The organism is Bradyrhizobium sp. CCBAU 53338, assembly GCF_015291665.1.
GTDB lineage: Bacteria > Pseudomonadota > Alphaproteobacteria > Rhizobiales > Xanthobacteraceae > Bradyrhizobium.
Window position 1 is genome coordinate 6,718,289 of the sequence record NZ_CP030048.1, and the last position, 115,343, is coordinate 6,833,631.

A 115,343-nucleotide genomic window follows, 5' to 3' on the forward strand; every position below is an offset into this window, starting at 1 on the left:
ATGCGCGCGACCCCCATGCCGACGAGTCCGAGCACGGCGAACCCGCCAATGGGCGAAGTGACGAGCGGCAGATACCGACAAATGAATCCGGTGTCCGGCGAAGCCGCCGGACACCGGTCGACATCGGCTGCGCAGGCATCATTCTGTCGAACCGCGGCGGCCGGCAGCTAGATAAGACGGATCGCGTGCTGCTTTCGATCAGCTCGCCGAAGTTGTCGACGCGTTTAGACTAAGTGTGGGAACGCCACGCTGGTTCACATCGCGAAGGATGGTCTCGGCGTCGGCGTCTTGAAGCGGTCAAAGACCTCGAGCACCTCGTCGGCGTGAAACAGACGATTGCGCCGGGCGTCCTCGGGTACGCTCACGATTTCCTCGCCCTGCAGCAGGCGGACGGCCGTATTGGCTGTGGCGAAGCTGACGGCTAGGTCCTTTTGGACGTCCCCGACCGTAAATACCGGCTTCGAGACGGCATACGAAACGAGCCGATGGACGACGCTGTCGCTTCTGGTTTGCGCGAAGCGGTCCTTCCAATCCGCTTCGATCGCCTCCAGCCTATCCAGACGCGCGATGTTCGCGTCGGCCGTTCTCCTCAGGAAGCTCAGCATCTGACGCACGAAACTCATTGTATTGCCCGAAATCCTGGCGTCCTTTAGAGCGTCGATGTAGAGCGATTTATCCTCATGGACGGCCTCTCCGAGAAACGCGCATGCTGTTTTGGTGAAGCCCTTGGCTTTCAGAACGATCGGCACCAGAAGCCGGCCGATGCGCCCGTTTCCATCCGAAACCGGATGGATGTGCTCGAACATCCAATGGGACAGTATCTGACGGACCAATTCGTTCGTTCCGTCATCTGAAGCCAACGTGAAGCCGCTCCAGTCCGACAGGGCGGCCCCGACCGAAGACGGTTTCGTGTAGCCGAAGAACGCACCGGGTGCGTCAGGATCCCGAACGTAGTTTGGCAATTGCTTAAAGACACCGGCGCTGGCGGCGAGCATCTTGTTCGAACTACGTTCGAACAACCTTTTATGGATCTTGAGGACTAGTCCATTGAGATCCCCGCGTTCGAGGTTTTCGTCTAGTCCAGCAGCAGCAGCCGCGACAACCGCCGCATCCTCGCGATCCCGCGCGACTCGTAGGGCGCTTTCGTATTCCATCAGATCCGTGAACGTCGTCGTGGAGCCTTCCGCTCCGGACGAGTGCACGGCATCCAAACGCGCGAACAAACGGCCGACCGTCCCCTTCTTCTCGAGAACGGTCAGGCGCCGGTCGAATTCCCTGAGCGCCGTTAGAGTAGGGTCCAGAAGGCTATAGATGTCTTCAAGACGCGGGAAGGGAGGGACGTTCGGCTTGAAGAGGCGGCGCCCCTGCTCATCGTATTCGAAACCACCGGAAGTCATAGGACACACTCTCTTTGTTATTAATTAGGTATATATCCTATAATAACGGAAGTTCCAATTATGACTTGTCGCCGGAGGCGAAAAGCTAAACATGCAAATTGCAAAATAGTTTTGCATGCTGGCCTTGTGTGACGCTCCGATCGGAGCTAGGAACGCAAATGCAGATTAAACTGCATATTTGCATGAGGTCTAAATTGGCTGGTTTCACGAAAGAACAGGTGCTCGATGAGCTGCGAACGATCTTCCTTTTCGAAGCTGATCACGTACTCATCAGCTCAGGTCCAGCAAAGGCTGAAGCGTTCATTGGCTTTCCGCCTGGCGAGAAGGGCGAGTACGTCCATGAAGCTCCCTCGAAGGTCGACCTTTCGCTGTTTGCAAACATCACGGCGTCCTTCGAGCGGGCCTACGAGTTCGCGTTCAATCGCAGCCGGCTGAACACATTCGGCGAGCATGAAGTCCAGGATTTGCAGGTATTCATGGAGGGGACACCGCACATCGGCGGCATTTCCTCTGCCGGGGAACAGCACCGCTTTATGACTCCCGAGGGCTATTGCCGGATGGTCGCCGACGCGGCCCTCGCCAGGTGGAAGCTCGAATGGGCGGGCGACGAGTCGGTCACCTTCACCACCCGCGAACTGGCGCTGCTCGCCAACATGAGCGAGGGCGCCGTTCGCATGGCGACGTCGGACAAAAGCGAGGGCCGCCTAAAGACCATCCCTGGCTCGAAGCCCGTCGCGGTCGAGTTCGCCGAAGCGAAGCGCTGGCTCTCGGGACGCCGGGGTTTCATTCCGTGGCCTGAGCGCGCCGCCGACGATCGCTTCCTGACGCGCGCAATTCGGGATGCAGAGACGCCCAAGGTGTTCGCCCGGCTCGTCCACCAGGTCGCCGGCTTCGAAGCGGCCGAGAAACTGGCCGAGAAACTGGGTTGGAGCGCCGCGGACGTACAGCCTTGGTTCGACGGCACGTTCGCCTTCGACGCCGACCGCGCTGGGCGGATCGCCAAGGTCTTGCAACTCGATGTTCCCATGTTCGTCGGCAAGGCGCTCGAGGTCATGCTTCGCTCTGAGGGAGGCCGCTCGTGAGCGCGCTGGCAACGGCTGATCTCCACATGACGACGCACTCGAGGACGCGCCTGCAGCAGCGCGCGATTCCTCCGCTCGTCGTCGACCTGCTGATGCAGTTCGGATCGGCTTCGCGCGCCAATGGTGCCGAGCGGATGATGTTCGACAAGTCGGCCATTAAGCGGCTGCGTCATCACCTGGGCGGCGACCGCGGGCTCAAGGTCGTGGAGCGCTGGCTCAATGTTTATGCGGTTGTCGGCGACAACGGGTTGCTCGTTACCGCAGCTCACAAGAGCGGACATTTTAGGCGCCAGTGATCATTCACATCGCAATTCGAGGGAATACAGAATGGATAGCATGGTTCACACGTCGTCGGCGTTCACGCATGGGTGCAATGATTGCCGCGCTTGTTTCGACGGGCCGCAGCCCGCCTGGCACTCGGTTGATCGCAAGTCCTATGAGGTCAAAAATCACCGATGGCTGTTGCGCGCCAATCCCGCTTACTGGGGCTCCAGCGCACCGGAAATCCTGGTGCTCGGGTTTTCCAAAGGGTCGGAGCAGAACAGGCTCATCGACCGGCATCTCGCGTCTCCGCGCTCGGGCGTACGGTTCGAAGATATTCCGTTCAACGACGACAAGCGCAGGATGCGCTCCAACCTGAAAAAGCTGTTGGTCGCGATGGGCTTGCTCGGCGAGACGGCCCCGATAGACGCGCTGTTCAAGCCAACCGAAAAGGTGTTCGGGTTCGCCTCGCTGGTCCGATGCTCGGTCGCTTACGCCAAGCCTGGCAGCGCAGAATTCGTGATGCAGGGAGCCCAGATCACTAGGAACACGCTCAGGCAGCGCCCGGAGTTCGTAAGGACCTGCATCAAGCGTCATCTGTCGGTTCTCCCCAACAGCGTGAAGCTGGCCATTGTCCTCGGCGCAACGACAGACTACGTCGCGGATGTGATGGAAATGCTGGGAGGCATTCCGGACTTTCCAGGCGAGGACTGCTCATACGCCTATCACGTCGGTGAAACCCAGGTGATTCACGTCCCGCATCCTTCCGGTGGTAACAGTGGCTCCGTGGATGTGTTCGCCAGTGTGCGGCCGCCGACGACGGAGAGTCACAGCGAAAAGAACATCCCCGAATGCCGCCGGCAAGTCGACGCCGTGCTGGCCGACATGAGCCGGAGTTCAGTGGCGGACCGTGAATTGGCCCATGCGTAGGGAAAACAGTCGATGAGGGTATTCCGAGCTTTTCGATTGAAGCGTCTCGTTTTCGCGTTGCTGGCGTCGGTGTCCTCCCCGGTTACAGCGGCCGACTATCTGGGGAAGGTGCTCGCGGTTTCCGACGGAGACACCTTCACCATGAAATCCGGATCGGCAACGGTGCGCGTTCGGGTATGCGGCATCGACGCGCCGGAACGTGGACAGCCGGGCTACGGCCAAGCCGCCGGCGTGCTATCGAACATGATCGAAGGCAAGATGGTCCACTGTCTCCAGGTCGGCGAAGGCACCCCGTGCGACGGTCGGTCGAAACCGATGAGCCGAGACCGCATCGTCGCGCAGTGCTTTCTCGGCGACCTCGACATTGCCGAGGCTATGGTGAAATCCCGGACTGCATGCGACTGGCCGAAATTCTCGGGCGATCGCTACAAGATCGACGATGCCGCGTGTTCTAGAAGGTAGGACGGACCGCAAAGCCCGTACCGGCAGGTACTGTGAAAAGGAGCATCGATGGCACTTTCCAGATTATACGACGAAGCCCTTGTCTACGCGTCCGATCTTCATCGGACACAGATCAGAAAAGGGAGCGGCACGCCGTACATCGCCCACCTGTTGAGCGTCTCCAGCCGCGTGTTGTCCGCCGGCGGGACGGAGGTTCAGGCCATCGCCGGCCTTCTCCATGACGCCGCGGAGGATCAAGGAGGCCAAGCAACGCTCGACGAGGTCAGGCAAAGGTTCGGTGGTGACGTAGCGCAGATCGTGGCCGACTGCACCGATTCCTGGGTCGAGCCGAAGCCGGCTTGGCGTCCGCGGAAGGAAGCCTATCTTTCGCTGCTGCCGAAAAAGGCACCCTCGTCGTTGCTCGTATCTCTTGCTGACAAGGTCGACAATGCAGAGGCGATTCTGAACGACTATCGCAACATCGGCGACGAATTGTGGGGCCGCTTCACAGGTGGGCGCGACGGGACCGTTTGGTATTACCGGGAGCTCAGTAGAATTTTCGAGGTGGTCATGCCTTGCGCTCTGGCTCGGCAACTCGCGATGACGGTCTCTCATTTTCCAGACTGACAAATTCGGCTCGATGCCGTCGGTAACTCAACTAAGAGATGATAAAACGAAGCGTTGCAATTAGTGTGCTGATCGAATATTGAGGTGCTTGAAGGATATCAAGATGGACGAAGAACTGTCACCGTTCATTCAGCTGCAGGGATTGAGGCTACTTCGTGCCTTTCTCTGCATCGAGAACCCGGCTCATCGGCTCTCCGTCATCGAACTGGCGGAGCGGTTTGCGGGAGAAGAGGCCATAAGCGCCACTTCAAGATCAAACGGCCGCACAGCTGACGTGATCACCTTTCCCAACGCATCCCCGGCATCCTGATTTTCGGATTGGAAATGCGCCGAACCGCGACTGGGGTTCGCCTGGAACCCATCCCAACCTGTCCACGGTGCAAGAAGGCCATGACCTTGGCGTCTCCGGAAAAGGGTAAGGGGCCGCCAGTGTGGCGATGTTTCAAATGCGAGGCCGACTGACGCTTCCTTCTTGAAACTCCGCGGCTTACCGGCTGAGAGCGGTTCATGCCAATAAATCACGGCATTTTATCGATTCCTGTAATCCTGCCGAGAGGCCAGATGGATAGATTGGCGCTCTTTTCGGACGCGAATGACCGGAGCGCCAATTGCAACGACAAATCATCCTTGCAGCCGCCATTGCTATTCAGATTAGTTGCGCTCACGCCGGCACGACAGACGACCCCGGCGCGACGGACTGCAAGCAGTTCGCGGAGACGCGACTATGCATCCGGCTTGGTGAAGACCCTTCCAGGCAGGTCGAATTGCCTAAACCGGTCGCCGCCTACGTCAAGGACATCGTCGAGACCTGTACCGCGGTCGGCGGCAAGCCGGTTGCAGGCCCCAAGATCGAGCACGATCGCCTCGTCTCCGGGCCCGAATTCTGGTCGGTCAGCGATGCCACGCTGACCTGCGAGGGAGCTTTGTCGATCTTTTCAGGCCCCCACGGATCGGACGTGGCGGCCTTTGTGGCCTTGCCTGATGGAAATCTGAAGCGGTTCACGATCCAGGGCACCTTCGGCATGAGAACAGAAGACGTCGCAAATTCGTCGAAGCTCTGGCTGGCGGTGAGCGGTGCGAATTGCGGCCAGAAGGGTGACGTTGCCACCGCTTCGCAAATCGCCTGCGAACGCGATCTCGTGTGGGATCGGACGACGCAGAAACTCGATTTTGCGCCGCTGTCGCGGGCGATCTTTGCCAGCAGGGTGGTCAGCCCGAAGCCGGCGCCGCGCGACCCCCCACGCTTCTACCAACCGGCCGTTCACAACGGATCGGAAATGCGCGTGAATGAATGGGATGACGGCCGGATCGAGATCGTTTACGTCGCGCCGCGCCCCGATCTTCATGTCGCGGAAGGCACGGTCCTATTCCGCGGAACCGCCAAGGGCCGGCGCTATGCCGGCACCGCGTACACCTTCAAGCCCGGCTGCGAGCCCGCGCCCTACCCGGTGTCGGGTGCCAGAGACGACAAAAGGGACATCATCGTTCTTACCGGCCCCGCGACGGGCAGGATCCCGAACTCGTGCGAACTCACGTTTGGGTCTATGCAGTCGAAGAACGCAAGGCTCGTGTTCGACGTTCGCATCGACGGCGACGAGTAGAAGCCGCCCCCGTCTCGTGAATTAACATCTGTTCAAAGGCCTGTCTGACGATTTTGACCTCTGACTTACCAGCCTTGGCCAGATGGATAGTCCGTCACGTTCAATTCTAAATATCGCTCCAACAAGGCCGTAAGCGCCCTGTGCTTAGTTTGCCATCATGCAATTGCTCGATAAACGGCCATCCGCGCCAAATGCCATAGCCGCCGTCAAAGACTCGCTTGATCAGCGGATTGACCGCATCTTTGACGGAAACACTGCAAGCACGCCAGAGCGGAAGTCTAGCGAGAGCGGCGCACTCCGAAGTGAGGCAGTGATCACGCTCTCTTTGGGCTGGTGGCGAACAAGTCAATCCAGTTTCGGGGCCTTTCACCCAAGTGATTCTGATTACTGCCGTGACTTCGCCGACCTGGATCAGATTTCTTGCGAAGATCTGAACGCGGCTATAGCCAACCCAGCCGAAGCTGCAGCGCTTCAGAGAAACTGGCAAGGTCAAGCCCTATCGCTTCTAGCAAAGCACGGCACCAAATTTGACGTCAGGCAGTGGCCAGCGAGATGGCATTACCACGAACGTTGCGCGGGCTGCTACGGCGAGGGAAAGGTACTTTGCATGTCTTGCTATGGCGGCAAGACACAGTGCAGCTCTTGTGGTGGCCGCCGGGGCGAGCATCGCACCGAGCCGACCATGACAGCGCCCGGCGTTTATCGCCAGGTTTGGATTACTTGTCTTTCCTGCAACGGCCATGGAACGACCACTTGTTCTTTTTGCCGGGGCTCTTGCCGCACCACCTGCTTTGGCTGTTACGGACACGGCTACTCGACCCACACATTCGAGGCCAAGATCACGGCCGGGGTTGAGGTCGCGCACGGATTTTACGGTGATAATACCGACGTGGCGGGAGACATGGCAAAGCTCCCGCTTGACACCCTTTTCGAGCAATCCAATCTTTCTCCCATTCAGGCCGAACCGCTGAACGGTGGTGTTCGTTTCCGCGTTTCAGCGGAGACGGCGTATCATGTCCGTGCCTACGACATCGATGGGTGGGAGTTCCAGTTTTGCGCTGTCGGTCATGACAATCTCATACCCGCCATGCCCCCGATCCTGGACCATGTTCTTGGCGATCTCTCCGCGCGTATCCTGTCAGAAAAAAGTCCCGCCCGGATTCAGGCCCTGACATCAGAGAGCGCAATCACGCGAGACATCCTGCAGGCAATTGGCGGAATTGACGGATGTAACCTGGCCAACGTCAGGCGAAGCTACGAAAGCTCAATGTCGTCGGACCTATTCGAGAAGGTCAGTGCAGCCGTAAAACGCGGTTATGATGGCGTAGCCGGTGCGCGCGGTCGCAAGATTTGGTTGAGGAACACGGTCATAACCAATGTCGGGTTATTCTCGCTTTACAAGACAGGAGCGTCGGCGGCGCTCGTGAAGTTGACAGGCCAACAGCCAACCCCAGCCGTGCAAACGGGCGCTCTGATCTTGTTGGCTCTGGCGCTCCTCGTCATCACCTGGACATCGGCTCGCTCCTCAGCCCTTAGAGAAGCCAAGAAACTGATCTCGCCGGATGTCACCGTCCACCCAGGGCTCGGTTGGGCGCCAGGAGGCGCAATTCTGGCGACATGCGCGACTGTCGTGTACCTGTTTGCAACGATGCAAACGCCCCCGATCGCTAGCAGCGTTCGCGCGTCGACTCCCGCCACGCATGACGCTCGCGCCAACACTCCGAGGTCGGCCATGATAGCAGGCAATCGGTAGCAGATCCTTAGACGGTTTTTTGGACGTGCTGCAGTATCATGCGCGGCGAATCATTCTCTCTTGCTATTTTGTTTGAGAACCTCACTTCTATGAAACGTTTGACGCTGGCTGGCTTCGCCCTCCTGATCCTTCAAAGCATCTCCGCCAATGCCTCCAGTCTGGAGACGATATCGAGGCTATCCTGCTCCGATGTATCGCAATCTGCGGTCGCCAGACAATCTTGGTCGGCCAACGGGGCGCCGTATGGCGTGCCACTTGCGGAATGGCGCCAGGATGAATTTGCCCAGCTCCGCGGCCGGGTCGCCGAGTGCGCCCGGCAGTCTGGCACCGATTCCCGCGGGCTCATCGCCTACCTGCAACGTCTTGAAGGCATGACCCGCCTTCAAAGCGCAGCGGGCGACCGCGCGCAGCGCCAGACGAGCGTCGATGAGGCGCATCGGCGCAGTCAGGCTCTCAACGAGAGCATGGAGCAGGCTCAAAAGGACCAGCGGGCTGCTCGGGACGCTGAGATGGACGTCGAACGGGGTATTGTGGCCAAGGTGGAGGCCTTCACTTCGGCAAGCGAGCTGAAGTCGTTTTGCTCAGAAACGTGGAAATCCCAGCTTCCGGAGACCACCCGCGTGGATGTGGCCGTCGCGTGCAAATCCAAGCTGTCTCAGCTCGCCATCGCCGAGCAGGAGAATGCGGAGGCCCGTAAGGCTCAGACGTCAGCCGCGCAGCTATCGGAGTTGATCCGGAAGGTTCGGGAGATGCCGGCAACCCAGGAGACCGCCCGGCACTTGCAGTATCTGCGCTCCGACAATCACTACCGTCCTCCGTCCCTCACATTCCAGGATCAGAACAGCTACATCGATGCGATCGACAGCAGGCTGGGCGAGATCGGCAGCCGGTTGACCGACGCGGCCTGTGCAGGCGTCGTCTCGAAAATAGCGGTACCCCAGGAGTTGCGTGATGCCCTCGTGGTTGATGGCCTCGCAGGCGTCTCACTGACCTACTTTCTTTGTGGCCCGGCGCTGACGACAAGGAACGTATCCGTCCGACTTGGGCAGCGAGATCTCGTCGAAGTTAAGGTCGAATCCGCCACGCTGACGTTCGCGCGCCGTCGCTTCCTGCCGGATCGCAAGATCGACGTGGCGCTCGACTCGCCGATTCAAGGAGGCGTCAATGCCCTCGTGCTGACTGGCGCGTCCGACGGAGCAAAACCGCTCGCGATCGGGAATCCCAATTTTTTCGTCATCAACTTCTATTCGCAATTTACGCCGCAACTGGACGAATTCTTGAAGCAGTCCTCCAATTCTAATGCCGCTGGGGACCAATTCGTGCGCGTGGAATGTCAGATGGGCGAGTGCATCTGGTCGGCTCTGTCGGATAAGAAGGTCGTCAAAGAGCTGCCGAACGGAAAACTTGTCGAAGCGCTTTTGCGAGAATGCGACGTCAGGTATGAGGACGACTTTCCAGAGCATTACACATGCCGCGATGCCGAGACTTCGAAGGCGCAGTACGCGGCCTTCTGCAGCACCAAGTTTCCAAGTATCGCGTACAAGGATGGCAATCGCTGGCAACGGACGCGACTGTCGATCTCGTCGGATGGGGTCTTCGGGTACAACAGCGGCTTGATCGCTCGATATCTGCGCATATGCCACGACAAAGTCAGCGGTCCAAAAGACCTCGATACGGTGGTTGAAGAGTTTGGCTATAAAAGCCGCGTCGAGGCTCTCGGAGACAACGTGCAGGACTCCGTGGATGATGTCTCCAAGCTGGTGGAGTAGGCCTGCTGTTCACCGGATAGCGAGAGTTGTCAGAACTGCTGAAGGAATAGATATATAGCAATTTCATAGAGTTATTTGACACATATTCGATCTCCTCTAGTGTGATTTGCGGGACCTGCGGATCGCCGCGATTGCAAACACCAAGGAGTTGTCAGTGACTTTCGATATGAACAATTATCTTCCCGTCGAGCCCGACTTTTTTGCTGGCTCTGCTGTCGAAGTGGCTCAGAAGGCGGTCGGGTGCCTCGTGATCTTCACTGATCTTCGTCGCAAGACCGACAGCGGGATTATCATTGTCGAGGACGAAGCCTACGACGAGACCGATATGGCCTCGCATTGTCATCCTGGGGCAGCAGCGCAGCGCCGTAACCGCAGCTCCTCGATGCTGCTCCCGCATGGCCACGTCTACATCCACCACGACAGGGGAATGCCATGTCTTAACCTGGTCTGCGGGGAAGAGGGATTTGGCAGCGCAATCCTGATCAGAGCAGGGATGCCCGTGATCGGAATTGATGCGATGGCAGAGCGACGCTCCGCCCATCCATCAGCGGATCGCGCGATCCGCGGCCGTGCTTCAGGGTTCGAACGCAAGCTTTGCAACGGACCTGCAAAGCTGGGCGAGGCACTCGGGCTTTACCCAGAGCTCGATGGAGCCTCGCTCTTTAAGTCACCCTTCCGCGTCTTGCGCCCGATTGAGCCGGTGACCAACCTGCTCAATGGACGTCGCATCAACATCTCCAAGGACGCCGAGCGTCCGTGGCGCTGGGGCCACCCTGGCTACCGCGAATGGCTTAGTGCGCCATTTCCGTCGGTGGTGGACGCGTGAGAGGAAATCATGAGATCCGCATTCCTGCCGATCACGAGCCTCACGCCTGCACGATTATGGCGTGGGCAGTGCACCGGGAATGGGGAGCCGAAAAGGAGCAGGTCGAATGCGAGCTCGATGGTGTGATCCGGGCTATCGCGGAGTACGAGCCTATAAAACTACTGACCACTCCGAACCTGGTACCGGCGGCGCGGGCTCGGAAATTCGGGCCCGAGGTCGAGATCGTACCGGCGCCGGTCGACGATATCTGGATGCGTGATATCGCGCCGGTGTTCGCAAAGCGCGGGGCCGAAACGATCACGATCGACTTCAACTTCAACGCCTGGGACAATTCTCGGCGCGGCCGCGCGGGCGACCGCCTGGCGCGCACGCATGACTTCGGCGTTCCGGTGATCAGAACGCCATTCGTTGCCGAGGGAGGAGCGTTCATCACCGACGGTAAAGGGCGCGCCGTCGCGACGCGGAGCTGCCTTCTGTCGCGCAACCCACACCTGGATGAAACGGCAATCACCGAGGGCTTTGGCTGCGTTGGCATTCGGGATGTGATCTGGCTTGACGGTGACGGGACCGAGCCGATCACCACCGGACATCCGGACGGTTACCTGGCCTTCCTGCCGAACGGCGAGTTGCTGGTCGAAGTTATCGCTTCAGGACCGGGAAGCAGGCGACGCGAGCGCGACGTCGGAATGCTGCGGCAATTGTGCACGGACGGAAAGCTGAAGGGCGTCAAAGCGTTTGAGGTGGTCCCGGATGCCTCGGCTGGCAGCGCGATGATGGCTGCGACCTACATGAACCTGTTCGTCACCGCTGGCGCTGTCCTCACGTCGGCATTTGGCGAGACTCAAAACGACCTGCGAGCCAAACTGGAGCTGGAGCGCCTTTTCCCGGGGCGGGCAGTCCGCATGTTGGACCTGAGGACGATACTCAATGGTGGCGGCGGCATCAGGTGCCTGACCCAGCCAGTGCCGGTCTGATGCTTCCTCTATCGCGGGAGCGGTATAAACAACGTTGTGTGATCGACTTTCAACATGGACCCTTCATCAATGGATAATGAGGCGGGCCTGTACGTTGCCCGGGCGAGCGAGGGCCAACCTGAGTTTTTGACCGACGTCGCTTCCGTCAGGGCGGCAATCAGGGCAGGCAAACCATACTACGTGTACGTTCTCCACAGGCCCGATGGTCGGCCGTTCTACGTTGGCAAGGGCGTGAACTTGCGAGTGCTCGATCATGAGGCGGAAGCACGCAATACGACCCGCCTGACCCACAAGCTGAACGTGATCCGAAGCCTCTTTCGATTGAAAGTGTCTATCCACTATCACTTGGACAGCTTTTTTGAGGACGAAGCGGAGGCACTTGCCCGAGAGCGCCAGCTGATCCAGATCATCGGCCGCCATGACCTCGGGACTGGACCTCTCACGAACCAGACCGACGGCGGGGAAGGCACCTCCAATCCGTCGGAAGAATCCCGTCAACGACGTCGGGAATCGCTCTGGGGCGATGCTGCTGACCCCGAGCGGCAGATCGCGAACAACTATTTTAGAAAACTCGCCACCGTCGAATCGGTCACCCTGAAACCAACATCGACCTGGCGCAGCGCCACCGCGCTACGCAGGAACCGCACCGTCCTCAAGATGACATCGCGCCAGGCAGCGACCCTGGCCGCCAGTGCCATCCAGAACCGCATCCTGCTGGAGCCGGGCGCCCTGATTCCGAGGCGGCTTCATGTGGAAGGCCTCGAATTCATCATCGAGAACGGCGTGGGAAACGACGTACGCGTCCGGCGAAGGCCCCGCGCAAACCGTTTTTGGCGGAAGGCTGATCGCGCTTAGGCGGCCTGAGCGATGCTTTGAGTGTGCGGATTGCAGACGATCCGAGTATTCTCCGAGCGGCGTCTAATAGTTGCTCGGGGCTTTGGCCCTTCTCGCGCTCATCGCGGTCTACTACTTCGGTTAGGAATGAACGGACCCGTCTCCCGGATCTGGCGAGCCACGCGCTCCAACAGATCCGGGAGCGCAAGCATCGTATCCATGTCGGCCTGACACGAGAAACCGTTGCCGTGCTCGCCGCCCATCACGATCAGCAGCACGCCGCCGCTTTGTGGGATCTCCCCACCACCGAGGCCGACCTTCTCGCGGATCTCGCGGCATAGCTCGTCATATTTGCCCTTTCCCAAGGTCATCGCTCGTCCTTTCGTCGCTCGCGGCTGGGAGTGTGCATCGCGGGCTGTCCAAAAGCCAGTCCGGACGAGACCGTATCGCGGTCTCGACAGTATCGCACTTAAGCGGCGTGAGCGACGCTTTGAGGCTGCCACTTCCAAGGGAGCAGTTCGTCAATGCGCTTGGCAGGGTGATCCGGCAGGCGCGCCAGCACGTCGGCAAGCCAAGCCTGCGGGTCGATGTCATTGAGTTTGGCGGTGGCGATGAGACTGTAGATGGCAGCCGCACGCCGGCCGCCCTCATCGGACCCGGCGAAGGTCCAATTTTTTCGTCCCACGGCGACCGCCCGTAGCTCACGCTCAGCAGCATTGTTCGACATGCAAAGCCGTCCGTCATCAAGGAAGCGGCTAAATGCATCCCAGCGGCTGAGACAGTAATTGATCGCTTTGGTCGTGTCGTTGTTCCTGGAGAGCTTGGCGCGCTGCTCGCGCAACCAGGCCTCCAGCTCGACGATCAGGGGGCGACTACGCTCCTGGCGCATACGCAAACGCTCCTGCGCAGTAAAACCGTTGATCTCGCGCTCGATGGCGAACAGGACATCGATGCGCTTGACCGTCTCGGCCGCGATCGGCGCCTTGGTGAGCCGTGCCAGATCAAAGAACTTGCGTCTGCCGTGCGCCCAGCATGCGGCCTCGATGATCGGGCCGCCCTTGCGATTGGCCTCGTAAAGCCTACCAAAGCCGGCGTAGGCGTCGGCCTGCATCAGTCCAGCATAGCCCGCCAGATGCTGCTCCGGATGCGCACCGCCACGATCGGGCGAGTAGAAGAACACGGCCGCCGGCGGATCTGGGCCGGCAAACGGACGGTCGTCGCGCACGTAAGTCCAGAGCCGGCCGGTCCGGGTCTTGCCCTTGGCCAGGACCGGCACTGTGGTGTCATCCGCGTGGATGCGCTCGGCTGCGAAGACGTGGCTCCGGATCGCATCGACCAGAGGCATCAGGGTTGCCGCGGAGGCACCTACCCAGTCCGCGAGCGTCGATACGTCGAGCTCGATGCCTTCACGCTGGTAGACGTCGCTCTGACGATGAAGAGGCAGGTGCAGGCCGTACTTGGCGAACAGGACATGGGCCAGCAGCTTGGACCCTGCACGCCCGCGCGCAATCGGATGCGAGGGAGCCGGCGGCTGGGTGATCGCTTCGCAGGCCCGGCAGACGAGCTTCTCGCGCACGTGCTGGATCACCTTCCACCGGCGCGGAACGAGCTCCAGCGTCTCGGTCACGTCCTCGCCAAGCTTGCGCAATCGGCTGTCGCCGCAGCATGGGCAGGTGGCAGGCACCGGATAGACAATGCGCTCCCGCGGCAAATGCTCCGGCAAGGGCCGGCGGGCTGGCTTGCGACGCTCGAACGATGGCACCACGATCTTCTCAGCTGCCATCTGCGCCGCGGTCTCGGCTTGCACGACGTTCTCCTCCAGATCGGCGAGCTGTAGCTCGAGCTGGTCGAGCAATGCGCCTCGCTCGGAGGACTGTCCGAACTGCTCGTGTCGGAGCTTCTTGATCGTGAGCTTGAGCTTCTCGATCAGCAATGTCCCCGCCTGGGCCTCAGCTTCCGCGGTCAAACGGGCCGCTCGCTCGGCGCGCAGCATCGCCTGCAGCGTGGTCACATCGTCGGGAAGAGAATCATCATTGCCCATCGCCGACCAGAGAATCACAAGACGCGATCTCTGTCCGAACCGATGATCCTGCCACCGATTCAAATCCCAGCGATCAGCCAGCCGCCTGCGGTCGCCACGTATGTTGCGGCAGCCGCCAGTCGATGCCCTCCAGCAGGTATCCAAGCTGGGCTGGGGTGATTGTCACCACGCCATCAGCTGACGACGGCCACAGGAACCGGCCGCGCTCCAGCCGCTTGGCGTAGAGCGACATGCCCAGTCCGTCGTGCCAAAGGATCTTGATCAGCTTGCCGCTTTTGCCACGGAACACATAGAGGTCGCCGCCGTGCGGATCTCGCTTGAAGGCTTCCTGCACCAGCAAGCCCAGCGAGTTCATGCCGCGACGCATATCGGTGTGGCCAGTCGCAATCCACACCCGCACGCCCGACGCAATGGGGATCACCGCAAGCGTCCATCTGCCAGCGCCGCCACGGCGGCGTTCAGCGTCGCCGCGTCGACCGCACCCGTGATCCGCATCCGAGCCCCGGTCGCAAACTCAATCTCGATCGACCCGCCGCTACCGGCCGGTGCGGCTGGACAAGGCGTCGGCTCTGATTCCGCGACCACTATCGCCGGTACGAAGCTAGGTTGATCGACGGCATCCTTCGGCTCCGGCCGAAACGAGCGTCGCCATCGCAGCAGCAATGAGCGCGAAACGCCGTACCGTCGCGCTGTTGCCGCCACCTGGCGCGGCGCCTGTAAGCTCTCCAGGACGATCTTGAGCTTCTCATCCTCGGACCAGCGCCGCCGCCGACCCGTGTCCACCACTTTAAGCCGTTCGACTTGGGCACTGCGCCTATCACTGTCCATAAGGACAGTTCTCAACAACACGCCTCATTCGGCAAGGCGGCCTTCACCGGACGGATACGAAACGACATGCTTTCCAGCGACATGACAACGATCGCAGATGCTTCGCCGACCCGCGAGGTCCTATGCCTGACTGAGGCTGGATACCGCTTCCTTGCTGCGGCATTGGACAAGGGGATGCTCATCGATGCCGGTGTATTGTCCCCGGAGGAGGAGTGAATGGCGCCAGCCACTGCCAGCGAGGATACGCCTCCAATCCTGATCACGTTTGACGCCGATCCGGATGGCGTCGTCAACGGCGGCGGTGGCAGTCGTCGCGTGCAATTGTCGTCAATGCGCGATGTGGACAAAGCAAATATTGGATCTTTCGCGCCGATCGTCCTTCGTCCGGACCAAATCGCTCAATGTCGCGCTACTTCGGTTGTCAAGTTTCTTGATTGGAAGCACGCCCGAAGAGCGACCATCCTTAACGAATTGAGCCAAGATACTCCTGATAGGATCAGCCCAGTAGCTGAGGCCAGCATCGGCTCCGCCCTTCATCTGGCGGAGGGTCCCGCTCTCCTTTCCGGTGATGATGTACCCATCGGGGTTCAATGAAACGAACAGAAAACGATCTCCTCCTGTAGCATTCAATAGGTCCGGAACCTGTGCGGCATCCAAATCCAGGATCTTTCTTCCGCTCCGGTCAGTCCCGGAGCGACGAAGATAAACGAGCGCAACCCTTTCGAACGGGCCGGTTTGGCCAGTCGCTTTTGACAGATCGGAGTCAGCTACCTGCGATACTGAGCTTTTGATTTTCGCTTTGGCAGCTCCGATGATGATGCGCGCGGTCGCTGGAATTGCCTCATCCTTGTTGGGCAAAAGGAAGATGACCTTACTTGCCTTAAACGCGTTCAGTTGTTCGCCCAGCCCCCCGCCGAGCGCTTCGTAGTCGGGCAACACGCTAATGACGTATCTGTTCGTGCTGAAGGAATTCAGACCAACGACGAGATTGGACTCACCGCCAATATCCTTCAAAGTCGTGTCGGCGGATCCATCCTTGGCGTTCATCGATAGGCCCCAAGTCTGTTCGAAGATCGTTATCTGCTTAGTTCGCAAGTTGGCCGAGTTTTGCAGGGTGACGGTGCCAGAGGCAGGGTCTAGATAATCGTTGCTCGCCAACTCGATCCGTCCGGCCGCCTTGATGATGTCGGCGACCTTTCCCTCAAGGTCCTTTCGAGCGGCGTTCCATGCGGAGGCTTGCTCGTCAGCAGGGATCGTTCCTCGAATTATGAGTTGTATACGCGCAAGGCCGCTTGTGAAGGCATCGAACTGGTTGAAATCGAACGAACAGTAAAGCGCAGGCTCATCCACGACTCGCGGCTGGCCGCCGCTTCCCCAGCCAGTGCGATTGTCAAACTGCGGGCTCGTATCTTTACGAGCCTGCGGCGAACTCGGACTCAGGCTCGACACGCCTTGTCTCGAAGTACCGTCAGCTGGCAGTGTAGTCGAAATAACCTCACGTCCAGGCGATGATGGGGGAGACGCTGGCTTCTCCGGCTGAACGTCCGGCGGCAATGGATCGACGTTCGGAGCCGGAAGCTTAATCCTGCTGTCGATTTCGTGTGACGGCGCAAGAGAGTCCGTAAAGCCCGGCGGATAAGGATCGACGTCCGGCTTGGGAGCGTTCGCGGAGAACCAAGCATTCAATTTCTGCTCATACTTTCGCGCAAGTTCCTCTTCGTCCTGTCCCTGCCTGGGGTCTACGTTCGGTGGATTTTCATGAAACCATATCTCGAATGCCGACTGCTCCTCAGCCTCAAGCTTCGCCAGATGCCTCGCGTTCCACTGGTCCTCAGTGTAGAAGCCATCGTCGTTATCTGACGACTTTGTTTCCCCATTGTTGTCCTTCTTTGAGCCATTGTCCGAGCTGCCATCGTTGTTCGGGTGGCTACCTCCCTCAGAGCCCGTCTTGCTGCCGTTATCTGTCCCGGACTCGACGCTGGTAGGCTCTCCAGCGTGCTCAAGCGTGACCTTGCCATCATCATGAGCCTGAAAGACCGCGCCGGGCTCTCCCGAGCCACTGTCCTTACCCGATCCAGTGCCGTCACCCGAACCGTTCGGTTTGCCGGCACCGCTTCCGTCGGCGGCGTGTTGCCCGCCCTCGTTTCCGCCGGCGCCGCCGTTTAGATTGCCATTGCTGTTGCCGTCGCCGTTGCCATTTCCGCCAGCGGTCCCGCCGCTACCATTGTTGCCGACCTCGTCTGATTTGACCGGTGCTGCCGGCGGGGTGTTAGCGCTGTCTCTGGAGCCATCTGATCTGAGGTTAGAAAGCGGCCCGCGAATATCAGATGGAACGCTGCCGGAGGAGGTTGCCGACGGCGTCGATGGCGATGGCGATGGCGATGGCGGCTCAGAACGCGGGGGTTGCGGAGCCGACTGACTCGATCCAGACGCTCCGGATTGATCGCGTCCCGCCTGATCACCAGAAATCAGTTTGAGGACAACCTCGGCAGCACTTGCAGGCCTTGGTGGAGCACTTGTTAGATCGCTTGGCAGCGGTGCCGGCCCACCTTTCTCCAATTGAGTTCCGATGGTAACGGCAACACCGCGCATGAAATCCGCGTAACTCGGATGGAGCGTAACTACGTCCAACATGTTCTCAAGCTTGTGCTGAGCAAGCAGGTAGCTCACATTCCCCGCAAAGCTGCCGGACGGCAATATCGTGCGATCTGGAAATGGATCTAGTTGAACGCGCCTGCCAAGGACGTCTGGAGTGTTTGGCCAGCGGCCTGCAATCGGGTCCGTAGGTCTTGCAAAATGAACTGAACTAGCGTCCCCCGCTTGGCCAATTCCAAAGCGGCTCAATACGGTCCTCGGCACCTGCGGTGCCTCGAAAGTTACACTCGACACTCCAAATTTGGCGCTGACAATGTTTGCCAGAAATCCTCCCAGCGAATGCCCCACCACCACGACTGGTGCGTTGGTCTTACTCTGCACATCGCGAAAGAACGTCAGCGCCTCATTAATCTGAGAATCCAAGAAATTGTACGAGGTGTCGATGTGGTCGATCACTCGCTGCGCGGCGCTAACATCCGTAATCCTTGAGTTTACAATCAACTCAAGACCTAGGCGATGGTCAGCCAGAATGTCGCTCGAAAGGACAGCTGTGTCGCCATATGATACGATCGCAATCTTTTGCGATCCGAACTGAAACTCCACGGCCAACGCCTGAAAGCCGCCGACAAGTCCGGTGTCCTTACGATCAATTACCTGGGCGCCTGGTGGAGCGGCGAACTTCTCCGGCTGAGACGCGGCCGCGCTCATACTGTAAAGGAACTTGGCGATCGGAAGATCGCTCTTGTTCAAGCTTAGTGCTTGGGACGGCTTTTGTTCAGCGTGGACCCCCAATGGCGCCACGTGCGCAGCTAGAAGGACGAATATTGCCGCGCCAACGGTCGGTCCATATCTCCTCATGGGTTCGCGCCCCCAAAATGCATTCTTGAAAGAAGCCCAGACTAGCATTTTCGCCTCGAGTTCCGCGAGGTTTTCCGCCGGCTTCGCCAAAATCTTTCGATTCCGTGAGCCGCTTCCCCGACGCGCGACGCTGGAGACGGCTTTGGTCGTGTCCGCAAGGGCTCTCGCGATTCACGCTAGTTTTCCGTCGCGACAACGATAAGATGAGACAGCTCTTGGCAGGGGGGACAGATGAGGGGCTTTCGCTTCACCGCTCGATGCGCGTCGATATTGCTGGCCTGCGCGTGGCTCGTCGGCGAGGCCAAGGCGCTGGATTTCACGATAGCAGGAAAGGTGCTCACACCGACTGGCCTTGTGAGCGACGGCGCAGTCGCAGTCAGCGGAAAGAATATCGACGCCGTTGGCCCGGCGGCTTCGGTCCCGGGTGCGGCAACCGCGATCAAGATCCCGGATACGGTGATCCTTCCGGGCTTTATCGATCTGCACAACCATCTCACCTGGAACGTCCTGCCCCGCTGGATCCCCGGCCGGAAATTCGCCAGCCGCTACGAATGGCAGGACTCCCCGGAATACGATCGGCTGCTCGTGGCGCCTCACAACGCCATCATGGACAAGAATGGAGCACCTTGCGAAGTCGAAATCTACGCCGAGATCAAGGCACTGGTCGGTGGTGCCACGTCCAGCTTGGGCTCGATCTTTGACAAGGATCACCCTGAATACGCCGATTGTGCCAAGGGGCTGGTGCGTAACCTGGATCTTGCGTCCGGGCTGGACTTCAAGAAGCCGGATGACACAGACCCCTGCAAGTCCCCGCAGCCGATTGGCGACGTCGTCTTCAATGACGTGTTTCCGCTCGAGGAGACGCATGGCCGCATGGACTACTTCCTGTGCGAGCTGAACCGGGGCTCCCTGCGCAGCCTCGTCATCCATCTCTCCGAAGGCGCACCGGCCGATTCCAGCGCCCATCGAGAGTTCACCATGCTGGATAGAGCCGGGCTGTTGAAGCCGGGCATGGTCATCGTGCACGGCACGGCCTTGCGCGATGCTGATTTCGGACAGATGGCGAAGAACGGCGTCGGGCTTGTGTGGTCGCCGCGCAGCAACGATGAACTCTACGGAGCGACGACCAACGTCGGCTCCGCCAGCCTCGCTCACGTGCCGATCGCCATCGCCCCGGATTGGAGTCCCTCGGGCAGCGCCGGCATGCTTCAGGAGATTGGATACATCGCCCGGCGCTACCGCGCGATCTCATCCGAGGATCTGTTCAAGATGGCGACGTCCGTCCCCGCGCAGATCGCGAGACTGGACGGGAGCATCGGAGATCTTACGAAGGACAAGAAGGCGGACTTCGTGGCGATCAGGGCGAAGCGGGACCCAAAGGCACGCAATCCGGATCTGGACCCGGTGGTGAAGGCGATGCCCGCCGATATCATGCTGGTCGTCGTCGGCGGAGAGCCACTCTACGGCGATCCGGCCGTAATGACGCAGCTTCGGCCGGGAGCGAAGCTCGAGGACATGACCGTATGCGGAGCTTCTAAGAAGCTCTACCTCGGGGAGAGCGATGCGCCATCGCTCAAGAATTCCTCGTTCGACCAGATCCAGATTGCCATCAATTCGCTCCTGGTGAAGTACGGATCGAAGCTACCGGATATCGAGTGCGAGTGAGTGTCGGTCGACGGCCAACTCACGATGCGCCTCTATCGAGGAATAGCCGTTCCCGAAGTGACGGCAGACGTGACCGTCGCCTCCATTCGTGAGAACGGCCTGCTTGTCGAGGGGCGGTTCTGGAGCGGCCTCGCCGTGCACGACTTGAAGGGACTCCTCGACGAGCTTTGGGAGATACCGGATCTATCAATGGAGCTCACCCGCCCGGAGCGCGAGGAGCCATTGTCGCGTATCTGTGCCTGTGCCCGTGAACGGGACGCGATGTACTATGCCTGCAGTCACAACCGGAAGGCCGAGGACACGACGCCGATACTGATTTCGTTCGACGCGCATCCGGACGATGTCGTCATCGATGGCAGAGACTTCCTCTACACAGTCGTGCAGCTCGGCAATCCAACTTTGAGCCGCGACGCGCTCAAGCAGACATTTGGGCCGGCGGTTCTGCGTTATGCGGACCGAGCTTGGGCGACAGCCGATCAATACGCCAGGATCGCTTGCATGGACTTGGCGGCTCAGGACCCAGATGTGATCGCGGCTCATGCGGCCAACGAGCTCGTGATCGGCGGTCGATATCGCACCCGCTTTTCGTCGGCCTTCATGGTGCGGGCGCCGGTCCCCGCGGAGATGATCGTTTCCGTCGAACGCGCCGATCATGACGACTACGTCTTGCCGGACATCGACATTACTCTAGAGCAGGCATTGGGGCGCTAATTCCTTCGAAGAAGCCCAGTCAGATTAGAGTTCCTTGAATCGAAGGCGGCGCTAGTCGGGTGTGGCGTCTTCCTTCGGAAGCGGCGGATCCGCAGCTTCCTCGCTAGTTCCTTCACAGACGGCATCAGGCGCCGGCGGCGTCCCGACGACTTCACCGGCGCTAGCGGACTCGTCGAGGTGTTTTTCCGCCGCTTTGAGGAATTGGTCACACGCCGCTCGCTCCGACGCCTCGATGTCCTGGGGCAAGGCACGCACGAGAGCGACCAGAGCCGGAAGGTCCGCGAAAGACATCACATTCCCAAGCTGGAAGTTGACCATGGGGTGAGAAACATAATCACCCAAGGTCCACGCCTGTCCCGTCTGGACGAAGGCCTTGAGGAATTTCGGGAGCAGGTTCGGTTGCGTGACTGCGGAGGCAACCCATTCCCGAGGGCCCGAAAGATCGGCGAAGTCCCGCCATCGATAGAGGTAGCTCACGAAATGCGGATTTTGGATCATCGTTTCCGGCGCCCGCTCAAGGGCGGCTCGGAGCTTTGCCACCCAGGCGGCCTTGGCGGCGTCGAGCTGCACGTCCGTCATCAGGAGATCGGTGTCTCCCTTTTCACGCCTGTCGATATCCAGCGAAATCAATGTCGCCGGGACGGCCAGCGAATCAGAAGTCCTCAAGGCCCGCAGAAAGGTTTCGCCGCGGTGATCGAGATTAGCATCGCCCTTTAGGTACCAGGACACGGCACACCAAGCCGAGATGAACGGCACTCTCTCTGCCAATCCAAGCAAATCGCCAGTCAGCGGTTCGGCCACATCGAACAACGCTGGCACCAACGCGTCAGCACGCGCGATCGGTAGCGTTCCGGCGTTTGCGGCCTGCTCAATGCGGCTAAGGATTTCTGGGAGGAGATTCCGCTTGGCGAGATCGGCAAATGCCCGGTCAATGTAGCCACGGTCATTCGAGTGCTCGACGAAATCGAGGAATTCAGACTCAGACATGCGGCCGTCCGGGACGCGAAGCGCGAAGTACCGATCGAAATATTGACGCGAGCATATCTGCCGTCGGGAGGACCACTCTCGTTCCCAATCCGGACCGTGCCAGGGAGCGCCGAAGGCCCAATCGACGACGGGGAAGATTTTGGACACGATATATTGCACTGCCTGCTTGTTCTCCGCCGAAGCGGCTGCAACTACGGCTTTGACTTTCTCTTTATCGGTGTCCCGCCGATCATGCGTGCCCGTTATGAAGGCCTTGCTCTGCGCAACGGCCGCATAGACGTCCGGCTCGAACAGGCGCAGTGCTTCGAGTGCGACCGTATCGATGAGATTAGTCTCCAGACCTCGAGGTTCTCGGTGCAATGTCAGTTGTACCTCGACGCCGCCGATGAACCGCTTGGCGTCTCGTAGATTGCGAAAGAAGTGCTTCATCCCGCCGTGCCACAGGTTACCCCAGCGGGTTTGATCGAAGGCGGGATCGGTCGGCAGTGCCGCCGTAAGCTTGTTGAGCTCGGAAAGAACGATATTGCCGATGCGCGCCCCCTCGACGACCGGCACGTCGAAAGCGGTTTGCACGACCTTTTCGAGGTACTTGCGGCCATCGCCGGGCGTCCCGCCGTCGAACGCGCGTTCTATGACGGCGCGCTGGTAGAGTAGCAGGTAGGTTAGCCCGGGAAGGCTCGCGTTCGCCTTGATGTGTCGGATGACCGTCCGAATCTGTTCCGGCTCAAGCCGATCGATGTCATCGACCACCACCAGGATGTTTTGCGGCAACGTCTGGAGACGTTTCTCAAGTCGCGCGCGGGCTATGTCGAGGGGCCGGGCGTCCTCCCGATCTCTGAAAATGAAGCCTAACATTCGGCTGACAACGAGTGTCACGACGCCGAGCCCGATCAGGAGTCCAGCGAGCACCTTTGCTGCCGGTTCGAGGGCGATCACGCCGCCGGCGACCAACAGTCCCAGGCCGGCGAGCCAGGTTGCGTGATCGAGTACCTGCTTGCCGGCTGCTTTGATCCCTCCCGAAAATTGTTCGAGCAGCTTCGCGTAGCGACGGAATTCGTACGCTCTGGCGCGCGCCTCAAGCGACTGGCCGCCATCGCCGAGAGCCGCGGCGATCTCCCGAAAGAACGCTCGTGTAATGGCCTCGTCCGTTCCCCATTGCCACGGGTTGAAATTGACCACCTTCATCGGGCTCTCGCCCCGCGCGCTCAGCGTCTCGACGATGAGGTTCTTGATCGACGTCTTGCCCGACCCCCATTCGCCACGCAGAGCGACGACCAGGCTTTCCCTGCCGCGATATCGAGACAGGACCCCGGCGAGCGCCCGGGCGAATTCACCGCGACCGAGCAGGTCCTCCCGTGAGCTGCCGATCGGCAGATCCTCCGAGAAGGTGCCTCGACGTTCGGCGTCGTGTTCAGCGCCCCGGACCCATTTCCAAAGTCGTCCCATAACAGATGCACTCTTCATCATCGTTCGTCGCCCGTTTCCTCGGATGATATTCGAATCCTTGAGCCGTTCACAAACGTCAAGCGAAACATTCCCAAGGGCGATCTCATCGTCCATCATTCGGTTCGTTTTCCTGATCGTATTCGAATCCTTGCTCGGCGATCACGTCGCCGGCATACGCTCGAGCCACGTCCGTATTCGAATCCTTGGGTCTGGCGCCAAACGGTCGGACATATGAGCCCCTGAGAGTCTGACCGTGAAGTCCGCGCTCGCTACTTGCATCGCGCACCGCAACGCCGGAAGTCGACGTCGCAGGGCCGAAGTGGGGCGTAGGGTCACTCGGTCGTGTGGTCCGTTCGGGAGAGCATTGCTCCCCGTACTGGACGGGACGGGACGGACCCCGGCATTAACCGGATCCATCGGTACTTTCCACTGCTCGTCCACAGTTTCGTGAGGCGATTTTGACAGCCAAAATCAAGGTAAACGACGCACGCAGACTGAGCGACAACGTGCTCCAAAATTGTTGACGCGAATACTTGCGGACCCCTGAAAACAGCTTGTCTACGCGGCATGCGCTCATCCTGAGCCCACTCGGCTTTCAAGGACTCGTCTGCCGCCGCTCTGGCGGATTGAACGCACGAGACCGCGGTCGCGGCGCGTTGCGAACTCAACGAGAATGATTCATGAAACTTGTTCGTGTGCAGGTCGAGCGAAAGCTCGAGCGTACGCTCATAATGTGGAAACTGCGCGAAAGAGTACCTATGACGTTCAGAAGCGGATGGCCTTCACTGCGCTCGAATTGGAGTAGGTATGCACTCGTGGGGGCGCACCTAAGCTTCGCTGTGGCCGCTTTCGGAGAAGCAGCCTCGGCGGATCGGACGGCCATTGCGGATGGGCCGCGGATCGCACCTTCGGACCAGATTCCCGGGTCGCCTCGTACCGATGTCGTCTCCACCAACGAGACGAGCTTGGACGAGGTGCCGCTCTTCCTTTCCGCCATACCTATCTCAGACATTGGGGCAAGAGCCGTTCTGAAGGTGCGTGTCACCGAGCTCGTTGGGAAGCTCGAGTGTCTGCTAACCCAACCCTCCGCGGACAAACCGACCATTCATAGTTCGATCAGCCAGTATGCTCGCGCCGAAGTTCTATCGGTCGAACGCGGATTCTACGCCGGGCGGATCATTTTGCTCTGCGCTTCGAAATCGATCCGCCAATTCGTGGTCGGGGATAGTGGCCTTGTGTTCGGGCCGATCAGCGCGAATGGGAATGGCGAACCGCGGCTGATGATCGCCGAATCATATCGCCAGATGGTGGACCGCAGGCGGCGCGAAGGCGCCGCCTGCGTCTGGAAATACTGCGTAGATTTCTGGGGCTTGTTTCGAGGAGCAAGTAAGTGAGCTGGGATTCCATCGAAGAGAGCATTCATTTTTGGAACAAGGATAACGGAGACAATTGGCAGTCGGCCAGCGCGACGGATCCGGCAGTATCGTCGGATGACCAAGCTGCCATAATGGCGGCGATCAAGCTCCTATACGATCATTCGCCGACCGCACAGGCAATGCTCGAGGCAGCGTCTGCGCGACCGCTTGGCATCCGGATCTATCAAGCTCCTCCAAGTGATCCAGGACAAGCGGCAGCACACCCACTTGGCCTTTCTGCCACGATAGGCATAAACGTTGCTGAGGCGGAAAATGACTACTTCTTCAATAATCTCGGTGAACTGAAGCAGGAACTCTTGCCGCTCGCCATCGCTCATGAACTCAGCCATGAGCTTGGTACTGTTGATCCTTCTGGAACATCGAACGCGGACAGAAACGCGCCTGATTACAATTTCGATGGCTCATTGAGCTACTTTCCGGATCCAAGCGTTGACAACTTTGCCGGCCAGTTGCACGGGGCTGTCGGCATCGAGGATCAGGTAGCCGATGAGTTAGCGGGGTACGACCAGAACTTCGCAAACCACCACCGGACGTCTTACGAGAAGCCAATCTTCAAATACTCCCTGGATTCCAGTGGCAATCCGGTGATTTCCGCAGCTTACGCCGCATATGCGCCTGACGGTGGATTTACTCGTGGAACGCCGGTCGACATTGTGCGCTTGGCTGTGGCTCAAGACCCTCCCTACTATGACAATATGGATATGTCCTCCCGCACCGACGGGAAGTCGATCCTTGCTTTCGGCGAGGCGGGGAACGACGACATTGCTGGTGCTAGCGGCAATGATTTTCTGTATGGGGGAAGCGGAGACGATAGCTTATCCGGGGGTGCCGGAAACAACTACATTAATGGCGGGCTGCTCGGTATTTCATCCGCCACCGATGGCATAGACACTGCGAAGTACGGCAGCGGGCGAGCCGTTGTTGCACTCGATGGTGGTAGCGGCGGCATCACGCAAATCGACGATAGCGTGTTGAAGCACTCGATCGTGGTCTCCGACAACTATGCTCCGGATCCGACCACTGGCGGAGCGCCTTACTCGCATGGGCACGACGATCTATTCTCGATCGAAAAGATCAACGGCGTTGGCACGCTGAACGTTTCGAGTTTCGATCTCTCGAACTATGAGCTGACCCGGACGGCCGGTGCCGATCCAGATCGGCCCATCCTCTGGGTTCTCGGGACCAGCTCCAGCGTCCTGAACTACTCGGGCGGAAATACCAAGATCACGTCCTATGATTACGCCTTTGATGGTTCATCGAATTCAATCTATCGAGCCATCGATGCCGACTACGGGCAAGGGGCGGCGCACACCGGACTTGCGGTGAAGTTCTTCACACAGGTGAATCTGCAGGGCGGGTACGACAGCATTAAGTTAGGCGCCGCCGATCCGATCACCGACATCAAGCTTACCGGATCCTACGATACAGCCGACCTCTCCGCGACTGCGATTGCGGATTCAACAACTGTCCACACGGACGACACCGGATCGATAGTCGCAGGAGCAGGCGCAATGAGCGCGTCCTCAATGGACGCAGGCATCCTGGAAGGCACTCTCGTCCTGCCTGAGAAATGGTCGGACTACACGATCGTCCAGACCGGCCAGACCGCCTTTACGCTCACGGCGAAGGATGGCTCCGCCGGCACCTACACGACGACGGACATCGCGAGCTTCCAGTTCGCGGATGGCACGCTGTCGAACGCGACGGTTGGCGAGAAGGCCCCAACCGGCGTCGGGCTCTCTCTGGCGCTGTTCTCGGTTGGCGTTCCGAGTTCGCTTGACCTCGGTCAGCTTTCCACAATGGACGCCAACACGCTCGACAAGTTCACGTACGCGCTCGCGGGCGGGTCGGACCAGTTTTTTCTCGCTGAGCACCGATCAAAACGGCGCCACGACGCTCGCTCTCAAGTCGGCAGGCGCCCTCAACTACGACGCCTGGCGGGCGGTCATTGAGAACGTGTTCGGCCCGGGGCTCAATGCCAATGATATCGACGCCTTGCTTGTAACCGGAACGGTCAAAGATCCAGTGAAGGCCGCCGCACTGGCTGCCTCCTTCGCCGGAACGCCATACATGGCGACAGTGACCTCGACGGACTCGCAAGGTCAGAGCGTCACGAAGAACCTATTCTTGGACCTGCATAACGACGGCAAGCCGATCGTGCATGTGCCGACCATGCAGGGCAACCTGACCCTAACCGGCGATGGCCAAATATACATCCTGGGCGACAACGCCTCAGTGACGATCTCCGGGGTCGGCAACACGGTCATCGGCGGGAATAGCGACACTGTCGTTCTTGGTATGGGTAACGCTCTCTTTGCGGGAGACAACGCCATCGTTTCAGCTGACAGCGGCGACTACGTCTCGGTCGGAGGCTACGCGACCATCACAACTGGGGGCGAGCACGGCAGTATTCAGATCAACGCCGGCGACCACGCCAAGATCTACGCAGCGGGGGCTCACGAAACGATAAGCATGGGCCTCGGACAAGATTCGAAGGTCCAGGCCACACACCTCCTGTGGTCGGACCTACAGTGGCAGAGCACGAACGTCGACTTTAGCAGCCTGACGACAGGCATATCCTACGAGAACAACGTCTGGCTCGCTCAGAACGTGGCCGACTACAACATCGCCTACACGCTCCACAGCTTCATCTTCACCAGTCCAGGGAAGCCGACCGAAGTTCTCGATTTTGGCGACAACTTTGGCCTGACGTGGGCCGCCTATCATTTTAAGGACGCTACCGTTGGAGCCGGGGATCTTATCTACCTCGCCAATCAGCAGCAGTTCCTGGCGCAGCTTGGCGATCATCAGGGCTTCTGGACGGCGCCGGCGGCAGTGTCCGCGTCGGCGTCCTCTCCCAGCGCATCGGCCAACTTATCTTTTGCCGACGGCTTGGCTTTCGATACCCACACGGTTTCTGTTGCCTACACGGGGTCGCTGCCAGAGCAAGGACATCTGACCGCGACGTTGGCCGCCGATAGCAGCCGCTTCTCCGCGGGAGCTGTTTCCCTTGCATATGTCTTGGATCCGTCCAAGCTCGCAACGAGCTACAAGGGGGCGTCTGACCAAACCTATGCAGTTACGATCACCGACCAGAACGGCAATGCATTCCAGCAACAATTCACGGTCCACACGACGGGTCAGGGCAACACGACCCAGTTCGGGTCGGGTGGATCTACGGATTCAGTGCCGGAATCGCCGAGCGGAACGTCGGTCACATCCACCAGCGGCACGTTGGCTTTCACCGATAGCGACACCTACGACCAGCATTCTCTCACTATCGGTCACGGGACGACGTCCGTATCGGGCTCGCAGGTAACGATTGTAGGCACATATGGCACCCTGACCGCCACGATGTCGGACAGTACGTCGACCGGCAACGGCGGGGTGGCCTGGACCTACACCACCAACGAAGACGCTCTGCATTCGGCGCCCCACCACGCGACACTTACGGACAATTTCGTCGTGACGCTCGACGACGGTCTAGGTGGCGTCGTGACACAGGGGCTCCCTATAACCATCACCACAGCGGCCGGCGGGCTTTCCATCTCGTCGGGACCCTCGACGTCTCTCTACCAGAAAGCATCGTCCTCCGGCGTCGAGACCGGGTCCGGAGTTTTGCCGTTCTCCGACGTCGATCTAGGAGACTTCCACGTTGTCGCGACCTCGCTCCTGACAACCTCGGCTCTCGGAGGGGTCGATCCGGGCAGCTTCACCGCGCAGGTCACAAAAGACACGGTGGGCACCGGATCTGGCGGCCAGATCTCATGGACCTACTCGGTGTCGGATGCGACCCTGTCTGCGATGGGCATGTCGTTCGGCCACAACAATTATTCATCGACCTACCTGGTCACCTTGAGCGACGGCCGCGGGGACGCCATCACCCAGAACGTCATTGCGTCCGTCTACGGCACTGTGCCAACCGCAGCTGGCACTCTTCTTTCAACGACAGCGCTCCCCACCATGTACGTGGGGTCTGGCGCGACAGATACAGCGACCCGATCGTCGCTTTCCTACTCAGACCAGGACATCTACGTCCATCACTCGATTTCAACCGCTTTCGTGTCGGCAACGAACGGCGAAACGGCCCCCGTCGGGATGCTCACGCCGGTCATCACCAAGGACCACAGCGGCTCTGCCTACGGATCGTACAACCTGACCTATAGCGCGCCCGACTCGGCGCTCGACTGGATGCAGGACGGTCAGACATTCAAGGAGACTTGGGCCGTTTCGCTGCAGACCGTTGAGAACCCTTCTCTCGTCTCAACCAAATACCAGACGATCACCTTCATCCGGACGGCGAACGCCATGAGCGTCACTGGCGGAACGACCGCCGGATCGGTCACCGCGATGGCCGATCAGACCACCTCGGAATCCGCTTCTGGCGCAATCACCTTTACCGACGGTCACAAGGCCGATCACCACACCGTATCCGCCGCGTTCGTATCATCAGACGGGGGACCATCCCCGCTTGGCGCGCTGTCGACTGCAATCTTGGCCGACAGCAGCCCCACTCTAACTGCCGGATCGGTCGGCTGGACATATTCGGCTGACAACTCTGTGCTATCGGCCATGGCGCCCGGCAGCACAGTCCACGAGACATGGACCGTCACGCTCGACGATGGCCACGGCGGAACAACCCCGCCCACAACCATTTCGATCACGCTGACCCGACCTGCCGACGTGGCGCCGCAGATCCTGTCGTCGGTGACGTCAGGCAGCCTCACCGAGGCAGCCAACACCACCGGATCGTCGGTGGTTGACCACGCCGGCGGCGCGATCATGTTCGCTGATGGCGACACCACCGACATCCCCACCGCGACCGTCCTCTCCGAGAGCGCCGTTTACAAGGATGCCGCCGGCCAGACATTGAACCTCGACCCCGCAAAGCTGGCGGTCTTGGAGAACGCCCTCACGGAGACGGTCCGGCCGGGCAACAGCAACGTTGGCGGGGCCTACTGGTCCTACGATGTCGCGGACAAGGACCTCGACTTCCTTGGCCAGGGCGAAACCGTCACGGTCACCGCTACGATCCGCCTGGATGACGGACACGGCCACCAGGTGGATACGCCTGTCACCGTCACCATCAACGGCACCAACGACCTGCCGACGGTTGGTCCGGTCGCGTCGCAGCAGGCCACGCCGGCGGATGGGCCCATCACGATCGATCTGCTCTCGACGGCGACTGATCCGGACCACGGCGACGTCATCGCGCTCGCCGGCGCGCCGACGGTCACCTCAAGTGACGGCCATGTCGTCACCTTCTCGACGAGCGGCTCGATCATCACGATCGATCCTTCGCAGTTTGCCTACCTACAGTCCGGGCAGGGCGTCGATCTCTCGATCGGCTTCGACGTCGGAGATGGTCCCGGAGCGACCCATGCGACGGCATCCGTCGCCATCGCAAAGCCAGGTCCTGGAGACATTCACCTGGCCGACTGGACCGGAGCTCGGACAGAACAGGCAGTCTTCACCGACATATTCGGCACGATGGACCACTCGTGGCAGCCACTCGGTAACGTGACCGCGACGGATGGAGCTCATTCCGGCTCGTTGTCGTACTCGCTGACCGGCCCATCGGCGTCGGATTTTACGCTCATGGGGACGGGCCTTTACCTGACTGGTCAGGCTCACCTGGACTACGACGCCTGGCACACGGCCGTTGAGAACGCCTTCGGCGGCGGCCTGACGGATGCGCAGATCGACGCGAAGCTCGGCACCGGGATCGTATCTGATCCGGTTGCCGCCGCGGCGCTCGCCACCGCATTCGCCGGCACGCCGTACATGGCACAGATCACGGCGACGGATGCTTTTGGCAACACCTCGGCGCAGAACGTCTTCGTCGACCTCCACGACGTTGGGCGCGACCTCCAGAATGCGCTGGTGACGCTGGACAGCTCATTGTCCGAGCTGACGCCGGTCGGAACGGTGGTCGGCCATGTCGATGGGCTGCTGCCGAACGACCCCTACAAGCCCTATTTCCAGGCAGACCCGAACGGGTATTTCTCGTTCGACGGCAATAACCTCGTCGTCGCCAGGCCGCTGGATTTTGCGGCGCAATCGCACTTCGACATCCAGCTCGAGACCCCGGTCGCACCGACGGCAGACACGCCGTTCTGGCAGTATTCGTCCTCATCGCTGCCGATCAACGTCCAGGATGCCCACCTTCTCAGTGGGGATCCGTCATCCTTCAATTTCACGCAGACCGCGAGCGAGGCGACGGAAGGAGCTCCGCAGGAGACGCTCATCGGCTCGTTAAGCTTGCCGACGGCCGGTACTACCACCCTCGCTTTGGACGACTCCTATCCATGGCACCCGTCACATATGTTCGATGTCCGGACCAACGGCGACGGGACCGCGAGCCTGTATCTCGAGGCAGGTGCTTGGGTAAACCGCAACGCCCTTGGCGCCTCGGGTCTTCTGAATCTGTCGGTCGGCGCCTACACCACCAACGACGGTGCGGTCACGAAGTCCGTGATCCCTGTGTCGCTGCACATGCATGAGGCCCGGTATGACCCCAGCCAGCCCAATTTGAACGGTGTCGTCTGGTCGAGTCCGCACTCAACCGCGCCAGCAGCGGTCGTTGCCTTCGTGAACCCCGACTATTACGACGTGTCCTACTCGGTGTCCCTCGGTTCAAGCGCCGACGACCAGGCCTTCACGCTCTCGGACGCGCAGACCGACCAATGGGGACAGGTGACAGCTGCATTGCGTCCTGCGGTCGCGCTGCAGGACCGACCGTACACCGTCGACGTCCACGTGGTCGGTTCGAACGGCTACGATCACGTCTCGCAGCTGACTTTTGCGCCGCAGATGTCGCCCCCGATCGAGGCGTCTCCGATCGATGATGGCCAGGTTTCGACAAGCAACAGCCCCGTCGTGATCGACCTGTTGCAGAACGCGTTCGGATCAGGGCCGCTGTCGATCGCCCCCGCTAGCCTGCACATTTCAACGACGGATGGTCAGCCGGTCGGCTATACGTTGGACCATGGGGTCATAAACATCGATCCCTCCCTGTTCGCTGCCGCAGTCGGGCCTGATCGACTCTGGAAGTCCGCGAGCAATGACGTGGGGCTGGAGCATGTCAGTATCTCCTATGGCATCACGGATGGAGCCAACACCGTTACCAACGAGGCGCACTTTGACGTCGACAGTGCGGGACCGGGCGCGCTTGGCGGCGCTCTTTTCAATAGTGCTAGCGCCGACTACTCCTCGCCTTCAACCGGAGCCGTGACGGTCGGTAGCTGGTACAACGAACAAATCACCGGCGCTGCCTTCTTTCGGGTCTTCCATCCGACGGCGGAGGGACTTTCGTTCTCTGAAAGCGCCCACGTTGTTGCCGCCTATAATGCCGACGGATCGCCGCTCGTGCTCACCGACGCGCAGCAGGCAGCGCTCACGGGCGGGGCGAGCATTTACGCATCCTTGCCAAGCATGGGCTTCGCCGACTGGATGTACAACGTCGATGATGCGGCAGATGGCTTCCTGCTGCGCGATCAGAAGGCGATCCTGGAGGTGGATATCACGGCGAATGACGGCGAAGGGCACACCGCGGTCCAGCCGTTCACCGTCATCGTCAATGGTCTCGATCATGCGCCGCAGCTCAACGGCGTCTCGGACGCAATAGCGGCAGATGCGGGCCCCGTTTCCGGCGTTAGTTACTTGAGCGACAGAGACGCTGGGGACCTACACACCCTGAGCGCGACCTATATGCCAGCCTGGTCGTCATCTCCAGTCGGCCAAGTCGGCAATCTGTCGTTGACCCTCCTGAGCGAACCGAACCCCACCGACAGCAATCCGTACGCCCCAGGCTCCTTCCGCTGGGACTACACCCCGGATCCCGTTAAAGCCGCCGCGCTGAGCCAGGGCGAGACCGCGACGGACTACTTCTATACCCAGGTTGCCGACAATCATGGCGGATCGTCCGGAAGTGGAGCGGTCTTCACCGTGACCGGTGTCAATTCCGCTCCGACCGTCATGGCTCCCGCCCAGACCGTCAACGTCTCGGTTGACGCGAACCATGGGCCCGGGGCCTCCGAGTCCTACGGCGACAACTTCCAGTTTGCCGATGCCAATTGGCATGACACGCACGCCGTCTCGGCGACGCTGCTGTCGACGGACTTCGGGGACCATGCTCTCGGGACCATCGGAGCAAACATCCGGACGGATGCGACGAACGGCGCCGCCGGAACGGTTGGCTGGTCGTATGCGGTGGATGATGCGGCTCTGACGTCGCTGGCGCCCGACCAGGTGGTCCACGAGGTCTTCGACTTCGCGATCGCGGATAACCACGGCGGGGTTGCCCACCACCAGGTCAACATCAACCTGTCGCACTACCCCATGATGGCGTGATCGGCGGGCCGACTAGCCGGTCCGTTTATCATTTCACCGCCTCCCTTCGCCGGAGGCGGGTGATTTCAGCCTGAAACGAGTGGAAAGCAGATCATCGGCTTGCAACCGACGGTCGCGTTCGGCGTCGGCGGCCGATTCCATGACACTCTTTTACGTCCCATCGGGGGCTTTATGACCGTCTTTTATGTCCCACGCGACAGTCTTTTACGTCCCATCGGCTACGAAACGATTGAGGTTTCTGGGTTCCGATGACAGTCTTTTACGTCCCACTACAACCAGACCGGCCGAATCCGCCCTAATTCGTTACCGTCCCTTAAACCTCCGATGGCAATTTGGCAGGGATCTGCGGACGTGCCCAACAGCCGCGGACGGTCATTCCGAGGTCCGGGTCTCATGCTCGCCGAAACACTGGAACAGCTCCAGGCTTCGCCTTCGAAGCAGAGAACCTATGTGCGTTTCGTGCTGGCGGCGCTGGCGGTGATCGTCGCCTTCAAGACCTTCTGGTTCGCCCGCTGGGGCGGCTGGGCCGATCGCGAACTCGCCGACTTCGATGCCTTCCACATCGTCGCGCAGCACGTCTGGCTCGGCGATCTCGAGCAAGTCTATCATTTCGAGGCCCTGCTGAAGATGCAGATCGCGGCCGCCGGTGGCAAGACCAGCTTCATGCCGTGGACCTATCCGCCGCAATACGATGTCGTGATGGCGCCGTTTGCATTCGTTCCGGTCGGCATCGGCTACCTCCTGTTCACCGCCGCAACGCTGGCGCTCTATCTCGTGACGCTGCACAGGATTGCACGCAACAATTTCGCGCAGGTTCTGGTGATCGTCTTTCCGGCGCTCGCGATCACGATCGGTTGCGGCCAGAACGGCTTTCTGACGGGTGCATTGGTTGGCCTCGTCTGCCTCAATCTGGAGCGGCGGCAGATCATCGCCGGTCTCGCGCTCGGCGCCATGGTGATCAAGCCGCACCTTGCGATTGCCGCCGGCGTCTATCTGCTGGCAACGCGCCGCTGGGTCACGGTGGCGGTCGCCGCCACTCTGGTGCTGGCGAGCTCCCTCGTCTGCACGCTGATGTTCGGGTGGCAAATCTGGACTGCGTGGCTCGGCGCAATCAGGGAATCGGCGAGCTATCTCGAGCAGGGTTTCTATCCCCTCTTCCGCATGGTCTCGGCCTACGCCGCACTCTATACGGCGGGCGTCCCTGCCAGCGTCGCCTTCTGGGGACAAGCCGCCATCGCGGCGATTGCCCTGCTCGCGATCCTGCTTGCAATCTTCCTCGGCGCAGCGCGCGGAATATCGGCCCAGTTCGCGCTCGGCATTGCCGCCATGGTATCGGTGATGATCAGCCCCTACGCCTATGACTACGACCTTCCGATGCTCGGCATCGGCCTGGCGCTGCTGCTGCCCGAACTCGGCAAGGTAGCGACCTCACGCGAGCGCAGCGTCATGTATGGACTGATCCTGCTCGCCGGCGGCTATGGGCTGCTGCAATCGGCGCGCATCGCGGCGCAGTTCGGACAGAAGGGCGAGCTCTCCCCGCATGTCGCGCCCGCGATCGCCGGCCTCGCCATGATCGCCTTGCTCGCTCTGCTGCTGAAGATGTTGTGGCGCGCAGCACAGCCGGCCAAGATGCTGCAACAAGCTGCGGAATAGCGCCGCTAAAGCGTGATGGTATTAAGTTCGATAGCCTGAGTTTTTCAGGTAATTGGAGCATTCCTCTGAGCTGAAGGCATCGAGTGCGTGGCCGATTGCGGCGCAGACCGCGTCGACGGTTCGCGCGGCAGCTTTGCGGACGAGGTGCTTGAGCTTGGCGAAGACCTGTTCGATCGGGTTCAGGTCGGGCGAGTATTTTGGCAGGAAGAAGAGCTTGGCGCCGACCGAACGGATGAGCTGGCGAACTGCTTTGCTCCGGTGGCTGCCGAGGTTATCCAGGATGACGATATCGCCGGGCCGCAGAACGGGCAGAAGAACCTTCTCAACATAGGTGCGAAAGCTCACGCCGTCGATCGGCCCCTCGATGAACCATGGCGCATCAATCCGGTCATGGCGCAGGGCCGCCAGGAAGGTCATGGTCTTCCAGCGGCCGTGGGGAACCTTGGCGTGAAGTCTGTGTCCGCGCGGCGCCCAGCCCCGCAAGGGCGCCATATCGGTCCTGGTCCAGGTCTCGTCGATGAAGACGAGCCGCTCAGCTTCGACGCGACCTTGATACTTTGCCCACTGGGCTCGCCGCCGTGCGACCTCCGGTCGATCGCGTTCGCCAGCCGCCACGCTTTTTTTTGAAGCTGAGCTTCTCGGCATGCACGAAGTCCCACACCGAGTGGTAGTCGACCTTCAGGCCGCGTCCGCCAAGCTCGGCGACGAGACCCCGTATGGTGAAATCGCCGTCCTTGATCCGCTGCGACAGCCAGATCGCGTGCTCGCCCGAAATTGCCTTCGGCTTGTAGCCACCGATCTGGCCAGGCTCGACGCTGCCGGTCTTATCGACCCGCTTCATCCAGCCGATGGCCGTGCTGATCGCCACCCCAAACTGCTTGGCGGCTCGATTGCGGGACATCCCGCCCTCAATCGCGGACACGACACGCTTACGGAGATCCAGAGAATAAGGCTTGCCCATCCATGCTGGCCTCCTATCCAGCCAGCATGGTGAATCAGAAACACACTGATTTGGGAATCCCAAATCGATTCAACCTAACCTCATCCCGCTTTAGGCCCGCTGCAAGGCCAGCGTCACGCCGCCGAGCGTGAGCGCCATCGCGGCCCATTCGCGCAAGCCCAGCGGCTCGCCCAAAATGATCGCGGCGGAGACCACGCCAATCACCGGCACGATCAGCATGCCCGTCGAGGCCGAGGTCGGCGGCAAGCGGCGCAGCGTCTCGAACCAGGTGACGTAGCAGACGCCCATCGGTACCAGCGTCATGTAGACGAAACAGCCGAGCCCCAGGGGCGTGATCGCGGAAACGTTCGGATGCTCGAACAGAACGCCCAGGACGAGCATGGTGGCGCAGCCAAGCCCGACCTGCCAGGCGACGACGACAAGCGGCGGCAGCGGCAACGGCTTGCGGTTGAGCACATTGCCGAGCGCGAACAGGATGGCGCAGAGCAGCGCCAATCCGATGCCGAGCAGCTTGCCGGCGCCAAAGACAAAGCCGTTGCCGCTCAGCAGCAGCGCGACCCCGGCGACGCCGAGGACGAGCCCAAACATGTCCCGGACGGTCGGCCGCGTGTGCAGCACCGGCCAGGCGAACAGCATGGCCCAGATCGGCATGGTGTAGGCGAGCAGGGCACCCTCACCCACGCTGACATATTTCATCGCGACCGTGCCGAGGCCCATCCAGGCGAAAACGTTGGTCAACGTCGCAAACAGCAGCCGCGGGATCGCCTCGCGCGGAACGGCAAGCTGCTCCTTCCGGCTGAGCGCAAGCATGGCGAGAATGAAGGAGGCGGAGACGCCGGCGAGACCGCGGGCGAACAGCGGCGGCCATTGCTGCAGCAACAGCTTCATCAATGGCCAATTCAGCGCCCATCCGGCCGCCGTCACGCCAAGGCAGAGAAAGCCGATCGTCCTGTCGCGCCGCACCGAATCCATGGATAGCGCTTAGCAGGCAAGGGGGGCATGCTCCACCTCGGCTGGCGCATGCTGGCCATCGCGGACGACGGAACCGGAAAGGCCGGCGTCCGTTCAAATCGAGAGTCCATGCGGCGGCTGACGCCGCCGCGCAACCCAGGGAGGCTCACCATGCCCACAGCCGAGAAGGATCACGTCTACAAGATCCTGGAACTGGTCGGATCGTCCGAGACCTCGATCGAGGACGCCATCAAGAATGCCGTCAGCAGGGCGTCCAAGACCATCCGCGAGATGAAATGGTTCGAGGTGGTGCAGACGCGCGGCCACATCGAGAACGGCACGGTGCGCCACTACCAGGTGACACTGCGCGTCGGGTTCACGCTGGAAGGGTGAGGCAGTCTTGCGTCCGGCAGCACCTCGGATATCACTCTGATCGCGGCCGGACGTCCCGGCCACCCGAGAGTGCTGCCGTGACTGGTGCGATCAAGCTCGTCCTCTTCGACATGGACAATGTCCTCTGTGACTATGACAGGGGAAAGCGCGTCGCGCGCCTGGCGGAGCTTGCCGGATCGACGGACGCAGTTGTCCACCAGGCGATCTGGGACAGCGGCTTCGAGTTGCTCGGCGATTCCGGCACGCTCGATGCCGACGATTATCTGCGGGGCTTCGGCGAACGCATCGGCTATCCGCTGTCGCTCGACGAATGGGTAGAGGCGCGACGCCGCTCGATGCAGGCCGATCGCGCCATGCTGGAGATCGTCGGGGATTTGCGCCGAACCGTCGACATTGCGGTCCTGACCAACAATACCACGCTGGTCGCCGATCACATCGATACGCTGCTGCCGGAATTACGACCGCTGTTCGGCTCCAAGATCTACACCTCGGCCCAGTTCAGGACCGCGAAGCCAGACCCGCTCTGCTACCGCCGCTGCGTTTCAGAACTCAAGGTCCGTCCCGAGACGGTCCTCTTTGTCGACGACCTCGCGGCCAATGTTGCCGGCGCCAGGGAAGCCGGCCTCCTTGCGCATCACCACACGTCGGTGAGAGCGTTCAGGCAAGCCCTTTTGGGTCACGGCCTGCTTCGTGCGCGATGAGCGCATTCGACGTCAGGCGAGATCGGCGCCGCGCCGCTCCGGGATCAGCACGAGCAACGCCACGATGTCGATCAGGTAGAGCAGTGCAAGACCTGCGATCGCGGTCGGAAACCCATAAGCGGCACTCACGATGCCGACGACCAGCGGACCGAAGCCGGCGACCGCGCGACCAATGTTGAAGAACACGTTCTGTGCCGTGGCGCGCACCGCGGTTGGATATAGCTCACTCATCAAGGCGCCGTAGCCACCGAGCATGCCGTTGACGAAGAAGCCCATTACGGCCCCGCCAATCAGCAGCGCACCGGCGCTGGTGAGCTGCGAATAGACCACCACCATGACGGCCGCGCCGAGCATGTAGGTCAGGAACGCCGCCCGGCGACCGAAACGGTCGGCCGCATGACCGAACAGGAAGATGCCAAGCGCCATGCCGGCGATGGTGACTGATGTCCAGAGCGCCGATTGCGTCAAGCCATAGCCGAACCGCGTCGAGAGATAGTTCGGCAACCAGATCATGATGCCGTAGTAGCCGAAATTCTGCACCGAGCAGAGGATGATCATCCCGATGCCGATTCGAGTGGTCTCCGCATCGGCCACGAGTGCGCGAAGCGACGAGCCGGTATCCGCCGCCTTTGCCTTGTACGCGATGAAGACGTCTGGTTCGTGCAGCTTGCGACGGATCGCATAGGCAATCACCGCCGGAAAGACCCCGAGCGCAAACATTCCGCGCCAGCCGATGATCGGCAACAGGGCCGGCGTCACCAGCGCCGCCGTGAGCACGCCGAACTGCCAGCCGAGCCCGACATAGGACGTCGCCCGCGCGCGCTTGCTCGCAGGCCAGGCCTCGGCCACCAGCGCCATGCCGATGCCGAACTCGCCGCCGAGACCAATGCCGGCAATGGCCCGGCAGGCCAGGAGGTCCCAATAGCCCCGTGCCAGCGCGCAGAGCCCGGTGAAGACCGCGAACAGGACGATGCTCCAGGTCAGGACCCGCACGCGGCCAAGCCGGTCCGACAGCATGCCGAAGACGAGCCCGCCGACGACCGCGCCGACCAGGGTCCCCGTTACGAGCGAGGCCGCCTGCGGCTGGGTGAGATGAAGATCTGTAGAAATCGCCGTCAGCATGAAGCCGAGGATAAGGAGATCGAACCCATCCATCGCGTAGCCGAGCGCCGATCCCCACAACGCCCGTCGTGCTTCCGCATCGCGATCCGTCGCAGCCGTATCAACCGCGCCGAGAGTAGCGTCCTGTACCTGGCTCATGCGTTCCCCTACGTCAGCCGGTCCCGAGCGATCAAGGCCTTGGAGGCCTATGCACCGCGCAACTCAGGCCAGATGGCACGCCACGAAATGCCCGCCTGCGCCTTCCTTCAGCTCCGGCGCGCTTTCAGCGCAGCGCGGCTGCGCGATCGGGCAGCGGGTATGGAAATGACAGCCTGACGGCGGCTTCATCGGGCTCGGCACGTCGCCCTTGAGGCGGATGCGGTTACGCTTGAGCTTGGGATCCGGCACCGGCACCGCGGAGAGCAGCGCCTTGGTATAGGGATGCTGCGGATTGCGATAGAGGTCGCTTGCCTTCGCCAACTCGACGATACGGCCGAGATACATCACTGCGACACGGTCCGAGATGTGCTCGACCACCGAGAGGTCGTGCGCGACGAAGAGATAGGTGAGATTCAGTTCGGCCTGGAGATCCTCCAGCAGGTTGATGACCTGCGCCTGGATCGAGACGTCGAGCGCGGAAACCGGCTCGTCGCAGACGATCAATTTCGGCTCGACCGCGAGTGCACGCGCGATCACGATGCGCTGGCGCTGACCGCCGGAAAATTCGTGCGGATAGCGGCGCATGTGCTCGGCCTTCAGGCCGACCTTCACGAGCAGGCCCGCGACGCGGTCCTCGCGCTCCCTGGCGTTGGCGGCGAGATCGTGGATGGTGAACGCCTCGCCGAGGATGGAGCCCACAGTCATGCGCGGATTGAGCGAGGCGAACGGATCCTGGAACACCAGCTGCATGTTCCGCCGCATCGCCCGCAGATCGGTGCCGCCGAGCTTGCCGACATCCTGGCCGTCGAACACGACTTCGCCGTCGGTCGGCTCGATCAGGCGGAGCACGCAACGCCCCGTCGTCGATTTGCCGCAACCGGACTCGCCGACGAGACCGAGCGTCTCGCCGCGATTGACCGAGAACGACACGCCATCGACCGCGTAGACGGTGGCGACCTGGCGCGACAACAGGCCGCCCAGCACGGGGAAATGTTTCTTCAGGCCGCTGACGCGGAGCAGGGGCTCGCTCATGCCGCACCTCCCAGCCGTGTGTCGCCGAGATGGCAGGCCATGCGGTGGCCCGGCGCGATCTCGCGCAACGGCGGCTCCTTCTCGGTGCAGACGTTCATGGCGAACTTGCAGCGCGGCGCGAAGCGGCAACCGACCGGCGGATTGATCAGGATCGGCACCGAGCCGCCGATCGCCTCGAGCCGCGTCTTGTGCTCGCTGTCGAGATCGATACGCGGGATCGAGCGGATCAGGCCCTGCGTGTAGGGATGGCGGGGATCGGCGAAGAGATCGTCGACACCGGCCTCCTCCACCACCTTGCCGGCATACATCACGACGACGCGCTGTGCCGTCTCGGCGACGACGCCCATGGCATGGGTGATCAGCATCACCGCCATGCCGAAGCGTTCCTTCATGTCCTGGAGCAAATCGAGAATCTGCGCCTGGATGGTGACGTCGAGCGCGGTGGTCGGCTCGTCGGCAATGATGAGCTTGGGCTTGCAGGCGAGCGCCATCGCGATCATCACGCGCTGGCGCATGCCGCCGGAAAACTGGTGCGGATAATTGTGCACGCGGCCTTCCGCATTGGGGATCTGGACAAGCTTCAGCATCTCGATGGTGCGCGCGAGCGCCTGCTTCTTGGTCACGGCCTCGTGCCGGCGCAGGCTCTCGGCGATCTGCTCGCCGACCGTCAGCACCGGATTGAGCGAGGTCATCGGCTCCTGGAAGATGAAGCCGATCTCTTTGGCCCTGATGTCGTCGAGCTGGTTGCTCGTCAGCGGCACCAGATCGCGGCCCTCGAAGATGATCTCGCCGGCCGCGATGCGGCCCGGCGGCATCGCGATCAGCTTCAGGATCGACATCGCGGTAACGGTCTTGCCGCAGCCGGATTCGCCGACGACGCAGAGCGTCTCGCCCTTGTTGATGGTGATGTCGACGCCGTCGACGGCCTGGAGGATGCCGTCGTCGGTGGAGAAGTGAGTCTTGAGACCCTTGATCTCGAGCAGCGGCGCCATCAAATCACCCGTCGCGCATCGAGCGCGTCACGCAGACCGTCGCCGATGAAGTTGATGGCGACCACCGCGATGAAGATCGCCCCGCCGGGAAACAGCGCCCAGTGCGGGCCGATGTCGAGGAAGTCCTTGGCGTCGAACAGCAACCGTCCCCAGGTCGGGGTGTCAGGCGGAAAGCCGAGACCGAGGAAGGACAGCGTCGATTCCGCGATGATGGCGGCTGCGACGTCGATGGTGCCGGCGATGATCACGGGACCGACGGCATTGGGCAGAATGTGACGCACCACCTGCCGCACCGGGCTCGCACCAAGCGCGCGCGCGGCCTCGACGAATTCCTTCTCGCGGATCGACAGGAACTGCGCGCGCACGAGGCGCGCCACGGGCATCCAGCGCAGGCCGCCGATCACGAGCACGATCAGGATGAAGATGCCGCCTTCGGGGCCGAACACCGCCTTCAGCCCGTCGCGGAACAGGTAGATCAGCATGAGGAGCAGCGGCAGCTGCGGCAACGAAAGGAAGAGATCGGTGAGCCACATCAGCCCGTGTCCCAGCGCGCCCCGCGACATGCCGGCGAGCGCGCCAATCAGCGTTCCCACGAACACGGAGACCAGCATCGCGGCGAGCCCCACCGCGAGCGAGATGCGGCCGCCATAGATCATGCGGGCGAGAATGTCCTGCCCGAGATCATCGGTTCCGAAGGGATGGTCGAGCGAAGGTCCCTGCAGGCTCGCGGTAATATCGATGTCGTTGATCTGGACGTGCCATACGAAGGGACCGAGCACCACCGCCAGGATGAGAACGAGCAACAGGAGCGCGCTCACGACCGCGAGCTTGTGCCGGCGATAGCGCCGCCACGTTTCGCGCCAGGGCGAGTAGACGGCCCGCCCGGAGGTCCGCTCAGCGGAAGGAGATGCGAGGGTCAAGCCAGCCATAAAGGACGTCCGCGATGAGATTGAACAGCACGACGAGGCACGCGAAGACGAAGGTGACGGCCATCACCACCGGCGTATCGTTGGCCAAAATTGAGGAGATGAGCAGCGATCCGATGCCGGGAATACGAAAGATCTGCTCGGTGACGATGGCGCCGCCGAACACCGCGGGCATCTGCAACGCGATCAGGGTAACAACCGGGATCATTGCGTTGCGCATCACGTGCTTGACGATGACCTTGGCTTGTCCAAGGCCCTTGGCGCGCGCCGTGGTGACGTAGTCGAGCCGGATCACGTCGAGCATGGCGGAGCGAACGAAGCGGGTCATGGACGCCGCCTGGAACAGGCCGAGCACCATCACCGGCATGATCGCCTGCCGGATCATCTCCAGCACCCAGCGAATGCCGGTCGCATCGATATCGGTCGAATAGACGAAGGGCAACCAGTCCAGCCTGACCGAGAAGATCAGGATGAACAGGATGCCCGTGAAGAAGGTCGGCAGCGAGAAGCCGACGAAAGCGAGCGTATTGGCGATCTGGTCGAACAGCGAATATGGTTTGGTCGCCGCATAGACGCCGACCGGAATCGCGACTAGCAACGCGAGAAGCTGCGCGGAGCCGATCACGTAGAGCGTGGTCGGCAGGCGCTGCAGGATGAGTTGATCGACATCCATCCGGCTGACGAAGGAGAAGCCCCAATCGCCATGCGCCATGGCCGAGAGCCAGTGCAGGTAGCGAAGATAAACCGGATCGTCGAGGCCGAACTTCGCCCGAAGCGCGAGAGCGACTTCGGGCGGAACGTTCGGATTGGTCGCCAGGTCCGAGAAGGGATCGCCGGGGGCCAAAGCCAACACGACGAACAACACGAGCGAAATCCCGAGCAAACTCGGAATCGCGATCAACAGGCGACGCAGGACATACTGACTCATCAGGGAAGGATCCTCTTAGCGGCCGTCCCTCATGCCTCCCGATACCAGTCCTGGATGTTGTCCGTTTCGTTGGCCCAGCCGCTGATGGCAGGGCGCAGCGTGTTGGAGGCAGCCTCCACCTTCAAGCGGTGCAGGACCGGAATGAACACGGTGTCTTTCCACAACAGGTCGTTGCACTTGATGTAGAGCGCTGCGCGCTTGACCGGATCGGTTTCGGTCTCGGCCGCGGCAATGGCCGCATCATAGTCCTTGTTGACGTAACGAGGGAAATTCTGGCCCTGCCACTTGTTTTCCTTGGTTGCTACATTGGCCGAAATGTAGCGCCTCATGTGAAGCGCGGGATCGGGCTGGGTCATCGGGATCTGGAATTCCTCGATGTCGGAATAGAACTTGGAATAGGTGTCGGGGTTGGCGACGTCGGAAGAGAAGAAGACCGACGCGACGACCGATTTCAGCTCAACCTCGATGCCCGCCTTCTGACAGGCCTGCTTGACGATGGCCTGGGTCTTCTGGCGCGGACCATTGATTGAGGTCTGGTACAGGAGCTTCAGCTTCTTGCCGCCCTTTTCGCGAATGCCGTCCGCACCGGCTTTCCAGCCGGCGTCCTCCAGCATCTTCGATGCCTTGTCGATATTGAACTCCCAAGAGGTGTTCTTGGAGACGAATTTCTCGGGGCCATTGAGGTAGTTGGCCGTGGCGCGGCCGGCGCGACCGTAGATCGCCTTCCTGATCGCGTCACGGTCGACGAGCAAGGCGAGCGCCTGGCGAACGGCCGGGTCGGACAGGAGGGGATGCTTGGTTTTCATCGAAGATCGCTCGCCATCGACCTCGGTGTTCGGGTCGGTGAAGTTGATCGCGATGAACTCGATGTCGCCGCCCACGGCATAAATGGTCTTGCCCTTGCCGCCCTTCTCCAGCCGCAACAGCACGTCGTCCTCGACCTGCATGTTCCAGGCAAAATCAAATTCGCCCGTCTGGATCACCGCGCGCGCTGCGGAGACGGCATCGCCGCCGCCTTTCATCTCGATCGTGTCGAAATGCGGCCGGTTGGGCATGTGATAGTCAGGATTGATCTGGCCTCGGACCAGATCGCCCGGCTTGAACTCGACGAACTTGTAGGGGCCGGTGCCAACCGGCGCCAGGTTGCTCGGCGCTTCGCGGGATTTCGCTCCCTTGTACTCGGCAAACAGGTGTTGCGGGATCACGCATCCGTAAGCGCCCACGAAGGCATTGGCCCAGAACGGCGTGGGATTCTTGAACTGGATGCGGATGGTGAGACCATCTACCTTCTCGACCGTCATGTCGGCGTACGTGCTGATGGACACGGCGGCTGTGGCGGCGTCGCTGGCATACGCCCAGGTGAACACGAAATCGTCGGCGGTCAGGGGTTTGCCGTCATGCCATTTGACGCCCGGCTTGATCTTCCAGGTGACCGACTTGCCATCGGCGGCCAGGCCGCCATTTGCGACCGACGGAATTTCGGCGGCGAGAATCGGGTTGAGATTGCCGTTGGCATCCCAGCTTGCGAGCGGTTCGTAGAACAGGCGCGAGCCATCCTGGTCCTTGGTGCCGGTGGCAAAATGCGGATTGAGCAAGGTCGGCCCTTGCCACCACAGTAGCTTGAGCGGACCGCCGCCGCCGCGCTTGGTCGGCGGATATGGGTTCGGGCTCTGGGCCATGGCGACGCCGCCGATGGCGAGGATCTGATTCGCCATGGGAGCAGTGAGGCCGACAGCGGCCATGCGCTTGATGAAGGCACGGCGATCCATCCGCCCATCCTTCACGTCACCGATCATCGAACGCAGTTCTTTGTCCAGCATGGTTGTCCCCCGTCTGGTTCCCTTATGGATACAGGCGGTCGCAGGACGGCCGCCGGGTTTTGGCTGGCGGTAGATGGCACACTGAATAGGCCGCACGTCAACTGCGGCCGCGCGTGTACAAACGAAGTTCTGGCTGTCCGTTGGGCAAAACTTCGTCCCGCAGCCCAACGGTTTGGCATTCCGGCGCCAAAATCCGCCGGAAACCAAGTTGCACTGCGAAAAATTTGTTCTTCAGATCAGACGAAGTATCGAGATGGAATTCTACGCCACGGACATATTGAGCGGCGGCGCGACGTGGTCGGGCAGCGGGCAGACATAAGGCGTCTTGGCCGTCCGCTTCGTGAGATCGGCCTTCGCGGCCTTGATCAGCTCCGGTTCGGTCAATGCCTTGATGCCGAGGCCGGCCATGGCCTTTGCCGCCTGCACCATCGCCTTGTGGGCGTGCGGGCTCTTGCCCTGCGCAACCACCTGCCAGGTGTGGAACGGCGTGCCAATTGCAACCGTCGGTGCGTGAACCTGCACGGTCGGGACCACCCAGCTCACGTCGCCCACGTCGGTCGAGCCGACCAGCGGGTTGCGCTTGGCATCCAGCGGCACCAGGAAGTCTGCCAGCGGCCGATCGGTCGGCTCCATCCCAATCGCGTAATAGACCGACGCGATGTCCTTGTCGGTCAGCGTCGCGCGGATCTGGCTGGCAAAGCCCTTGTCGCTATCGTCGAAATGCGGCGGTCCGAGCTCTTCCATGACCCGATGCAGCGCCTGCTCCAGCGGCGTGTTCGGCAGGATGTTGGAAACCGCCGAGATGATCTTCATCTCGACCTTGGTCTCGGTCATCAGGGCCGCGCCCTCCGCGATCTTGCTGACACGCCCGACCAGCTCGTTCATGCCGGGGAGATCACGCGCGCGGATCGAATAGCGGACGCGGGCATGGGCCTGCACCACGTTGGGCGCGATGCCGCCCGTGTCGAGCAGCGCGTAGTGCACGCGCGCATCGCTCGGCATGTGTTCTCGCATGTAGTTCACGCCGACATTCATCAACTCCACCGCATCGAGCGCGGAGCGGCCGAGATGGGGCGAAGCCGCCGCATGCGAGGTGCGGCCGGTGAAGATGAAGTCGGCGCGGGTGTTGGCGAGCGACGGCGTCACCGCGACTTCCCAGAAGCTGTGTGGATGCCAGGTGATCGCGATATCGGCGTCCTCGAAAGCGCCGGACCGCACCATGAAGGCCTTGGCCGCGCCGCCCTCTTCCGCCGGGCAGCCGTAATAGCGCACGCGGCCGGGCACCTTGTTCTCGGCGAGCCAGTCCTTGACCGCGGTTGCGGCGAGCAGCGCCGCGGAGCCGAGCAGATTGTGACCGCAACCGTGGCCGTGGCCGCCGGTCTCGACCGGACGGTGCTCGGCAACGCCCGCCTCCTGGCTGAGGCCCGGCAGCGCGTCGTATTCACCCATGAAGGCGATGACCGGACCGCCCTCGCCCCATTCGCCCATCACCGCGGTCGGAATGCCCGCAACCTTTTCGGTGATGCGGAAGCCCTGGTGGCGTAATTCGGCGAGATGCTCGGCGGCGGAGCGCGCCTCGGTGTAGCAGACTTCGGGCATGCCCCAGACCTTGTCGCTCAGGTCGATGAAACGTCCCTTGATCGTGTCGATGCCACGCCAGATGTCGCTGCGGTTATCCATTGCTTCGGTCCGTGATCTCTTGGTCCAACCAAGCGCCAATGGTTAGCAGCTTCGTTGGACCCCGCCTAGCATCTCGCCGGACACCAGCCATGCGACCGATGCCGGATTGGGCAGCCACCGACCGAATTTCGGTGAACGATGCCTGTGATCTTCGGAAATCGGCGGCGCGACATCCGAATAGTTGAGGTCAAGTCTTTCAAGACGACCTTCTCCGGCCTAAATTATGCTTGCTTCGCGCGTTGTTGTTCCGCAGCCAAGGCGGAGCGAAGCTGTCAGCCAGGAGAACTCCATGACCGTTCTGACCGAATGGAGAGTGCCGCCGGCCAATCAGCCGCGTGCGAGCGAGTACCCCGGCTTCGACCTCGACCGTGCGCTCGCGTCCATCGTCGGCCTGCACGCCATCATCCCGTCGGACGCCTTCAGCGCGGAAACGCTCGGTACCGAACGCGCCGGCAACGGCGTCGTGATCGATGACGGGCTGGTGCTCACCATCGGCTATCTCGTCACCGAGGCGGAATCCGTGTGGCTTCATCGCGGCGACGGGCACGTCGTCGAGGGACATGTGCTCGGCTTCGATGCCGTCACCGGCTTCGGCCTGGTGCAGGCGCTCGGCCGGCTCGATATCGAGCCGCTGCCGCTCGGCTCGTCGGCGAATGTCAGGCTCGGCGACCGCGTCGTGGTCGGCGGCGCGGGTGGGCGGACGCGATCGGTCGCGAGCCAGATCGTCGCCAAGCAGGAATTCGCCGGCTATTGGGAGTACCTGCTCGACGAGGCCTTGTTCACCTATCCGGCTCATCCGAATTGGGGCGGCACGGGGCTGATCAACGAGCGCGGCGAGTTGATCGGCATCGGCTCGCTTCAACTCGAGCGTGAACGCGACGGCAACGCCGAGCACGTCAACATGGTCGTGCCGATCGACCTGCTGAAACCGATTCTCGACGATCTCCGGAAGTTCGGCCGCGTCAACAAGCCGGCGCGGCCGTGGCTCGGGCTCTATTCGACCGAGATCGACAACCGCGTGGTGGTGATCGGGATCTCCGCCAACGGTCCCGCCGCGCGCGCCGAGCTCAAGACCGGCGACGTCATTCTTGCCGTGGACGGCGAGAAGGTCACGAGCCAGACGGCGTTCTACAAGAAGATGTGGGGGCTCGGCCCCGCCGGCGTCGACGTGCCCCTCACCGTGCACCATCAGGGCACTGCGCATCATGAAGGCGTCACCTTCGACGTCACGGTGACGTCGACCGACCGCTTCAAGCTGCTGAAAGCGCCGAAGCTGCACTGAGCCACCCAAAGGAAGCGGTAATGACCGAGGCCGTCGTCGACGACATCGTGGCCGTGCTGCCGCCGCTGCTCAATGCGCTGGAAGCACTCGGCTACTTCGCCCGGCATCTGCATCCGCCGGCCTTCGGCTCGGTGATGAACGCGATCGGCGCGCCGGATGATGCGCTACGATCGGCGCATGAGGCCGTCGGCGCGTGGCCGGAGCAATTCGCCGGGCTTCGCGAGCGGCTCGATCGCGCCTGCAACGAGACGCTCGCCGCCTTTGCCGGCATCCGCGACGTCGAGCGCGGCAATGGCGATCTCCTCGCGGTATTCCGCGCGCTCCGCCATCTGCCGCGTGCGCAGGAGGCGCTTTATCCACTGTCGGCGCAATTCCCGCCCGTGAGCAATTTCTTCCTCACTGCAGCTCATCGCGAGAACGAAGAGCTGCTCTCGCGGCTCGGGGGCGGTGCGAGCGAGCCCACCGGCATCTTCCACGATCACAACGAGCCCGGCAGCCGCGGCGGCTTCTCGGTCTATGTACCCGAATATTATACGCCCGATCGCAGCTGGCCGCTGGTGATGGCGTTGCACGGCGGCAGCGGCAACGGCCGCGGCTTTCTGTGGAGCTGGCTACGCGACGTCCGCAGCCTGGGCGCGATCCTGGTGACGCCGACCGCGACCGGGCAGACCTGGGCGCTGATGGGCGACGACACCGACACGCCCAATCTTGCGCTCATCCTCGAAAGCGTACGCGGCCGCTGGACGATCGATGCTTCGCACATGCTGCTGACCGGCATGAGCGATGGCGGCACTTTCTGCTACGTGAGCGGGCTCGATGGCGCCTCGCCCTTCACCCATCTCGCGCCGGTATCGGCAACCTTCCATCCGCTGATGGCGGAGATGGCCGACGTCACGCGGCTTCGGGGCCTGCCCGTCTTCATCACCCACGGCAAGCTCGACTGGATGTTTCCGGTACAGACCGCGCGCCAAACGCAGGGAGCGCTCGCGGCCGCTGGCGCCGACGTCACCTACCGCGAGATTGACGACCTCAGTCACACCTATCCGCGCGAGATCAACGCGGAGCTTCTGCAATGGCTGAACGGGGCGTGAACGAGGCGTCCTCACCTGCGCCGCACTGGCGCGGAACCATCACTCTGGGCCGACGTTATCCGCCCGACACACCGGAGGGTTCGCCATGCAGACTTTTTTCGGAATGATCCTGGGCGCGCTGCTGCTTGCTTGCGGCGTCTATGTCTATGACTCCATGCAGACGTCGTCCGTCGCCAACGGCGAGGTTGCGACCACCAATCGCACCATCGTGAACTGGGACGTCGCGAAGGCCGACTGGGACCTGCTGCGCGACCGTGCGCACAAGGACTGGGTCCGCATCTCCTCAAAGTAACCTCGATCGACCGGACATGAACAAGGCGCCGTCGCGATTCCGCGGCGGCGCCTTTGTCTTGGCTGCGATCAATGCAGCGATGGATCAGTTCATCTTGGCCTTGCGGGCGTCGGCGATGACCTGCTCGAACTCGGTCATGCTGAGCACACCCGGCACGCGGTACTTGCCGACGATGAACGACGGCGTGCCGCGGAAGCCGAAGGCTTCGGCCTGATCGTTGTTGCGCTTGAGGATCGCGTCGATGTCCTTGCCGTGCGCCGTGAGGTCACCCTTGACGCGGTCCATGTCGACGCCGACGGAGGCGAGCAGTTCGTTGATGCGCGACTCGGTCAGGCGCGAGCTGACGCCCATCATGGCGTCATGGGCTTGATGGTACTTGTTCTGATATTTGGTGGCGAGCGCGATCCGGGCAGCCGTCACCGAGACCGGCCCGAGGATCGGCCAGTCCTTCAACACCAGCCTGACCTTGCCGTCGTCCTGGACGACCTGACGCAGCTCAGGCTCGAGCTTGCGGCAATAGGGACAATTGTAGTCGGACCATTCGATGATGCTGACGTTGCCATCGGGATTGCCGGCGACGGGAACGTCGGGATCGCGCAGCACCTTGGCTTCAGTCAGCACCTCGCCATCATTGGTAGCTGTGCGCGCCAACGACATGCCGCCAGCCGCGAAGGCGCCCGCCCCGATCAACGTCAGCGCGGCACGGCGCGTCGGCCCAAAGCCCTTGTTTCCAGATCCAGCCATATCTCGTCCCGTTTCGGTCCCATCGCCGCAAGTACGGCTCGGAACCGGGAATTGTTACAGACCATATAGAGTGTCGCGGGGGCGATGTCACCGCACCAGCAATGTCACCACCAGCGGGACCAGAAACGACGTGACCAGAGCATTGAGACTCATGGCGATGCCGGAGAAGACGCCGGCAACCTCATCGACCTGGAACGCGCGGGCGGTGCCGATGCCGTGCGCGGCCAGGCCCGCGGCAAAGCCGCGAGCACGGAAGTCCGTGACCCCGGTGCGGTTCATCAGCGGTGTGACGATGATTGCGCCCATGATGCCTGTGAGGATGACTGCAACCGCCGCCAGCGAAGGATCGGCATGGAGGGATTCGGCGATGCCCATGGCCACGCCGGCCGTGACTGATTTGGGTGCAAGCGAGAGCACCACGTCACGCGGCAGGCCGACGAACTCTGCGAGCAGCACGACCGACACCACGGCCGTCACCGAGCCCGCGACCAACGCCGCCAGCATTGGCACGATGGAACTCACCACGCGCTTGCGGTTCTCATAGAGCGGCACGGCGAGCGCAACGGTGGCGGGCCCGAGCAGAAAATGCACGAACTGCGCACCGGCAAAATAGGTGGTGTAGGAGGTGCCTGTAACGAGCAGGAACGCACCAATGATCCACATCGCATGCAGCACGGGATTGGCGAACGGATGCCGCCGCGTCGCAAGCGATATCGCGTCGGTGGTCGCATAGACCACCAACGTCACCGTCAGCCAGAGCAGCGGCGATTGCGAGAGATAGACCCAGAGCGAGAACGGATTGTCCTTCATTGCGCGTCCTGTTGCTTCAACAGGCGGCTGACCAGGCGAAAGGTCAGAACGGTCGCCAGCAAAGTGACGATCACCGAGAGCGCAAGCACCAGGACGATGGCGATGCCGTGAGAGGCGAGCAGATCGAGCTTCTGAACGACGCCCACCCCGGCCGGCACGAACAAAAGCGACAGATGAGCCAGCAGGCCCTTGCTTGCGGTCTCGACGCCGTCGTTGCGCAGCGGTCCGTGCGCGAGAATAGAGAGGCGGTCGCGGGCAAGCAGCAAGATCAGAAGCAGGAGCAGGCCGAGCACAGGCCCCGGCAGCGGCAGGCCGAGGCCGCGGACCGCGGCCTCGCCGATCAATTGGCAAAGCAGGATGAGGCTGAGACTTGCAAGCATGACGCATCAAGGAATGCGCCGCAGGGCTTGTCAATTGGCGCTAGCCGCGGGACGCGCGCGGTTCGTGCGAAGCCGCAATCCGAGGCAGCATCGCCATCAGCGTCCCGGTCATGGTGGCGATCAGCGTGGTCGTGCCCTCATGCTCGGCAAACGCCCTGGCTTCGCAGAAGGTGAGCGTACGGCCCGGCTTGACCACCTCGGCCTTGAAGACGAAGCGTTCGCCGCGGGCCGGGGCGAGCAGCGTGGTCTTGAATTCGACCGTGAGGATATCGGCCCCTGACTGCATCAGCGTGAAGGCGGCAACGCCGCAGGCATTATCGAGCCCCGCGGTGATGATGCCGGCATGAACAAAGCCGTTCTGCTGCGTGAAGGCGGACGAATGCAGCATGGCGAGTTCGGCCTCACCAGGCGCGAGCCGCACGATCACGACGCCCAGCGTGCGCATCGCCGGCTGTCCCTCGAACATGGCGATGGCGGCGGCACGATAGCCGGGATTATTCGGCTCAAACGCAGCCATGACTCAGGCCTCGACCGGCTCGGAAAGATATTTCAGCGCGATCCCGCGGACGGCCTCAGCGAATGGGACAGATTTGCGCAAGCTGCGGTCCATGTGCACGCCGGTGATCTCGCAGAATGCGGCCATCTCGCCGGTCTCGGCATTGGTCATGTCGTGCCGAAAACGGACCGACTTGTCGCGAAACTCGAGCAGGTGGCTGCGGAACTCGATGATGTCACCGGCCAGCAGTTCGCGCTTGTAGGTGATGTTCTGCTGTACGGCGGCCATGCCGCGGCCGGAGGAGCGCAGATAGCTCGGCGTCAGCCCGAGCCGGGCGAACAGATTCCAATTGGCCTCGTCGAACTTGCCGACATACCACATGATGTTCATGTGGCCGACGTGATCGCATTGCCACGGATAGACCGTACCGCGATAGGTGGCCTCTTGCTCCATCGCCATTCCCCGCCCTTTTCGGTGTTCTGGTCTTGATACGGTAGCGTATCGGGTATCGGGCGCGTTAGCAATACGGCACCGTATCAAGAACCGGTGAGGCTTCCTTCATGAACGACGGCAAGGGCGACGTCTGGGTCGAGGCAGGGTTCAAGGAGCTTGCCCGCGCGGGTGTCGAGGGGGTGCGGGTCGAGGTGCTTGCCAAGAATCTGGGCGTCACCAAGGGCGGCTTCTACCGCCGCTTCGCCGACCGGTCCGCGCTGCTCGAGGCCATGCTGGTGCACTGGCGCGAAGGACGCTCGGCATCGATCGCACAGCAGACCAGCCTCGACGGGCAAGAGCCGCGCGAGCGGCTCAGGGCAGTGATCCAGCTCTATTCCGAGCGGCTGAATCCGGACGGCATGGCGATCGAGCTCGCAATCCGGCAATGGGCCCGCTCCGACGAGAGCGCGGCGGCGGCAGTGGCAAGCGTGGATGCGGCGCGGCTCAAGCACGTCACCGAACTCTATCGCGCGATCGGCCTCGAGGCCGAGGAGGCAGAGGCACAGGCCTTCTTGTTCTACTGCTTCATCTTCGGTCAGAGCCTGCTGTTCGTCGAGCGCGGCCCGCGCAAGCGGTCACAACTCGTGGCGAAATCGGCCGAGAAACTGCTCGACTAAGAGAAGAGGCCGGGGCTTGGCTCCGGCCTCTGCGTCGTCTCGAAGCGTCAGGCGGCGCCCTTCAGCTTCTTGTTGCATTCGCTGTAATAGCCGCCACCCTTCTCGATCCACTTCATGCCGCCATTGCCGTTGGTGGTCTTGTTGGCGTTGTACTGGTCGACGCAGGTATGGAGGCGGGCCTTGCCGGCGGTCTCCTTCGCGTATTTCGGATCGACCGCGTTCGGGAAGATCGCGGGGCCGGCCGGCATCGCCGGAGCGGCAGTGGGGGTCGCCTCCTTCTTGGCCTGCTTGGGCTCGGCAGCGGGCGGGGGCGCAGTCGGGGCAGCGGCGGTCGGCGTAGCGGCGGGCGTTGCGTCGGCGCCGCACTGGGCCTTCCGGAAGTCATTCCACTTCATGGTACCGAGCGAGCCGTCCTTCTTGGCCGCCTGGTATTTCGCGCTGCACTCCTGCGAAGTCAGCGCCTGCGCCGGCGCACTCACCATCAGCGCGGCAAAACCCGACACCGCAACTGCACACAACAATTTCGATCGAATGGTCATCCTTGGTCTCCCTCAGGGAAGCAAACGAGGATTGCTATCCTAGCGTGCCACGGACGTCCGACAAGGAAGTGATGGCGTTCAGGGCCAAAATATAGTGATCGCCTTGTTCAGATTATTCATGTCGCGTTCAGCAACCCGGGCCGACGTTCGCGCCCTTCGCAATTCTCGCAAGAAGAGTGCAGCAACATGACCCTCGCCTCCCGCCTCGCCGTCGTCGCCATTGCTTCCCTGTTCGCCACCGGTGCCGCCTTCGCCCAGACCGCGGCGCCGGCCGCCAAGACCGATGCCACCACGACCACCGACAAGAAGGCGCCGAAGGAGCGCTCGGCCGAGTCGCTCGAATGCTCCAAGCAGGCGGATGCCAAGGGCCTGCATGGCAAGGAGCGCAAGAAATTCCGCTCCGAGTGCATCAAGACCGCGAAGGCCGGCGCTGCCCCTGCTCCAGCCGCCGCCGACAAGAAGTAAATCCGTCACAATCCCTTCCTCGCGTTTGGCGGGAGGCGCGCGCATTTCGGCATGACGAGCCCGCAATTGTGCGCCTCTCGCCGATTTGCGATAAGGCGGCGTGAAGCAAATCACCGCCTCCCTACCGTTCGAATGGCCAAGCCGTGCCAAGGTTTTGGGCACCGCGGAGACGCTCGTCATCGGCGCCGGCGGCGGCCTGATCTTCCTGGTTGCGGGACTCCCGGGCGGGCTGATCTCGGGCTCGATGATCGCGGTCGGGATCGCCGCGATCGCCGGACGGCAGCTTGCCGTCCCTCCGATCCTGACCCAGACCGTGTTGGTGCTGCTCGGCATTTCGCTGGGCTCGGTCGTGTCGCGCCATCTGATCCAGCAGGTCAGCGCGTATCCGCTGACCATCGGGCTATTGGCGCTCGCCACCTTCTGCTCGACCTTCGGCTCGAGCTATTACCTCCAGCGCGTCCATGGCTGGGACCGCACCTCGGCCTTTCTCGCCGGCAGCCCTGGCGCCCTCTCGCAGATCACCATCCTGGCGGTCGAACGCGGCGCCGACCTGCCTGGAATCGCGGTCGTGCAGACAATGCGCGTCATCATCCTGACCGCGGCGCTGCCGATGGTGCTGGCGGTCGCCGGCGTCGCACCCTCCGTCGCGCCGTCACTGACGACGACGACCGCCTCGCCGCTCGATCTTGTTGAGCTGATCTTCGCCTCGCTGGCGGCATCGCTGGTGCTGCGACTGATCAAGTTTCCGGCGAGCTGGATGTTCGGCGCGATGATCGCCTCCAGCCTGCTGCACGGCGCCGGCTGGGTCGAGGGCGGCCTGCCGAACTGGGTGCGCGGCGTGGCACTGGTCGGCATCGGCGCACTGATCGGCAGTCGCTTCGCCCGGATGCGCATCAAGACGCTGGCGGGCCACATCAACGCCGCGCTTGGCTCGTTTGCAGTGGCCATCGCCGTCTCAGCGATCTTTGTCGGCATCGTCGCACTTACCACCCAGGTGAAGTTCTCCGACGTCGTCGTCGCGTTTGCGCCCGGCGCGATGGATGCGATGCTGGCGCTGGCGCTGACGCTGCACATCGACCCGATCTTCGTCGGCGCCCATCACCTCTCGCGTTTCGTGTTCGTGACGATCGCCACGCCAGGCATCGTGCACCTGTTCGGCCGCACCCAGGACGACGTGGACGATTAACCCTCCGTCGCCTGCCCTTTCAGCGCCGCAACTTGCGCTTCGAGCTCCGCAATCCGCTGGTCTTTTGCCGCCAACGCCGTCGCCACATCCGGGGCGTCGAATTTCTGCGGAATGTGCTGCGGGCAGTTGGTATCCCAGGCGGCGATCCTGAACAAGATCACCTGCTCGGGCCGGGCGCGATAGCCCTTCGGCATCAGCGCATCCGTCAGCGCATCGTCATCCTCGACCACCCGCGCCTCGCCCCAGATCTTCACCCGGCGGCGATGGGCGTAGTCCATCACGAAGATGTAGGCCTTGGGATTCTCCGAGAGATTGCCTTGGGTCAGATATTGCTGGTTGCCGGCATAGTCGGCGAAAGCGAGTGTCTGTTTGTCGAGCACCTTCAGAAACCCTTTCGGCCCGCCGCGATGCTGAATGTAAGGCTGGCCTGTGGCCGAGGCGGTGGCGAAATAGAAACTGTTGGCATCGGCGAGGAAGGCTTCGAGATTCTCGTCGACCTCGGTGCGCCAGCCTCGCTGCTCGACGCGGCCATAGGCCTCGCGCGACCCCTTGCGCGCCTGGATCGCCTTCACCGCGGGGGTGAAGGCCACATCGCTGGCATAGGTCTGAACTGCGGCCATCGGAACATCTCCTGAAAATTCCGGCGAATTGCTTTTCATCGGTCAACATAGACATTCCGACGATCAGAACAATTAGCCAACTTGACACTTCATCATTGCGATATATGGAATAATTCCATGGATCGTCTGGAAGCCATGCACGTCTTCGTCACAGTCGCCGACCTGCACGGCTTTGCGCCGGCAGCGCGGAAACTTCGGCTGTCGCCCTCGGCGGTGACCCGGCTGATCGCGGCGCTGGAGGAGCATCTCGGCGCGCGGTTGCTGCAACGGACCACACGGCAGGTGAGATTGACCGACGTCGGCACGCGCTATCTGGAACGCGCCCGGCGGATCCTCGCCGATGTCGAGGAAGCCGACGGCTCGGCGCGCGAGGAGCGCAACCGGCCGAGCGGGCGTCTGGTGGTATCGGCCCCCGTCGGCTTCGGCCGGCTCCATGTCGGCCCTGTCATGACCGACTATCTCACGCGTTATCCGGAAGTCGCTTGCGAACTCAGGCTGTCGGACAATCTCGTCAACCTGGTGGAGGACGCCGTCGATGCCGCGGTGCGGATCGGTCATCTCGCCGACTCCTCGCTGGTCGCGCGCCAGGTCGGGGAGATGCGGCGGATCACGGTGGCCACGCCGGGCTATCTGAAGCGCCATGGCGAGCCGAAGACACCTGAGGCGCTGCGCGAGCATCAGACCATCCTGTTTGGTCCGGCAACGGCGTGGCGCTTCGCGCAGGACGGCCGTGACATCGAGGTGATGCCAGCTCCGCGATTCACCAGCAATAGCGCCGACGCCGCCCTGCAATATGCCGAGGCCGATGGCGGCATCACGCGTGTGCTGGCCTATCAGGCCGCAGACGGCCTGCAGCGCGGGCGGCTGAAGATCCTGCTGGAGACATACGAGCAGCCGGCGCTGCCGATCCACATCGTCTATCCGACCTCGCGCCTGCTCTCGGCCAAGGTGCGCGCGTTCATTGATCTCGTGGTGGAGACGACGCAGTGGAGGTTTGGCTAGATTTCGGCACCACGCGGAACGTGCCGCTGGCCCGCGCGATCACGACGCCATCGGCCTTGATCAGGCTCTGCGCGAAACAGATCGTCTTGCCGGTCTTGATCACGTCGCTCTCGATCGAACACCATTGGCCGATCTCGGCAGAGCCGACGAAGTCGATCGAAAGCGATACCGTCACGAACGAAATGGTCCAACCCGTCGCCTGCGCGCAACTGTAGCCCATGGCATTGTCGGCGAGTGCGGTGATGAGGCCGCCATGGATCAGGCCACGGCCGTTGGTGTGCGGCCGTGCCAGACGGAGGCCGATGATGACGGCGCGATCGGTTTTCTCGCGTAGAGCGGCTCCCAGGGTTCGGTGAGCGGGCTCTTGCGAGAGAGCGGCTCGAAGCCTTCGGGGAAGTCGGTGTCGGTCATGTGGGCCTCGCGTTGCTGATTGCCAGCATTGAACGCGATGGACGTGACGGACGCATCAATGACAAAGTTTTAAACGGGATTTGCGCGGATGTTTGAAACGGCACAACATCGTCACAGCAATGACGAAGAGGCGGCGCCGTCCCTCAGAACGGCAACCCCACGTAATTCTCCGACAGCGACGTCATCGCGGCCTGCGATTGCGTGACATAGTCGAGCTCGGCGACCTGGATGCGTGCACCGATGCTGCCGTTGTCGGGGAATTTGTGCAGCATCGAGGTCATCCACCAGGAGAAGCGCACGGCCTTCCAGACGCGCGCGAGCGCCCTGGCCGAGTAATCATCGATGCCCGCGTTCGATTTTTCGTCGTAGAACTCGCGGAGCGCGCTCGAGAGATAATGCGCATCGCTGGCGGCAAGGTTCAGACCCTTGGCGCCGGTCGGCGGCACGATGTGGGCGGCGTCGCCACACAGGAACAGCTTGCCGAAACGCATCGGCTCGGCGACGAAGCTGCGCAAGGGCGCAATGCTCTTCTCGATCGATGGACCGGTGACGAGATTGTCGGCGGCCTCCTGGTCGAGCCGGCGCTTCAGCTCGTCCCAGAAGCGATCGTCCGGCCATTGATCGACATGGTCGTCGAGTGAGCACTGCACGTAGTGCCGGCTGCGCTTCATCGAGCGCATGGTGCAGAGCGCAAAGCCGCGAGCATGGTTGGAATAGATCAGCTCATGGCTGACCGGCGGCGTTTCGGACAAGATGCCGAGCCAGCCGAACGGATAGACCCTCTCGAACTCCTCGATCGCCGAGGCCGGGACGCTGGCCCGGCTGACGCCGTGAAAGCCGTCGCAGCCGGCAATAAAATCGCAATCGAGCGTCTGAGTGACGCCGTCCTTGACCCAGGTTACGCGCGGGTGACTGCCATCGAAGTCATGCGGCTGCACGTCCTTGGCTTGGTAGACGGTGGAGAGGCCGGCAGCTTTCCGCGCATTCATCAGGTCGAGCGTGACCTCGGTCTGCCCGTAGATCATGACCGTCTTGCCGGTCGCGCCCTTCATGTCGATGCGGTGACGGCGGCCGGCAAAGGCGAGTTCGATGCCTTCATGTACCAGGCCTTCCGCATGCGCCCGTGCGCCCGCGCCGATCTGATCGAGCAGCCCGACCGTTCCCTCCTCCAGCAGGCCGGCGCGGATCCGTCCCAGGACGTAGTCCGGGCTCTGCCGCTCGAGAATGACGTTGTCGATGCCATATTCATGCAGAAGTTGCCCAAGCAACAATCCTGCCGGCCCGGCTCCGATGATTGCGACTTTTGTCCGCAATACTTGCTCCTCCCGATCCTGTAGGCTTTCGTCGCGGCTCGCTTGTCGCACCGATCCGCGCGGGATAATTATATCATATAACGGTTGGGCAAAAGGGGAGGCTGGTCGCCCGGGCGGCGACAAATCCGTGCAACATCGCTGACGTAGATGAAGCGCCAGTTCCGGCTTGAATGCGCCGGCCAATTAGATAACATGTTAACTAACGAGACCGGGCCATCGAAGCCCGCCGTCACAAAGAGGGAGAGACACGTGATGAGGAAAGCCTGTCTGGCTTTGCTGCTGGCAGCAAGCGTGACGCCTGCGTTCGCGCAGGACAAGACCTTCGACCTGAAGGTCTCGCATTGGGTACCGGCATCGCACCCGCTGCAAAAGTCCCTGGAAGACTGGGTCGCCGCGGTCAATAAGGATTCTGGCGGCACCATCACGGGCAAGGTGTTTCCGGCTCAGCAGCTCGGCAAGGCGTTCGATCATTACGACATGGCGCGCGACGGCATCGCCGACGTGACCTACGTCAATCCCGGCTACCAGCCCGGCCGCTTCCCGATCATCGGCGCCGGCGAATTGCCGTTCCTGATTTCGGACGCCAAGGGCGGCTCGATGGGGCTGGACGCCTGGTATCGCAAATATGCCGAGAAGGAGATGAAGGACGTCAAATATTGCCTCGCCTTCGTCCACTCGCCCTCCTCGTTCCATTCCCGCACAAAGAAGATCGTGATGCCCGAGGACGTGAAGGGCATGAAGATCCGCCCCGCCCACGCCACCATGGCGAACTTCGTCACCTCGCTCGGCGGCACCAATGTGCAATCTTCAGCGCCTGAAGTGCGCGACATCATCGAGCGCGGGGTGGCCGATGCTGTGACCTTCCCCTGGGGCTCGCTCGTGCTGTTCGGTATCGACAAGGTGACCAAGTACGACATGGATGCACCGCTCTACACCACGACCTTCGTGTTCGTCATGAACAAGGACAAGTACAATGCGATGTCCGACAAGCAGAAGGCCGCGATCGACAAAAACTGCTCGACCGAGATGGCGGGCGTGGTCGGCGAGCACTGGGGCAAGTTCGAGGACGCCGGCATCGACAAGGTGAAGGCGGAGTCCGATCACGAAGTCTACAAGCTGACGTCCGACCAGACCGCCGCCTGGAAGAAGGCTGCCGAGCCGCTGGTCAAGACCTGGGGTGATGGCGCCAAGAAGGCCGGCATCAATCCCGACGCGGCGCTCGCGGATCTGAAGGCGTCGCTGAAGAAATACAACGCGCTGGCGGAATAGGTTTTCACTTCGACAGAAGCGGCGGCGGGAATCCTCCCGCCGCCGTTGTCCTGCATACCCGAGGGCCTCCACCCATGAAGCGCTCCTGGATGGACCGCGTGATCGATTCGATCGAATGGATCGCCGCCGCGTTCGTCGGCATCGTCGCGCTCGACATCTTCCTGTCGGTGCTTTTGCGCAACACGTTGAACTATTCGATTCCCGACAGTTTCGACATCGGCCGCATGCTGCTCGGCATCCTGATCTTTTGGGGCATCGCGGCGACCTCGTATCGCGGCACGCACATCACGGTGGACCTGGTCTGGGGCAATGTCGGGCCGCGCCACCAGCGCTGGATCGACGTGTTCGCGACGCTGGTGCTGCTGTTCGTCGTGACCGTGCAGACCTGGACGCTGTTCGACAAGGTGCGCGGCACCTACAACGACAATGTCCTGACATTCGACATGCACATGCCGACCTGGCCGTTCTTCGCGATTGCCTGGATCGGCGACGTCTCGGCTGTGCTGCTGATCGCGATCCGCACCTACCGATTGATCTTCCATCCCGAAGACATGCACGATCCCAAATTGAAGGCGACGGAGTAATCATGAGCACCGATGCCGTCGCCGTTATCGGCTTCGTTTCCCTGTTCGTCCTGATGCTGCTGCGCGTGCCCGTCGGCATGGCTATGGGACTCGTCGGCGTGTCCGGCTTCGCCTACCTCGTCAACGGGACGGCGGCGCTGAAGCTGGTCGGCCAGACCTCGATGCGCACCGTCACCGACTACACCTTTGGCGTCATCCCGATGTTTCTGCTGATGGGCTCGTTCGTCAGCAATTCCGGCATGAGCCGCGAGCTGTTCCGTGCCGCCAACGGTTTTGTCGGACACTTGCGCGGCGGCCTCGGCATCGCGACCGTCGGCGCCTGCGGCGGCTTTGCCGCGATCTGCGGCTCGTCGGTCGCGACCGCCGCGACCTTCTCCGCCGTCGCATACCCAGAGATGCGCCGCTTCGGCTATCCGCAGTCGTTTGCGACCGGCGTGATCGCCGCCGGCGGCACGCTGGGTGCAATGCTGCCGCCCTCCACCGTGCTCGCGGTCTACGGCATCATCACCGAGCAGGACATCGGCAAGCTCTTCATCGCCGGCATCATCCCCGGCCTGTTGGCGATGACCATGTACATGATCACGATCTTCCTGATCGGCTATCTTCGCCCCGACTTCCTGCCCAAGGGCAAGGTGCTGCCCTGGCGCGAGCGCTTTGCCGGCCTCAAGGACATCTGGGCGCCGGTGCTGCTGTTCGTATTCGTGATCGGCGGCCTCTACGGCCTGCCGTTCCTGCCACGCTTCACGCCGACCGAGGCCGGCGGCGTCGGCGCCACCGGCGCGTTCATCATCGGCGTCGTCACGGGACGGCTCGACCGCGAGAAGATTTTGGCCTCTCTGCTCCAGGCGACGCGCACGGCCGCCGCGGTGTTTACCGTTCTGATCGGCGCACTGATCTTCGGCTACTTCCTGACGGTGACGCAGACGCCGCAGAAGGTGACGGAGTTCCTCACCGGCCTGGGTCTCGGCCCCTACGGCGTGCTCGCGCTCATCATGCTGATGTATCTCGTGCTGGGCTGCCTGATGGACGCGATGGCGATGATCATCCTGACCGTGCCGATCATCTTCCCCGTCATCACGCATCTCGGCTTCGATCCGATCTGGTTCGGCGTCATCATCGTGATGACGGTCGAGCTCGGCCTGATCCATCCGCCTGTCGGCATGAACGTCTTTGTCATCAAGAGCGTGGTGAAGGACGTCTCCTTCTCCACGATCTTCAAGGGCGTCATCCCGTTCGTGGCAACGGATCTGGTCCGCCTGGTGATCCTGATCGCCTTCCCGCTGCTCGCCACATGGCTGCCGACGCGGATGATGGCGCACTAGAGGTGATGCGATGACCGCGCCGACGCTCGAGACGAAATACGTCTTCACCATCACCGCGAAGATCGGCGACGTTGTCACCGCCGGCGAGACCGGCATCGGCGTCCGCCGCATCATCCCGATCATCGGCGGCGAGGTGAAAGGCGCGATCTCAGGCAAGGTGCTGCCGTTCGGCGCCGACTTCCAGACCATCCGCCCCAACGAGCTGATCGACCTCGAGGCCAAATACGCCTTCGAGACCGACGACGGCGCAATCGTCTATGTCGAGAACAAGGGCATGCGCTTCGGTCCTGTCGAACTCTTGCAAAAGCTCAAGCGCGGCGAGCCTGTTGATCCCAAGCTGATCTATTTTCGCACCGTGCCGAAGTTCGAGACGGGGCACGAGAAATATCGCTGGCTGATGGAGCACATCTTCGTGGGCTCGGCCGCACGGCACGCCGATCGCGTGGTGATCGACGTGCATCAGGTGGTGTGAAGCGGTCCCCCGTCGTCATCGCGAGGAGCGAAGCGACGCAGCAATCCAGACTGTTCCCGCGGCAACGATCTGAATTGCTTCGATTCGCTCGCAATAGCAATGACGGAGAATTTTGCAGGAACGGCGTTTTACAACACGCTCCTCGCCCTGGCCGTCGCGCGACACCGGGCGGCTCAAGGGGGCGCCGGCGCCATTATACGCCGTCCATCCATATTGACTCCCGCAGAATTCGTTATACAACATAACTATTCTGACAAGGACGCAAATGACACAGGGAAACGCCGAGACCGCTGGTGCGGGCGCCTCCGGGCTGCTTCAAATCGAGAGGGTGAACCGGGTTCTGACCGTGGGTCTGAACCGCCCCGCCAAGCGCAATGCGCTCAATGACGGCATCATCCTCGAAATCGGCGAGTATTTTTCGTCCCTGCCCGAGGATGTCGGCGCGGTGGTCATTCACGGCATCGGCGACCATTTCTCCAGTGGCCTCGACCTGTCCGAGCTCCAGGACCACGACGCCACCGGCGGCCTGCTGCATTCGCAGATGTGGCACCGGGTGTTCGATCGTATCCAGTATAGCCGCGTCCCCGTCATCGCCGCGCTGAAGGGCGCCGTGATCGGCGGCGGGCTGGAGCTTGCCTGCGCGGCGCATATCCGCGTCGCCGAACCTTCGACCTATTTTGCCCTGCCGGAGGGGCAGCGCGGCATTTTCGTCGGCGGCGGCGGCTCGGTGCGGCTGCCGCGGCTGATCGGTGTCGCCCGCATGATGGACATGATGCTGACGGGCCGCGTCTATAGCGCCACCGAAGGCGCGTCCTACGGCTTTGCGCAATATGTCACCGAGGCCGGCAACGGTCTTGCCAAGGCGCTGGAGCTTGCGACCAAGATCGCCTCCAACGCGCCGCTGACGAATTTCGCCGTGCTGCAGGCACTGCCGATGATCGCGGAGGCCAATCCGCAGACCGGCCTGCTGATGGAGTCCCTGATGGCCACTGTCGCGCAGAGCGACAAGGAGGCAAAACGCAGGATCCGTGAATTTCTCGAGCACAAGACCGCCAAGGTAAAGCCGAAGTCATGAGCGCACAGCCGTCCTCTTCCAGCACAGAGCGCGGCGCGAGCAATTCTCCGCTGCGACCGATCTCGTTCGGCGATCCCGCCGTCGACATCGAGCGTCGCGCCGATGGCACGATCTATCTGCGGCCGAGGCAGCCGCTTGGCGACTATCCCGTCCGCATCACCGACCGCCTGCATCATTGGGCGGCGACGACCCCAGACCGCATCTTCATGGCCGAGCGCGAGGGCGGCCGCGGCTGGCGCAAAATCACCTATGCTGAACTTCTGACCGCGAGCCGGCACATTGCATCCGCATTGATCCAGCGCGGCCTGTCGGCGGAGCGGCCGGTCGTCATCCTCTCCGGCAATTCGATCGACCACGCTTTGCTTGCCTTCGGCGCGTTCTATGCCGGCGTTCCGTTCTGCCCGGTGTCACCGGCCTATTCGCTGGTGTCGAAAGATTACGGCAAGCTGTCCTACCTGATGAAGCTGCTGACGCCGGGCTTGGTCTTCGCCGAGGACGCCGACAAGTTCGCGGACGCGCTCGCGGCCAATGTCTCGCACGGCACCGAAATCGCGGCGTCCTATGGCAGCGTGCCAGGCCGCGACGTCACGCTGCTGGCCGATCTCATGGCGACACCCCTTCGCAGCGATCTCGACGCGGTGCACGGCAAGATCGGCCCCGACACGATCGCGAAATTCCTGCTGACCTCGGGCTCGACCGGCAATCCCAAGGCCGTCATCAACACCCAGCGCATGATCTGCGCCAACCAGGTGATGCTGCGCGAGACGCTCGCCTTCCTCAAGGACGAGCCTCCCGTCATCATCGACTGGCTGCCCTGGAACCACACCTTCGGCGGCAACCACAATATCGGGCTGACGCTCTACAACGGCGGCTCGATGTATCTCGATGCCGGCAAGCCGATGCCCGGCGGCATCGAGGAGACCGTGCGCAATCTCCAGGAGATTTCGCCGACGGTCTATTTCAACGTGCCCAAGGGCTATGAATCGCTGCTGCCCTATTTGCGCGACGACCAGGGCCTGCGCGCAAAGTTCTTCGACCGGCTGCACGCGATGTTCTTCTCCGGCGCGGCGCTGTCGCCTTTCGTCTGGAACAGCCTCGACGAACTCGCGGTGAAGGAGAAGGGCTATCGCGTGCCGATGCTGACCGGACTGGGCGCCACCGAGACCGCGCCCTTCTTCATGTCGGTCAATCCTCGCACCAGCCGCTCCGGCCATGTCGGCCTGCCCGTATCAGGCAACGACGCCAAGCTGGTGCCGAACAACGGCAAGCTCGAAGTCCGCGCCAAGGGGCCGAACGTGATGCCCGGCTACTGGCGACAGCCCGACATCAGCGCAAAGTCCTTCGACGAGGAGGGATTTTACAAGATGGGCGATGCGCTCAAACCCGCCGATCTCAACGATCTCAACGCCGGCTTCGATTTCGACGGCCGCGTCAGCGAGGATTTCAAGCTTGCGAGCGGCACCTGGGTGAGCGTCGGCCCGCTGCGCGCGCGCCTCACCGCGGCTTGCGCGCCCTTGGTGCGCGATGTCGTCATCGCCGGCATCAACCGCGACGAAGTCTCCGCACTCGTCGTCCTCGATCTCGACGGCTGCCGCCTGGTCAACCCGACGCTGCCAGCCGACGATCTCACCGTCACCGCGCGCGACCGCCTTGTGCGGGAGGCTTTTCGCGAGCGCCTGACACGTTTCCTCACCCAAGCCACCGGCTCCTCGACGCGGGTCACACGCGCGATCCTGATGGACACGCCGCTCTCGATCGACAAGGGCGAGGTCACCGACAAGGGCTCGATCAACCAGCGCGCGGTGCTCGAGCATCGCACCGCATTGATCGACGAGCTCTACGCTGCCAATCCATCGGACCGTGTGATATCGGTCGGCTAAGAACTTATCGAAGGAGAACGCCATGTTGTTGAAGGATCAGGCAGCCATCGTCACCGGCGGCGCATCGGGACTGGGCGCTGCGACCGCGCGCAAACTGGCGGCGCAAGGCGCCAAGGTCGCGGTGTGCGATCTCAATGCTAAGCTTGCGGAAACCGTTGCCGCCGAGATCAAGGGCGTCGCCGTCACCTGCGACGTCTCCGACGCCGCCTCTGCTGAAGCCGCGATCGCGCAGGCAACCAAGGCCCACGGCCCCGCCCGCGTGCTGGTCAACTGCGCCGGCATCGGCGTGGCAAAGCGCGTCGTCGGCCGCGACGGCCCAATGGCGCTCGCCGATTTCGACAAGGTGATCAAGGTCAATCTGATCGGCACCTTCAACATGCTGCGCCTTGCCGCGACCGAGATGTCCAGGCTCGAGCCGCAGGCGAGCGGCGAGCGCGGCGTCATCATCAACACCGCCTCCGTCGCCGCCTATGACGGCCAGATCGGCCAGTCGGCCTATTCGGCTTCGAAGGGCGGCATCGTCGGCATGACCTTGCCGATCGCACGCGAACTCGCCCAGTTCGGCGTTCGCGTGCTGACCATCGCGCCCGGCCTGTTCCTCACGCCCCTGCTCGCCAATCTGCCGCAGGAAGCCCAGGACTCGCTTGCCGCCGCGATCCCTTTCCCGCGCCGTCTCGGCAACGCCGACGAGTTCGCGGCGCTCGCGCTGCACATGGTCGAGAATTCCTACCTCAACGGCGAAGTGGTGCGCCTCGACGGCTCGCTGCGCATGGCGCCCAAGTAGGACGCGAAAACGCATGTTCGTGAACCGGCGCGACGTCCAGATCCAGTGGGGCGACTGCGACCCCGCCAACATCGTCTACTACCCGCGTTATTTCGCGATGTTCGACGATTCGACGTCGACCCTGTTCGAGGTCGCCGGCTTCTCCAAGCAGGACCTGGTCCGCAAATACGGCCTGGTGGGCATCCCCATGGTCGACACGCGGTCCAAGTTCTATATCCCCTCGACCTATGGCGACTGGATCACCATCGAAACCAGAATCGAGAGCATCAAGCGCTCGAGCTTCGAGGTAAAGCACAACGTCTACAAGGGCGAAGCCCTGGCCATCGAAGGTTTCGAGACCCGCGTCCTGGTTGGCCGCGATCCCGACAACCCCGACAGACTGAAATCGGCGCCATTCCCTCCGGAAATGGTAGCCAAATTCACAGGAAGCTAAACTCCGGAGCTAAATCGCCGCATCACCGAAAGACGGGGCTGAATTCATCCCCGATTTCTGCTTTCAAAGAAAAACGTCAAGGGAGGAATTGATGAAACACTTTTACCTGACCGCCGCCATCGCGGCAGCGACGCTGGTGCTGCCGGCCCTGCCCGCACTGGCCCAGACCAACGAAATCACCATCGGCATCAGCGTCACCACCACGGGTCCTGCGGCCGCTCTCGGCATTCCCGAGCGCAATGCGCTGGAATTCGTGCCGAAGGAGATCGGCGGCGTGCCGCTGAAGGTGATCGTGCTCGACGACGGCGGCGACCCGACCACGGCAACCACGAACGCGCGCCGCTTCGTCACGGAGTCCAAGGCCGACATCATCATGGGCTCGTCGACGACGCCGCCCTCGATCGCGGTCTCCAACGTCGCCAACGAAGCCGGCATTCCGCATTTCGGCCTCGCGCCATTCCCGATCACGCCGGAGCGTGCCAAGTGGTCGGTGTCGATGCCGCAGCCCATTCCGATCATGGGCAAGGTGCTCTATCAGCACATGAAAGCCCACAACGTGAAGACGGTCGGCTATATCGGCTATTCCGATTCCTACGGCGACCTCTGGTTCAACGACTTCAAGGCCCAGGGCGTGCCGATGGGCATGACCATGGTCGACGAAGAACGCTTCGCGCGACCCGACACGTCCGTCACTGGACAGGTCCTGAAGCTCGTCGCGGCCAATCCCGACGCGATCCTGGTCGGCGCATCGGGTACGGCGGCCGCGCTGCCGCAGACCGAGCTGCGCGATCGCGGCTACAAGGGCCTGATCTACCAGACCCACGGCGCTGCCAGCATGGACTTCATCCGCATCGCCGGCAAAGCCGCCGAAGGCGTGCTGATGGCGTCCGGTCCGGTGATGGATCCGGAAGATCAGCCCGACAGCGCCCTCACCAAGAAGCCGGGTCTGGCGCTCAACACCGCCTATGAAGCCAAATACGGCCCGCACAGCCGCAGCCAGTTCGCCGGCCATTCCTACGACGCTTTCGAGGTGCTGAAGCGCATCATTCCGACCGCACTGAAGACGGCCAAACCCGGCACGCCGGAATTCCGCGAAGCCATTCGCCAGGCCTGGCTGACCGAACGGGACATCGCGGCAAGCCAGGGCGTCTACAACTTCACCGAGAAGGATCGCTACGGCCTCGACGATCGCTCGCGCATCCTGCTCACGGTCAAGGACGGAAAATACACGCTCGCGAAGTAAGCGGCGAAAGTCCCCTGAAACCACGAGAGCCGGCCCATTGGGCCGGCTCTCTTCGTTCGCGCGTACCGCTCCCGCGTCAGGCTGCCTGCCGCAGCGGCGTCCAGGCGAATTCCGGATAGTAGCTGTCCATCATCCGGTCGACATAGGCAGTGAGGTTGGGAAATCCTTCCGCGCGCTCGCGCAGGCCGGATTCGAAGAACGGCGTCAAGATGCCAGCTAGGGCGCCGAACGCGGTCGCGTCCACGCCGCAGGGCCCGTTGCCCATCAGATAGGATTTGTCGCCGAGTTGCACCGACAGCGCGAACAGCGAACGGACCGCGAGATCGACATCGTCGTCGGGGGCGTGGCGGCCGAGGCCGGAGAGCAGATAATTCTCGGCGACGCGGAATTGCGCGTCTTCGCGCAGCTTCTCGCGGTTGTGCTCGGGCGCGCCGTCGAAGAAATGCGCAGGCCCCTTGGCGAAATTGGCGGCATCGACCCAGCGTGCACCGACCAGCGCCCAATAGACGTGATGCTCGATCATGCGCTCGAACGCCCAGGCTTGCGCGCGCTCCTGCAAGGAGAGGCCGGCGTCGAAATCGAAGCCGTAGCGGCGCTCGACATGGGCGCGGATGAAGGTGGAATCGGCCACCGCTTCGCCGCCGTCATCTATGAAAGGCAGCTGGCCCTTGGGGGAAGCCGGCGGCATCGCCCGCTCCTTCCGGTAGGGCAGTCCCGCCATCTTGAGCTGTACCTCGGTCTTGGTAACGAAGGGGCTGATTTCCGGCAGGCCGAAGCCCGTACCAAAACCGTAAAGCGTGATCATTGAAGCTCTCCTGAACCTACCGAAAGAGTTGACGGAACCTAGTGCCGGGCTGCTGCCACCATGGTGGCAGCAGCCGTGATATCTTCTGCGAAACGGGCCCCCCGCCAGGCGCGGCCCATCACGTGGCGGACCAGCGCGCCCGCAGCCTGGATCAGCGAGCGTGTCAGCACGGTCGCGAGCGCAACGCGGAGATCGACGATCGTGAGATCGAAAAACGTGACGCGGCTGAAGACTTTGGCATGCAACGACGCTTGCGCCCGCCACAACGGACCGACCAGGCCGAGATGGATTGGAGTGATCATGGACAAATCCTCTTCAGTCGATGTGTTGTCCCGGTATAGAACTCCCCTGCTGCCAACATCCTGTCAGCAGCCACGCGCCGTTGTCTGATCCGCCCCCGATGAGAGAATTGTCATGAGACGCGCCGACCGGCTGTTTCAGATCATCCAGGTGCTGAGGCGCACCCGTAAGCCGCTGACGGCGGACGCGATTGCCGCCGAGCTCGAGACCTCGAAGCGAACGATCTATCGCGACATCGCGACGCTGATCGGCCAGCGCGTGCCGATCCGCGGCGAAGCCGGCATGGGCTACATCCTGGAGAAGGGTTTCGACCTGCCGCCGTTGATGCTGACACCCGACGAGATCGAGGCGGCAGTGCTTGGCGCGCAATGGGTCGCGGGCCACGCCGATTCCACGCTCGCGCGTGCGGCCGAGGATTTGATGGCCAAGATCGCCGACACCGTGCCGGAACGGCTGCGCCCCTTCGTGCTGGAGCCGGCGAGCCGGGCGCGACCGAGTTGGAACAGGGAGCCGGATCGCCTCGACATGGCACGCACGCGCACGCAGATCCACGAAGGCAAGAAAATCATGCTGCGCTATCGCGACGAGCAGGGCCGCCCCAGCGAGCGCATGATCTGGCCGATCTCGGTCGGCTATCTCGAAGCCGTTCGCCTGCTCGCGGCGTGGTGCGAGCTGCGCAGCGACTTCCGCAGCTTCCGCACCGACCGCGTCGTGGATGCGACCTATCTCGACGAAAGATATCCGGAAAGACGCGACGTGCTGCGCGCGAAATGGCGACAGAGCCTGGTCTGGGGACCGCCGAAGGACACATGACGCTGATGAAGGAGACCGATCTGTCGAGCTGTTGCCAGAGCTGCGGCGCCTGCTGTGGCTATTCGCAGAACTGGCCGCGCTTCTCGATCGAGAGCGACGAGGAGCTCGCGCTGATTCCGGAAGCGCTCGTCAACGCGCGGCAATCCGGCATGCGCTGCGAGGGTGATCGCTGTTCAGCGTTGCAGGGAGAGATCGGCAAGGCGACCGCTTGCGGCATCTATGCGGTGCGGCCGGAGGTGTGCCGCACCTGCATGCCGGGTGACGCCGAATGCGCGATGGCGCGGCGGAAGTTCGGGCTGCCGTCGATAGAGACCGCTTAGGCCGGAACGGCTTCGCTGATCTCGTCGTCGATCTCGTCCTCGAGCGGTGCGAGCACCGAGAGCGGCTTGGTCGACAGCGTGATCGGCTTGCGGCCACCCGACACCGATGGTGACGGTTTGGTCGAGCCTTCGCGCGACAGCGCATAGAGCGTCGAGCCGACACGCCCGCCGTTCTCGATCAGGTCACGCTCGCTGCAGCTGCTCGCTATCGCAACGGCCAACGAGTGCAGATGGCTGCGGCGGTAGCAAAACAGGGCCAGCCTGGCGCGGACGTCAGGGGAAACACTCTCAACCAGCCTCGGCAGGCCGCCTTCATTGGCGCGGTACATCTCGCCAAGAAGCTCGTCACGAACCGGGCAGAAATCGCTTTCAAAAGCGTCGCGGCTTGAAAACATTGCAGTTCTCCCTCGTGTGCGGAAGATGCAGCGCAATTCTCTAATGAAAGGTTAACCACCCTGGGCGGTAGTCACCCGGTGTCCTTGCCCTTATGCCGCGAATCAGAACGCAACCCTACCGGGTCGATTACGGATCACCGTGCTTCGTGGAGCCTGCCCCTGGCGGACGCCTCAGGATGCGGTCTGGGGCCTAGTTCGCCGCCATGAAGATCGAAAGGCCGAAGCCTGTCAGGTGATGCAGCGCCTGGTCGACGCCGATCAGTGTCCAGAACCAGGGGTGCTCCTGGTTGACGCCACAATTGGCCGAGACCAGGCCCTTGGCCCGATCGATCGTGATGTGGATGACGAAATCGATCAGCGCCACGAACCAGAATTTCGGCGCGACGATCAGGATCAGCGGCAGCGCAACCGCAAGATGAATCAGGCAATGCACCAGAAGCGGCAGCGCCCAGCCGTGCTTCTGGTCCTTGCCGTGCGCCATCCAGGCCGTTTGCAGGACGAAATCGGCGATGATGTGCTTGAAGGTAAGCAGCAACATCCAGCCAATGAGCGCTTCAACCGGAACCGCCGATGACAGGGGTGGAAACGACAAAGCTGACGCCCTCGTTGACTCGAAAAGAAAAAATGGAGCGTTCAGCGCAACTTCTTCTTGGACCCGTCAAACCGTCGGGACCGACGATTTATGACATTTCCCGCGCCGGAATGCAGCCGGGGGAACTGGAAAATCGCCAACTGTGGCTAAACGGTGATAGGATGGCTGAACGAGGCGGGGCGATGTCGATTAAGGTTACGTTCGGCGCGGAATTTGCTTTCTCCCGGTGGAGCGCTATCATCCTCAGGTAGAGGATTTTCGTTCTTTTTTCAGACCCTTAAGAATTTTTCGCGCGGGCCGGCGGCGATGGCCGTGCCGCCCGCCGTTCAAGGAATAAGGCCAGGGTGCTGCCATGAGTGCTGAAGGCCCGACCTCGCCGACCGAGCTTCCGCCGCCCCGGCGTCCCAAGGTGATCAAGACCAACCAGCAGCAGGTCCTGCTGTATGTCGTTCTGACCCTGCTGTTGTCGCTGGCGACCGTTTGGGGCGGCCGAGCCATGTTGCACAATTCGGAGACGCTGACCTTTGCCGTTGGTGCTCCCAACAGCGACGAGGCCCTGTTCGCGAACAAGCTCGCCACACTGCTGAAGAACAACGCCTCGCGCTTCCGGATCAAGGTTGTCAACAACCCCGACAACGCGAAGGCGGTCGCACAGTTCGATCGCAGGCAGGCCGATCTTGCCGTCCTGCGCACCGATGCCAAGGTGCCCCTTCGCGCGCGTGCACTGGCGATCCTGGAGCATGATCTCGTGCTGCTGCTGGGCCCCGGCAACAAGAAGGTCAAGTCACTGGCCGAGTTGAAGAAGAAGAAGGTCGCGGTTCTCGCGGACAGCGACACCTCGCTCGCTTTCGTCCGCAGCATCCTCGGTGTTGCTGACGGCCCAGACACCGCCAAGGTCCAGATGGCGCCGCAGGGGTCGACGTTGGACAAGCTGTTCGCGCCGTCGAATGGCTTCAACGCAGTGATCGTCGTCGTCCACACCTCCAAGGCCGTGCGCGACAAGGCCTATGAGCAGGTCGCCAAGCGAGGCGGCTTCACGCTGAACGCAATCGACGAGGCCAAAGCGCTGGCACGCAAATTCCCCGGAATTTCCGAGGAGACATTGACGGCCGGCACGCTGTCCGCCTCGCCCGAAATCCCCGACGACGATCTCGACACGATCGGGCTCGAATGGCTGCTGGTCGCGCAATCCAGGATGTCGCTGACCACCGCCGGGGACATCGCGCGTATCGTCTACGAGAACAAGTCCGCGCTTGGCCTCGACAACGGCTTTGCCACGCACATCGAGCCGGCCTCCGTCGAGAAGGACTCCTACGTGATGGCGCATCAGGGCGCGGCCGACTACATCAACGACGACACCAAGTCGTTCATGGATAAATACAGCGACATGATGTATCTGGGCGCTGCCGCGCTCAGCGTCATCGGCTCGATCTTCGCTGCGATCTACGCCAAGATCACCCGCATCGCGCCGGAGAAGGCGAGCCAGCTCTCCACCGCCATCCTCGACATCGGCGAACGCATCGAGCACGCCCATTCGCTGGACCAGCTCGAATGCCTCCAGGACGAACTCGAGAGCATCCTGCGCGGCGCGGTCATCGGCCTGCGCGACGGCACGATCAGTACCGACGGGCTCGACACGTTCAAGCTGGGCTACGAATTCGTCCGCGACGAGATCGGGATGCGCCGCGACTATCTGAAGCGCCACGCCAACGAGGTCGAGAAGGTCGCTGCCCCCCCTCCCCCGCATGATGACAGCAATGTCGTGGTGGTGAAAACAGCTCAGAGCGCCTGACCTATCGGGCGCCGCGCGACTGGGACCTACCTTCGCCGGCAAACCGCCGCTGCCGCCCCTGGAACCGCTTCCCCTGCGCAACCGTTGGTTTCCCGGTACAACCGGAGAACGCACCATGCGCATCCTCCTTCTCATCCTCTTGCTTGGAATGCTGGTTGCAGTCGGTTACTTCGGCTATTCGGCCATGTCGGTCGAAGGCGGGCCGATCCCGACGGAAGGTTATGTGGCGCTGGCGCTGGGAGCGGGGTTCTCCGTGGTCGTCGGCATCGGCCTGATGATGCTGCTGTTCTTCAGCAGCCGCCGCGGCTACGACGAACCTCCACATTTCAAGTAACGATCAGGCCCGGCGCGACCCCAGCATCTGTACAAACCATCCGCGCCCTGATCTGGGCGGATGGTGCGCCTGCCCGCCGCGTCGTTGACGGCCCCGGTGCGGGCGGGCACTTTGGCGCCGGCGTCCCAGCCAGGGACCGCAAAAACCAAGACCGAGCTGCCATCCCGCATGTCCAAGCCGATGTTTCCCGCTCTGGCCCAGTTCGTGGCCGCGACCGCCGGCCGCAACATGACCAAGGCGGCCTATGTGGCTGTGGCCGTCGGCGTGCTCAGCATGGTGCTGCTGACGGTCGATCCGGCCTATGAAACAGCGCACCGCTGGATCGATGTCCTGCTGTGGGCCTGCCTCGTCTATTTCGTATTCGAATGGCTGGTCCGACTGCGTCACATGGCGCGGCAGGGGCGGCTGGGCCTTTACGTATCCTCCTCCGCCGGGGTGGTTGATGCAATGGGGGCGCTGGCGGTGCCGGTGGCACTGATCCTCGGCGCCGAGCCCAAGACGGCCTGGCTGCTGAGTGTGCTCTGGGTCTTGAAGGTCGTGCCGGGCATTCCAGGCCTGCGCCAGCTCCGCCGCGTGCTCGTGCTGGAATCGGGACCGCTGATCAGCGTGCTCGTCATCTTCCTGATGGTGGTTTTCCTCGCCTCCGTCGCCGAATATTTCCTAGAGCGGGATGTGCAGCCGCAAACCTTTGGCAGCGTCCCCGCCGCGCTATGGTGGGCCGTCGTCACGCTGACCACGACAGGCTACGGCGACGTCGTACCGGTTACGTCGCTCGGCCGCATGGTGGCGGCACTGGTGATGATCTCCGGCCTCGGCGTGTTCGGCCTCTGGACCGGTATTCTGGCGACCGGATTCGCGGCGGAGACGCGGCGGGACAACTTCCTCAAGACCTGGGAATCCGTCAGCAAGGTACCGTTCTTCGCGGCGCTGGGCCCGGCGGCCATCGCCGACGTCACCCATATGCTGCGCACCATGGAGCTTCCGGCGCGCACCATGATCATCCGCAAGGGCGCGCAAGGCGACTGCATGTATTTCATCGCCGCCGGCGCCGTCGAGGTCGACCTCCCCGGCAAGAAGGTCCAACTCGGCGAAGGCGCTTTCTTCGGCGAGATGGCGCTGCTCGGCAACAACATGCGCGGCGCCAACGTCTCGACCACGAAGGTATCGCGACTGCTGGTGCTCGACCTCGTCGACTTCCGCGTGCTGATGGCACGGCACCCTGATCTCGCCGAGACCATCGATGCCGAGGCGAGACGGCGCGCGCTCGAAAACAAGTGAATGGAGACAAGAATGTCGGACACAGCCGACGCTGCAAGCAGCCCCGTGCTCGAAATCTCCGGCCCCCGCGCCACCATCCGCCTCAACCGGCCCAAGCATCTCAACCGTCTCCAGGCCGAGGACCTCGGCGAGCTGGTCAAGTTGTTCGACCGGGTCGAGGCCGATCCTGACATTCGTGTTCTTGTGCTGACAGGGACAGGACGGGCTTTCTCGGCAGGCTACGACCTCAATTCGGTCGCCGAACGGGCGATCAGCGTCAACGAGCAACAGAGCGCGGGCTCGGCCTTCGAGATTGTCGTTAACCGGCTGGAGGATCTCGGCGTTCCGACGATCTGCCGGCTCAACGGTGGCGTCTATGGCGGCTCGACCGACCTCGCACTCGCCTGCGATTTCCGCATCGGCGTCGATACCGCCGAGATGTTCATGCCCGCGGCACGGCTCGGGCTGCACTATTACAGGAGCGGCATCAAACGCTACGTGACGCGGCTCGGCGTCGACAATGCCAAGAAGCTGTTCCTCACCGCGCAGAAGATCACCGCACCGGAGATGCTGCGGATCGGCTATCTCACCGCCATGGTGCCGGTGGAGACACTCGACGAGGAAGTCGACAAGCTCGCCAGCATCCTCGCCGGCAATGCGCCGAACGCGATGCGCGGCATGAAACACGCCATCAACGAATTCGCCCGCGGCGAGCTCGACGAGCGAGCTGCCGATCAACGCCACCGCGACAGCATGCGCGGCGACGAGATCAAGGAAGGCATCAAGGCCTTTGCGGAGAAGCGGCTGCCGAATTTTTGAGGATCACGCTCGCTTCGACCGCATCGCACGCGTTTGCGTGAGCTTTGAATCCCGCGACAGCGCATGATAGCGCTTGCTGTCGACAGCATAGATCGCGATGCGGCCTTCGCTGTCGGCGTGCACGCCCCAGCCGTAGCGCTTGCCGAGGCCTGAGGCACGCATGCAGGCCTGGCCGCGCGAGAAGAACGCAGCGCGTGCGGCGTTCCTTTCCGGGCTGGTCGCCTTGGCTCCAAGTTCGCGCCCTTGCGCGGAGGTCGCGAAAACCACGTCGTCGGACGTGTACGTATAAGGTGCATTCGCGATCATCGCATATTGCAGCCCCGCCACCGTCGGCCGCCCTGCCCGCGGCGGCGGCTCCTCACCGGAGCGCGCCGGACAGTCCTCGGCAACCCGGATGAACGTATCGAAACAATTGGTCGTATGGATCGGCTTGGTCATATGAGGTTGGGCCCTTCATCCTCCGGCAGCCGCGGAATGCTGCGCGGCCATCTCATCGTCCGCAGCACTGATGCGCAGGAACGCCGGTCGCGAGGTGATGCGCTCGGAATAGCGAACGAAGACGTCCTTTTTGGGCACGATGCCGAACATCATCGTCCAGCTGAACGCGACGCCCCACAGGATATCAGCGGCGGTCATCCGCTCGCCGAGCAGATACGTCCCATTCGAAAGCTGCGCTTCGAGCGCACCCAGCATGGTGTCGTAATCGGCATAGGGCGACTGCGTGATCGGCGCGGGCTCGCGCTGCATGAATTTATCGATCAGGGCCGGCTCGAAGGAGGAGCCGTAATAGGCAATCCAGCGCAAGTAAGGACCGCGCAGCGGATCGTTCAGCGCGGGTGTAAGCCCGGCCTGCGGAAACAAATCGGCGAGATAGATGTAGATGGCCACCTGCTCGGTCACGAGCGCTTCACCATGCCTGACGGCCGGCACCTTGCCGAGTGGATTGATGGCGAGGTACGCCGGCTGCCGCTGCTCGCCGGCCTTCATGTTGAGGACGTGAAGGTCATAGGGCGCTCCGAGCTCCTCCAGCAGCACCCGCGTGCCCATGGCCCGGCTTTGCGGCGAATAATACAGGGTGATGCGGTTCGGATCGGTCATCGCGGATCTCCATCTGGCCGGCTGGCGATAGCGCCCTTGTAATAAACCATACCTGACATCCTGTGTCAGGTATGGTTTAAGGACTCATGCGCGCGAGCAGAATGTTGTCGATCCTCACCACCCTCCAGGCCAAGGGGCAGGTCACCGCGCCCGAGCTTGCGGAGGCCTGCGAGGTCTCGGTGCGCACGATCTATCGCGACATCGACGCGCTCGCCGCGTCGGGCGTTCCTGTCTATGCCGACCGCGGCGCGGAGGGCGGCTACCGCCTGCTCGACGGCTATCGCGTGCGGCTGAACGGGCTCTCACAGAGCGAGGCGAGCGCGCTGTTCCTCGCAGGACTTCCTGGACCAGCAGCGGCGCTGGGGCTGGATGCGGCAATGATCGCCGCGCAGAACAAGCTGATGGCGGCCCTGCCGGCAAACCTGCGCGAGGACGCCGGCCGGATGCAGGAACGCTTCCATCTCGATGCTCCCGGTTGGTTCGGCGAGACGGAGGAGCCAGACCATCTGCGCACCATTGCCGGCGCCGCTCTGCGCGGGACACTCATCAAGATCCGATACCAGAGCTGGCGTGCCGAGAAGCAGCGCCGCGTCGCCCCGCTCGGCCTCGTGCTGAAAGGTGGCAGCTGGTATCTCGCAGGCCAAGTCGATGGCAGCGTACGCACCTATCGCATCGCGCGCGTGCTCGACTGCACGGCGCTCGACGATCGTTTCGATCGTCCAGCCGATTTCGACCTCGCCGCCTATTGGCAAGACGCGACACTACGACTAGAGGCGGAGATGCATCCGAATGTCGCGATCGTGCGGCTGTCGCCGCTCGGCGTGAAGATGCTCGATGCGTTGAGCCAGCCTTACGTCAAGGCGCGCACGCAGATCGACGGGGCCGAGGATGCGGACGGCTGGCGCATCGCCAGAGTGCCGACCGGCAAGACGTCATGGCATGCCGCCGCGGAATTATTGCGGTTCGGGTCCGAAGCTGAAGTGCTGGAGCCCGCCGATCTCCGCGAGAAAATGGCCGAGATGACCCAAGCGATGGCTGCGCGCTATCGCGCGGCGCGGAAAGCCTGATAGCGGCGCGTCTCGCCGCACTCGATGAAACAATCCTGAAACACGATTCTCCATCCTCCTTGTGAACGGAATCGCGCTTCACCTCGACCGAAAGGCAGGGACACAACAACGGCTTCGCGCCACACTGGAGAATGAAGATGTTTCGTAAGCTTGCACTTGGTCTGATCGCCGCCGGTTCGCTCGGCGCTGCTGCTCTCGCGCCCACCGCCGCTTCGGCTCACGGCTTCCACCACTATTGGGGCCCCGGCTGGGGCTTCGGCGGCATTTATGTCAACACCGGCGTCAACAACTGCTATCAGGAGCACGTCGTCCAGACCCGTCACGGCCTGCGCGTCCGCGTCGTGAATGTCTGCGGGTACACCGTCTACTGATTTTGTGCCTTCACGACAGGGCTCCGGTCGCATTGCGGCCGGAGCGTCTGGTTTCAAGTCTGGCGCGCACGCGATCCAAAAGAACGAGCTCTTCTCGTATCGACCGTGCGAGCCCCGCCAGCAGTGCAGTCGTCGATCCGGACGCACCGTCGTCCGTCATGGTTCGATGATGCGGTGGTGCTTCGGAAACGGGGGGCGAGCCAGCCTCCACATTCCAGATCGATCTTTTCGCCCGTTCGATCTCGATAATATCGCCAAGCGTGTCTATCACCCGTGAGCGGCTTCGATCCGCTGACGGCCTACTCCGTCCGTGACGGTTGCAGAGGGAGCCGGTATCGTTTGCCGTTGTTCGCCCATCCAGGCCGCACGCTGAGCCACGAACTCGTTACGCTGCGATACCCAGCTCTCGGCACGCGCAAGCCTCAGCGACGGACTAAAGAGGTATCCCTGACCGATGTCGCATCCCGCGCGACGAATCGCCGCCAACGTCTCTGCGGTCTCGACACCTTCGGCAACGACCTTCATGTTGAAGGCGCGCCCCAATCCGACCGATGCCTCGATGATCTTCATCATGTCTTCGTCGGCTTCACAGCCATGAACGAATGACCGATCGATTTTGAGCTCGCTGAACGGCAGCTTGGCCAGTGCAGCAAGCGAGGAATATCCGGTTCCGAAATCGTCGATGGCGGTACCGATGTTCTTGAGGCGCAGGCGCACCAGGATATCGGTCGCGAGGTCCACATCTGCCATAGCGGTGGTTTCTGTGATCTCCACGATCAGGGCATGCGCCGGCACCTGTTGTCGACGCAGGACATCTTCGATCCGCTCCGGCAGTGTCAGGTCGGACAATAGCGATCCAGACACGTTCACCGCGATCGTGAAATCGGGATATCGATCAATCAGCTTGCGCCCCTGCGACATCGCAGAGGCAAAGACGGCATCAGTCAGTTCCGGCATCAGGCCGTATTGCTCGGCGATCGGAATGAATGCCGTCGGAGAGATGTTACCGGGTTCACGCGTGCGCCAGCGCGCAAGCGCTTCCGCTCCAACAACCTTGCCGCTGCCCAGCTCGACTTTCGGCTGGAAATCGGCGACGAACTCGCCTTGCCGAATGCCGTCGACGATCCGCTCCGGAGAAACGACAATCGCCGCCGAAGGCACGTTCGCCGCGGCTCGCTTCGGCCGTGGCAAGAGCAGAGCATCTTTCAGCTCGTCCAGATTCAGTGGCTTGCTGAGCACTCCGACAACCGATAGCCCTAGCCCCTCTGCGACGCGTCTTGTCGATTTCAGGACGCGGCCGTCGCAACCGCTGATAACCACAATCGCCATATTCTGGAGCCCGCGGTCGGCGACGAATCGAAGCAGCTCGACGCCGTCACGTTCGCCGAGCGACAGATCGACGGTCATCACATCGAACGTCTCTCGCGACAGAACCGACTCGGCGAGCTCCAGCGAGGGCACGGTAAGACAATCATAACCGATCTTTGCGCCGATCTTTCCTGCGACGGTGCGCTGAACCAGATCGTCATCCACGACAAGCAACCGTCCCAGCGTTTCTTCCGTCTGGCGAGAAAATCCGCGCATTACGCAATCTCCATATCCGCGGCCAGCAAGACTGACCTGGCAAATTCGGCGGTCTCTTCGAACACTCGCTCGAGCCTCGCAGTCGCGCGTTCAAGCCGGTCAGGCATCATGCTCAAGGCGCTCTGCTCGATACTGAACGCCAGCTCGGACAGTTCAACGAAACCGAACGTTCCAGCGGAGCTTTTAATCGAATGCGCCTGCTGTCGGATGAACGCCGGATCGAGCGGTGCGGTACCAAGCACGCCGATCTTCTCCGCCGTGTCTTCGAGGAATGCTTTCAGCACCTCCGTTGCGTCCTCCGCCCCGAGTTCGGAGACCAACAAGCGAAGCGTGTCCTTTTCAAACGCTGGCCCGGACTTCATGCGATAAGCCTTCCCTTTTCGGCGATAGACATGCGCTGCATAGCTGCGCCGAGCTGATCGCGTGTCACCGGTTTTGTGACGAAGTCGTTCATGCCTGCAGCCAGACAGGCGAGCTCATCCTGGCGCGTGGCATTAGCCGTCAACGCGATGATGTGAACGTCGCGGGCAGGAGGCGGCAGCTGGCGGATCGCACGAGCTGCGGCGAGCCCATCCATGCCCGGCATCATCATGTCCATGAATACGAGGTCGTAAGCGTTCTCCTGCAGGGCAGCCACCGCTTTCAGGCCGTTGTCGACGAGATCTGGCTTCACGCCCATTCTCTCGAGGAGCTTACGGATCACGAATTGATTGGTGAGATTGTCTTCGGCAACCAGCACACGAAGCGACTCGATGTCCGTGGTGCTTGCCGAGCACCCACAATCTGATCGGACGGCCGAGGCCGCCTCGACATCGTTGGCGGCCGCGACCTCGACAGAGAACGAGAAGACGCTTCCCACGCCGGGAACGCTCTGGACCGAGATCTCGCCCTCCATGCAAGTCACGAGGCGCTTGCAGATCGCGAGCCCTAGCCCCGTGCCGCCGAAGCGACGCGAGATCGAACTATCGAGTTGCGAGAACTCACGGAACAATAGTCCGATCGCGTCCTCGGGAATCCCAACACCGGTATCACGAACGCTGAATGTCAACTTTGACCGCCCCTTACCTAAGGGGTCCGAGTGCACCATCACTTCAACCCCGCCGGCTTCGGTGAACTTGATGGCGTTCCCAACCAGATTGAACAGCACCTGCCGAATACGCGCTGGGTCGCCCACAATCATGGGTGGCACCAATTCGTCGATCGTGCAGGTCAGGCGGAGCCCCTTTTCCTTGGCGCGCAAGGCCAGCAGATCCACAACCGCGGAAACAGACTTGCGAACGTCAAACTCGATCCGTTCCAGCTCAAGCCGATCGGCATCAAGCTTGGAGAAGTCGAGGACGTCGTTGAGAATCTGCAGCAGATAGTCAGCCGAATCCCGCAAGGTCGACGCGATCTGCTTCTGGTCACGATCCAGACAGCTGGACAGCAGGATGTCCGCCATGCCGATGACGCCGTTCATGGGCGTACGAATTTCGTGGCTCATCATGGCCAGAAATTCGGACCGCGCGCGCGAACCGGCTTCCGCAGCGTCACGAGATTTCGCAAGACCGGCCTGGTAGCGCATGATCAGGATAGTGACGAGACAGATCACCAAGCTCAGCACGCAGCCAGCGATGACGTCCTTGTCGCGCTCACGACGGTAATTCAGGAAGATTTCGGCCGTCGCCTGACCGATCACGACGGCGAGCGGATATCCGTCGACCTTGCGGAACGACAACAACCGCTCGACCCCGTCAGCTCGGCTGCTTCCGACATACGAGCCGCTTGGACGCTGCGCGAGAAGACCCAGCAACGGCCCTCCGCTGATCGACAAGCCGATAGCGGATGGCCCGCCCGCGCCGCGGGCACGCACGATGCCATCGAGACCAACAAGAGATGCCGAGCCGTCTTTCCCGATATCGATCGAGTTGTAGAAGCGGGATAGATAGTCCGGATCAAGCGAGACGACGACGACACCGTCGAAGCTACCATCTTTCGCGGTGATCCGGCGGGTCAGTTGGATCGACCATTTATTCGAAACCCGCCCGAAGATCGGCTTGCTGATGAACAGGAAATCCTCCCGGCCCTCGGCATGAACGCGGAAGTGCTCCCGATCGTGCAAATCCAGTCCTTTGAGGCCGGGATCGATGTTGCTGGTGCGCATGATCCCGTTCTTGTCGATCAGGACGACCTGGAACGAAAAATCAGTCAAAAATTGGCTGTTCTTGGTCCACAGCGAAAAATCAAAATTCTCCGGATCCCGCTCGTAAGAATCTCTGACATAGAGGAGAGTTTGGTCAGCAGCGCGGATCGAGCGAATGATCTGCTCCTCGAAGGCGCGCGCTAGGTTCGAGCCATTCTGCAGGGCAGCACGCTCGGTACGCGATCGATCTGCGTCCATGTTGTAAAGGATTCCCAACCAGACGAGCGCAATTGCGGCGACGCCGGAGAGCGCACTGCCATAGCGCCCGACTTGCCGCCCGAACTGCTCGAGTGCCTTGAAGTACAAGCGTTGTGCTGTCGGATTTGCGTTCGGCATATCTCCTCCTTGAAGAGATGCTAGGAAATCCGACTAGACTTGTAGTGAAGAGCTTTCGCTAAAGTTCGAGCGGCTCTGCAAGAGACCAGTAACCAGTCGCGACGCGCCTGCGACGCTCGCTTCAACCCGCTGATATGGATGAGCTTTTATTTTCGAATGTGGGGCGCAGCGCCGGCGCGGTATCGGAGTGCGCGCGACGACAGGAATTCGCACTTAGCGTGGCGTGAAGCTGCCTATCGAAAAAGAGCAGATGCCCGCCCGCGGTATCCGCGCTGATACGGAGATGGCATTGCTGCAACGTGAGATCAGTTGCCTGTCTGTCGATGTCGGCGAAACCAGGACCAGGTCTCGCGCGTCGTTCTGATATAGCCGCGGCCGCGATAGACGATCTCGCCATCGATAATGCCGTTCAGCTTTGGGAGCGCATGAAATGGGATCGAGGGGTAGGCATGGTGCTCGACATGATAGGGCATGTTCCACGCAATCCATTTGACGACCGCGCCAGTATAGGTGGTGCGAGTGTTCTGGAACGCGCTACGGGTCCGCTCGCAGCCCGTGTGCTCGGCATAGAGATAGGGCCGCAGGAAGAACTGCCCGATGATGAACGGCACGATCCAGACCCACAGCAGCAGGGGGGAGGAACACCAAAGCGAGAGTGCGAGAAGCAAGGTATAGAGCGCGACATAGATCCGCGCTTCGGTCACGATGGTGGCGCGCTTGTTCTCGGGAATCCAGGCTACGACGACCTTGCCGGTAACGGCATGGCCGAGCATCAGGCGGAGACGGCCGGCGACCTGCAATAATCCGCTATAGGCGATCGCAAGCTGTGTGTCGGATTTTGGCTTCACGCCGACGATTAGCTCCGGGTCCTTGTCGGGATCCTGCGTGTAGCGATGATGATCCCAATGGAACAGGCCGTAATATTCGTACGGAAGACCGATCACGAAGCCCGAGAGGTAGCCGACCGCGAGATTGAGGCTACGGCTTTCAAACGCGGTCTTGTGCGCGGTCTCATGCACGGCCATGAACAGGAAGGCGACGAGATAGCCCTGCATCGCCATCAGCGGCGGCGCCCAGAGCACGCCATAGCGCGAAGACACCAACCAGATCACCGTCCCGACCAGCACGATCATTCCGTAATGACCCAGGCTCTGCACAACGCCCCTCAAGTTCGAACGCCCCGATAATTCGCGCAACATGGCCAGGCTTAGCGGCTTCAGGCGTTGGCCGGATTCCGAAACGATCGCGTCGGTCATGGTTGGATGTCTGCCTTACTTGCTGAGAAGCGCTGCGATCTCGGCCTTGAGGAACGCCTGATCGCGCGGATTGTTGACGGGGTTGCCGGCGCGATGACCGTGCAGCGACCGGATCGGATGCAGCACGGCGGATTTCGCGTTGACCAGCCTGCCGAGTTCGTCCTCGTTGTCGCGGACATCGAAATAGCGATCGGTAGCGCCCGGCATCAGCAGCATGTGTGCCTTGATCGCCCCGAGCGCGCGCCCGAGATCGCCCCCGAAGGCGTCGCAACGGCTGATATCGCCGCGCTGCCAGATTCCGACCTGCGCCAGCAGATCGTTGGCGTCGCGCCGTGCGAACGCCCCGTCCCAGGCGCGGACGAGATAGTCCTCCAGCGAGGTGAAGCCCGCCTCTCGCCAAAGTTCGTCGCGATAAAAGCCGTGCGACATCGCCCAACCGGCATAGACGCGGCCCATCGCGCGATAGCCGGCGACAGGCTTCTCGACGAAGCGGCCGCCGCGAAAGGCGGGATCACCCGATAGCGCGGCCTTCACGCTCTCAAGGAAGACATGGTTGTAGGGCGCACAGCGCGCGCTGCCGCAGACGACCGCCGCACGCTCGACCATCTCCGGGTGCAGGGCGGCCCAGTGATAGGCCTGCATGCCGCCCATCGACCAGCCATAGACCAGCGCGAGCTTTTTGATGCCGAAGCGTTCGGCGAGCAGCCGATGCTGAATCGCAATGGCGTCGTGATAGGTGACGTCCGGAAACGGCGCATCGCCGGAGTTCGACGGAGAGGACGACAAGCCATTGCCGAACAGGTTCGGGATGATGATGAAGTAGCGCGAGGGATCGAGCACGGCATCGGACCCGATCAGCCATTCAATGTCAGAGTGTTGGGCGCTGAACGAAGTCGGATAGAGGATGACGTTGTCTTTGTCGGGGCTCAGAGTGCCGTAGGTCCGATAGACGAGCTTCATCGCGGGGAAGACCGCGCCGGATGCAAGCGTGACGTCGCCGGCCTCAAAGGTTTCGTAGTCGCGCCCGGTCATGTATCAAGCTCCCGCTCACGCGGCCGCGCAACGCGGCAGCCGCAACTACGATGCATCGATCGTGCCGGACCAGCAAACGCACCGTTGCGCCGCGTCTAATAACTGTACAATTAGTACATTTATTAAGCGAAGGCAACAGAGATTCTGGCTATCGCGCGGCTCAGGCGATGGCCGCGATGTATCGCTTCACCGACGCCGCGAAAGCAGCCTTTGCGCCCGAGGCGATGTTGCGGCCCCACCAGGCGCCATAGATGCGGTCGAAGGCTAGCGGCTCGACCGCCTCTGCGATCCGCCGCACCGCTGCGGCGTTGAGCGGCATGTAGTTCGGATAGGAGTACATGAAGCTGAGGAAGCGGCGGTCCATCGTCACTTGGGCGATATCGCCGGTGAGCAGTGCGCCCCTGCCTTCGGCGCCTCGCGCGTGGTGCAGCATGGTTGCGCCTGCGAAATGGCCCCCGGTGCGGAGCAGCAGGACATCGCCCGAGATGCGATGCTGATCGCCGGTCCAGTGCACGATCGACGGATGCGGATGCGTCACCCATTGGCGATCGTCGGCATGAAGATAGACCGGCACGCCGCCAAACGCCTCGCTCCAGTCGGCGAGGGCGCCATAATAATGCGGATGCGAGATCGCGATCGCTGTCAGGCCGCCAAGCGATTTGACATGCGCGATCGCCTGCGCCGTTGCCAGCGGAATGCAGTCCCACATCACGAATCCCCCGCCATCGGGAACCAGCAGTGCGCGCTGGCCGATCGCGAAGCTCGGCTCGAGCGCGATGCCGGTGAGGCCGAGATCGTTGCGCCAGATGAGACTGTGGCGCTCGGCCAGTGTCTCGCGGCTCAGGAACGTCTGCCCTTTCCAGTTCACATATTGCCGCTCGTCTTCGCAGATCGGACAGGATGCAGGCGGTTTTCCACTGTCCGGGAATTGCGCGCCGCAGGTTTCGCAGGTCCAGAGAGGCATGACTGTGATCCGGAATGAGACCGTCGCAGACTTGAAGTGGCATCGCGGTCCCGCAACCGCAAGTTCGCAGGAACCAAGGCGATTAGCACAGGTTACGTTCATGTCCATCCCGGCACAAATGGCCGGCCATCTCCGCCTGCGCGATATCACGGTCGATCGGCGGCATCACGTTCAGCGTCTCGATGACATCGCGCCTCTCCTCACCCCGTCTCTGGCCTCTCTACGCCGTCAACTTCTTCATGGCCGACATGCAGTCCGGCATCGGGCCGTTCGTCGGCGTGTTCCTTCAAGAGCGCGGCTGGGCCACCGGCTTGATCGGCACGGCGCTGACGATCGGCAATGTCGCGGGCATGCTGGTCACGACCCCGATCGGCGGCTTCATCGACTCCAGCCGCAACAAGCGGCTGTGGGTCGTCATTCCCGGCATCTGCGTGGTGCTGGCCTCTGCGATCATCCTGATCTCGCAGAATTTCTGGGCCGTGACGTTCTCGCAGGTGGCGCAATCGCTGGCGAGCGCCGCGATCGTGCCGGCGGTGACCGGCATCAGCCTCGGCATCGCCAAGCAGAAGGGCTTTAATGCACTGAATGGCCGCAACCAGGCCTTCAATCACGCCGGCAACATGGTCGGCGCGGCGCTGTCGGGTTATCTCGGCTTCAAATTCGGCTACGTCTCCGTGTTCGTGCTGGCGGCCGTGTTCGGCACCATCGCGATCGCCTGCGTGCTGATGATCCCCGCCAAAGCCATCGACGATCGTCAGGCGCGCGGCGGCAAGGAGGATGAGAGCAAGAATCCACCCGATGCCATGTCCGTCCTCCTGAAGCACAAGCCGCTGTTGGTGCTGGCGCTTGCGCTCGCCATCTTCCATCTCGGCAATGCAGCCATCGTCCCGCTCTACGGCCTCGCCGCCGTGGCGCAAGGACAAGCCAATGGCCCGAGCTTCGTTGCGACCACCGTCGTCATTGCACAGGGCGTCATGGTGGTGACGTCGCTGGTTGCAATGCAAGTTGCGGGAAAGCGCAACTACTGGCCGGTGATCCTGGTGTCCTTCATGTTTCTGCCGATCCGGGGGGTTCTGGCGTTTTTCGTCACGGGATGGTGGGGCGTCGTGCCCATGCAGGTGCTCGACGGCATCGGCACCGGATTGCAGACGGTCGCGGTCCCCGGCATGGTCGCGCGCTCGCTCGACGGCACCGGCCGCATCAATCTGGGCCAGGGCGCTGTCATCACCGTGCAGGGTGTCGGCGCGAGCCTGAGCCCCGCGCTCGGCGGCTGGATCGCGCAATGGATCGGCTACGGCCCGACCTTTCTGCTGCTCGGCAGCTTCGGCCTCGCATCGATGGCGCTGTGGCAGGTGTTCGGCGCACACGTGAAGAAGTACTGAGGCGAGGTCCTCAGGGAAACTCCACCACGATCTTGCCGAAATGCCCGCCCTGCTGCATCAGCCGCAGCGCCTCGGGCACGGCTTCGAAGTCGAACACGCGATCGATCACCGGCTTCATCGCATTGCGCCCGATCGCCGCGGTCATCGCCTCGAACATGCGACGGCTGCCGACGGAGAGGCCGATGACGTGCAGATTCTTGGAAAACAGGCTCGGAATCGCGATCTGCTGCGAGAAGCCCGAGAGTACGCCGATCACGAGAATGGTGCCGCCGACCCGCGCCGCCTCGAGCGATTGCCCGAACGTGTCCTTGCCGCCGACCTCGACGACATGATCGACGCCGCCGCCGGTCCACTCCGCCGCCGCATTGCCCCAGTCGGGGACCGCGCGATAGTTGATGGTGTGATCGGCGCCGAGTGCCTTTGCTCGCTCGAGCTTTTCGTCGCTCGACGACGTCACGATCACGCTCGCGCCGGCGAGTTTTGCGAATTGCAACGCGAAGATCGAGACCCCGCCGGTGCCCTGCACCAGCACGGTGTCGCCGGGCTGCACCTTCGCTTCCTCGAACAGCGCGCGCCAGGCGGTGAGGCCCGCACAGGGCAATGTCGCGGCTTCCTGGAATGAAAGGTGCGCTGGAATATGGCTGACGCCCTCAGCATCAAGCACCATCACCTCCTGCAACACGCCCGGCCGTGTGCCGCCGAGCGCGTAGCGGCGACTGGACGCCGAGACCTTTCCGTCGATCCAGGATTGGAAAAAGATTGGGGAAACGCGATCGCCGACTGCGACGCGGCCAACGCCCTCGCCGATGGCGCTCACCTCGCCTGCACCATCCGAGAACGGGATCAGTGGCAATCGAGAGACGCCGCCCTTGCCCTGGACCGTGAGCAGATCGCGATAGTTCAGTGACGCTGTGCGCATCCGCACCGCAACCTGACCTGGACCGGGCGCCGGCTCCGGCAAATCGACCAGTTCCATCCCCTCGATCGACCAGTCGCGCACGACCTGCCAGGCTTTCATGACGAATGCTCCGCCTCAGGTGCCAAAGCTTTTCTGGACCGCCTTGTCGAGCGTCTCGCCGCCCACGAATCGCTGGCGCAGCTCGCGCTTGAGCAGCTTGCCGCTCGGGTTCTTCGGCAGGCTATCCACAAAGATCACGCGCTTGGGCACCTTGAAATGCGCCATCTGGCCGGCGCAGTGCCGGATGACGGCGTCTTCGTCCAGCTTTTCGCCGGTCTTCACCACGACAATCGCGGTCACTGCCTCGATCCAGCGCGGATCGGGCAGGCCGACGACGGCGACTTCGGAGACCTCGGGGATGCGATACACCATCTCCTCGACTTCGCGGCTGGCGACATTCTCGCCGCCGGTCTTGATCATGTCCTTGACGCGATCGACCACCGTGATGTGGCCTTCGTCATCGACGGTGGCGAGGTCGCCGGAATGAAACCAGCCGCCGGTGAACGCGGCCGCAGTCTTGACGGGATCGTTGTAGTAGCCGGACAGCAGATGCGGGGAGCGATGCACGATCTCGCCGACCTCGCCCACGTTCACATCCTCCATCGACGTATTGACCACGCGCGTCTCGACATTGAGCACGGGCTTGCCGGCCGAGCCGGCCTTGCGGAGCTGGTCTTCGGGGCGGAGCACGGTGGCGAGCGGCGCGATCTCGGTCTGGCCGTAGAAATTCCAGAATTTGACGTTCGGCAGGCGACGCTGCAATTCGAGCAGCACCTCCACCGGCATGATCGAGGCGCCGTAATAACCCTTTTGCAGGGTCGACAGGTCAGTCTTGTCGAAATTCGGCGAGCGCAACATCGCAATCCAGATCGTCGGCGGTGCGAAGAACGAGGTGATCTTGTGCGCCTGGATCAGCGCCAGAATGTTGTCCGCAGTCGGCTTGCCCGTGATCACGCCGGAGGCGCCGAGATAAACTTGCGGCCCCAGGAACACATCGAGCTGGGCGCAGTGATAGAGCGGCAGCGCGTGCAGGAACTTGTCGTCGACGCTCATGCCGCCGTCGATGATGCAGCTGACATACTGCCACATCACCGCTTCGTGCGTCAGCATGGCGCCCTTGGGCAGCGATTCCGTCCCGCTGGTATAGACGATCTGCGCGAGATCGCGGCTGTCGACGGAGGCCTCGAGGAACGAACCGTCGGGGTTGAGGAGATCATCAAACGTTGTGAGACCCGCGGGCGCCGCGACCAGATCCTCGCCGGGCAGCCAGATCATCTTCTCGACCGCGCAATCTTTTGCGCTTGCGGCCCTCGCGGGATCGACGAAGTCGGGCCCAGTCGCGAGCAGCTTTGCGCCGGAACTCTTCAGGATGAAACTGATCTCGTCCGGGTTGAGCATGAAGTTGATCGGCACCAGCACGGCGCCGATCCGCGCCGCCGCGAAACGCAGCGCCGCAAAGGCGTGCGAATTGCGCGAGAGCACTGCGAGGCGATCGCCCTTCTTGACACCAAGGCTCAGCAGCCCGCGGCCAAGACGGTTACAGATTGCATCCATCTCGGCAAAGGTCCAGCTCACATGGCCGCAGCTCACCGCAAGCTTGTTCGGATCGCGGCCAGCCGAGCGGCGCAAGAGATCGCCGATGGAATGCTCGCGCGCTTTCGAAATGGTGGCTGCGATATCGCCGGTCATGTGTCCCTCCGTGTAATGGCTTTGTTTGTCCGATTTCTTGTTCGAAATCTTGCGTCTTGTGCCTCTAGCGCATGATCTTGTCGGAAAACCGCTTCACACTTTTCCGGATCATGCGGCGCTACCTGCGCCGGGCCGCCCGCGCGTGCTCCATGTACATGTGTTCAACCGATCGATCGAGCGAGGCGATCTTCTCGAACCCGCGGCGCCAGTCCTGCAAATGCCGGCGCGTCCACAGCACGCCCGTCTCACGGTCGCGGCGACGAATCGCATCGATGAGATGCCGGTGCGCCGCGACGAGACGCGGGCCGCCTTCGGAGACGCCCGTCACGATCATCTCGGTGGTCGGATAGAACAGCTGCGCGGCCGGCTCGCGCGCGAGCTGGAGCACGCGGTTCTGCGAGGCCTTTGCGACCAGCACGTGGAATTCGGCGTCGCATTCGGCAAGCGCCGCGGGATCGCCGACCACCGCCTCGCTGCGCGCGAGATTGTCGATGAGCTCGGCGAGATTCTCCTCGCTCGCGCACTCGACCGCGCCCTCGATGCTGGCGACCTCCAGCGTCATCGAGGCCTCGTAGAGCTCGCGAAACGTGACCTCGTGCAACACCAGCGCTCGACTGAGGCGGCTCGTCAGCTTGCTGTAGCGCGGCAGGCAGGCGTGCAGACGGCGCGAGGAATCGCGGCTGATCAGCCCGCCCTCCTCCAGCACGCGGATGCCCTCGCGAATGGTCGAACGATTGACGCCGAACTGCCGCACCAGATCGTGCTCGGTGCCAATGGGATCGCCGGGCTTGATACGGCCATTGACGATCTCACGTTCGATTGCGTCGGCGACCTTCTGATAGGCCGGCGCGACATCGATCGGACGGAAGAGCGGCGAGATGGGCACGACGGCTCCTAATGGCGATTGTCCGACAAGCTATAAAAGGCGCTAGAGAGCGCGTCAAATGGCTCTTTTAACCAAGCATGCGCAGTAAATTGACTCCAGCGGAGCTCGGCTCTAGCTTTGTCGGACAAAGGGACGGAACAGTCCCGCAAGAGGAAACTGTCCATGAGACCTATCGCGGCATTCGTGTCTGCGGGCTGGCTGCTGTCCGCTGAAGGTCGGTGGCTGTCTGATCCTGAAGTGACGCCACCGACGACGGGCCTGCATCGCGGCTGCAGGTCCGCTAGCGCCGCCGCAGGTCCGACGGGCTATGCCCGAACTTCTTGCGAAACACGGTGCTGAAGTAGGACGAGCTGCTGAAACCCAGCTGATAGGCAACCTCGGTGATCGACAGGGATCGCAACTCGGAACGGGTCAAGACGTCGTAACAACGCTGAAGCCGGCGATCCAAGATCCATTCGGACACCGAGACATCAGTGAGCCGGAAGAGATAGTGCAGATGCCTGAGCGAGACGCCATTGCTCTTCGCGATCCTTTCCAGCGACAGATCCGCGTCGGTGAGGTGCGCCTCGATCCAGGCTTTGACCGAGCGCAGACGGGCCTGCTGCGCGGCCGCGTCCTCGGAGAATTCGTCCCGGTCGCCCATGTCGAGCGCAAGTGCCAGCACGTCCATCAGTTCACCGCCGAGCCGCGTCCGTGCGTTCTCGTCGAGCGATGCGCCTTCCTGCGCAAGGGTCGCACAGAACTCCGCGGCGATCCGGCCCAGGCCGCGGCTCGTCGTCATAGCGGTGATGACAGGCAGCCGCCCATCGCTGAAGCGCTCCGCGAACTCCGCGCGGGGAATTTCCAGGTAGAGCGAACGTACCTTGCCAATGCATTCGAGGTCATAGGCCTCGGAGGCCGAAAAGACCGTGCTCATTCCGGCGTTCGAACGCATGGTCTGGCCGGCCTGAAGAACGTTGATCCTGCCTTGCTGAACGAATTCGAGGTAGTAGCAATCCTTGTCGAGCTTTGCGATGTGCCGCTCGCGCCGAGATATGCGCTGCTCCGACAGCAGCACATCGGTCATTGTGATCGCGCCGAACTTCGCCTCGCGTATGAAGCCCTGGTAGTCGGACCGCCCTTCGGCATTGACGTCAACATGAACGTAGACGTCGCAAATGGCGCCTTGCCAAGCGGCAAAACGTTTGGACGGCTCAAGGTCGTCCGTCGAAAATATCAGGTCCATCGCGCGCCCATCCGTTACGAGGCCATGATGATGAACGTCGTTTGTGCGTCGCACAAGCCGGCCCGGCGGCGAAATTCTGGATGGCCACCGCCTGCACGCAAGACGGGTTTGCGCGGACAAGCAAAAGCTTTGCGCTCCAGAGCAAGCCGGGTCCAGGCATGTCGCCTATGAAGAACAAAAATCGGTCACCGAGATAGGCGGGAAACGTTCGCTTGCACCAGGACAGATCAGCTGCCGCACATTGCGCCGTGCCGCTTGAACGGCGGCGTCCGTGAGCGCGCCCTCGCTGATCACAACGCGGTTCACGCAGCCGATCAAAACCATCGCCGACATCGAGGCGCTGGAACAGCGGCCTTACGACTCGCTCATCCCGGCCCGCAATCTGCATGATCTCTTTGCCGCCACGGCGCGCCTGCATCCCGACCGGCCTGCGCTGACGGTCCTGACCAAAGGCTCGCGCGAACCCGGCGACATCACGCTTACGCATCGGCAGTTGATCGCGGAAATCATACGTGCGGCGAACCTGTTCCGATCACACGGCATCGACAGGAACGGCGGCACGGTCGCGTTTCTCTGTCCGATCCTGCCGCAGCTCTTCCCGGCCTTGCTCGGCGCCCAGATCGCCGGCGTCGCCAGCTCGATCAACTATCTCCTGAACGAAGATGCCATTGCGGATCTGCTCGACGCGCAGAACGCAACCGTTCTGGTCGTCGCCTCGGAAGCAGCCGATCGCGCGATCTGGACGAGGGCGGCCAATGTCGCGAGTCGCGTCCCGTCGCTGAAGACGATTTTCGTGATCGGCGCGAATGGCCGCCTGACCGGCGGCGCCGTGAGCTTCGATGAGGCGGTCGCGACGATGCGCGATACGCTGGACTTCGAGACCTCGCGGGATCGCGACACGGTCTGCGCACTGTTCCACACCGGCGGGACCACCGGACGGCCCAAACTCGTTCGCCTGACGCATGGCAACCAGATCCATGCCGCCTGGGCCTTTGCACAGGTTCACGGACTGGATGAGCAGGATGCCGCCATCAACGGCTTCCCGCTGTTTCACGTCGGCGGCACCATGACGGTGGGCCTGTCCATCTTGGCGGCTGGCGGCCACGTGATCATTCCGTCGCCCTACAGCCTCAGAAGTCCGGATGCGATCCGCGACTATTGGCATACGGTAGAGCGGTTTGGCGCGACCATTGTCAGCGGAGTGCCGACCTCGATCGCCGCCCTTGCGGAGGTGCCGATCGGATCCTCCGATGTCAGCTCCGTCCGCATGGCCCTCACCGGAGGGGCCGTGGCGCCGAAGGCCGTCAGCGAGAGGTTCCAGGCCCGGACCGGGATCAGACTGTTCGAGACCTACGGCATGACGGAAACCGCGGCGGCGATCGCGTTCAATCCCGGCCGCGGCGCGCCCGTGCAAGGCAGCGTCGGCTTCAGGGCGCCGTTTGCAAACACGAAGATCGTCGCGCTAACCGATGCGACCCTCGAGACGGAATGCCCGCCGCTCACCAGCGGCCTCGTCCTTGTCAGTGGACCGCAAGTGTTTCCCGGATATCTTGATCCCCGGCACAACAAGGGCGTGCTCACTGACGACCGTTGGATCGTCACAGGCGACGTTGGCTACCTCACGGCCGATCGACGGCTGGTGCTAACCGGCCGCGAGAAAGACCTGATCGTCCGCAGCGGCCACAACATCGACCCCGCCGCCATCGAGGATGTCGCGAATGCTTTCCCCGGTGTCCAGATGAGCTCAGCCGTCGGCATGCCGGACGCCTACGCGGGCGAGGTACCTATTCTCTTCGTCGTTCCGTCTCCCGGAAAAACCATCGACCTGCCGCAGCTGCGCGAGCACCTCGAACGTAACGTCAATGAGCCTCCCGCCAGACCAAAACGCGTCGTCCTGCTCGAAGCACTCCCCGTCACCGCGGTCGGCAAGATCTTCAAGCCCACGCTGCGGGACCTCGCCGTTCGAGAGAAGGTCAGGACCGAGATCGATCTCATCTTCGGCCCGGACACCGTTGCTGAGATTCTCGTCGACAAAGACGCCAGGTTAAATACGCTGGTCACCATCTCGATCGATTCCAACGACAGGGACCGGGTGCAGGCACTTACGGAAAGCCTGGCTTCGCTCCCACAGACCTATCGCATAGAGACTCGATCGTCATAACGGACCCGCAGAGGCCGGCGTCGAAGAAAGGCAATCAGGGGATGAAGCGCTTTCGGTTCAATCAGCAAGAGATCGTCTTCGCCGTCTTTGCGTTGCTGTTCCTCGTCTTCTCGATCTTCCTGAATGGCTTTCTGACGGCCGAGAACATGCTGACGCTGCTCCAGAACGTGGCCGTGCTCGGCATCCTCGGCCTCGCAATGGCGATCGTCGTGATCGGCCGTGGCATCGACATCTCGCTGATCGCGGCCCTCGCGGTGCCCCCAGGACTGGTGCTTCAGATGGTGCAGAACGGCCATTCGCTGCCGTTCTCGTTGTTGATTGCGGTTCTGCTCACGATCGCCTTCGGCCTCGTCAATGGCTGGCTGATCGCCTATGCCGAGGTGCCATCGCTGTTTGCGACGCTCGCAACCGGCCTGTTGCTCGCTGGACTCGGACAGGCCGCACTGTTCGAACTCGACGTCGTGCAATGGAGCGCGGGCATGAACGGCTTCGAGCGACTTGGACAGGGCACCATTCTCGGCATTCCGACCTCGATCGTGATGTTCGCGATCGCCTGCATCGTGGTCGCATTCCTGCTGCGCCAGACCCGCTGGGGCGCCTATATCTATGCGATCGGCGATAATCCCTACGCCGCGCGCGTCACCGGCATTCCGTCACGGCCGATCGTCGTGCTGCAATACGTGGTCGCCGCCTTGATCGGCTGCTTCGCAGGTCTCGTGATGGCCGCATCGGTCAATTCGATGCCGACCCGTGTCTTCAACTCCACGCTGATCTACGACGTGATCCTGGTGGTCGTGCTGGGCGGCATCGGGCTGTCAGGTGGGCGCGGCGGTGTGCTGAACGTCATCATCGGCACGCTGCTGATCGGCACCATGCTCAACGGCATGACCATCATGGACATCTCCTACGCCGGGCAAAATCTCATCAAGGGCGTGGTTTTGCTGCTCGCAGTCATCACGGACTCCTTCCTGAATCCGCGCAACGAAGAAACGGCACAGCAAGGCGACATCTGAACGACCGACAACAACGACGACGACAACCAAGGAGGAAGCAATGAACAATCCGACAAAGGCAATGCTCGCCGCACTGGCTCTCGCGGCACTGACGGGACCGGCGCCGGCCCAGCAGGGCCTGGACGAACCGTTCCAGAAGCCGTTCAAGGAAGCCCTCGCCGGCAAGACCGTGGCCTACGTGCCGGTCGCGATGAACTTCGACCTCACCGAGGGCTGGTACGCCGGGCTGAAGAAGGAACTCGAGCCGTTCGGCGTCAAGTTCGTGATCCGCGATGCCAATTGGAACACCAATGCGGGCGCGCAAGCCGTCACGTCGCTGATCTCCGAGAAACCGGCGGTGATGGTGGTCCATAATCCCGACGTGCAAACCTACGCAAAGCTGCTCCAGCGCGCCGAGAACGAGGGCATCTACGTCATCCAGATCAACATGGGTTCGGCCTATCGCAGCTCCGCCTTCGTCGGCGCCAACTGGATCGAGATCGGCGAGCGGGATACCGAAGCCGTGGTCAAGGCTTGCGAGGGCAAGTCGAACAAGATCGCGATCGTTCAGGGTGCGCTCTCGGCCGCGGCCAGCGCCTACACGCTGAAGGGTGTCGAGAACGTTCTCGCCAAGCATCCCGAAGTCAAGGTGGTGTCGAGCCAGGCCGCCGACTGGGATGCTGCGAAAGCCAAGGCGATCACGCAAACGGTGCTGAAGCAGAATCCAGACCTGTGCGGCATCGTCGGATTCTGGGACGGCATGGACATCGGCACGGCGGCCGCGGTGAAGGAAGCGGGCCTCACCGGCAAGGTGTTCCTGGCGACTTCGGGTGGCGGTGAACGCAAAGGCGCCTGCGAACTGGTGAAATCAGGCGCGTTCGACCTCAACCTGAGCTACGACGTGCCGACCCAGGCCGCGCAGATGGCCGGTACGATCAAGTGGTTGCTGTCGTCGGGCGCGAAGCCCGGCTCGATCAAGGGCTCGGAATATACCACGTTGATCCCGATCACCAAGGAGAACGCTGACAGCCAGATGTCGTGCTGGAATCTCAGTGATCTCAAGAAATAGTCCGCGCTGACGCCCGAGATCCCCGGGATCAATACCCGGGGATCTCGCTCTCAATAGTTTCCATGCCTCATTGGAATGCCGATGCGCGACACAATCACAAGCCTGCGTTACCGCTACTGGCCTGATCATCTCCTCGGCGAAATCCTCTCCAAGCGATGGACCGAGACAGCCATTCCGGTCATCCTTCTCCTGATCGTCGGCTTCGCGTTCAGCCGGTCCATCGACAACTTCCTGTCGCCGGCGAGCCTCGCGGACACCGCGCGCCAGGCCGGCGAGATCGGCTTCATCGCGCTCGGGCTCGCACTGGTCGTCATCGTCGGCGGCATCGATCTCTCGGTCGGATCGATCTTCGCACTGACCGATTTCTGCGCCCTCTATCTGCTCGACGTCGCGGGCTGGCCCGTTCCCGCAGTCGTGGTCGCGACACTGCTCTGTGGCGCCCTGCTCGGCGCCGTCAACGGCATCCTGGTCGGATATCTGCGGCTACGCGCCTTCATCACCACGCTGATCACGCTGATCATCTACCGTTCGGCCTACGATCTCCTGATCCAGCGCTACTCCAACGCCATCGCCTCGGCCTTCCCCGACATCCCGTCCTGGGATTTCATCGGCGCCGGTTCTGTCCTGGGCATTCCGACCGTGGCGCTGGCCTATATCGTTGTCGCCATCTTCGGTCACATCTTCATGACGCGCTTGCGGCCCGGCTGGCACATCACCGCCATCGGCGGCTCGCGCCGCTCGGCTTACAACTCTGGCATTCCCGTCCGCCGCACGATCGCGCTCTGCTATGTCGCAAGCGGCGCGCTGACCAGCGTCGGCGCATTGTTCTTCGCGTCCCGGCTCGGCACCGTCGGCGGCGACATCGGTGTCGGCCTGGAGGTGATCGTGCTGACCGCGACAGTGCTTGGGGGTATCACGCTCGGCGGCGGCAAGGGCTCGGTCGCCAAATCGGCCGTCGGCGTTCTGATCGTGCTCCTGATTACCAACGGCCTCACCACCATGAACGCGCGCGGCGGCGTCAACCGCATGGCGCTGGCCGGCATCCTGCTCGTCGCCGCGATGGTCGACATCCGCTGGCAGAAGAACCGGACCCGCATCATCAGCAAGGTCTACGTCGCGCCGACCTACCACGAGTTGCCGCCGCCACCGCCGACCGAGATCGGACAAGGCGGACCGTTCGAGCAGAACGACAAGCTGCGTGACGTCGAGGCGATCGGGCTCGGCCGCATCGAGGCACCGGAGGACGTCATCCTCGATCGTCACGACAATCTCTACGCCGGCTCACGCCACGGCGACATCATGCGCTTCCTCGCGCCCGACTACCAAAAGATGGAAGTGTTCGCCCATATCGGCGGCCAGCCGCTCGGCATGGCCTTCGACCGCGAGGATAATCTCTATGTCTGCATCGGCGGCATGGGGCTCTATCGTATCAAGCCCGACGGCACGGTGGAGAAGGCAACCGACGAGACCAACCGCAGCATGCGCTCAGTCAACGACGATAGTCGCTTGCGCCTCGCCGACGACCTCGACATCACCGACGACGGCCTGATCTTCTTCTCGGAAGCGACGGTGCGTTACGAGATGGACGAGTGGCCGATCGACGGCCTGGAAGCGCGCGGCAACGGCCGCATCATCTCGTACGACACCAAGACCGGCACCACACGCACCGAACTGCGCGGCCTCAAATTTCCCAACGGCATCTGCGTCGCCAGCGACGGTCAGTCGATCCTGTTCGCCGAAACCTTCGGCTGCTCGATCAAGCGCTATTGGTTCGCAGGCGCCAAGAAGGGTGCGGTCGAGGTGGTGATGGACAATCTGCCTGGATACCCCGACAACATCAACCTCGCCTCCGACGGCAATTACTGGCTGGCGCTGGTCGGCATGCGCAGCCCCTCGCTCGACCTCGCCTGGAAGATGCCGGGCTTCCGTCGCCGCATGGCCAAGCGCGTGCCGGTCGACGAATGGCTGTTCCCCAACATCAACACCGGCTGCGTGGTCAAGTTCAACGAGCAGGGCAAGATCGTCGAGTCGTTCTGGGACCTGCACGGCGAGAACCATCCGATGATCACCTCGATGCGCGAGCATCGCGGCTATCTCTATCTCGGCGGCATCCTCAACAACCGCATCGGTCGCTACAAGCTCGACAAGGCCGATCCGAACTTCGTCCAGTATGACAAGCGGTGGGGGAAGCAATCGTGATCGCGGCCGTCAGAGACTTCGCCAACCGTTTCCTCGGGCGCGGCGACGCCACCATCACCGTGCCGTCCTTCGACGGCGCATTGAAGCCCAACCAGAAGCTGGAATCGGCCGAGACCTTGATGACATGCGAGGCACCGGAAGATATCGCGACGGATGGAAGCAACCTCTTCATCGCCGACGGCCAGCGGCTGATGTGCCTGCGCGGCGGCTCGGCATCGGAGGTGCGTCGCTTCGAACAGCCGATATCAGCTCTTTGTGCCCTTCCTGGCGGCGGCCTCGTCGTCGCGCTCGGCGGTCGCGAGGTGCGCGTTTATGCAAGTCCATCAGCCGAGCAGCCGGGCGTGACGTTCACCGATGCGGCCTTCAAAGCGATCAACGCGTTGGCGCTGGCGGACGACAACACGCTGATTGCAACCGACGGCTCGACGACGTCAGGCGTCGACGATTGGGCCCGAGACCTGTTGGAGCTCAATCGCACGGGCCGCGTGTTCAGACTGGACCCGGCCACCAAGACCGTGACGCGCTTGGCTCAGGGGCTCGGCTATGCTTTCGGCGCCTGCGCGCATGGCAACGCCGTGCTGGTCAGCGAGAGCTGGCGCCATCGCCTCGTTCTCGTTGCATCAGGCGCATCGCCAAAGGTCGTGCTTGCCCATCTCCCCGTCTATCCGTCGCGATTGTCGAAGGCCTCTCGGGGCGGCTACTGGCTCACCGCCTTCACCGCACGGACCCAGCTCGTCGAGTTTGTGCTGCGCGAGCCGGGCTACCGGCGCCGCATGATGGCCGAGATCGATCCGGCCTATTGGGTCGCGCCGCGCCTGCGCTCCGGACGCTCCTTCAAGGAGCCGATGCAGGGCGCGCATATCAAGACCATGGGCGTCATCAAGCCGTGGGCGCCACCGCGCTCCTACGGTCTCGTCATCCGTCTCGATGCGGACGGCCAGCCGCTCTATTCGCTGCACAGCCGGGTGGACGGCGTCAATCACGGTATCGTTGCGGCGATCGAGATGGACGATGATCTCGTGCTGATCGCAAAGGGACCGGGCCGGATCCTGAAGCTGCCGCTTGCTGGCCTCGCCAAGGAGTTTCGGACATGAGCGACATCGCCCTCTCGCTGCGCAAGGCGACAAAGCTCTATGCCGGTGTGCCCGCTATCGACGGTGTCGACTTCGATCTCCGCCGCGGCGAGATCCACGCACTGGTCGGCGAGAACGGAGCCGGAAAGTCCACCCTCACCAAGGTGATGGCGGGCGTGGTGACGCTGACCTCGGGGACCATGACGGTCGACGGCGCCGACGTCGCGCCGAAAACACCGCTGGAGGCGCGCAATCTCGGCATCGCCATGGTGTTCCAGGAAAACAGTCTGGTCCCGACCATGACGGTCGCGCAAAATCTGTTTCTCGGGCAGGAGAAGTTTTATAACCGGCTGCGCGGTATCTACATCGCCGCACAGCAATTCCTGCAGTCGCTCAATTTCGACGTCACGCCGACCGCAACCGTCAGCGGCCTCGGCGCGGCCAAGAAGCAGATGGTGGAAATCGCACGCGCCGTCCTGCACCGCGCCAAGGTCATCATCTTCGACGAGCCGACGGCGTCGCTGACGCCGGAGGAGAAGAAATATTTCTTCGACCTCGTTCGTGATCTCAAGAAGCGCGGCGTCTCGATCGTGTTCATTTCACATGCGCTGGAAGAAGCGCTGCTACTCGCCGACCGCATCACGGTGCTGCGAGACGGCAAGCATGTCGTGACCGACGATGTCGCCAAGTTCGATCGAGCCGCGATCGTGCAGGCCATGGTCGGGCGCGACCTTTCCAACACACTCTATGGCGCCCGCAAGAGCAGCGTGCGGCCGACCGGCGCGCGGGTGCTGACGGTGCAAAATCTGAAGATGGCGCCGATGGTGAAGAACAACTCGCTGTCAGTATTCGCGGGCCAGATCACCGGCGTGTTCGGCCTCGTTGGCGCGGGCCGCACCGAAACGTTCAAGATCGTCGCGGGCGTGCTCAAGCGCGACTTCTTCCATGGCGGCGAGATCCTGCTGCACGACCAGCCGGTGCGCTATCGTGTGCCGGCGCCCGCGGTGAAGGCCGGCGTCGCCTATGTCACGGAGGACCGCAAGGTCGAGGGCTTCTTCGAGACGTCCTCGATCGCGCGCAACATCTATCTCGGCCTGCTGTCGAAGTTTCCGCGGGGACGCATGATGCTGTCGCGGCGGGAGACCGACGCGGTCGGCAAGACCTGGATCGAGCGGCTGAAGGTTCGCGCCATTAGCGACGACGGCAAGGTCGTCGAGCTCTCTGGCGGCAATCAGCAGAAGGTCGTCATCGCCAAATCGCTGGTGCAGGAGCCGGACCTGATCATCTTCGACGAACCGACCCGCGGCGTCGACGTCGGCGCCATCGTCGAAATCCACGAGCTGATCAACCGGCTCGCCGATGAGGGCAAGGCGGTCGTAGTCATCTCGTCCTATTTGCCCGAGATCATGGCGCTCTCCGACCGCATCCTGGTCTCGCGCCAGGGCAAGGTCGTGGAAGAGTTCTCTGCGCTGGAGGCGACGGAGGAGAAGATCATGTACGCGGCGATCCACTAGCTGCGTCTATAACTTGTGCCCCTTCTGGCGCAGTGCCTCGATCAGGCGTTGCTTCAATTGGTCGGCGGCCTTCTGGCTGACATCCTGGGCAATCTGCGCGCTCGCCTGCACCAACGCATCGGATTGCGCCAGAAACTTCTGTCCGGCCGGCTGGGCGTAGAACGCCTCGATCTGGCGCAGCTCGTCCAGGGTGAAACTCGCGGCATAGACGGCGGCGATCTGGTCGGTCATCGATGCGAAGAACGGCGTGTAGATGTCGGCACCGGGCGCCGTCATCGCGTCATAATCGCGCTCGATCTCCGGCCTGTCCTGCGCCACCACCGGCCGCAGCTTGAGCAGAAGCTGCGGCAGCAGCGCGCGATATTGATCGGCGATCTTCAGCGTCACCACGAGCTTGCGCGCCGTATTCATCGCCTCCGGCGACGGTGCTTCCGCGGAAGCCCCGCCAATGAGACAGAGAAGAACAGCGGCGATCGCTGGCAAATGTCTGGGCATGGCCACTCCCCTCACCGGCCCGCAGGCGCAACGGCCGCGGTCGACGTCGGCCCAGTCTCGATGGCCGCTTCCGCCTGCTCGACCTCCGACACTTTCACGAACAGATTCGGCACCCGCTCGGCACGATGGAGCAGCCAGGCGGCGCCGATCATGATGATGATCCCGGCGGCGGAGACCGCGAGCTGCTCCCATACGCCCTTGGTGTATTGGGTCAGAATCCAGTGCGCGGAGAACGACAGGAACACGCCGAGGCAGAAGATCGGCAGTGAGTGCTGGCCGCAGAGGATGACGGGCCGCAGCCATGGCGTCTGCAGCGCCTTCCATTGGCGCGAGACGAAATACGTCACCCAGGTCGCCAGCGCCAGGAAATGGGTGAAGCGCAGCAGGTCGAGGTCCGTCTTGTCGATCGGGTAGATCGCCTTGATCATCCATTTCGGGATCATGGCCTCGAGCGCGGGAACGTGCCAGGTCATCACGATCAGGAGGGCGAAAACGATCCAGGCCGCGGCCAGCGTCATCGCAGCCTTCGACCACACCCATCGGCTGATCTTCTCGATCTGGCCGATGCCGCACCAGGCGGCGAACACGAACATCAGCTGCCAGCAGAACGGGTTGAAATACCAGGTCGTGCCCGGCGGATAGGACGCCACGTTCCAGTCGAACCAGCGCGACAGCACGTAGAGCACCACGGACGCAGCGAGCGTCAGGTTCGGCCGGCGGACCAGGCACCAGACGATGAAGGGCGAGGCGAACACCAGTGCGATGTAGAGCGGCAGCACGTCGAGATTGACCGGCTTGTACTTCAACAGGATCGCCTGCCCGATCAGTTCGTCCGGATGCGCCAGGAAATTGAACACGTTGAACTCGTGCTCGTACATCGGATTGTCGAAGCGGCGCGCGGTGCGGGCGATCTGCGCAGTGAACAGCAGGAACAGCATGATGTGGGCGACGTACATCTCCGCCGCCCGCTTCCACAATCGCTTCAGCGCGGCGAGAAACCAGCCGCCCGTGACGATCGGCCCGTAGATCCAGCCGACCAGGTAGCCCGAGATGAAGACGAAGAACTCGGCGGCGTCGCTGAAGCCGTAATTGCGCAGCGTCAGCCACGCCACGACATCCTGCGGGATGTGGTCGAGGAAGATCATCCACAGGCCGATGCCGCGGAAGAGGTCGAGCCTCAAGTCGCGCTCGACCGGCGCCAAGAGTGCTGCCTGGTCTCGTATGATCATGGCCCCCGCCTCTTACCGTGGGCACCGCGCCACCGCGGCGCCGTGAAAATCAGATGCTAAAAAGGATCAATCAAAAGCTCATCTAACCCTGCGGTTAGACGAGCAACGGTAGCCGACCTTGGCGTCCGCGCAAGGGACTTTGTCGCCGCAACGCGCGGGCAGGGCGCGCAAAGGAGCTGAAAACAACCCCATGCACAGTAGCTAAGTCCTTGCATGGCTTACAAAACACACGGCACCCGTCGGGCAAAACGCGACCCGACGCTGCGCCGGCGTCGGGACGGCTGATCGCCCTCGGCAGCACGCCTGAAGCCGAGCCTTTCAGGAAAGCCGAGGTGAGCGGTGCGGACGATTGTCGGCATGACTTTACCGGTCATCGCGATCACATGAATCCGGGATTGCGCGGCAGATAGCCGCTCCAGTTCCCGAAGTCCCGCGACGACATCAGCAACATCGGAAACTTGATCCGCATTCCATGCTCGAACGCAGTGTGAAGGGCCGCCTCACTCGCGCCGGGCAGGAACGCCGATATCCGCGGCGATTCGCTTTCGAGCGCGAGATGGAGTGCCGTCCTGAAAGCGGTAGCGACGGCATGGTGCTCCATCGTCGCCAGCGGACCGACGTGCCCGCCGGAATCGACGTAGGCGTAGCCCACCCATTCATGGCCGTCGTAGAGATTGAACCCTCGCGTGCTGCTGTCGTTGATCAGATAACGATGATGCTTTTCGCGCGATACGCCAACGACCCGCACATCCGCCTGCGCGAGGCGACCAAGGGTCGAAGCGTTCTCCTGCAGCGGCGTGACGTCGAACTGCGGGCCTCGCCGGGCAGCGATCAGTTGCTCGCGCGCGACGCCGACGTTGTAGATGGGAGACCTCGGAAACAGTCCGTAGCGCATGTAGAGGCCTTGTGAGACCGTGTTGAAGCTGAAGGTGATCAGCACCTTGTTGGACGCATTCGACCGCTCGGCATGCTGCAGGGTCCGCTTGATCAGCTCGTTGCCGATGCTCCGCCCCTGCTGATCCGGCGACACGAAGAGCTGTGCCAGAAACCACATTTGGCCGCAGACCCAACTCCAGGCGAAGCCGAGGATTCGATCGTTCTCCTCCGCCACCCACAGACCGTCGGGATCGTCTCTCATGGAAAACAGCTGGAACCTGGGGGCCGAAGCGGCGGCCATCGGCCCGAAGCCATGCCGTTCCGTGAGGTCGTTGATGCTGGAAACGACGAGAGCATCCGCGATTTCCAGATCCTGTGCACGCGCCGGCCGGTAAACCACAGACATCGAGGCAACTCCGTTTGGTGGTCGAAGGGTGGTCAGAACCTCGCCGCTCCGGGATCGAGCCCAAGCGTCAGCCGACCGGAAGTGACGTAGTTGTTTGGGCTCATCGCGACGTGCTTTGCGGCGGCGCGCACGTCGCGGACCGCGCGTTCCAGCGCGCAAGTCTCGAAGATGGCCACGGAGCCCGCGCTCGCGGCCAGTTCGTCGGCAATGGACATCGCAGCTTCGGCCGCGTTCGCGTTGGCGATCCGAACATCCGCGCGCGCCTCCGTCAGCCGATCGCCTTCCGTCTCGGCCGCCGCCATCAATTCGTTCATCGCATCGACGATGAAGGCGCGCGCCGCGCGAAGCTTCGCCCTCGCCCGCCCGACCGTCGCCTGGACGGTTTCTCGATCGCGTAGCGAGGCCCGGCTGCCGGGACGGCCGTTTCGGCAGGCGAGTTCTGCAAATCCGGCAATCGCGCCGGAGGCGATCCCGAGCGGCACCCCGGAGATGCTCCAGGCGAACACGGATGACGGCGGCATGCGATAGAGCCGTCCGGGCTGGGTCGGCTGCAGGCCCAGGAACGAGTGCGCATGAGCGGCCGGTACGAAGACATCGCGCGCCTCGAAATCGCAGCTTCCGGTGCCGCGCAGTCCGGACACGTGCCAATTGTCGAGGATGGTCACGTCTGTCCGGTCGAGATAGCAGCAGATGAGGGGCGAAGCCGGATCTTCGGGCCGGACGCTCGTCAGCACCATGAAGCGCGTCGCGTGATGTGCGCCGCTGCCGAAGGGCCACCGTCCGGATACGCAATAGCCGCCGCGGACGACACGCGCCGTGCCAACCGCGCCGGTCGCACTGGCGACGAACGCACGGGGATCGGAAAACCACTCGGATGCGACGGCCCGGCCGAGGTAGCCGCCGAGCCGGCTCATGCCGCCACCGTTGCCCACCAGCCAGCCAACCGAGCCGTCTAGCGCCGAGGCGTCTTCGACGACGCGCATGAAGTCGAAGGGAGAAAGTTCGGGCCCGCCGAGCGCGTGCGGCAGCCACAGGCGAAAGAGGCCGGCCTCGGCGAGCGCCGCGAAAACAACATCCGGCAAGCGGCGTCCGCCGTCGAATTCGCCACGATGCGCGGCGACGAGTGGGGCCAGCGCCTGGACGGCTTCGCGAATGCGACGAACCGGATGCCGGGAGTCGGATAGTACGTCCGGATCCAGTTCGTTCGTCTCCGCCGCATCGCACGTATCGCTCATCGGGCAACCCTCGAAGTGATTTGGCGCCCACAGCATGATCGCCCGCTTACCGGCGGTCCCAAATCTGTTCCGAAAAGATTGTAAAAAATGTAGTCTCCGGGTCATGCCCCCGATCCGACAATTCGGTCCCTTCCGTCTCGATGCAGAAGCCGAGATGCTGTTTCGTGGGTCCGAACCGATCGCACTCGGACGCCGCGCGGTGATGCTGCTTCGGCTGCTCGTCGAGCAGGCCGGAACGCCGGTTTCCAAGGACGCACTGATGCAGGCCGGCTGGCCGGGGCTTGCGATCGAGGAAAGCAATCTGACGGTTCAGATCGCCGCATTGCGTCGCATATTTGCCGGAGCCGACGGGGGCGCCACCTGGATCGAGACGCTGCCGCGCCGGGGCTATCGTTACGTCGGGCCGCCGCTCACCGAGATTGGAGCCGACCAGCCTGGTTCGCAATCGCCCGTCGCGTCCAACAGGGCCTCGCTCGCGGTACTTCCGTTTTCGAATCTGAGCGGCGATCCCGGGCAGGAGTACTTCTCGGACGGGATCACCGGAGACATCATCTCGGAGCTGTCGCGGTTCAGGTCGCTGTTCGTCGTCGCCCGCCACTCCAGCTTCGCCTACAAGGGCAAGACCTCCGAGATCAAGCGGGTCGGCCGCGAACTCGGCGTCGACTACGTCGCCGAAGGGAGCATGCGCAAGACCGGCAGCCGCGTGCGGGTGACCGTCCAGATTCTCGACGCCAGGAGCGGCTTCAATCTCTGGGCCGAGCGCTACGAACGCGAACTCGAGGACATTTTCGCCCTGCAGGACGAGATCGTCCAGGCGATCGTCGCGGCTCTTCCGGGTCGGCTCGAGGACGCGAGCCGTGAGATCGCCAGACGAAAACCCACCCCGAGCATCACCGCTTACGATCTGGTCCTGATGGGGGACGAGCGGTGGCGTCAGTTGACGGTGAGCGGCATGGCGGAGGCCCGAAAGCATTTTCGGAACGCCGTCGCGCTCGACCCGCAATATGCCCGAGCTCACGTCAACATCGCCTGGACCATCGTCTGCGACGAGTTTCTCGAATCGCCCTCCGGCGCCGACCTCGACGATGCACTTCGCGAGATCGAGACCGCGCTCGACATCGACGACCGCGACGCCTGGGCTCACGGCGTGTTCGCGCAATTGCTGTTCTTGCGACGCGAGGACGACAGGGCCGAATTCCACTTCGGCCGCGCTATCGCGCTCAATCCGAATGATGCCGACGTCGCTGCGGTCCTCGCAAACATTCTGGTCTACTGGGGTCGCTGGCGAGAGGCGCTCACATGGATCGGAGTGGCCAAGCGGCTAAATCCGTTTCCGCCCAATCTGTACAACTGGTACCACGCGCTCGCCCTCTATTCGGGTCGGGAGTACGAGCAGGCGGTCAAGGCGCTGATGGAGACGCGATCCCTTGACCGGTGGTCGCACGGTCTCCTTGCCGCCTGCTATGCACAGATGGGCCGGCTCGGCGAAGCACGGTCGGAAGCGGAGAGGTTCGTCAGGGAAAGGCATCGGGAAATCAACGCCAACGGGACAATTTTTCCGGCGAACACGCTCGATCTCGCTCGCGCGCGGGCCGGGAGGTACAGAGCCTCTGTCGATCGCGATCACTTCCTCGACGGTTTGCGCAAGGCCGGTCTATCTGGTTGAACGCGCCTCGCTCAAAGCCACGGTTACGGCGACAGTGCCTGCAAAGCCAGAATGGCCCGCGTCCTGCGGGCCATTTTCGTTGCAGGGAAGCAAATGCTGATGATGGCCATTTGAGGTACGACCGGTGCGCACCGAGGCCTGCGCGGCTAGCTCTCCAGAATCGCAACCGCCCGTGTCCATCCCGCCGAGGCCCGTTCGATCTTCACGGGGAAGCATGACACCTTGAAGCCGGATGGCGGCAGCAGTTCGAGATTGTGCAGCTTCTCGAGATGGCAATAGCCGATATGGCGACCGGCCTTGTGACCTTCCCAGATCAGGCTGGCGTTTTTCGTCTCGGCGTATTTCTTCGCGGTATGAACGAACGGCGCGTCCCAGCTCCAGCCGTCGATGCCGGTCAGGCGCACGCCGCGTTCGAGCAGGTACATGGTCGCTTCATAGCCCATGCCGCAGCCCGAAGTGACGTAGTCCTGCCGGCCATATTTGGCGCCGGCGCTGGTGTTGACCACGACGATCTCCAGCGGCTTCAGCTCGTGGCCGATGCGCTTGAGCTCGGCCTCGACATCCCCGGCCGTTGCGACATAGCCGTCCGGCAGGTGACGGAAGTCGAGCTTCACGCCGGGCTGGAAGCACCATTCCAGCGGCACCTCGTCGATGGTCCAGGAACGCTCGCCGCGATTCATGGTCGGATGAAAATGCCAGGGTGCATCGAGATGCGTGCCGTTGTGGGTCGACAGGCTGACCTGTTCCACCGCCCAGCCCTGGCCATCAGGCAGATCCTCGGCCTTCAACCCGTCGAAGAACTGCAGCATACGCGGCAGGCCCTGCTGGTGATTGATGTACTGGATCGTCGGATGATTGCCGGGCGGGTCGGCCGGCACATCGTTCTGCAGGGGAACGGAGATGTCGATCAGCCTGGTCGTCATGGCGCTTCCTCGTTGATTGTTCTCGTTGATTGTCTTGATTGGCGGCCGTCAGGCGATCCTTCAGGCGTCTCTTCAAACGTCTTGCCGCTCGACACGGTTCTTCAAGATACCGATCTTCTCGACCTCGAGCTCGATCGTATCGCCATGCTCGAGATACCATCCGAGCTCGAGGCCGCAACCATTGCCGACCGTGCCGGAGCCGATGAACTCGCCGGGCATCAGCGTCTCGTCCTGGGTGACGTGGGCGATGATCTCCTCGAAAGAGAACAGCATGCCCTCGCTCACGCCTTTCGAACGTGTCTCGCCGTTGACGCGCGCTTCCATCTTCAGACGATAGGGATCGCCGATCTCGTCCGGGGTCACGATCCACGGACCCATCACGTTGCCGCCGTCGAAGCTCTTGCCCTTGGCCGGGCCAAGCCGTCCCTCCATCTCGATGCGCTGGGCGTCGCGCGCTGAGAAATCGTTGAAGATGGTGTAGCCGAAGATGTGATCCCCAGCCTTCGCGGCCGAGATGTTGGCGCCCTTGTTCTTGGTAATGATCCCGAATTCGAGCTCGTAGTCCATGACCTTGCTGTAGCGCGGCCATTTCACTGTGGTGTTGGTGCCGCGCACGCTGAAGCGGTTGGTGATGTAGAAGATCGGCTGCTTGCGGTAGACCTCGGGCAGCTCGCCGAGCGGCTCGGCGTCGATGCGCGCCAATTCCGCCATGTCGCCCTTGGCGCGCGCGGCGAGCTTTTGCTGCCCGCGCGGCGCCTGGAGGATGTGCAGCGGAAACGACATGCCGTCGCGCATCTGCCTGGGTTCCGGCACCGGCGCGAGGATGTCGACGGCGCTGACCGCCGCCGACAGTGTCGCGTCCTGGCCGTGCATGTCGAGCAGGGCCGCCGCTCGATCGAGCGCGCGGGGCCCGGCATCGATCAGCGCCAGCATCGAGCCGAAGGCGGGATCGGCCTGACCCTCCCGCGCGGCGGCGGCGGCGAGGTCGAGCACCTGGCTGTCATTGCCATGGACGACGCCGATCTTCTCCTGACCGGCCGATCTGAACGTTGCGAGCTTCACCTTGGCACCCCTTGCTATCGTTAGAAATATATGATCAGATAAAATATCGATAAACAAGCCATAAAAATACAAATTGGGAGAGCGCGGTGAGGCGAACGCAGGTAAGTGCGATGGTGGCGGGTCTCGCCCTCGGGATGTCTGTTGCAGTGACGGCGCCAGCACAGGCGCAGGCCAAGATCCAGATCGGCTGCACCGCGACCTCGGCGATGGTCGCGATCGACGAAGGCATCTTTAGAAAGCATGGGCTGGACGTCGAGATGACGCCGATCGCGATCAATTCCAATATCCCGGCGGCAATCCTGTCGAACTCGATTCAGATCGGCGGCCCCACCTCGACCGTCTTCCTGCAGGCCGTCGACGGCGGCCTCGACCTCGTCGCGATCGCCGGCGCCTCGGTCATGAACCAGACCTCGAACACCGCGATCGCCGCCTTCGTCCGAAACGGCATCACCATCAAGGAGCCGAAGGACTTCGTCGGCAAGAAGGTCGGCGCACCCGGCCTGAATGCCTTTCTCCATGTGCTGTTCGTGAAATGGCTCGTGGAGAAAGGCGTCGATCCCAAAAGCGTCAATTTCGTCGAGGTCACCTTCCCGACCATGGCCGACATCATCAAATCAGGCAGTGTCGATGCCGTGCTCACCGCCGAGCCGTTCGTCACGCGCATGACCAATGCGGGGCTCGGCTCGGTCGGCGCGCGGTACGGCGCCGAGCTCGGCCGCACCGATCCGATCATCTTCTACGCAGCGTCCCGCGACTGGGCGGAGAAAAACGCGGCGACCGTGAAGAAATTCCGCGAGGCCATCGCGGAGGCGGCCGCAATCGTCAACAGTGATCGCGAGAAGGCCTCCGCCGCGATCGCCAAGTTCACCAAGCAGCCGCTCGAACTCGTCAAGTCGACGCCGCCGAACCAGTCCGAGCCGAACCTCAAGGCAGAAAACCTCACCTGGTGGATCGAGGTGATGTCGTCGCAGAAGATGCTGCAATCGAAGCTCGATACCGCCAAACTCGTGCTGAATTGAAGGACAAGGACGATGCCTGCTCCCGAGCGCACTCTCGAACGCCCGCCGACTGAAGCCGGCACCTTGAGCGAGCGCGCCGCAAGCCTCATCGAACAGGACATCCTGGCCGGAGATCTCGCACCGGGATCGCGGCTCGGCATCGTCGATCTCGTGCAGCGCTACGAGATCGGCGCCACGCCGTTGCGCGAAGGCCTGTCGCGGCTGATGTCGCGCGGCCTGATCGTCGGCATCGGCCAGCGCGGCTTTCGCGTCGCCGAGGTCAGCCGCGAGGATCTCGCCGACATCACCTGCATGCGGACGGCGGTCGAGATCGAGGCCGTCAGGCTCGCCGTCCTCCATGGCGACGTCGCCTGGGAGGCCGGCATCATCAGCGCGCTGCATCAGATGCGCCGGCATATCGAGCGAACCGGCAACGAGTTCCGCGAAGGCGCGGCCGATTTCGACCGGCTGCACAAGGGCTTTCACACCGCGCTGCTCGCGGCCTGCGGCTCGCAGCGCATGCTGGCCGCCCATTCCGACCTCTACGACCAGGCCTATCGCTATCGCCGCGTCATGATGGGTGCGATCGACAGCGGCGAGGGGTTCATCCGGAGTCACCAGACGCTCGCCGACCATGTGCTCGCCCGCGACGTGCCCGCCGCGCAAAAGATGCTGGCGGCGCATCTGCACTCGACCATCGATTTCGTCTATCCGCAGGCCGGCGGGGAGCAATCATGACCGTCGCTGCCAGGATCATTGAGGCCCGCGCCGCGCGGCGGCAAGAGACGCTGATCGCGTTCAACGCTGCGACGCTGCGGCTCGGCGGCAAGACCATCATCGAGAATCTCGACCTTCAGGTGCGGCCGGGCGAATTCCTCTGCATCGTCGGCGCCTCCGGCTGCGGCAAGACCACGGCCTTGCGGCTCGCCGCTGGCCTCTATCGCCCCACCAGCGGCGCCGTGACCTTCGACGGCGAGGAGATCACCGCGCCGCGCCGCGAGGTCGCGATCGTGTTCCAGGATTACGGCAAGGCGCTGTTGCCGTGGCGGACCGCGGCCGGAAACATCTCGCTGGCGCTGGAAGCTTCTCGTGTGCCGGCGCGCGAGCGCAACGCTCGCATCGAGGCGCTGCTGCGCAAGGTGGGCCTGCCCGGCCATGCCGACAAATATCCGACCGAAATGTCGGGAGGCATGCAGCAGCGCCTGCAGATCGCGCGCTGCCTCGCACAGGAGCCGACGACGCTGCTGATGGACGAACCGTTCGGCGCGCTCGATGCGATGACGCGCCAGGGCTTGCAGGACGAAGTCCTGTCGCTGACGCAGGCAAGCCAGACGACCGTGATCTTCGTGACCCACGACCTCGACGAGGCGATCTATCTCGGCGACCGTGTCATTGGCCTGCTGCCGCATCCGGGCCGGATCGGGATCGAGCTCGATGTCGACCTGCCGCGTCCGCGCGACCAGCTCGCCACCCGCGAGCATCCCGAATTCCTGCGGCTGCGCCGGCAATTGTTCGACTTCATCAAGGCGACCGAACATTGAACCTCGATCGCACGAGGCCCTTGCTGCTGCCGCTGGCGCTGATGCTGGCGTTCGAGCTCTGGGCGCGCCTCACCCATCTGCAAAGCGACAGCCTGGCTCCGCCGAGCGCGATCCTCGCGGCCTTGGCCGCAGCGTTGGCCGATCTATCGATTCCGATCGCGACCCGCGACACGCTGTTCGCCGCCTTTGCGGGCCTGGCGATCGGCAGCGCGATCGGGCTTTCGCTCGGCATTGCCTTCGGCATATCGCGTCCCCTCGACCGGCTGATGGAGGTCACGGTCGAGGCGATCCGCCCGATCCCCTCGATCGCGCTGCTGCCGATTGCGCTGATCGCGCTCGGCTTCGGCTACCGCATGGAGATCGTGATCGTGGCCTTCGCCTGCGTCTGGCCGATGCTGATCATGACGCGCAGCGCGGTGCGCAGCATCGAGCCGCGCTTGATGGAGGTGTCGCGCGCGCTGCGGCTGAGCGCGACACAACGGATCACAGAGATCGTGATCCCGGCAGCACTGCCGCGGATCTTCGTCGCCTTCCGCCTGTCGGCCGGCATCGCCCTGATCGTCGCCGTCACCGTCGAGATCGCCATCAATCCGATCGGGCTCGGCGCCGGCATCATGCTGGCGCAGCAGGCCCTGCGCGCCGACCTGATGCTGGCCTATCTGCTGTGGATCGGCGTAATCGGCTATGCACTGAACATCCTGTTGATTGCGGCCCAGCGCCGCCTGTTCGGCCGCGCCGCGGTTGCCGGAGACAATCCGTGAACCGCGCGGCGATCCTCTGGCGTGTCGCAAGCGTCGTCGTCGCGGCCGGCTTCATCGCGACGTGGCAGCTCATTGCCAATCTGAAGCTGGTCTCGCCGGTGTTCCTGCCCGGTCCTGACAAGGCCTGGGCCGCGCTGATTCGCGGCTTTTCGAGCGGCGATCTCGCCAGCAAGCTGATCGGCACGCTCGAGCACATGGCCTACGGCTGGCTCGCCGCCTCGATCGCCGGCATCGCGCTCGGCGCGCTGATCGGATCCTCAAGGATGATGCGGGCCTATGTCGCGCCGTCGCTGGAATTCCTGCGGCCCCTGCCGGTCTCGGCGATCATCCCTGTCGCAATCGCGATGCTCGGACTGACGCAAGGCATGGCGCTGTTCGTCATCGCTTTCGGCGCGATCTGGCCGATCATGCTCGCAACCATTCACGGCTTTGCCGCAGTCGAGCCGCGACTCTACGAGGTCGCCCGCTCGTTGCAGATGTCGCGCGCCGCAATCATCGGCAAGATCGCCTTGCCCTCGGCATTGCCCGACATCCTCGCAGGCATGCGGCTCAGCCTGACGGTCGCGCTGATCCTCTCGGTGGTCTGCGAGATCCTGGCCGGACTCGACGGCCTTGGTCAGTGGGTCCTGCTTTCGGCACGCGCGTTCCGCTCGGCCGACCTCTTCGCCGGCGTCATCCTGCTCGGTGCGACCGGATATCTGACGTCGATTGCGGTGTCGCTCGTCGAGCAGCGGCTCCTCGCCTGGCAAACCGCGGCGAGGTAGTGCGATCACATCGCCCAAAACAAAAATGGCCCGCATCAAGCGGGCCATTTTCGTCTCGGAACCGGTGAAGTCCGAATTTGGTTGCGGGGATAGGATTTGAACCTATGACCTTCAGGTTATGAGCCTGACGAGCTACCGGGCTGCTCCACCCCGCGTTAAACTGTTGCGCGCCTTCGCAGATCAGCCGGGGACGGTGGATTGAGGGCCGACGCGGTTCGCGTGGCTTGCTTCTCCCGTCCCGAAGGCTTCCCTGGAAGGCAACCCCGGGCGAAGCCCGTCGGGTGCGAGGGGTATGTACCAACCCGAACCGGCTTTGGAAAGGGCCGCAGGGACGTTTTTTTCGACTTTATGACAGGTTGCGGGCACCGATTCCGGCCAATTCGCCACGCACTTGCCAGAAGTTCCACAAACCGCCAGCTTGCGGCAACAAAACAGCGGCGAAACGCCTGATGGGGAGGAGCGCCATGGACAACGTTGTGGACCGCCCCGTGGCGAGCGCCGCACTTTCCGCGCTCACGGACAGCTTCCAGGCCATGGTCGCGCGCTCGCGGACCGAACCGGCGCCTGATTGCGCCGCGCGGCTCCACCGGTTGGCGCGGCTGCGCGCATTGGTCGCCGACAACGAGGAGCGTTTCCGGCAGGCGATCTCGGCCGATTTCGGCCACCGCTCGGCGGTCGAGACCACCATCGCCGAGGCGATGATGGTGTTCTCCGAGATCCGGCATGCATCGAAACATCTGAAAGCCTGGATGGCGCCGCATCGCGTGGCGACTGCGCTGCAATTTCTCCCCGCGCGCAACCGGCTGATCCCGCAGCCGCTCGGCGTCGTCGGCATCATTGCGCCCTGGAACTATCCGCTGCAGCTCACGCTCGCGCCCGCGATCGGCGCCATCGCCGCGGGCAACCGCGTCATCATCAAGCCGAGCGAGCTGGTCCCGCACTTTTCCGCGCTGTTGAAGGAGACGGTTGCCGAAAGGTTCGACGCAACGGAGCTGCTCGTTACCGGCGTCGGGGACGAGGTCGCAAAAGGTTTCGCACACCTGCCGTTCGATCACCTCGTCTTCACCGGCTCGACCCGGGTCGGGCGGCTGGTCGCGGAAGCCGCAGGGCGCAATCTCACACCTGTCACGCTCGAACTCGGCGGCAAGTCGCCGGCGATCATCGATGCCTCCGCCGATCTGGACGAAGCGGCCGAGCGCATCGCCTATGGCAAGCTGCTCAACGCCGGACAGACCTGCATCGCGCCTGATTATGTGCTGGTGCCGGAACGTTCGTTGCAGGCCTTCGCCGAAAAAGTGCGCGCGCAGATGCGGCGCATGTTCGGCGCCGATCCCGCCAACGAGGACTACACCTCGATCATTTCCGACCGGCACTATGCACGGCTCGAAGCGCTGGTCGCCGACGCCGCGCAGCGCGGCGCCAAGATCCTGCAACCGGCGGGGGCTGACGATCCCAACTGGAAGTCACACCGCAAATTCCCGCCGACGCTGATCCTCGGCGCGACCGAAGACATGGCGGCGATGCAGGAGGAGATCTTCGGCCCGGTGCTGCCGGTGCTCGGTACTCGCGATCCCGCTGACGCGATCGCCTTCGTGAACCGGCGCGACCGTCCGCTGGCGCTGTACTGGTTCGGCAAAGACCACCACGCGCGCGATGAGATGCTGGCACGCACCATCTCGGGTGGCGTCACCATCAACGACTGCCTGTTTCACTTCGCGCAGATCAACCAGCCGATGGGCGGCGTCGGCGCTTCGGGCACCGGCGCCTATCACGGCGAGTGGGGCTTCAGAACGTTCAGCAAGCTGAAGCCGGTGTTCTATCGCTCCAAATTCAATCGTCTCGCCGATCTCTACCCGCCCTATGGCGGCAAGATCGCGCGGCTGGAGAAGATGATGCGGTTCATGTCGTAAGGACGGTCGTTCCGGGGCGCGAAGCGAACCCGGAAGGACAATCAGGGGGAAACATCAGTGACTGACACATTCGATTTCATCGTCGTGGGCGCAGGCTCGGGCGGTTGCGCGGTCGCAGGAAGACTTTCCGAGGATGCGGCAACGTCAGTGGCGCTGCTCGATGCCGGAGGCAAGAACGACAGCTGGCGGATCACCACGCCGTTCGGGCTCGCGCTGCCGTACCAGGCGGCCAACTGGGCCTTCGATACCGTGCCGCAAAAGGGATTGAACGGCCGCATCGGCTATCAACCGCGCGGCAAGGGCCTCGGCGGCTCCTCGGCGATCAACGCGATGGTCTATATCCGCGGCCACAAATGGGACTACGACCACTGGGCCTCGCTCGGCAATGCCGGCTGGTCGTACGCCGACGTGCTGCCTTATTTCAAGCGCTCGGAGAACAACAGCGACTTCGACGGCGCCTATCACGGCAAGGACGGCCCGCTGCATGTCAACAGGCTGCGCTCGGACAATCCGATCCATGAGATCTTCCACCAGGCCGCGCGCGAGGCGCAGTTCCGCATTCGCGAGGACTTCAATGAAGAGGACCACGAAGGGCTCGGCAGCTATCAGGTGACGCAGCACAAGGGCGAGCGCTGGAGCGCCGCACGCGCCTATGTACAGCCGCACATGGATAAGCGCGCCAATCTGCGCGTCGAGACCGGGGCGCCGGCGACGAAGATCCTGTTCGAAGGCGGGCGTGCGGTCGGCATCGAATATGTGCAAGGCAAGCAAAAGAAGCAGCTGCGCGCGCGCCGCGAGGTGATCCTTGCCGGCGGCGCCTTCCAGTCACCGCAACTCCTGATGCTGTCGGGCGTCGGTGAGGGCGAGGCACTTGGCAAGCATGGAATCAACGTCACGCATCATCTGCCGGGCGTCGGTCGCAATCTGCAGGACCATCCGGATTTCGTGTTCGTCTACGCCTCCGACTATCCGCACTTCGTTCACGCCTCGCTTGGCCGGGTGCCATCGCTGCTCCGCGCCATCCAGCGCTATCGGAAGGAGCGGCGCGGCCTGATGACCACCAATTTCGCCGAATGCGGCGGCTTCCTCAAGACACGGCCCGACCTCGACGTGCCCGACATCCAGCTGCACTTCGTCATCGCGATGCTCGACGACCACGGCCGCAAGAAGCACAAGGAGGCAGGCTTCTCGTGCCATGTCTGCCTGCTCAGGCCGAAGAGCCGCGGCAGCGTCTGGCTGAAGAACGCCGATCCGCTCGCGGCGCCGATGATCGATCCGAACTTCTTGGGGGAGGAAGAGGATCTCGAATCGATGGTTGCGGGCTTCAAGACCACGCGACGGCTGATGGAGACGCCCGCGCTGCGCGCATTGCAGAAGAAGGACATGTTCACGTCCGGCGTGCACACCGACGACGACATCCGCGCCATCCTGCGCAATCGCGTCGACACGGTCTATCACCCCGTCGGCACCTGCAAGATGGGCGCCGATGCGATGGCCGT

The 115,343-nt window shown here is 62.5% G+C and carries 107 protein-coding genes, 1 tRNA gene and 2 pseudogenes (1 of these 110 cut by a window edge); 62 read left to right on the forward strand and 48 right to left on the reverse strand.

What is annotated here, in order from left to right:
• Positions 1–107: 107 nt before the first annotated feature.
• A pseudogene (locus XH90_RS39195) lies at positions 108–223 on the forward strand (alpha-hydroxy-acid oxidizing protein); the annotation flags it as partial.
• 31 nt (positions 224–254) lie between these two features.
• On the opposite strand, the gene XH90_RS31630 reads toward XH90_RS39195, so the two are convergent.
• The gene (locus XH90_RS31630; RefSeq protein WP_194478140.1) at positions 255–1,397 is read right to left on the reverse strand and encodes a Fic family protein; all 1,143 of its coding nucleotides are present in this window, start codon (positions 1,395–1,397) and stop codon (positions 255–257) included.
• Between the two features lie 158 nt (positions 1,398–1,555).
• Here XH90_RS31630 and XH90_RS31635 point away from each other — a divergent pair, with 158 nt between their 5' ends.
• The 12 genes from XH90_RS31635 (at position 1,556) to XH90_RS31690 (ending at position 12,516) form a co-directional block, all read left to right on the forward strand.
• The gene (locus XH90_RS31635) at positions 1,556–2,479 is read left to right on the forward strand and encodes a hypothetical protein (RefSeq protein WP_194478141.1); all 924 of its coding nucleotides are present in this window, start codon (positions 1,556–1,558) and stop codon (positions 2,477–2,479) included.
• Positions 2,476–2,775: a hypothetical protein gene (locus XH90_RS31640; RefSeq protein WP_194478142.1), complete on the forward strand. Its 300-nt coding sequence runs from the start codon at positions 2,476–2,478 to the stop codon at positions 2,773–2,775. Before XH90_RS31635 ends, XH90_RS31640 begins: the two co-directional genes overlap by 4 nt.
• A gap of 31 nt (positions 2,776–2,806) precedes the next feature.
• On the forward strand, positions 2,807–3,670 hold the full coding sequence (locus XH90_RS31645) for a hypothetical protein (RefSeq protein ID WP_194478143.1): 864 nt from the start codon (positions 2,807–2,809) through the stop codon (positions 3,668–3,670).
• 36 nt (positions 3,671–3,706) lie between these two features.
• Entirely contained in the window at positions 3,707–4,132 is a 426-nt protein-coding gene (locus tag XH90_RS31650; RefSeq protein WP_194478144.1) for a thermonuclease family protein, read from the forward strand.
• Between the two features lie 48 nt (positions 4,133–4,180).
• The gene (locus tag XH90_RS31655) at positions 4,181–4,738 is read left to right on the forward strand and encodes an HD domain-containing protein (RefSeq protein ID WP_194478145.1); all 558 of its coding nucleotides are present in this window, start codon (positions 4,181–4,183) and stop codon (positions 4,736–4,738) included.
• Between the two features lie 103 nt (positions 4,739–4,841).
• Positions 4,842–5,048, forward strand: coding sequence for a hypothetical protein (locus tag XH90_RS31660; RefSeq protein ID WP_194478146.1), 207 nt, complete (start codon positions 4,842–4,844; stop codon positions 5,046–5,048).
• A gap of 454 nt (positions 5,049–5,502) precedes the next feature.
• Positions 5,503–6,339, forward strand: a complete 837-nt coding sequence (locus XH90_RS31665; RefSeq protein ID WP_194478147.1) for a hypothetical protein — start codon at positions 5,503–5,505, stop codon at positions 6,337–6,339.
• Between the two features lie 157 nt (positions 6,340–6,496).
• Positions 6,497–8,092 carry a hypothetical protein gene (locus tag XH90_RS31670; protein WP_194478148.1) on the forward strand — a complete coding sequence of 532 codons (1,596 nt, stop codon included), beginning with the start codon at positions 6,497–6,499 and terminating at the stop codon, positions 8,090–8,092.
• Between the two features lie 38 nt (positions 8,093–8,130).
• Positions 8,131–9,861, forward strand: coding sequence for a hypothetical protein (locus XH90_RS31675; protein WP_194478149.1), 1,731 nt, complete (start codon positions 8,131–8,133; stop codon positions 9,859–9,861).
• 154 nt (positions 9,862–10,015) lie between these two features.
• Entirely contained in the window at positions 10,016–10,687 is a 672-nt protein-coding gene (locus XH90_RS31680) for a DNA-3-methyladenine glycosylase (RefSeq protein ID WP_194478150.1), read from the forward strand.
• Positions 10,684–11,661 carry an agmatine deiminase family protein gene (locus tag XH90_RS31685; protein WP_194478151.1) on the forward strand — a complete coding sequence of 326 codons (978 nt, stop codon included), beginning with the start codon at positions 10,684–10,686 and terminating at the stop codon, positions 11,659–11,661. The genes XH90_RS31680 and XH90_RS31685 overlap by 4 nt, the downstream gene beginning before the upstream one ends.
• A gap of 69 nt (positions 11,662–11,730) precedes the next feature.
• Entirely contained in the window at positions 11,731–12,516 is a 786-nt protein-coding gene (locus XH90_RS31690; RefSeq protein WP_194478152.1) for a GIY-YIG nuclease family protein, read from the forward strand.
• A gap of 98 nt (positions 12,517–12,614) precedes the next feature.
• Here XH90_RS31690 and XH90_RS31695 read toward each other — a convergent pair whose 3' ends face one another.
• The 4 genes from XH90_RS31695 to XH90_RS31710 form a co-directional block, all read right to left on the reverse strand.
• Positions 12,615–12,866 (reverse strand): hypothetical protein, encoded by a 252-nt coding sequence (locus XH90_RS31695; protein WP_194478153.1) that lies wholly within the window; start codon positions 12,864–12,866, stop codon positions 12,615–12,617.
• Positions 12,867–12,964: 98 nt separating this feature from the next.
• Complete coding sequence (locus XH90_RS31700) at positions 12,965–14,536, reverse strand: IS66 family transposase (RefSeq protein ID WP_194482698.1); 1,572 nt, start codon at positions 14,534–14,536, stop codon at positions 12,965–12,967.
• A 73-nt stretch (positions 14,537–14,609) separates the two neighbouring features.
• Positions 14,610–14,957: an IS66 family insertion sequence element accessory protein TnpB gene (gene tnpB, locus XH90_RS31705; protein WP_194478154.1), complete on the reverse strand. Its 348-nt coding sequence runs from the start codon at positions 14,955–14,957 to the stop codon at positions 14,610–14,612.
• Positions 14,954–15,364: a transposase gene (locus XH90_RS31710; RefSeq protein WP_194478155.1), complete on the reverse strand. Its 411-nt coding sequence runs from the start codon at positions 15,362–15,364 to the stop codon at positions 14,954–14,956. The genes tnpB and XH90_RS31710 overlap by 4 nt, the downstream gene beginning before the upstream one ends.
• A 66-nt stretch (positions 15,365–15,430) precedes the next feature.
• Here XH90_RS31710 and XH90_RS31715 point away from each other — a divergent pair, with 66 nt between their 5' ends.
• Positions 15,431–15,580 carry a hypothetical protein gene (locus XH90_RS31715; RefSeq protein WP_194478156.1) on the forward strand — a complete coding sequence of 50 codons (150 nt, stop codon included), beginning with the start codon at positions 15,431–15,433 and terminating at the stop codon, positions 15,578–15,580.
• 111 nt (positions 15,581–15,691) lie between these two features.
• Here XH90_RS31715 and XH90_RS31720 read toward each other — a convergent pair whose 3' ends face one another.
• A complete protein-coding gene (locus tag XH90_RS31720) occupies positions 15,692–18,709 on the reverse strand; it encodes a hypothetical protein (RefSeq protein ID WP_194478157.1) in 3,018 nt (1,005 codons plus the stop codon).
• A 339-nt stretch (positions 18,710–19,048) separates the two neighbouring features.
• On the opposite strand from XH90_RS31720, the gene XH90_RS31725 reads away from it, so the two are divergent.
• Together XH90_RS31725 and XH90_RS31730 are read left to right on the forward strand one after the other, a co-directional pair.
• The gene (locus tag XH90_RS31725) at positions 19,049–20,482 is read left to right on the forward strand and encodes an amidohydrolase family protein (protein WP_194478158.1); all 1,434 of its coding nucleotides are present in this window, start codon (positions 19,049–19,051) and stop codon (positions 20,480–20,482) included.
• Positions 20,483–21,193, forward strand: coding sequence for a hypothetical protein (locus XH90_RS31730; protein WP_194478159.1), 711 nt, complete (start codon positions 20,483–20,485; stop codon positions 21,191–21,193).
• A gap of 51 nt (positions 21,194–21,244) precedes the next feature.
• Here the strand turns inward: XH90_RS31730 and XH90_RS31735 are convergent, their stop codons facing one another.
• Complete coding sequence (locus tag XH90_RS31735) at positions 21,245–23,743, reverse strand: P-loop NTPase fold protein (RefSeq protein WP_194478160.1); 2,499 nt, start codon at positions 23,741–23,743, stop codon at positions 21,245–21,247.
• 848 nt (positions 23,744–24,591) lie between these two features.
• Here XH90_RS31735 and XH90_RS31740 point away from each other — a divergent pair.
• From XH90_RS31740 to XH90_RS31750, 4 genes are all read left to right on the forward strand, one after another.
• Positions 24,592–25,020 (forward strand): hypothetical protein, encoded by a 429-nt coding sequence (locus XH90_RS31740; protein ID WP_194478161.1) that lies wholly within the window; start codon positions 24,592–24,594, stop codon positions 25,018–25,020.
• Positions 25,017–27,014, forward strand: a complete 1,998-nt coding sequence (locus XH90_RS39715; RefSeq protein WP_305853162.1) for a hypothetical protein — start codon at positions 25,017–25,019, stop codon at positions 27,012–27,014. The genes XH90_RS31740 and XH90_RS39715 overlap by 4 nt, the downstream gene beginning before the upstream one ends.
• Before the next feature lie 2,830 nt (positions 27,015–29,844).
• Positions 29,845–33,414, forward strand: coding sequence for a VCBS domain-containing protein (locus XH90_RS39720; RefSeq protein ID WP_305853191.1), 3,570 nt, complete (start codon positions 29,845–29,847; stop codon positions 33,412–33,414).
• A 393-nt stretch (positions 33,415–33,807) separates the two neighbouring features.
• Positions 33,808–35,067 (forward strand): glycosyltransferase family 87 protein, encoded by a 1,260-nt coding sequence (locus tag XH90_RS31750; RefSeq protein WP_194478163.1) that lies wholly within the window; start codon positions 33,808–33,810, stop codon positions 35,065–35,067.
• 21 nt (positions 35,068–35,088) lie between these two features.
• Here XH90_RS31750 and XH90_RS31755 read toward each other — a convergent pair.
• Together XH90_RS31755 and XH90_RS31760 are read right to left on the reverse strand one after the other, a co-directional pair.
• A protein-coding gene (locus tag XH90_RS31755; protein ID WP_371748282.1) for an IS630 family transposase occupies positions 35,089–36,028 on the reverse strand; the annotation gives its coding sequence in 2 pieces (ribosomal slippage) (positions 35,089–35,691 and positions 35,693–36,028; 939 coding nt in all).
• A gap of 90 nt (positions 36,029–36,118) precedes the next feature.
• The gene (locus tag XH90_RS31760; protein ID WP_194478165.1) at positions 36,119–37,000 is read right to left on the reverse strand and encodes a DMT family transporter; all 882 of its coding nucleotides are present in this window, start codon (positions 36,998–37,000) and stop codon (positions 36,119–36,121) included.
• Positions 37,001–37,150: 150 nt separating this feature from the next.
• Between XH90_RS31760 and XH90_RS31765 the strand changes: the two genes are divergently transcribed.
• Together XH90_RS31765 and XH90_RS31770 are read left to right on the forward strand one after the other, a co-directional pair.
• Positions 37,151–37,372: a dodecin gene (locus XH90_RS31765; protein WP_194478166.1), complete on the forward strand. Its 222-nt coding sequence runs from the start codon at positions 37,151–37,153 to the stop codon at positions 37,370–37,372.
• A gap of 77 nt (positions 37,373–37,449) precedes the next feature.
• Positions 37,450–38,073: an HAD family hydrolase gene (locus XH90_RS31770; RefSeq protein WP_367401189.1), complete on the forward strand. Its 624-nt coding sequence runs from the start codon at positions 37,450–37,452 to the stop codon at positions 38,071–38,073.
• Positions 38,074–38,085: 12 nt separating this feature from the next.
• On the opposite strand, the gene XH90_RS31775 is transcribed toward XH90_RS31770, so the two are convergent.
• The 7 genes from XH90_RS31775 to XH90_RS31805 form a co-directional block, all read right to left on the reverse strand.
• The gene (locus XH90_RS31775; RefSeq protein ID WP_194478168.1) at positions 38,086–39,333 is read right to left on the reverse strand and encodes an MFS transporter; all 1,248 of its coding nucleotides are present in this window, start codon (positions 39,331–39,333) and stop codon (positions 38,086–38,088) included.
• A 63-nt stretch (positions 39,334–39,396) separates the two neighbouring features.
• Positions 39,397–40,365 (reverse strand): ABC transporter ATP-binding protein, encoded by a 969-nt coding sequence (locus XH90_RS31780; protein ID WP_194478169.1) that lies wholly within the window; start codon positions 40,363–40,365, stop codon positions 39,397–39,399.
• Positions 40,362–41,357 carry an ABC transporter ATP-binding protein gene (locus tag XH90_RS31785; protein ID WP_194478170.1) on the reverse strand — a complete coding sequence of 332 codons (996 nt, stop codon included), beginning with the start codon at positions 41,355–41,357 and terminating at the stop codon, positions 40,362–40,364. Before XH90_RS31785 ends, XH90_RS31780 begins: the two co-directional genes overlap by 4 nt.
• The gene (locus XH90_RS31790) at positions 41,357–42,286 is read right to left on the reverse strand and encodes an ABC transporter permease (protein WP_194478171.1); all 930 of its coding nucleotides are present in this window, start codon (positions 42,284–42,286) and stop codon (positions 41,357–41,359) included. Before XH90_RS31790 ends, XH90_RS31785 begins: the two co-directional genes overlap by 1 nt.
• Entirely contained in the window at positions 42,252–43,211 is a 960-nt protein-coding gene (locus XH90_RS31795; protein WP_194478172.1) for an ABC transporter permease, read from the reverse strand. Before XH90_RS31795 ends, XH90_RS31790 begins: the two co-directional genes overlap by 35 nt.
• Positions 43,212–43,240: 29 nt before the next feature.
• On the reverse strand, positions 43,241–45,031 hold the full coding sequence (locus XH90_RS31800; protein WP_194478173.1) for a peptide ABC transporter substrate-binding protein: 1,791 nt from the start codon (positions 45,029–45,031) through the stop codon (positions 43,241–43,243).
• Between the two features lie 261 nt (positions 45,032–45,292).
• Entirely contained in the window at positions 45,293–46,711 is a 1,419-nt protein-coding gene (locus XH90_RS31805) for a M20 family metallopeptidase (RefSeq protein WP_194478174.1), read from the reverse strand.
• A 289-nt stretch (positions 46,712–47,000) separates the two neighbouring features.
• Between XH90_RS31805 and XH90_RS31810 the strand changes: the two genes are divergently transcribed.
• The 3 genes from XH90_RS31810 to XH90_RS31820 all read left to right on the forward strand — a co-directional run bounded on the left by XH90_RS31810 (position 47,001) and on the right by XH90_RS31820 (position 49,376).
• A complete protein-coding gene (locus XH90_RS31810; protein WP_194478175.1) occupies positions 47,001–47,993 on the forward strand; it encodes a S1C family serine protease in 993 nt (330 codons plus the stop codon).
• Positions 47,994–48,013: 20 nt separating this feature from the next.
• Positions 48,014–49,084: a phospholipase gene (locus XH90_RS31815; RefSeq protein WP_194478176.1), complete on the forward strand. Its 1,071-nt coding sequence runs from the start codon at positions 48,014–48,016 to the stop codon at positions 49,082–49,084.
• Positions 49,085–49,169: 85 nt separating this feature from the next.
• The gene (locus XH90_RS31820; RefSeq protein WP_194478177.1) at positions 49,170–49,376 is read left to right on the forward strand and encodes a hypothetical protein; all 207 of its coding nucleotides are present in this window, start codon (positions 49,170–49,172) and stop codon (positions 49,374–49,376) included.
• A gap of 84 nt (positions 49,377–49,460) precedes the next feature.
• Here the strand turns inward: XH90_RS31820 and XH90_RS31825 are convergent, their stop codons facing one another.
• The 5 genes from XH90_RS31825 to XH90_RS31845 all read right to left on the reverse strand — a co-directional run bounded on the left by XH90_RS31825 (position 49,461) and on the right by XH90_RS31845 (position 52,259).
• Positions 49,461–50,120, reverse strand: coding sequence for a DsbA family protein (locus tag XH90_RS31825; RefSeq protein WP_194478178.1), 660 nt, complete (start codon positions 50,118–50,120; stop codon positions 49,461–49,463).
• A gap of 87 nt (positions 50,121–50,207) precedes the next feature.
• On the reverse strand, positions 50,208–50,930 hold the full coding sequence (locus tag XH90_RS31830) for an LrgB family protein (protein WP_194478179.1): 723 nt from the start codon (positions 50,928–50,930) through the stop codon (positions 50,208–50,210).
• Positions 50,927–51,310, reverse strand: a complete 384-nt coding sequence (locus tag XH90_RS31835; protein WP_194478180.1) for a CidA/LrgA family protein — start codon at positions 51,308–51,310, stop codon at positions 50,927–50,929. The genes XH90_RS31830 and XH90_RS31835 overlap by 4 nt, the downstream gene beginning before the upstream one ends.
• A 40-nt stretch (positions 51,311–51,350) precedes the next feature.
• Positions 51,351–51,827, reverse strand: a complete 477-nt coding sequence (locus XH90_RS31840) for a PaaI family thioesterase (RefSeq protein WP_194478181.1) — start codon at positions 51,825–51,827, stop codon at positions 51,351–51,353.
• Between the two features lie 3 nt (positions 51,828–51,830).
• The gene (locus XH90_RS31845) at positions 51,831–52,259 is read right to left on the reverse strand and encodes a thioesterase family protein (protein WP_194482879.1); all 429 of its coding nucleotides are present in this window, start codon (positions 52,257–52,259) and stop codon (positions 51,831–51,833) included.
• A gap of 107 nt (positions 52,260–52,366) precedes the next feature.
• Here XH90_RS31845 and XH90_RS31850 point away from each other — a divergent pair, with 107 nt between their 5' ends.
• The gene (locus XH90_RS31850; protein ID WP_194478182.1) at positions 52,367–52,915 is read left to right on the forward strand and encodes a TetR/AcrR family transcriptional regulator; all 549 of its coding nucleotides are present in this window, start codon (positions 52,367–52,369) and stop codon (positions 52,913–52,915) included.
• 47 nt (positions 52,916–52,962) lie between these two features.
• Here XH90_RS31850 and XH90_RS31855 read toward each other — a convergent pair whose 3' ends face one another.
• Complete coding sequence (locus tag XH90_RS31855; protein ID WP_194478183.1) at positions 52,963–53,454, reverse strand: hypothetical protein; 492 nt, start codon at positions 53,452–53,454, stop codon at positions 52,963–52,965.
• Between the two features lie 186 nt (positions 53,455–53,640).
• Between XH90_RS31855 and XH90_RS31860 the strand changes: the two genes are divergently transcribed.
• Both XH90_RS31860 and XH90_RS31865 read left to right on the forward strand, forming a co-directional pair.
• Entirely contained in the window at positions 53,641–53,919 is a 279-nt protein-coding gene (locus XH90_RS31860) for a PsiF family protein (RefSeq protein WP_194478184.1), read from the forward strand.
• 100 nt (positions 53,920–54,019) lie between these two features.
• Entirely contained in the window at positions 54,020–55,105 is a 1,086-nt protein-coding gene (locus XH90_RS31865; protein WP_194478185.1) for an AbrB family transcriptional regulator, read from the forward strand.
• Here the strand turns inward: XH90_RS31865 and XH90_RS31870 are convergent.
• Positions 55,102–55,725 carry a pyridoxamine 5'-phosphate oxidase family protein gene (locus XH90_RS31870; protein ID WP_194478186.1) on the reverse strand — a complete coding sequence of 208 codons (624 nt, stop codon included), beginning with the start codon at positions 55,723–55,725 and terminating at the stop codon, positions 55,102–55,104. The two genes, XH90_RS31865 and XH90_RS31870, sit on opposite strands and share 4 nt — an antisense overlap.
• Before the next feature lie 117 nt (positions 55,726–55,842).
• Here XH90_RS31870 and XH90_RS31875 point away from each other — a divergent pair, with 117 nt between their 5' ends.
• The gene (locus tag XH90_RS31875; protein WP_194478187.1) at positions 55,843–56,727 is read left to right on the forward strand and encodes a LysR family transcriptional regulator; all 885 of its coding nucleotides are present in this window, start codon (positions 55,843–55,845) and stop codon (positions 56,725–56,727) included.
• On the opposite strand, the pseudogene XH90_RS31880 reads toward XH90_RS31875, so the two are convergent.
• Positions 56,684–57,138 (reverse strand): annotated as a pseudogene (locus XH90_RS31880) (PaaI family thioesterase). The gene XH90_RS31875 and the pseudogene XH90_RS31880 sit on opposite strands and share 44 nt — an antisense overlap.
• 143 nt (positions 57,139–57,281) lie before the next feature.
• Entirely contained in the window at positions 57,282–58,451 is a 1,170-nt protein-coding gene (gene pobA, locus XH90_RS31885; RefSeq protein ID WP_194478188.1) for a 4-hydroxybenzoate 3-monooxygenase, read from the reverse strand.
• A 252-nt stretch (positions 58,452–58,703) separates the two neighbouring features.
• Between pobA and XH90_RS31890 the strand changes: the two genes are divergently transcribed.
• From XH90_RS31890 to XH90_RS31930, 9 genes are all read left to right on the forward strand, one after another.
• Positions 58,704–59,720, forward strand: a complete 1,017-nt coding sequence (locus XH90_RS31890; RefSeq protein ID WP_194478189.1) for a TRAP transporter substrate-binding protein — start codon at positions 58,704–58,706, stop codon at positions 59,718–59,720.
• A gap of 74 nt (positions 59,721–59,794) precedes the next feature.
• Positions 59,795–60,304 carry a TRAP transporter small permease gene (locus XH90_RS31895; protein ID WP_194478190.1) on the forward strand — a complete coding sequence of 170 codons (510 nt, stop codon included), beginning with the start codon at positions 59,795–59,797 and terminating at the stop codon, positions 60,302–60,304.
• A 2-nt stretch (positions 60,305–60,306) separates the two neighbouring features.
• Entirely contained in the window at positions 60,307–61,626 is a 1,320-nt protein-coding gene (locus tag XH90_RS31900; RefSeq protein WP_194478191.1) for a TRAP transporter large permease, read from the forward strand.
• 10 nt (positions 61,627–61,636) lie between these two features.
• Complete coding sequence (locus tag XH90_RS31905) at positions 61,637–62,098, forward strand: DUF3237 domain-containing protein (RefSeq protein WP_194478192.1); 462 nt, start codon at positions 61,637–61,639, stop codon at positions 62,096–62,098.
• 265 nt (positions 62,099–62,363) lie between these two features.
• On the forward strand, positions 62,364–63,173 hold the full coding sequence (locus tag XH90_RS31910) for a crotonase/enoyl-CoA hydratase family protein (protein WP_194478193.1): 810 nt from the start codon (positions 62,364–62,366) through the stop codon (positions 63,171–63,173).
• Positions 63,170–65,053, forward strand: coding sequence for a feruloyl-CoA synthase (locus XH90_RS31915; protein ID WP_194478194.1), 1,884 nt, complete (start codon positions 63,170–63,172; stop codon positions 65,051–65,053). The genes XH90_RS31910 and XH90_RS31915 overlap by 4 nt, the downstream gene beginning before the upstream one ends.
• A 22-nt stretch (positions 65,054–65,075) precedes the next feature.
• On the forward strand, positions 65,076–65,837 hold the full coding sequence (locus XH90_RS31920; RefSeq protein WP_194478195.1) for an SDR family NAD(P)-dependent oxidoreductase: 762 nt from the start codon (positions 65,076–65,078) through the stop codon (positions 65,835–65,837).
• A gap of 13 nt (positions 65,838–65,850) precedes the next feature.
• Positions 65,851–66,270 (forward strand): thioesterase family protein, encoded by a 420-nt coding sequence (locus tag XH90_RS31925; protein WP_194478196.1) that lies wholly within the window; start codon positions 65,851–65,853, stop codon positions 66,268–66,270.
• Positions 66,271–66,361: 91 nt separating this feature from the next.
• Positions 66,362–67,513: an ABC transporter substrate-binding protein gene (locus XH90_RS31930; RefSeq protein WP_194478197.1), complete on the forward strand. Its 1,152-nt coding sequence runs from the start codon at positions 66,362–66,364 to the stop codon at positions 67,511–67,513.
• 76 nt (positions 67,514–67,589) lie between these two features.
• Here XH90_RS31930 and XH90_RS31935 read toward each other — a convergent pair whose 3' ends face one another.
• Together XH90_RS31935 and XH90_RS31940 are read right to left on the reverse strand one after the other, a co-directional pair.
• Positions 67,590–68,318, reverse strand: a complete 729-nt coding sequence (locus XH90_RS31935; RefSeq protein WP_194478198.1) for a glutathione S-transferase family protein — start codon at positions 68,316–68,318, stop codon at positions 67,590–67,592.
• A gap of 38 nt (positions 68,319–68,356) precedes the next feature.
• The gene (locus tag XH90_RS31940; RefSeq protein WP_194478199.1) at positions 68,357–68,620 is read right to left on the reverse strand and encodes a hypothetical protein; all 264 of its coding nucleotides are present in this window, start codon (positions 68,618–68,620) and stop codon (positions 68,357–68,359) included.
• 112 nt (positions 68,621–68,732) lie between these two features.
• Here XH90_RS31940 and XH90_RS31945 point away from each other — a divergent pair, with 112 nt between their 5' ends.
• Both XH90_RS31945 and XH90_RS31950 read left to right on the forward strand, forming a co-directional pair.
• On the forward strand, positions 68,733–69,431 hold the full coding sequence (locus tag XH90_RS31945) for a YafY family protein (protein WP_025575324.1): 699 nt from the start codon (positions 68,733–68,735) through the stop codon (positions 69,429–69,431).
• Entirely contained in the window at positions 69,428–69,751 is a 324-nt protein-coding gene (locus XH90_RS31950; RefSeq protein WP_246755647.1) for a YkgJ family cysteine cluster protein, read from the forward strand. Before XH90_RS31945 ends, XH90_RS31950 begins: the two co-directional genes overlap by 4 nt.
• Here XH90_RS31950 and XH90_RS31955 read toward each other — a convergent pair.
• Together XH90_RS31955 and XH90_RS31960 are read right to left on the reverse strand one after the other, a co-directional pair.
• Positions 69,748–70,146: a hypothetical protein gene (locus XH90_RS31955; protein WP_194478201.1), complete on the reverse strand. Its 399-nt coding sequence runs from the start codon at positions 70,144–70,146 to the stop codon at positions 69,748–69,750. The two genes, XH90_RS31950 and XH90_RS31955, sit on opposite strands and share 4 nt — an antisense overlap.
• A 190-nt stretch (positions 70,147–70,336) precedes the next feature.
• Complete coding sequence (locus tag XH90_RS31960) at positions 70,337–70,684, reverse strand: DUF3307 domain-containing protein (RefSeq protein WP_246755648.1); 348 nt, start codon at positions 70,682–70,684, stop codon at positions 70,337–70,339.
• Positions 70,685–70,716: 32 nt separating this feature from the next.
• Here XH90_RS31960 and XH90_RS31965 point away from each other — a divergent pair, with 32 nt between their 5' ends.
• From XH90_RS31965 to XH90_RS31985, 5 genes are all read left to right on the forward strand, one after another.
• A complete protein-coding gene (locus XH90_RS31965) occupies positions 70,717–70,989 on the forward strand; it encodes a hypothetical protein (protein WP_194478203.1) in 273 nt (90 codons plus the stop codon).
• A gap of 101 nt (positions 70,990–71,090) precedes the next feature.
• Positions 71,091–72,530, forward strand: coding sequence for a TAXI family TRAP transporter solute-binding subunit (locus XH90_RS31970; protein WP_194478204.1), 1,440 nt, complete (start codon positions 71,091–71,093; stop codon positions 72,528–72,530).
• A gap of 115 nt (positions 72,531–72,645) precedes the next feature.
• Positions 72,646–72,864 carry a hypothetical protein gene (locus tag XH90_RS31975; protein ID WP_194478205.1) on the forward strand — a complete coding sequence of 73 codons (219 nt, stop codon included), beginning with the start codon at positions 72,646–72,648 and terminating at the stop codon, positions 72,862–72,864.
• Positions 72,865–73,032: 168 nt separating this feature from the next.
• Entirely contained in the window at positions 73,033–74,142 is a 1,110-nt protein-coding gene (locus XH90_RS31980; RefSeq protein WP_194478206.1) for a cyclic nucleotide-gated ion channel, read from the forward strand.
• A 12-nt stretch (positions 74,143–74,154) separates the two neighbouring features.
• A complete protein-coding gene (locus XH90_RS31985; protein WP_194478207.1) occupies positions 74,155–74,940 on the forward strand; it encodes an enoyl-CoA hydratase/isomerase family protein in 786 nt (261 codons plus the stop codon).
• 3 nt (positions 74,941–74,943) lie between these two features.
• Here the strand turns inward: XH90_RS31985 and XH90_RS31990 are convergent, their stop codons facing one another.
• Positions 74,944–75,378 (reverse strand): DUF6157 family protein, encoded by a 435-nt coding sequence (locus tag XH90_RS31990; RefSeq protein WP_194478208.1) that lies wholly within the window; start codon positions 75,376–75,378, stop codon positions 74,944–74,946.
• Positions 75,379–75,393: 15 nt separating this feature from the next.
• On the reverse strand, positions 75,394–76,038 hold the full coding sequence (locus tag XH90_RS31995; protein ID WP_194478209.1) for a glutathione S-transferase family protein: 645 nt from the start codon (positions 76,036–76,038) through the stop codon (positions 75,394–75,396).
• 86 nt (positions 76,039–76,124) lie between these two features.
• Here XH90_RS31995 and XH90_RS32000 point away from each other — a divergent pair, with 86 nt between their 5' ends.
• A complete protein-coding gene (locus XH90_RS32000) occupies positions 76,125–77,105 on the forward strand; it encodes a YafY family protein (RefSeq protein ID WP_194478210.1) in 981 nt (326 codons plus the stop codon).
• Between the two features lie 137 nt (positions 77,106–77,242).
• Positions 77,243–77,476 (forward strand): hypothetical protein, encoded by a 234-nt coding sequence (locus XH90_RS32005; RefSeq protein ID WP_194478211.1) that lies wholly within the window; start codon positions 77,243–77,245, stop codon positions 77,474–77,476.
• Positions 77,477–77,743: 267 nt separating this feature from the next.
• On the opposite strand, the gene XH90_RS32010 is transcribed toward XH90_RS32005, so the two are convergent.
• The 6 genes from XH90_RS32010 to XH90_RS32035 form a co-directional block, all read right to left on the reverse strand.
• A complete protein-coding gene (locus XH90_RS32010; protein WP_194478212.1) occupies positions 77,744–79,060 on the reverse strand; it encodes an EAL domain-containing protein in 1,317 nt (438 codons plus the stop codon).
• Positions 79,060–79,422 carry an Hpt domain-containing protein gene (locus tag XH90_RS32015; RefSeq protein WP_194478213.1) on the reverse strand — a complete coding sequence of 121 codons (363 nt, stop codon included), beginning with the start codon at positions 79,420–79,422 and terminating at the stop codon, positions 79,060–79,062. The genes XH90_RS32010 and XH90_RS32015 overlap by 1 nt, the downstream gene beginning before the upstream one ends.
• Positions 79,419–81,578: a hybrid sensor histidine kinase/response regulator gene (locus tag XH90_RS32020; RefSeq protein WP_194478214.1), complete on the reverse strand. Its 2,160-nt coding sequence runs from the start codon at positions 81,576–81,578 to the stop codon at positions 79,419–79,421. Before XH90_RS32020 ends, XH90_RS32015 begins: the two co-directional genes overlap by 4 nt.
• Before the next feature lie 305 nt (positions 81,579–81,883).
• Positions 81,884–82,834 carry a fatty acid desaturase gene (locus tag XH90_RS32025; protein WP_194478215.1) on the reverse strand — a complete coding sequence of 317 codons (951 nt, stop codon included), beginning with the start codon at positions 82,832–82,834 and terminating at the stop codon, positions 81,884–81,886.
• A 15-nt stretch (positions 82,835–82,849) separates the two neighbouring features.
• Complete coding sequence (locus XH90_RS32030) at positions 82,850–83,866, reverse strand: alpha/beta fold hydrolase (protein ID WP_194478216.1); 1,017 nt, start codon at positions 83,864–83,866, stop codon at positions 82,850–82,852.
• A gap of 160 nt (positions 83,867–84,026) precedes the next feature.
• Positions 84,027–84,830, reverse strand: a complete 804-nt coding sequence (locus tag XH90_RS32035) for an MBL fold metallo-hydrolase (RefSeq protein ID WP_194478217.1) — start codon at positions 84,828–84,830, stop codon at positions 84,027–84,029.
• A gap of 182 nt (positions 84,831–85,012) precedes the next feature.
• Here XH90_RS32035 and XH90_RS32040 point away from each other — a divergent pair, with 182 nt between their 5' ends.
• The gene (locus XH90_RS32040) at positions 85,013–86,212 is read left to right on the forward strand and encodes an MFS transporter (protein WP_194478218.1); all 1,200 of its coding nucleotides are present in this window, start codon (positions 85,013–85,015) and stop codon (positions 86,210–86,212) included.
• 10 nt (positions 86,213–86,222) lie between these two features.
• Here XH90_RS32040 and XH90_RS32045 read toward each other — a convergent pair whose 3' ends face one another.
• The 4 genes from XH90_RS32045 to XH90_RS32060 form a co-directional block, all read right to left on the reverse strand.
• On the reverse strand, positions 86,223–87,230 hold the full coding sequence (locus XH90_RS32045) for an NAD(P)-dependent alcohol dehydrogenase (protein WP_194478219.1): 1,008 nt from the start codon (positions 87,228–87,230) through the stop codon (positions 86,223–86,225).
• A 15-nt stretch (positions 87,231–87,245) separates the two neighbouring features.
• Positions 87,246–88,859 carry an acyl-CoA synthetase gene (locus tag XH90_RS32050; protein WP_194478220.1) on the reverse strand — a complete coding sequence of 538 codons (1,614 nt, stop codon included), beginning with the start codon at positions 88,857–88,859 and terminating at the stop codon, positions 87,246–87,248.
• Positions 88,860–88,977: 118 nt separating this feature from the next.
• Positions 88,978–89,745 carry a FadR/GntR family transcriptional regulator gene (locus XH90_RS32055; protein WP_194478221.1) on the reverse strand — a complete coding sequence of 256 codons (768 nt, stop codon included), beginning with the start codon at positions 89,743–89,745 and terminating at the stop codon, positions 88,978–88,980.
• 280 nt (positions 89,746–90,025) lie between these two features.
• Entirely contained in the window at positions 90,026–90,970 is a 945-nt protein-coding gene (locus tag XH90_RS32060; protein ID WP_194478222.1) for a helix-turn-helix domain-containing protein, read from the reverse strand.
• Between the two features lie 271 nt (positions 90,971–91,241).
• On the opposite strand from XH90_RS32060, the gene XH90_RS32065 reads away from it, so the two are divergent.
• From XH90_RS32065 to XH90_RS32090, 6 genes are all read left to right on the forward strand, one after another.
• Positions 91,242–93,131, forward strand: a complete 1,890-nt coding sequence (locus XH90_RS32065) for an AMP-binding protein (RefSeq protein ID WP_246755649.1) — start codon at positions 91,242–91,244, stop codon at positions 93,129–93,131.
• 41 nt (positions 93,132–93,172) lie between these two features.
• Positions 93,173–94,144, forward strand: a complete 972-nt coding sequence (locus XH90_RS32070) for an ABC transporter permease (protein WP_194478223.1) — start codon at positions 93,173–93,175, stop codon at positions 94,142–94,144.
• A 40-nt stretch (positions 94,145–94,184) separates the two neighbouring features.
• Complete coding sequence (locus XH90_RS32075; RefSeq protein ID WP_194478224.1) at positions 94,185–95,192, forward strand: sugar ABC transporter substrate-binding protein; 1,008 nt, start codon at positions 94,185–94,187, stop codon at positions 95,190–95,192.
• A gap of 75 nt (positions 95,193–95,267) precedes the next feature.
• Positions 95,268–97,391, forward strand: a complete 2,124-nt coding sequence (locus XH90_RS32080; RefSeq protein ID WP_194478225.1) for an SMP-30/gluconolactonase/LRE family protein — start codon at positions 95,268–95,270, stop codon at positions 97,389–97,391.
• The gene (locus XH90_RS32085; protein ID WP_194478226.1) at positions 97,388–98,485 is read left to right on the forward strand and encodes a hypothetical protein; all 1,098 of its coding nucleotides are present in this window, start codon (positions 97,388–97,390) and stop codon (positions 98,483–98,485) included. The genes XH90_RS32080 and XH90_RS32085 overlap by 4 nt, the downstream gene beginning before the upstream one ends.
• Positions 98,482–99,978: a sugar ABC transporter ATP-binding protein gene (locus XH90_RS32090; protein ID WP_194478227.1), complete on the forward strand. Its 1,497-nt coding sequence runs from the start codon at positions 98,482–98,484 to the stop codon at positions 99,976–99,978. Before XH90_RS32085 ends, XH90_RS32090 begins: the two co-directional genes overlap by 4 nt.
• Positions 99,979–99,984: 6 nt before the next feature.
• Here the strand turns inward: XH90_RS32090 and XH90_RS32095 are convergent, their stop codons facing one another.
• The 4 genes from XH90_RS32095 to XH90_RS32110 all read right to left on the reverse strand — a co-directional run bounded on the left by XH90_RS32095 (position 99,985) and on the right by XH90_RS32110 (position 104,324).
• Complete coding sequence (locus XH90_RS32095; RefSeq protein ID WP_194478228.1) at positions 99,985–100,473, reverse strand: DUF2059 domain-containing protein; 489 nt, start codon at positions 100,471–100,473, stop codon at positions 99,985–99,987.
• An 11-nt stretch (positions 100,474–100,484) separates the two neighbouring features.
• Positions 100,485–101,702 carry an OpgC domain-containing protein gene (locus XH90_RS32100; protein WP_194478229.1) on the reverse strand — a complete coding sequence of 406 codons (1,218 nt, stop codon included), beginning with the start codon at positions 101,700–101,702 and terminating at the stop codon, positions 100,485–100,487.
• Between the two features lie 379 nt (positions 101,703–102,081).
• Positions 102,082–102,984: a GNAT family N-acetyltransferase gene (locus tag XH90_RS32105; protein WP_194478230.1), complete on the reverse strand. Its 903-nt coding sequence runs from the start codon at positions 102,982–102,984 to the stop codon at positions 102,082–102,084.
• Between the two features lie 32 nt (positions 102,985–103,016).
• Positions 103,017–104,324 (reverse strand): acyl-CoA dehydrogenase family protein, encoded by a 1,308-nt coding sequence (locus XH90_RS32110; protein WP_210348709.1) that lies wholly within the window; start codon positions 104,322–104,324, stop codon positions 103,017–103,019.
• Between the two features lie 49 nt (positions 104,325–104,373).
• Here XH90_RS32110 and XH90_RS32115 point away from each other — a divergent pair, with 49 nt between their 5' ends.
• Positions 104,374–105,885, forward strand: coding sequence for a winged helix-turn-helix domain-containing tetratricopeptide repeat protein (locus XH90_RS32115; RefSeq protein ID WP_246755650.1), 1,512 nt, complete (start codon positions 104,374–104,376; stop codon positions 105,883–105,885).
• A gap of 146 nt (positions 105,886–106,031) precedes the next feature.
• On the opposite strand, the gene XH90_RS32120 is transcribed toward XH90_RS32115, so the two are convergent.
• Together XH90_RS32120 and XH90_RS32125 are read right to left on the reverse strand one after the other, a co-directional pair.
• Positions 106,032–106,808, reverse strand: coding sequence for a cyclase family protein (locus XH90_RS32120; RefSeq protein ID WP_194478233.1), 777 nt, complete (start codon positions 106,806–106,808; stop codon positions 106,032–106,034).
• Positions 106,809–106,880: 72 nt separating this feature from the next.
• A complete protein-coding gene (locus XH90_RS32125) occupies positions 106,881–107,870 on the reverse strand; it encodes a fumarylacetoacetate hydrolase family protein (RefSeq protein WP_194478234.1) in 990 nt (329 codons plus the stop codon).
• Between the two features lie 110 nt (positions 107,871–107,980).
• On the opposite strand from XH90_RS32125, the gene XH90_RS32130 reads away from it, so the two are divergent.
• From XH90_RS32130 to XH90_RS32150, 5 genes are read left to right on the forward strand one after another with little or no spacing between them, the layout of a single operon-like run.
• Positions 107,981–108,889, forward strand: a complete 909-nt coding sequence (locus XH90_RS32130; RefSeq protein ID WP_194482881.1) for an ABC transporter substrate-binding protein — start codon at positions 107,981–107,983, stop codon at positions 108,887–108,889.
• A gap of 12 nt (positions 108,890–108,901) precedes the next feature.
• Positions 108,902–109,606: a GntR family transcriptional regulator gene (locus tag XH90_RS32135; RefSeq protein WP_194478235.1), complete on the forward strand. Its 705-nt coding sequence runs from the start codon at positions 108,902–108,904 to the stop codon at positions 109,604–109,606.
• Positions 109,603–110,409, forward strand: coding sequence for an ABC transporter ATP-binding protein (locus XH90_RS32140; RefSeq protein WP_194478236.1), 807 nt, complete (start codon positions 109,603–109,605; stop codon positions 110,407–110,409). The genes XH90_RS32135 and XH90_RS32140 overlap by 4 nt, the downstream gene beginning before the upstream one ends.
• Positions 110,406–111,170 carry an ABC transporter permease gene (locus XH90_RS32145; RefSeq protein ID WP_194478237.1) on the forward strand — a complete coding sequence of 255 codons (765 nt, stop codon included), beginning with the start codon at positions 110,406–110,408 and terminating at the stop codon, positions 111,168–111,170. Before XH90_RS32140 ends, XH90_RS32145 begins: the two co-directional genes overlap by 4 nt.
• Positions 111,167–111,934: an ABC transporter permease gene (locus XH90_RS32150; protein WP_194478238.1), complete on the forward strand. Its 768-nt coding sequence runs from the start codon at positions 111,167–111,169 to the stop codon at positions 111,932–111,934. The genes XH90_RS32145 and XH90_RS32150 overlap by 4 nt, the downstream gene beginning before the upstream one ends.
• Positions 111,935–112,012: 78 nt before the next feature.
• On the opposite strand, the gene XH90_RS32155 is transcribed toward XH90_RS32150, so the two are convergent.
• Positions 112,013–112,089: transfer RNA gene (locus XH90_RS32155), tRNA-Met, on the reverse strand.
• A gap of 309 nt (positions 112,090–112,398) precedes the next feature.
• Here XH90_RS32155 and XH90_RS32160 point away from each other — a divergent pair.
• Together XH90_RS32160 and XH90_RS32165 are read left to right on the forward strand one after the other, a co-directional pair.
• Positions 112,399–113,844, forward strand: coding sequence for a coniferyl aldehyde dehydrogenase (locus XH90_RS32160; protein ID WP_194478239.1), 1,446 nt, complete (start codon positions 112,399–112,401; stop codon positions 113,842–113,844).
• Positions 113,845–113,901: 57 nt separating this feature from the next.
• Positions 113,902–115,343 carry the 5' portion of a GMC family oxidoreductase gene (locus XH90_RS32165; RefSeq protein ID WP_194478240.1) on the forward strand. It continues 154 nt past the right edge of the window, so only the first 1,442 of its 1,596 coding nucleotides appear in the window; its start codon is at positions 113,902–113,904; the stop codon falls past the right edge of the window.

Bases quoted from the DNA above. Each gene is read 5' to 3' on its own strand.
- XH90_RS31750 (WP_194478163.1), top strand. From the start codon at position 33,808: ATGCTCGCCGAAACACTGGAACAGCTCCAGGCTTCGCCTTCGAAGCAG.
- XH90_RS31785 (WP_194478170.1), bottom strand. From the start codon at position 41,357: ATGGCGCCGCTGCTCGAGATCAAGGGTCTCAAGACTCACTTCTCCACC.
- XH90_RS32020 (WP_194478214.1), bottom strand. From the start codon at position 81,578: ATGCCGAACGCAAATCCGACAGCACAACGCTTGTACTTCAAGGCACTC.
- XH90_RS31900 (WP_194478191.1), top strand. From the start codon at position 60,307: ATGAGCACCGATGCCGTCGCCGTTATCGGCTTCGTTTCCCTGTTCGTC.
- XH90_RS31890 (WP_194478189.1), top strand. From the start codon at position 58,704: ATGAGGAAAGCCTGTCTGGCTTTGCTGCTGGCAGCAAGCGTGACGCCT.
- XH90_RS39720 (WP_305853191.1), top strand. From the start codon at position 29,845: ATGTTCGCTGATGGCGACACCACCGACATCCCCACCGCGACCGTCCTC.
- XH90_RS31710 (WP_194478155.1), bottom strand. From the start codon at position 15,364: ATGGACAGTGATAGGCGCAGTGCCCAAGTCGAACGGCTTAAAGTGGTG.
- XH90_RS31920 (WP_194478195.1), top strand. From the start codon at position 65,076: ATGTTGTTGAAGGATCAGGCAGCCATCGTCACCGGCGGCGCATCGGGA.
- XH90_RS31815 (WP_194478176.1), top strand. From the start codon at position 48,014: ATGACCGAGGCCGTCGTCGACGACATCGTGGCCGTGCTGCCGCCGCTG.
- XH90_RS31985 (WP_194478207.1), top strand. From the start codon at position 74,155: ATGTCGGACACAGCCGACGCTGCAAGCAGCCCCGTGCTCGAAATCTCC.
- XH90_RS32050 (WP_194478220.1), bottom strand. From the start codon at position 88,859: ATGACCGGCGATATCGCAGCCACCATTTCGAAAGCGCGCGAGCATTCC.
- XH90_RS31635 (WP_194478141.1), top strand. From the start codon at position 1,556: ATGCAGATTAAACTGCATATTTGCATGAGGTCTAAATTGGCTGGTTTC.
- XH90_RS31795 (WP_194478172.1), bottom strand. From the start codon at position 43,211: ATGAGTCAGTATGTCCTGCGTCGCCTGTTGATCGCGATTCCGAGTTTG.
- XH90_RS32010 (WP_194478212.1), bottom strand. From the start codon at position 79,060: ATGCGCGGATTTTCTCGCCAGACGGAAGAAACGCTGGGACGGTTGCTT.
- XH90_RS31955 (WP_194478201.1), bottom strand. From the start codon at position 70,146: ATGTTTTCAAGCCGCGACGCTTTTGAAAGCGATTTCTGCCCGGTTCGT.
- XH90_RS32060 (WP_194478222.1), bottom strand. From the start codon at position 90,970: ATGGACCTGATATTTTCGACGGACGACCTTGAGCCGTCCAAACGTTTT.
- XH90_RS31910 (WP_194478193.1), top strand. From the start codon at position 62,364: ATGACACAGGGAAACGCCGAGACCGCTGGTGCGGGCGCCTCCGGGCTG.
- XH90_RS31930 (WP_194478197.1), top strand. From the start codon at position 66,362: ATGAAACACTTTTACCTGACCGCCGCCATCGCGGCAGCGACGCTGGTG.
- XH90_RS32030 (WP_194478216.1), bottom strand. From the start codon at position 83,866: ATGACCGGGCGCGACTACGAAACCTTTGAGGCCGGCGACGTCACGCTT.
- XH90_RS31760 (WP_194478165.1), bottom strand. From the start codon at position 37,000: ATGGATTCGGTGCGGCGCGACAGGACGATCGGCTTTCTCTGCCTTGGC.
- XH90_RS32045 (WP_194478219.1), bottom strand. From the start codon at position 87,230: ATGAAAGCCTGGCAGGTCGTGCGCGACTGGTCGATCGAGGGGATGGAA.
- XH90_RS32120 (WP_194478233.1), bottom strand. From the start codon at position 106,808: ATGACGACCAGGCTGATCGACATCTCCGTTCCCCTGCAGAACGATGTG.
- XH90_RS31675 (WP_194478149.1), top strand. From the start codon at position 8,131: ATGCGCGGCGAATCATTCTCTCTTGCTATTTTGTTTGAGAACCTCACT.
- XH90_RS31980 (WP_194478206.1), top strand. From the start codon at position 73,033: ATGTCCAAGCCGATGTTTCCCGCTCTGGCCCAGTTCGTGGCCGCGACC.
- XH90_RS31805 (WP_194478174.1), bottom strand. From the start codon at position 46,711: ATGGATAACCGCAGCGACATCTGGCGTGGCATCGACACGATCAAGGGA.
- XH90_RS32135 (WP_194478235.1), top strand. From the start codon at position 108,902: ATGCCTGCTCCCGAGCGCACTCTCGAACGCCCGCCGACTGAAGCCGGC.
- XH90_RS31915 (WP_194478194.1), top strand. From the start codon at position 63,170: ATGAGCGCACAGCCGTCCTCTTCCAGCACAGAGCGCGGCGCGAGCAAT.
- XH90_RS31855 (WP_194478183.1), bottom strand. From the start codon at position 53,454: ATGACCATTCGATCGAAATTGTTGTGTGCAGTTGCGGTGTCGGGTTTT.
- XH90_RS32160 (WP_194478239.1), top strand. From the start codon at position 112,399: ATGGACAACGTTGTGGACCGCCCCGTGGCGAGCGCCGCACTTTCCGCG.
- XH90_RS31950 (WP_246755647.1), top strand. From the start codon at position 69,428: ATGACGCTGATGAAGGAGACCGATCTGTCGAGCTGTTGCCAGAGCTGC.
- XH90_RS31870 (WP_194478186.1), bottom strand. From the start codon at position 55,725: ATGGCCGCAGTTCAGACCTATGCCAGCGATGTGGCCTTCACCCCCGCG.
- XH90_RS31935 (WP_194478198.1), bottom strand. From the start codon at position 68,318: ATGATCACGCTTTACGGTTTTGGTACGGGCTTCGGCCTGCCGGAAATC.
- XH90_RS31850 (WP_194478182.1), top strand. From the start codon at position 52,367: ATGAACGACGGCAAGGGCGACGTCTGGGTCGAGGCAGGGTTCAAGGAG.
- XH90_RS32035 (WP_194478217.1), bottom strand. From the start codon at position 84,830: ATGCCTCTCTGGACCTGCGAAACCTGCGGCGCGCAATTCCCGGACAGT.
- XH90_RS31700 (WP_194482698.1), bottom strand. From the start codon at position 14,536: ATGGGCAATGATGATTCTCTTCCCGACGATGTGACCACGCTGCAGGCG.
- XH90_RS32005 (WP_194478211.1), top strand. From the start codon at position 77,243: ATGTTTCGTAAGCTTGCACTTGGTCTGATCGCCGCCGGTTCGCTCGGC.
- XH90_RS31860 (WP_194478184.1), top strand. From the start codon at position 53,641: ATGACCCTCGCCTCCCGCCTCGCCGTCGTCGCCATTGCTTCCCTGTTC.
- XH90_RS31965 (WP_194478203.1), top strand. From the start codon at position 70,717: ATGACAGGGGTGGAAACGACAAAGCTGACGCCCTCGTTGACTCGAAAA.
- XH90_RS32015 (WP_194478213.1), bottom strand. From the start codon at position 79,422: ATGAAGTCCGGGCCAGCGTTTGAAAAGGACACGCTTCGCTTGTTGGTC.
- XH90_RS32140 (WP_194478236.1), top strand. From the start codon at position 109,603: ATGACCGTCGCTGCCAGGATCATTGAGGCCCGCGCCGCGCGGCGGCAA.
- XH90_RS31630 (WP_194478140.1), bottom strand. From the start codon at position 1,397: ATGACTTCCGGTGGTTTCGAATACGATGAGCAGGGGCGCCGCCTCTTC.
- XH90_RS31775 (WP_194478168.1), bottom strand. From the start codon at position 39,333: ATGAGCCAGGTACAGGACGCTACTCTCGGCGCGGTTGATACGGCTGCG.
- XH90_RS31725 (WP_194478158.1), top strand. From the start codon at position 19,049: ATGAGGGGCTTTCGCTTCACCGCTCGATGCGCGTCGATATTGCTGGCC.
- XH90_RS31835 (WP_194478180.1), bottom strand. From the start codon at position 51,310: ATGCTTGCAAGTCTCAGCCTCATCCTGCTTTGCCAATTGATCGGCGAG.
- XH90_RS31660 (WP_194478146.1), top strand. From the start codon at position 4,842: ATGGACGAAGAACTGTCACCGTTCATTCAGCTGCAGGGATTGAGGCTA.
- XH90_RS31945 (WP_025575324.1), top strand. From the start codon at position 68,733: ATGAGACGCGCCGACCGGCTGTTTCAGATCATCCAGGTGCTGAGGCGC.
- XH90_RS31940 (WP_194478199.1), bottom strand. From the start codon at position 68,620: ATGATCACTCCAATCCATCTCGGCCTGGTCGGTCCGTTGTGGCGGGCG.
- XH90_RS31895 (WP_194478190.1), top strand. From the start codon at position 59,795: ATGAAGCGCTCCTGGATGGACCGCGTGATCGATTCGATCGAATGGATC.
- XH90_RS31875 (WP_194478187.1), top strand. From the start codon at position 55,843: ATGGATCGTCTGGAAGCCATGCACGTCTTCGTCACAGTCGCCGACCTG.
- XH90_RS31995 (WP_194478209.1), bottom strand. From the start codon at position 76,038: ATGACCGATCCGAACCGCATCACCCTGTATTATTCGCCGCAAAGCCGG.
- XH90_RS31695 (WP_194478153.1), bottom strand. From the start codon at position 12,866: ATGACCTTGGGAAAGGGCAAATATGACGAGCTATGCCGCGAGATCCGC.
- XH90_RS31840 (WP_194478181.1), bottom strand. From the start codon at position 51,827: ATGGCTGCGTTTGAGCCGAATAATCCCGGCTATCGTGCCGCCGCCATC.
- XH90_RS31645 (WP_194478143.1), top strand. From the start codon at position 2,807: ATGGATAGCATGGTTCACACGTCGTCGGCGTTCACGCATGGGTGCAAT.
- XH90_RS32115 (WP_246755650.1), top strand. From the start codon at position 104,374: ATGCTGTTTCGTGGGTCCGAACCGATCGCACTCGGACGCCGCGCGGTG.
- XH90_RS31970 (WP_194478204.1), top strand. From the start codon at position 71,091: ATGAGTGCTGAAGGCCCGACCTCGCCGACCGAGCTTCCGCCGCCCCGG.
- XH90_RS31990 (WP_194478208.1), bottom strand. From the start codon at position 75,378: ATGACCAAGCCGATCCATACGACCAATTGTTTCGATACGTTCATCCGG.
- XH90_RS32110 (WP_210348709.1), bottom strand. From the start codon at position 104,324: ATGACCCGGAGACTACATTTTTTACAATCTTTTCGGAACAGATTTGGG.
- XH90_RS31820 (WP_194478177.1), top strand. From the start codon at position 49,170: ATGCAGACTTTTTTCGGAATGATCCTGGGCGCGCTGCTGCTTGCTTGC.
- XH90_RS32075 (WP_194478224.1), top strand. From the start codon at position 94,185: ATGAACAATCCGACAAAGGCAATGCTCGCCGCACTGGCTCTCGCGGCA.
- XH90_RS32000 (WP_194478210.1), top strand. From the start codon at position 76,125: ATGCGCGCGAGCAGAATGTTGTCGATCCTCACCACCCTCCAGGCCAAG.
- XH90_RS31975 (WP_194478205.1), top strand. From the start codon at position 72,646: ATGCGCATCCTCCTTCTCATCCTCTTGCTTGGAATGCTGGTTGCAGTC.
- XH90_RS31790 (WP_194478171.1), bottom strand. From the start codon at position 42,286: ATGGCTGGCTTGACCCTCGCATCTCCTTCCGCTGAGCGGACCTCCGGG.
- XH90_RS32100 (WP_194478229.1), bottom strand. From the start codon at position 101,702: ATGATCATACGAGACCAGGCAGCACTCTTGGCGCCGGTCGAGCGCGAC.
- XH90_RS31830 (WP_194478179.1), bottom strand. From the start codon at position 50,930: ATGAAGGACAATCCGTTCTCGCTCTGGGTCTATCTCTCGCAATCGCCG.
- XH90_RS31715 (WP_194478156.1), top strand. From the start codon at position 15,431: ATGCTTTCCAGCGACATGACAACGATCGCAGATGCTTCGCCGACCCGC.
- XH90_RS31845 (WP_194482879.1), bottom strand. From the start codon at position 52,259: ATGGAGCAAGAGGCCACCTATCGCGGTACGGTCTATCCGTGGCAATGC.
- XH90_RS32130 (WP_194482881.1), top strand. From the start codon at position 107,981: ATGGTGGCGGGTCTCGCCCTCGGGATGTCTGTTGCAGTGACGGCGCCA.
- XH90_RS31690 (WP_194478152.1), top strand. From the start codon at position 11,731: ATGGATAATGAGGCGGGCCTGTACGTTGCCCGGGCGAGCGAGGGCCAA.
- XH90_RS31960 (WP_246755648.1), bottom strand. From the start codon at position 70,684: ATGTTGCTGCTTACCTTCAAGCACATCATCGCCGATTTCGTCCTGCAA.
- XH90_RS32090 (WP_194478227.1), top strand. From the start codon at position 98,482: ATGAGCGACATCGCCCTCTCGCTGCGCAAGGCGACAAAGCTCTATGCC.
- XH90_RS31825 (WP_194478178.1), bottom strand. From the start codon at position 50,120: ATGGCTGGATCTGGAAACAAGGGCTTTGGGCCGACGCGCCGTGCCGCG.
- XH90_RS31780 (WP_194478169.1), bottom strand. From the start codon at position 40,365: ATGAGCGAGCCCCTGCTCCGCGTCAGCGGCCTGAAGAAACATTTCCCC.
- XH90_RS32025 (WP_194478215.1), bottom strand. From the start codon at position 82,834: ATGACCGACGCGATCGTTTCGGAATCCGGCCAACGCCTGAAGCCGCTA.
- XH90_RS32105 (WP_194478230.1), bottom strand. From the start codon at position 102,984: ATGTCTGTGGTTTACCGGCCGGCGCGTGCACAGGATCTGGAAATCGCG.
- XH90_RS31765 (WP_194478166.1), top strand. From the start codon at position 37,151: ATGCCCACAGCCGAGAAGGATCACGTCTACAAGATCCTGGAACTGGTC.
- XH90_RS31735 (WP_194478160.1), bottom strand. From the start codon at position 23,743: ATGATGGACGATGAGATCGCCCTTGGGAATGTTTCGCTTGACGTTTGT.
- XH90_RS32080 (WP_194478225.1), top strand. From the start codon at position 95,268: ATGCCGATGCGCGACACAATCACAAGCCTGCGTTACCGCTACTGGCCT.
- XH90_RS31905 (WP_194478192.1), top strand. From the start codon at position 61,637: ATGACCGCGCCGACGCTCGAGACGAAATACGTCTTCACCATCACCGCG.
- XH90_RS31810 (WP_194478175.1), top strand. From the start codon at position 47,001: ATGACCGTTCTGACCGAATGGAGAGTGCCGCCGGCCAATCAGCCGCGT.
- XH90_RS31670 (WP_194478148.1), top strand. From the start codon at position 6,497: ATGCAATTGCTCGATAAACGGCCATCCGCGCCAAATGCCATAGCCGCC.
- XH90_RS32095 (WP_194478228.1), bottom strand. From the start codon at position 100,473: ATGCCCAGACATTTGCCAGCGATCGCCGCTGTTCTTCTCTGTCTCATT.
- XH90_RS31655 (WP_194478145.1), top strand. From the start codon at position 4,181: ATGGCACTTTCCAGATTATACGACGAAGCCCTTGTCTACGCGTCCGAT.
- XH90_RS31800 (WP_194478173.1), bottom strand. From the start codon at position 45,031: ATGCTGGACAAAGAACTGCGTTCGATGATCGGTGACGTGAAGGATGGG.
- XH90_RS32040 (WP_194478218.1), top strand. From the start codon at position 85,013: ATGACATCGCGCCTCTCCTCACCCCGTCTCTGGCCTCTCTACGCCGTC.
- XH90_RS32070 (WP_194478223.1), top strand. From the start codon at position 93,173: ATGAAGCGCTTTCGGTTCAATCAGCAAGAGATCGTCTTCGCCGTCTTT.
- XH90_RS31925 (WP_194478196.1), top strand. From the start codon at position 65,851: ATGTTCGTGAACCGGCGCGACGTCCAGATCCAGTGGGGCGACTGCGAC.